A 115,343-nucleotide genomic window follows, 5' to 3' on the forward strand; every position below is an offset into this window, starting at 1 on the left:
TACAAAAAATAGTGACGGATGAAATGACTGTAACAGTAGATATTGGAAGTCATTATATTTGGATGGCACGTCATTTTAGAAGTTACCAACCACGCCATTTATTATTTAGTAATGGAATGCAAACACTGGGTGTTGCGCTACCTTGGGCTATTTCAGCGGCGTTGGTTCGTCCGAATACTCAAATTGTATCTATTTCAGGTGATGGTGGATTCTTATTTTCAGCTCAAGAGCTTGAAACGGCAGTTCGTCGGAATCTAAATATCGTACACTTAATTTGGAATGATGGACGTTACAATATGGTAGAATTTCAAGAAGAAATGAAATATGGTCGTGCTTCTGGTGTTGACTTTGGACCTGTTGATTTTGTGAAATATGCCGAAGCTTTTGGTGCGGTAGGTATGCGTGTAGATGAACCAACCAAATTAAAAGAAGTTCTTAAAGCAGCCTTTGCTACAGAAGGTCCCGTTATTGTAGATATTCCAATCGATTATCAAGATAATAAAGAGCTTGGAAAAACAATTTTACCAGACCAATTTTATTAAAAAAGTCCTAGAGATTGAAAGGAAGTACATTGTCGTGAACTCAAACAAAATTTTATTTCAACATGGAACATTAGGAACATTAATGGCAGGCTTATATGATGGGACATTTTCTATTAATGAGTTATTAAGTCATGGAAATATGGGGATTGGGACGTTAGACGTTTTAGATGGTGAATTAATCGTCTTGGATGGTGAAGCTTTTCAAGCCAAATCGGATGGAACAATAGTGAAACTGTCTGGAAAAGAATTAGTTCCATATGCTGCTGTAACCTACTTTGAAGGAGAAAAATATGAACTGCTTGAAAATGAAATGACAAGCGAAGAAGTGAAAACTTTCTTAAGAGAAAAAATGAGTAGTTTAAATACGTTTTCTGGGATTAAAATCAAAGGACATTTTAAAATAATGCACGTGCGTATTATCCCGAAACAAGAAAAACCTTACCAACGTTTTATTAATGCTTCTCGTATGCAACCTGAGTATACGCAAACAGATGTTGAAGGAACAATTGTTGGTTTCTTTGCGCCTGATTTATTTCAGGGAGCTACAGTAGCAGGTTTTCATTTGCATTTCATTGATAAAGACCAACAATTCGGTGGGCATATTTTAGATTTTGTACTTGAAAAAGGTGTTTTAGAAATTCAAACCCTTGAAACACTAGAGCAACACTTTCAAATTCATGATGAAACATTTTTAAAATCAGAATTTGATGAAACTAACTTGCACGAAGAAATTCAAGAATCAGAAGGATAAGAAAGAGAGGCCCAGCTAAAAAGTTGGGCTTTTTTTTGTAAAAAATTACTTGCTTCTCTTATAAAAGTTTAATAAAATGAATGAGATAAGAAAAGAGGTAGAGAATGAAAAAGATGATCATTATACTTGGAAGTCTAGTTGTAATCATTGGGATTGCGCTTTTTGGAGCAGGAATGTATTTTTACAATGTTGCGATTGCAATCAATGACAAAGATTTTTTAGCAGCAGAACCTAGTAAAAAGGATGACCCTTGGAAAACACAAAAAGAATGGTATCAATCAGCACCAAGAGAAAAACGCTCGATTACGTCAGACGATGGCTTGAAATTAAATGCACTTTATATTCCAGCAGCAGAGCCGTCTAAAAAAACAGTTATTTTAGCACACGGTTATGGTGGGAATTATGAACAAATGAGTCCCTATGCTAAGCTTTTCCATGATTGGGGTTACAATGTACTCGCACCAGATGCCAGAGGTCACGGAACAAGTGAAGGCTCTTATATCGGATTTGGTTGGCATGAGCGGAAAGATTATTTGAAATGGATTGACTTAATGATTACTGAAACAGGTAGCGCGACTGAGCTGGCTCTATTTGGAGTAAGTATGGGTGGCGCGACCGTTATGATGACAAGTGGGGAAGAATTGCCAGCAAATGTAAAAGTGATTGTCGAAGATTGTGGTTATAGTTCAGTAACAGATGAATTAGTTTATCAATTAAAGGATATGTATAACTTGCCAAGTTTCCCATTGATACCAGTGACAAGTGTGGTTACCAAATTAAAAGCAGGTTATTCATTTGGTGAAGCAAGTGCAGTGGAACAATTGAAGAAGAATAAAACTCCGATGCTCTTTATTCATGGCGATAAAGATTTATTTGTCCCAACAGAAATGGTTTATGAGAATTATGAAGCAACTACAGCACCAAAAGAGCTTTATATAGTCAAAGGCGCCGGACACGCTGAAGCTTATGTAAAAGATAAAAAAGGCTATGAAAAAGAAATTCATGATTTTGTTTCAACTTATATTAAGGAGTAAGATAAAAAGAACGCTCATTCACACAGAATGAGCGTTCTTTTTAGTTGTCATTAACTTAATTGACTTGCAGCCTCTTGATCTAAAATAACTGTTAAATTTGGATGAAGCTTTAAAATAGAAGAAGGAATATTAGGATCAACAGGACCCTCTAATGCTTTCTTAATAATAGCAGCTTTATGTTTTCCATTTGCAATTAAAATAAGATGCTTCACGCGCATAATACTTGCCGGTCCCATTGTGACAAATGAGTCAGGAGTTCTTTCTCCTAAATCATTAACCAAGCTTTTGTACCATGGATATTTTGGTGCTACAGTTACTTGGTAGGTGAAGTTTTCAAATTTTGTAGAACCAGGCATATTGCCACAAAAATGACCGTCAGCACCAATTCCAATTAGCATGGCATCCAACCCACCAACAGCTTCTATTTCCTCGTCATAGCTTTGATAATTGGCAGGAGAGACAAAGTGAACATGTGATTCTGGAATTCCAGCAGGTGTCAAAAATTGCTCCCTCAATAAACCTTCCGTCATACCAACTACTTCATTTTTTAATGGAACTTCATCAAAGCTATAATAATGAACGTTGGATAAATAGGATTTGTTTTTAACTAACGGTGCTAATGCTTCATAAATTTTCTTAGGGCTATTTCCAGCTGTAATTGAAAGATTGACACGACGATCATTTAACATTTTTCCAACTATTAGTTTAGTAGCAGTTTCACTCATTTTTTTATAAGACTCTTCAATAATTAATTGCATATTCGTTCCTCCCATTAGTTAGTAATTGTTATCGTTTTCATATGTATAAGTATAAAGCGTGTAATGCATTACATAGCAAGTAGTTTCCTTAAATAAAAAAAATAAACCCTCTTAGAGGGTTTATTTTTTTTATTTATTACGATTGCCAACAATTAAAGAGTAGATGAAAATTAAAATAACTGCACCAATCAAAGCTGGTAAAATTGCAAAACCACCAATTGAAGGTCCCCAACTACCAAATAATGATGATCCTACCCAAGATCCTAAGAATCCTACGATAATGTTCCCAATCACACCACCTGGTACGTCTTTACCAAGAATCATACCACCGATAGCTCCTAAAATACCACCTACGATAATTGACCAAATAAATCCTAACATTGTACATTCCTCCAATCACTTAATTCTATTAATCATTTAAGATTACATTAATAGTATAGACATAATTCGTTCACAATTCAAAAGATATGCTCATACATCTGGAAATTCTAAGAAATTAAGCTAAAGATTAAATAACGAAAATAAAAGAGGGGATAAAATAAAAAGGAGCAGAGAAACCATCTATTGGTTTCTCTGCTCCTTTAAAAGTTATTTCAAATATTGATTAGCTTGATTATCGTCGGAAGTTAAAGCGAGTAATTTATCTCGTAAATCGGTTTCCATTACAGATAATTCTTTTTCAGCTTCTTTCCGTTTTACACGACCTTCTTGTTGAATTTTCAATGTTTCTTGTAGGGTTTCAACTAAGTCATCTTGTGTTTGTTGTAAGGTTTCGATATCAATCACGCCACGCTCATTCTCTTTAGCAGTTTCAATTGCTGAGATTTTTAACATAGCAGAATTTTTCTTCAATAAGTCATTCGTTGTTTCAGAAACTTGTCGTTGAGCAGTGACAGCATCTTTTTGACGAAGAAGGGTTAGCGCAATTGCAATCTGATTTTTCCAAAGAGGAATTGCTGTATTAATCGAAGATTGAATTTTTTCTGCCAAAGCTTGGTTTGTATTTTGAATCAAACGAATTTGCGGAGCTTGCTGAATTGTCATTTGGCGAGCTAATCTTAAGTCATGGGTACGTTTTTCAAGGCGATCTAAAAATTGGTTTAAGTCATTGACAACTTGAACATCCATTTGATCATTTGACTGTTCAGCTTGTTTAATTGCTTCTGGAATTAAGGTAACTTGTAATTCTTCCATCTTAACTTCGCCTGCAGCAATATAAATATTTAGTGCATCAAAGTAATCTTTATTTTTTTGGTAGAGCTGCTCTAGCATCATGTTGTCATTTAATAAGCCATTTTTTTCTCGGTCTAGTTTAATGGCAATCTTATCAATTTGCGCACCGATTTTTTGATATTTAGAAGTCATCTCATAAATTGATTTACGAACTTTACCAAATATTTTTTTGAAAACATTGTTATCTTCTGCTCGTAACTCATCTGGATTTGCTTCGTTTAAACGGTACATTAAGTCATTTAAAGACTCTCCAATCTCACCAGTGTCTTGATTTTGGACATGATTTAACATTGTATGAGAAAATTCACCTAATTTTTGTTGCGCAGCGGCACCATAGCTCATAATAGCTTGGGCATTGGCAACATCAATTTGTTCAGCTAATGCTTTTGCTTGGACTTGACGTTCTTTTGGCAAACGATCAATCATTCGTGGGGCAGGTGCATCCGCACCAACTGCTTGTAAAGGGTCAACTTGAACGCTTGGTGCAGCCGTTGCATCTGAAAAAGGATTTGCTAATAACTCATCTAATTCATTGTTTACTTCTTTGATTGTGGGTTCTTGTGGTTGAATGGTATCATCTAATTCAGTCATATTATAGTCGCTCCTTTAACGATTCATTTGAATCTTCGTTTTCAGTTAAATTTGTTGCTTCATTATCTCTTGCAAGAGTTTGTTTTGCAAGTTCTAGCTCGATGTCCATGTCTTCTAAATCATTAGACATAAAATGTTCATAGTCTGTTGCAATTAACTGACACATTTGGTCAATCGTGGTCGCACTTTTATCAAGGACATCAAATGTTGCTTTATTTTTAACTTTATGTTGGTTGATTTCAATATATTTACTTGTTAACTCAACTAGGGAAGGTAAGTGAACATATAAAAATTGATCCACTTCATGTAAACGTCTTGGTTCTTCCACGATTTCTTTAAAAAGTGATTTTGTTAATTGAATCGTGTCATTGCGAGTTTCAATTGTTTTTAATTTAGAAACTTGAATGAAATTTTTTTCCAATAGAACGATTTGATTTTTAGCTGTATTCATTGTTTCTCTAAAGAAGATCATTTCTTCTTTAGATAGCCCTTGTTGCAAATAAAAGTCTTCTTTTTCAGAAGTTAAGCGTTGTAATTTTTCATCCGTTGCCTTTTGCAAGCTCGTTCCGTTTTTATTTTTACGTTTGAAAAACAAAAATACACCTCCGATTAAGACTGTCCATAGAATGGAAAGAAATAGGCCTACTTTAAAGAAAAAAAGTAGCAGGATAAAGATTAGTAAGCAAGAAACACTGCCAATCGTGTAAGATAAAATATCTGAAATATTTTTGAGTAATTTTTTCATATGTCTCAACTCCATTAGTTGTATTTATTAAAATTTCCGTTTTTTTCATCGGGTGATGTAGTTCTATTTTAGCACAAATCTAGCTACTTATCCTATGCGACTAAAGAAGTATTTCCATCTAAGTCTTTTAGAATAGAGAGAAGCAAAATAATAAGAAAAGAATGAATTCTAATTGAAAATTATCGATGAGCACGGTATGATAGGTCATAATAAGAGGCTAGCGGGTTTTAAAAGTTAAAGGAAAAACAAGTAAATAAGTTTATAATTAGTTAGGCTAATTAATAGGCATTATTAAATGTAAGAATGAAAGTGAGTGAATCGCTACATGTCTAAACCAGAAATGACTCGAACGGAATTAAAAAAATTAAAGGAGCAAGAAGAAAAAAATCGCAAAAAACGTGACAAAGAACGCCTTAAGGTTGAAAGAGAGTATCAAAAGCAATTAGAAAAAGAGGGACAAGTAACAAAAAGTCGAGTGATTGAAAATGAAAAAAGTCGTGAAACTGGGCGTTTTTTAACGAAAGCTATTTTGATTGTGGCGGTTTTATTAGCAATTGTTTTAGCAATTGTATTTCTTGTTTAAAAAAAAGGAGTTTTATAGATGAAAATTGGAATTATTGGTGCAATGGAAGAAGAAGTTATCCTATTAAAGAGCAAAATGACTGTTACAAAGGAATGGACTGAAGCGAAAGCTGATTTCATTGAAGGGACTCTTGACGGTATTGAAGTTGTTTTGGTACGTTCGGGAATTGGAAAAGTAAATGCAGCTATTACAACTACGTTACTGTTAGCAAAACATGATATTGATTTGGTCATCAATACAGGATCTGCTGGCGGCATTGGACAAGGGTTGAAAATTGGCGATGTCGTCGTTTCTTCAGAAATGGCCTATCATGATGTGGATGCGACCGTTTTTGGTTATGTAATTGGTCAGGTTCCACAAATGCCTGCTCGTTATGTTGCAGATGCAGCAATCGTTGAGAAAGTAATTGAAGCAGCTAAAAAAGCTAGCTTAACGCCAGTTAAAGGCCTAATTGTAACGAGTGACTCCTTTATTGCTGGAAAAGAAGCAACCACAAAAATTATGAAGAACTTTCCAGACGTGTTAGCCGCTGAAATGGAAGGCGCAGCAATTGCACAAGTCTGTCATCAATTTGACGTTCCATTTGTGATTGTGCGTGCCATGTCAGATACGGCTGATGAAGAAGCAGGGGTTACTTTTGATGAGTTTATTATTGAAGCTGGGAAAAAATCTGCTTTGATGGTGATGGAACTTATTCATGATTTAGCATAAGGAGGAATTAAGATGAGAGCTCTTTTATCTATTGATTATACGAATGATTTTGTTGCAACAGACGGTATCCTTACTACAGGAGAAGCAGGACAGAAAATTGAAAATCATTTAGTTGATGTTACGAGAGATTTTATTTCAGCAGATGAATATGTTGTATTTTTAATTGACGGACACGATGAAAAAGATACGTATCATCCTGAAAATAAACTGTTTCCACCGCATAATTTAATGGGCTCTAACGGTCGAAAACTTTATGGGAAATTAGCAGATGTCTATGAAGGAAATCAAGATAAATCAACGGTTCATTGGATAGATAAACGACACTATTCAGCATTTAGTGGCACGGATCTAGATATCCGTTTAAGAGAGCGTAACATTAAGGAGCTTCATTTAACGGGTGTTTGTACAGATATTTGCGTGCTGCATACAGCTGTAGATGCTTATAATTTAGGCTATCAAATTGTCGTTCATGAAAAAGCGGTTGCTAGTTTTGATTCTGAGGGTCATCGTTGGGCATTGAGACATTTTAAAAACACATTAGGTGCAATTATTCTTTAAGCAAGGTAAACTGGAAGTAAGAAAATGTTTAACGATTTAATCTCTATTGACTATTAACGATAGGAGGAAACGTTATGATTATTATTCGACCAGCAACTTTAAAAGATGTAGATGGAATTATTCAAGTGTGTATAGAGGGAAATCGTGTCACGTATCAAGATTTATTACCCGCTTCAGATATGGAAGAAAAAATTGTAACGTACTACAATAGTACCCGCATTCAAGATGAGATTATGAATCTTGATGATTCTTGGAATGGTTGGATCGTGGCAGATGAGGATGGCGAAATTATTGGTGCCGGTGCTGGTGGCTATAATGAAGAGGGACAAGCTGAAGTTCTAGCCTTATATTTGAATCCAACTCGAAAGAGAAATGGCATTGGAACCAAAATATTAGCTGAAATTACTAAAGTTCACCAAGCGCAAGGAGCTAAAGAACAATGGGTCTCTTTTATTCATAAAAATGAACTGGCTACATTATTTTATGAAGCACAGGATTTTATTTTCATTAAAGAAACCACCGACCAAGAAGGCCAGTGTTACTCACATTATAAACGAAAAATCTAAGGGGTTTAAAGGAGTACAAAATGGAAATAAAAGAGAGCAATTACGCTTCAACAGATAAATTAGTTTCGGATTTACTAGAAAAACATATTGTAGCAGTTGGAAAAGCGATTCCGGCTTACGAAAAAAAAGAAATTGCCTTTACAGCTTATGACGATAATGGAGCGGTATTAGGCGCCGTTGTAGGAGAAATTGTTTGGAATCATCTTCATGTCAGTTTGCTTGGAATCGATCAAACCATGCAAAAACAAGGTGTTGGTCAAAAGTTATTGCAACACATTGAAGAGTACGCCAAGCAATTCGGTGCGAGGATGGTTATTTTAGAAACCATGAGCTGGCAAGCGCCTAAGTTTTATCAAAAAAACGGGTATCAGATTTTCGGTACAGTAGAAAATCACCCAATAGAAGGGGAATGTAAATACTATTTAAGCAAAGTATTGCCTTCATAGAAAAAACTAAAGTAGTTTTCTACTTTAGTTTTTTTATTAGATGAATTGAAAGATCCTTTCTTCTTTAAAATTATGCTACAATGAAGTTGATGAATGGAAGGTGTAGAGATGGAAAAGTTAACTAGAAAAGAAGAGATGCAGAAAACTAGAAAAACGATTCTAGCTCATGCACAGCAATTATTTATGCTAAAAGGGTATCGGTCAACGTCAACAAGAGAAATTGCGGAATTCAGTCAAATCACTCAACCAGCACTGTACCACCATTTTAAAGATAAAGAAACGTTATATATTGAAGTGATTCGAGAAGTCACTCAAAAAGTAACAGTTGAATTAAACGCGATAATAGCTGGAGATATAGAACCTGAATTGACATTAAAAAAAATGATTTTAACGTTGATTGATCAACATCCAACTAATATTATGTTGATGATTCACGATATTTTAAATGAAATGAAACCAGAAAATCAATTAATTCTTTTTCAACTAAGTCAAGAAGCTTATACGAAACCTTTGAGTCACTATTTTGTTGAAATGGCACAAAGGGGCTTACTAAAAAGTACGATTAATCCTAATACAGCAGCTAGTTTTGTCATGATGAGTATTAGCCCGTTATTTGGTCAGCAACCATTTAAACATAAAAAGCCGATTGAAGAACAAGTTGATGAGTTGATACAGTTGATGTTGTATGGTGTTTTTAACTAAAATAAGGATTGACCGCATTTAGACTAAAATACTAAATGTGGTTTTTTTTAAGCAAAAAAATTCACTTATCAATCGATTAATGGTATGATTCTATTTATCAAACGATAAACGAAATAAGGGAGTGAACCATATGTTTTTAGCATGGCGTGAAATCAAGTATTCAAAAACAAGATTTGTCTTAATTATTGGAGTGATGGTATTGGTCTCCTATTTGGTTTTCTTTTTAACAGGACTTGCCTATGGATTGGCTCAAGACAACCGATTAGCAATTGATAAGTGGGATGCGTCAGGAATTATTTTAAATAGTGAAGCAAATGACAATTTATCAGCGTCAACAATCGAAATAAAAGAGATCACAAAATTGGAAACCAAATCAACTGCTAGGTTAGGTCAATCCGCAACAGTTATCAAAAAAGCTGGAAGTTCTGAAAAAATCAATAGCACTATTTTTGGAATAGATTCAACTGAATTTTTAAAGCCCTCTATTGTGAGTGGGAGAATGTTTGAAAAAAATAATGAAGCAGTAGTCGATAATAGTTTAATTGAAAAGGGAATTAAATTAGGGGATGAACTAGAACTTTCAATTAGCAACACAAAAGTAAAAGTAGTTGGGTTTACAGATAATAGTAAGTTTAATACTGCACCTGTAATTTATTTGAATTTATCAGATTGGCAGTTAGCTAAATTCCAACAATCAGATTTAACCGACACGGGGAAAATTAGTGGGCTTGTGATGAAGAATACACCCTCATCAAAATTGACATTAGATTCAGATAAGCTATCGTATTTACCTATTAAAAAATTTATTCAAGCAATTCCTGGGTATGCAGCACAAACCTTGACGTTTGGTATTATGATTGGGTTTTTATTTGTCATAGCAGCCTTTGTTATCGGCATTTTCATTTATGTTTTAACCTTGCAAAAACGAAGCATGTTTGGAGTGATGAAAGCAGAAGGAATTCCAACTAGCTATATTTCGAAATCAATTATTGCTCAAACCTTTATTTTAGCCAGTGTTGGTGTTGCAATCGGCTTAGTTCTAACCTTGATTACAGCAGCAGTCTTGCCTCCAGCAGTACCTTATTTGACAAATGTCCTCTTCTTAAGCGGCTTTGCATTGGTTTTAATAGCTGTTGCGATTTTAGGTGCAGTGTTCTCAGTAGGCACAATTACAAAAATTGATCCATTAACAGCGATAGGAGGATAAAAAATGACGTTATTAAAATTAAAACAAGCCACTAAAACTTTTGGGAAGGGTCATACAAAAGTAGAAGCACTAAAAGCGACGGATTTTTCTGTTGAAGCAGGAGAATTTGTTGCCATTATTGGCCCAAGTGGTTCAGGAAAAAGTACCTTATTAACAATTGCAGGAGGGCTTCAATCCCCAACAACAGGAGAAGTTTTAATTAACGGAAATCCATTTAATGGTATTAAAGAAAAACAGCGTTCTAAAATTCGTTTCAGTGAAATTGGGTTTATTTTACAAGCGTCTAACTTAATTCCTTTTCTAACGGTTGCAGATCAATTAAACTTAGTTGATAAAGTAGCAAAAGAAGCCATTAAAGTTCAAGAACAAGATCGATTACTCAAGGACTTAGGTGTAATGGAATTAAAAAATAAATACCCAAGTGATTTATCAGGAGGCGAGCGACAAAGAGTTGCTATTGCCAAGGCCTTGTATCATAATCCAAGTGTGATTTTAGCCGATGAACCAACCGCTAGTCTAGATTCTAAAAGAGCTTTTGAAGTAGTTGAAATTTTAGCAAAAGAAACAAAAGACAAACAAAAAGCGACGATTATGGTAACTCACGACACTAGATTGACGGAAAGCTGTGATCATGTCTATGAAATGCAAGATGGGGTACTAAGTAAAGTACGATAGAAAGACATTAAAGGTCAAAAAAAGCTTAAAGCAGAGAATATGCTTTAAGCCTTTTTTTAAAGTAGTTTTTGAGCAGATTCTTTGTAAACTTCATAACCATGCTTTTTATAAGTATGTTTGGCAATGCCATTATTAGGCCAATAGTGAAGTTCAACCGCTTTAATTTGTTGTTTTTTTGCATAGTCATCTGCAAAATTCAATAATTCTTTGCCTAGTCCTTGACCTTGATAGCCTGGCATAACTAATACATGATGTAAATAAAGGCGTTGGTAACCAAAGGTATAAATGGTCTCTTCAACGGCTTGTTCTTCCAACCAAAGGTAAGCTGCAATAGCCTCTTGATTGGTGTCGTCTTGCCATAAAAAGACACGTTCCTTAGGATTTTCAAAGTGCTTTATAAAAGCGTTCGTAATAGCTTCTTGATGATAAGGTTTAAAAAAAGTTGGATACAGTTCAATATGTTTTTCTTGCATGACCTTTCCTAGTCGTCCCATTAATTCAGCATCTCTTGTTTCGATAATCCGCATTTTATTCGCCTCATTTTTTAATTGTATTTTTTTTAGTGTATCATAGAATAGAGATCCTTTCAAAATAGCTAAACAAGTTACTAATTGAACAAATAAAATCTGATTTTTAACTATTTTTACTTTTTGTAATGATTTTAATTCTCATTTATGAGATAATATCGATAGTTAACAGTTTATTTTAATTTTATTAAGAAAAATAGGAGTTTATTCGAATGAAAACAATTGTGACCCCACGTTTAGAATTAATTCCTTATCGTCAAGAATTAATTGAAGCAACTCTTTTAGGGGATGAAAAATTAACTCAAGTATCAGGCTTTCAAGTTGCAAAAGGTTGGCCTGGTGTCGAATTCTTTTTTTATTTGCCTTTTGTCTTAGAAGAAGTACGTCAAGATGCTTCCTTAGAACACTGGACGTATTTAGTAGTAGTAAAAGAAAAACAGATGATTATCGGTGAAGTTAGTGCACAAGGCAACCCGTTAGTTTCTGGTATCGCAGAAATTGGATACGGAATTGTTGACGAATTTAAAGGAAATGGTTATGCGACTGAGGCAACAATAGCTTTTATTGATTTTTTAGAAGCATCCTATTCTTTTCAGCTTGTGGCAAAAGCCTATCAACATCATCAAGTTTCACATCACATTCTACAAAAACTAGGATTTCATAAGACAGGAGAAGAATTGCTTGGTGGAGATGAACTTATTTTTCAGTTTGAAAAACCTCATTTGTGAAAAATTAAATTAGAATGGCTTTGACTCTTTTTTGAAAATAATGAACGTTCATACATTAGGTGTAGTGAACAGAAAGGACTTTATAGATGAAACAATCTTCAAAATTAACCATTCGTGATTTAGTAACAATTGGCATTTTTACCGTATTAATTATCATGTTTGGTTTAATCGTCTCAATGGTAAGCCGTATTGCAACAGGAGGTTTATCGATTTTAATTTCAGGAGGACTTAGCGCGTTCTTTTCAGCTCCCATTTATTTGCTATTATCTTTTCGTGTTGGAAAACGTGGAGTAGCATTTCTAAATGCACTTTTACGTTCATTGATGTATGTCATCATGGGTGTTCCTCACGTATTATTAATTTTCATTCCAGCTGCGATTTTAGCAGAATTAATTATGACGCCTCCAGCAACAGCATATAAAAGTTTAGGGAAAACGTCGCTCTCATGGGCCGTCTTTTCAACGTTTAATGCCTTACATGGACCGTTATTATTTGTAATGTTAGGTGCAAAATACATGATGGAAAAAGCACCACACAGCCCAAGTACAGAACGCTTGGCATTAATGTTAAATTATTATTATAACCCATGGATGATTGCCTTGATTGGTGGATTAGCCTTCGTTGGTGGTCTAGTTGGCTGTTTAATGGGCTGGAAATTATTGCATAAACATTTTGTTCGCGCAGGTTTAGTTAAACTATAAAATTAAGGTCAAGGGAGAGGACTAAATGATGCAACCATTGAAACTAGACGCAAGAACAAAAGCATTGGTTGTTCTTGTGGCTGGTTTTTTTGTTTTTTGGGTATCGGACATTGGGTTATATTTATTGATGACTTTTTTATCAGGATACTTACTTTCGTTAGGGAAATTTAAAGCAGCACCAAAATTTATTCTTGCTTTTCTTGTAACTGATTTTTTACAGCGTTTTACATTTGGGTACGAAGAATCCGTGATAATGGCAACCATTGCATTTTTTGCTTATTTTCAAGTTCGTTTAATTCCGTTATTTATGGCGGGAATGGTATTGTCTCAAACACCACCTGGCGAATTGATTGCGGCCTTACAAAAATGTAAAGTTCCGCGGGTTGTAGTTATTCCACTAGCGGTAGGCTTACGTTTTATTCCAACAATCAGACAAGAATTTTTAATGATTATGGATGTGATGAGGCTACGTGGGATTGCGCCGACTGTTTGGAATTTATGGCGTCATCCAATTTTGACTTTTGAATATTTATTAGTGCCATTAGTTATTCGAAGTTTAACGATTGCAGATGATATCTCTATGGCAGCTGTCACAAGAGGGATTGAAAATCCAGGACTGCGCACATCATTACGAGAAATCAAATTTAAAAAGGCGGATTATTTTGTAATTACGCTATTATTCATATGGGTAGGTGTCGTTTTCTATGTATCCTAATCAGACAAAAAACAAAGAACCAATTATTGAATTAAACAATGTTTCTTTTTCATATGACTCTGATCATTATTTATTGAAAAATATTTCTTGTTCAATCCTAGAAGGAGAGTTTATTTTACTGACCGGTCCAAGTGGAGGCGGAAAAACGACGTTAACTCGTGTTATAAATGGCATCATTCCTTATTTTTTTGGTGGCGAACGAAGTGGAACGGTTCAGGTTCAAGGAACAGAAATTAGTGAGCAGTCGTCTTGGGAGTTAGCAGAAATTTTGGGAAGTGTTTTTCAAGATCCAAGAAGTCAGTTTTTTGCTCCAATCGTCAAAGATGAGATTGCCTTTTTTTGTGAAAATTATAGCTTTCCCAGTGAAGAAATAAAAAAAAGAGTTACATTTGCTAGTGAAGAATTAGGGATTCAACATCTGTTGAAAAAAGAAGTGATTCAATTATCAAGCGGTGAAAAACAAAAAGTTGCAGTGGCATCGATTCGTGTTGCGAATCAAAAAATTTATGTTTTAGATGAACCCTCTGCAAATTTAGATAGTCAGGCTACGCTAGAACTTCAATCCATTTTAATGGATTGGAAAAAAGCAGGACATACAATTATCATTGCGGAACATCGTTTGTACTATTTATCGGATTTGATTGACCGTGCTTTTTATTTAAAAAACGGTTTATTGGAGCATATCTTTACAAAGGACGAATGGCAAAATTTAACACAAGAACAATTGAAAAAGTATGGATTGAGAAGTCCTGTTTTACATTGGGATGACAGTGGTTGTTCGCCGGTTAGGCTTCAATCGTCTGCTAGTGTGAACAAGATTGAGGTTGAACAGTTAAGTATTGGATTTCCAAAAAGTAAAAAAAACATTGGTACAAAACTTGATTTTCAATTAAAATCAGGAGAAGTAGTGGCGTTAATTGGCGGAAATGGTGTTGGAAAAACAACATTAGCAAAAACGTTAAGTGGATTAATGAAAGAAAAAGCGGGTACGATTAGGTTAAATCAACAAAAAATAGCAACGAAGAAACGCAGTCAGTTAGCTTGGTATGTGATGCAAGAAGCCGACTATCAATTGTTTTCTGCGAGTGTTTTAGAAGAATTGATGATTGGTAAGAAGCGAACACCAGAATTAAAGAATAAAGCAGAAGAGGTTTTAAAAGCGTTAGATTTATGGAGTGTGCACTCACGGCATCCAGCGTCGCTTTCCGGGGGGCAAAAGCAACGTTTGACAATAGGTGTGGCATTGATGCAAGAAGTACCTTTAGTGATTTTAGATGAGCCAACAGCTGGTTTAGATGGTGGAAATTTACACCGTATTGTCAAAGTTATTGAAAAACAAGCTGCACTTGGTACTATTTTTTTAATGATTAGTCATGATTTTGAATTAATCAATCAAGTGGCCCAACGCGTGTTGGTTTTAAAAGATGGACACATGGAAAAAGATTACATTTTAACAAGCGAGCGTAGCCAATGGGTTTTACAAGATATGCTAGGCTAAAAAAGAATTTAATTCTAATCTAAAAATAGGGTGATATAAAAATGAAAAAGAAATTTTGGATTATAGGGGTTTTAATAGCGCTTTTGTTAGTGATTGTAGGTTGTGCTAGCGAACAAAAAAAATCTCAAGAAACATCAATAAAGCAACCTGAAAAAAAGGATATACAAGAATTAACCGTAACAACGAGTAATGAGTTAGCAACTTTAGATAGCGCACTGTATAGTGACGTGATTAGTTCCGATGCGATTGGTCAAATTTTTGAAGGTCTGTATCGAATTGATCAAGATAATAACGCCGAATTAGGAATGGCTGAAAGCGAGCCTAGTGTCAACGATGCTAAGACTGTTTATACATTTAAATTGAAAGAAGCAAAATGGTCAAATGGCGATGACGTTAAAGCAAGTGATTTTGTATATGCGTTTCAAAAAGTAGTAGACCCAGCAACGGCTTCTCCAAGTGCCAACCAAATGGACATTTTCAAAAATGGAGCCCTAATTCGAGTGGGAGAAAAAGAGCTTTCTGACTTGGGTGTGAAAGCCTTAGACACTAAAACTATAGAGCTGACACTAGAAAACCCAATTCCATATTTAGCAAAAATGTTAACTGGAACTCCTTTTTTTCCACAAAATGAAATTCTTGCTAAAAAACTAGGAGAAAAATACGGTACAAACAGTAGCAATATAGTTGGAAATGGTCCATTTGAATTAACTGACTGGTCAGGAACAAATTTAAATTGGACGTATCAAAAAAATCAAACGTATTGGGATCAAAAAAACGTTCAACTAAAAAAAATAAATGTAGAGGTAGCAAAAGAAACGTCAACGGGAGCTAATTTATTTGATGGAGATCAAGTAGACTATACAGGTTTAACAGATGAATTTATTCAAAAATATCAAGGCGCTAATTCTTATCACGAGCAGCCAAAAGCATTAATCGGTTATCTAGGCTTCAATACAACTAGGAAAGCAACTGGCAATGTACACGTTCGGCGTGCACTTGCGTTAGCCTTTGATAAAAAAGCTTATACAGAATCGATTTTGATTGATGGTTCAAAGCCAATGGATGGGTTTATTCCTTTAGATTTTTCAAAAAATCCTGCTAGCAATGAAGATTTCAGAACAGAAAATGGCTCATTAATGAGTTATGATGTAAAAAAAGCGCAAAAAGAATGGAAACTAGCACAAGAAGAGCTAGGAGATACCGATTTAACTTTGGAAATTTTATCTTCCGACACTGGTTCTGCAAAAAAGACCGTAGAATTTTTACAAGCTCAGTACGAAACCAATTTACCTGGCCTTAAAATTAAGTTGAAAAATGTTCCCTTGAAAAATCGCTTAGATTTAAATCGTTCTGGTGATTTTGATGTGTTCTTTGGAACTTGGACACCCGATTATCAAGACCCCATAAATTTTTTAGAAATCTACCAGTCAAATGGGGGGATTAATTTTTCTAACTACCATAATAATGTCTACGACGAAGGAATTAATGAAATAAAAGGGGAGCTTGCTACTAAACCTCAAGAGCGTTGGAAAAAAATGATGCAGTTAGAAAAACAATTGATTGAACAAGACGCTCCAATCGCAGTGATTTACCAAGGCGCACAAGCCTACTTATTGTCTTCTAAAGTGAAGCAATTACAAGTATTGCCTTTTGGACGTACGGTTTCTTATCGTTTAACTTTTGTTCAATAAAAATAAAAAAACTAGACTCTTCAAGAGTCTAGTTTTTTTATGATAGTAATTAAGAAAAAAGTCGTTTTAATAGCGATTTTTTTTCTGGTTCTTTAACAGGAGTTTCAGTGACCGGATACTTTTCTGCAATATCAATCACGGCACTATCGACAGCTTCTTTTGCCACTAACAATAAAGCGAAAGGGCTTTTACTTGCAAACTGATTGGTTACAATAGTGAACTGAGTAGTTTGTTGATTACACAGTTTTATATAAGGACTAAACTCGCTTGAATCAATGGATCCATTTAAGAGGAGTTGAGCATCAGGGTGTTGTTCCATTTCTGTTTGAAGAGCTGTTAAATAATTTTTAGACACAAGTTCTTCTGGTGTCATTGATACATAAACACGCTCTCTTAAATTACCTAAAAACTTATTTCGTTCTTCAGGCTTGGTTTGAGGTGCTCCGTACAAGCCACTTGTTAAATAGTCTTGCACATCTTTTTCGCTCATAATCAAGTCCTCCTTATAATGATTAGTGTAAGTATAGTATACCATAGACTGTTTCTTACGTGAAATTTCGTTTTGTTAAAAAATACACAAAATTGCTAAAAAAGATTGATTTTTAAGTAAAAGTCCGCTAAACTCAATTATGGGAATGAAAATCATTCTCAATTAGTAGAAACGCATCTCAGCTAGGTTTTTCTTACTTAGAGAGTGACGATAGAAAGAGGTATTCTCAATGAGAAATGGGCTATGGATGGTTAGTGTCATTGTATTGGCAATTGCCTCGCTTTTTATTGGAGTTGAGTCCATTCAATTGACTGATTTACTTCAATTAAATGATCGGCAACAGTTGGTGCTGTTAAGTACACGCTTTCCTCGCATGATTAGCTTGATTTTAGCGGGAGCAACAATGAGTATTTCAGGTTTAATTATGCAACATTTAACACAAAATAAATTTGTTTCACCTACGACTTCTGGAACGATGGATAGTGCTAGAATTGGTATTTTAGTGGCAATGCTTGTCTTTAATGATGCCTCTATTTTGCAAAGGACTGGTATCGCTTTCCTGTTTGCAGTAGCAGGTACGTTTATCTTTATTGGAATTGTAAACCGAGTTAGAGTTAAAAGTACGATGATGATTCCGTTAATCGGCATGATGTTTGGTAGTATTATGGGATCGATTGCAACTTTTTTAGCCTATCAATATGATTTAGTCCAAAATGTTTCTTCTTGGTTACAGGGGAATTTTTCGCTAGTAAGTCGTGGAAACTATGAATTGATTTACTTGGCGGTTCCGTTAATGATTGTAGCCTATCTTTATGCAGATTATTTTACGATTGCAGGTTTAGGAAAAGACATGGCAACAAGCATTGGCGTTTCTTATCAAGTGGTACAATTTGGTGGCGTTTTGATTGTTTCACTGGCTACAGCTGTTGTCATTTTGACAGTTGGAAGTGTCCCATTTTTAGGAATCATCATTCCTAATTTAGTTGCACTGATGCGAGGGGATCATTTGAAAAACACGTTGTTGGAAACGGCATTGTTTGGTTCGGCATTTTTATTGGTTTGCGATATGATTAGCCGCGTTGTGATTGCACCCTACGAAGTTTCTGTCAGTTTAGTGGTGGGAATTATTGGAAGTGCACTCTTCATGTATCTATTGATGAGGGGAGAGAGCAGTCATGAAGCAAAAAAGAATTAATTTAATCGTGCTGACAGGGTTAGTGGTCGTTTTGTTAGGTTTAATTATTTGTTATTTAACAGTCGATAGCGGTGGGAATTGGGATTATATTTTGCCTTTAAGAAGTAAAAAGCTGTTAGCCTTTTGTATTGTGGGGATTACAACTACAGTTGCAACGATTAGTTTTCAAACAATTACTGGCAATCAAATTTTAACACCAAGTATTTTAGGGTTAGACTCGCTTTATATTTTATTTCAAACGATGGTTTTATTCGTATATGGAAACAGTCATTTATTATTAGCGGATCGAAAAGTCAATTTTTTAGTGAGTGTGGCTTTGATGGTCATTGCAAGTGGCTTTTTATATCTGTTTATCTTTAAAAACCATCATACAAATTTGTACTTATTATTGATGTTAGGAATGATTGCAGGGACTTTTTTTAAGAGTATTAGTACGTTTATGCAAGTTTTGATGGACCCAAATGAATTCGATAAAATTCAAGGAAAGCTATTTGCTAGTTTTAATAATATTGACGTTTCGATTCTGGCCCTCACAATTTTAGTTGGTAGTATTGCTTTATTCTTTTTAATCCGAAAAAATGCCGTTTTAGACGTTTTGCATTTAGGGAGAGAGCAAGCGATCAATCTAGGAGTGGTTGTTGAAAAAGAATTGTTGCAAATTTTAGTGTTGATTTCAATTTTAACGGCTGTTTCCACTGCGTTAGTTGGCCCAATTACCTTTTTAGGATTTATTGTTGCCAATTTAACGTATCGGATTTTTAAAACTTATCAGCATTTTTGGTTGTTTATCGGGGGCAGCTTGCTAGGAATCGTTGTTTTACTAATCGGACAACTTTTAGTGGAACGAGTTTTCCATTTAACGACTACGGTTAGTGTTGTGATTGAATTTATCGGTGGTTGCTATTTCATTTTCTTACTATTGAAAGAAAGGAAGCAAGGATAAATGGAACTAAAAAAAGTATCAAAATCATATGGAACTAAAAAAGTTATCAGTGAGATTAGTTTACCTATTAAAGAGGGAGCCATCACTGCTTTTATTGGACCTAATGGGGCGGGAAAGAGTACACTTTTAGCAATGATGAGTCGATTGACACCTAAAGACACGGGATTTATTTATATTGATGGTGGAGATGTAAAAACGTGGAAGCAAGATGCTTTGGCTAAAAAATTATCTATTTTAAAGCAGTCGAATTCATTTAGCTTGAAGTTAACTGTAAGAGAATTGGTTTCTTTTGGTCGCTTTCCATACTCAAAAGGGCGTTTGAAAAAAGAAGATGAAGAGAAAATTCAAGAAGCGTTAGTTTATTTAGGGTTAGTTGAGATGGCTGAGGATGATGTGGGAACGTTATCTGGTGGTCAATTACAGCGAGCCTATATTGCAATGGTATTGGCACAGGATACGGATTATATTCTATTAGATGAACCTTTGAATAATTTAGATATGAATTACGGCGTACAAATGATGAAGACCTTGCGACGACTAGTGGATGAATTAGGAAAGACGATTATTTTAGTGATTCATGATATTAATTTTGCTGCAAGTTATGCTGATGAAATTGTTGCCATGAAGAATGGCGAGTTATTTGCAAGTGGATCAACAGATGAAATGATGACTAAAGAAATATTAGATCCACTATACGAGATGGATATACGAATAGTTGAAATCGAAGGCAAACGTTTTTGTTTATATTTTAATGAATGATGGAATCAAGGAAAAGGACGTGGAGAAAATGAAAAGAATAGCAATGAGTTTGATATTACTAGCTTCAATTTTTGTAGTAGCGGCATGTGGAAATAAAGCTGATACAAAAGGAGAATCGTCAAAGCATAGTGAGAAAGCAACAACCATAACAGTTAAAGATCAAAATGGCGAGGTAAAAGTTCCCTTGAAACCAAAACGAGTAGTTGTCTTCGATATGGGAATGTTAGATACAATCCAAGCGCTAGGAGAGAGTGATCAAGTAGTTGGTGTGGCAAAAGACAATTTGCCAACGTATTTAAAAGAATTTAAAGCTGATAAATTTGAGTCTGCTGGTGGTATAAAAGAACCTGATTTTGAAAAAATCAATGCTTTAAAACCCGACTTAATTATTATTTCTGGTCGCCAAGAAGATTCAATGGATGAATTGAAAAAAATTGCGCCTACTCTTTATTTAGCAACCGATTCTAAAGATATTTGGAACTCAATTAAAACAAATATCACAACAATTGGAACCATTTTTGATAAAGCTGATGAGGCGAAAAAGAAATTAGATGAGTTATCAAATGAAATTTCAAAAGTTTCAACGAAAGCAAAAAGTGAAGATTTAAAAACATTAACGGTATTAGTAAATGAAGGAAGCTTATCTGCATATGGCGAAGGATCAAGATTTGCTATATTAAATGATGTATTTGGTTTTGGTTTAGCTGACCCTGCAATCGAAGCTTCTACTCATGGTCAATCGGTCACGTATGAATATGTGTTAGAAAAAGATCCAGATGTGTTATTTGTTATTGATCGCACCAAAGCAATTGGTGGGGATACCAGTAAAGACAACGTTTCAGAAAACGAATTGGTTCAACAAACAAAAGCGTTTAAAAATAAAAAAATCATCACGTTAAAACCAGATGTGTGGTATTTATCTGGTGGTGGATTAACATCAACTAAATTGATGCTAGATGAAGCTAAAAAAGTGGTAGAGTAACTCTGTAAACTAGCAGAATGCTGTTAAAACATTCTGTTAGTTTTTTTGATGTTATCCAAGTTGGTAAAGAATTATGTTAAACTAAAAAGAGAGATTAAAAGTTAGGAGAAGAAGTAGTGATGAGTAATGTAACCTTTACAAAGGAAGATTTTTCAATATTTGAAATTCCAACATTAGAAGATCGGATGCAAGCTATTAGAGAACAAATTCAACCAAAATTTCGTAAATTTGGAGAATTGCTTAAAGAAGGATTAATCAATGAAATGGATGAAGATGAGCTTTTTGTGCATGTCGCCCAACATTTAAGACGAACTAAAAATCCACCTAATGATACTTGGATGGCAGTTAGTTGTAACAAGAGAGGCTATAAGATGGCACCACATTTTCAATTAGGACTATACGGAGACCATGTTTTTATTTGGTTAGCGTATATCGACAATCCAAAATTTGAAAAAGAAATGGCACAAGGTCTACTAGAAAATATTGAACTCTTTGAAACAATCCCAGAAGACTTTGTTATCTCTCTGGATCACCATACAACAAAAGTAACGCCGATTAAAGAACTTGATATTGAAAAAGGTCTAACTCGTTTCAGAGATGTCAAAAAAGGAGAGTTTTTAATTGGCCGACAACTAATGGCAAATGATCCTATTTTAAAAAATCCAGTTGAAACTCAACTGTACATCTTAGATACTTTTAAAAGTTTGCTCCCGTTATATAAGCAATCTTTCCAATCAATTCCAATAGAATATTAAAAGAGGAAGAAAGGAATAATTATATAATTATTTCTTTCTTTTTCTTTTTTTTAAGTTAAAACACTACGAAAAAGAGTTATTGTTATACAGTTACGACTTTTTTTGCTATAATAATAACTGTTGAAAGGGTGTGACGTGTGTGACAGAATTAGATTATCGTAAAAATAGTAATAAAGTTTTTGCGATAAATTATATAGAAAATAATGATATCAATAATATTGTAGTGGGAGACGAATGTTTAGTTGCTAAAGTAAACAATCAAACGAAAGTATATACCATCCCCAAAAATCAACAATCAATTATTCGCATCATTGATCATCTACATAAATTAGATGTTTAATGAAGGGGGTTCTTTTGATTGCAAAGATAAAACATTTTTTCTGTACGTGATACGAAAGAATGTTTTTTTATTATGTCAAAATTATAAAGTATAGAGTAAACAAAAAAAAACCACGGATTGCTCTTTTAAAGAGCAATCCGTGGTTTTTAGAAATCTAAACGAGATTAAAGATTAACGGTTGTAGAACTCAACGATGTAAGACTCATCGATTTCAGCATACAATTCTTCACGTTCAGGTAAACGAGAAAGAGAACCTTCTAATTTTTCAGCATCAAAGCTAATGAAGTCTGGACGACCAAATAATGCTTCAACTGCAGATTTGATGATTTCTAGGTTTTTAGATTTTTCACGAACTGAAATTACTTGACCAACTGAAACGCTGTATGATGGAATATCAACGCGTTTGCCATCAACTAAAATATGGCCGTGGTTTACTAATTGACGTGCTTGACGACGAGTAGTAGCAAGACCTAAACGGTAAACAACATTATCTAAACGTTGTTCTAGTAAGATCATGAAGTTAACACCATGTTTACCTTCTTTTAATTTACCAGCTTTTACAAACAAGTTTTTAAATTGACGTTCGTTCATGCCGTACATGTTACGCAATTTTTGTTTTTCTTGTAATTGTAAACCGTACTCTGATAATTTTTTACGGCTGTTAGGACCATGAGGACCTGGAGCGTAAGGACGACGTTCGATTTCTTTACCTGTTCCTGAAAGTGAAATGCCTAGACGGCGAGATACTTTCCAACTTGGGCCTGTATAACGTGACATAATAAAATTCCTCCAATAAATGTTTTTTTGGAGTAAAATAATAAGTAGAGAGTTCAGTATTTCGTGCAGTTTATTATTTCAATCTTCACCTTTGCAGCCGCAGGTTACACAATTGAACCTTGTAGGCAATAAACTGTTGACGTGAATACCACTTTCACGCTGCATTATTTTACACAAGGTCTAGTATACCTTATTGCCAATCTAACGTCAATCAATAGTTGCTTAAATAGCCTATTTATGCAACAAAAAAAGCAATGATTGGAAACCAACATTGCTCTAGAATTTAAATGGAACTATTTGCAAGTAAAATCAGTACAAAATCTTCTAAATAGCCACGATCAATTTCATCAAAGCGATTCGTAATCGGAGCATCAACATCTAATACGCCAATCGTTTTTCCATTTTTCATCAAAGGAATCACAATTTCAGACTGACTTTTAGCATCACACGCAATGTGACCAGGAAAATCATGAACATTATCAACAACAACAGATTCATTTTTAGCAAAAGCTGTTCCGCAAACCCCTTTTCCATTTTTAATACGAATACAAGCGACTTTCCCTTGAAATGGACCTAATACTAATTCATCCGTTTGTGCTTCATATAAATAAAAGCCAGCCCAATTGATATCTGGTAGATTTTCAAAAAGCAAAGCCGAAGCGTTGCTTAGATTAGCAATTAAATTAGTCTCATCGCCAATAATAGCCTCTAGCTGTGCGTTGGTTAACTGATAAATACCTTTTTTTGACATAAGAGTCACTCCTTTAGTTACTCAGATTATTAAATTCGATTTTTTCTTGATCTTTTTTTAAATCAACTTGTTCTTCACCTTTAAGGGTCCAAGCAATTTTAGCGTTGGCAATAAATTCACCAATTTCGCCACCATTGTCGACGTTAAAGCGAACGAATAGTGAATCCGTTCGTTCATTTTTTTCACTCTTTTGTAACTTTTTAAAAATTTGTTCAATATCTTTTTTATTATGGCTGAAAACTAATACTCGTAAAAAGGTCTGTGATCCATCTAAAGTGGATTTACTAGCAATCGTATAGGCTGCTTTTTGTTTTTGATTGATTTGGTTGATCTTCATTTGACTAAATAAAACGAAGAAAAGGCTAACTAGCAAGATTAATCCAGCTTTTCGGTGGAATTTTTTTGAATTTAATTTGTGCATTTTAATCGCAGCAAAAAGCAATATAGTACAAAATGTCAAGCCAAGAATACCAACAATTTTAAGCAATAAGAACATATTATCTCCCCGAACGTTTGTTTGTCCACCAAATTAGGATAAAAAATAACTGAAATTAATTGATTTCTAGTGTTAGTTTTTTATCACTGTGGTATAATCTACAATAGGTGTTTTATAAAAAAAAAGCAAGAAATTCAGCTAATAAAAATCTAAAGTTTTTCTCATAAAAAAAGAAATTAAAAATGACAAACATTATATTTTGTTACATACCATTATTTTGCTACAATCAATTCAAGTGGAGGTTTTAGAATGAATTTTATATTTGTATTAATCGGCATTATTTTATTAGCATTACTCATTTACGGGGTAGGGTTTATTTTAAAGAAACGACATTTCAGTAAAATAGACGAACTTGAAACAAGAAAAATCGCATTGATGGATAAACCTGTGATTGATGAAATCAACAAAATAAAAAAATTACAATTAACTGGTCAAACTGAAAAAACATTTAAAGACTGGAAGGCAGCGTGGGAAAATATTGCGACAGTTAGCTTTCCAGATATTGAAAATTACTTATTTGATGCTGAACAAGCAACGGATCGCTTAAAGCTAATTAAAGCACAAAAAGCGGAAGATGCTGCATTACACATAATTAATGAAACAGAAGAAAGTATCAAAAAAATTCAATTAGCATTAAAAAAATTGATTGAAAGCGAAGAAAAGAATCGTTTGGAAATCAAAAAAGTACAAGAAAAATATCAAGATATCCGAAAAAAATTATTGACTCAAAGTTTTTCTTTTGGGCCCGCATTAGAAAACTTAGAGCGTCGTCTAACCTTTTTGGAATTAGATTTTTCTAAGTTTACAGAACTAACTTCTTCTGGAGATCATATTGAAGCAAAAGAAGTTTTAGATCGTGTTTCGCAAGACACCAACGAACTACATCGGGTAGCAGAATTGGTTCCAACGATTTACAAAGAGCTTACGGTTGAAGATACTGATCAAGTGAAAGAAATTAAAGAAGGTTACCAACAATTAATAGCTGAAAATTATCGCTTTTTAGATATTGACATTCCAAAAGAAATTGCAGAAATAGAACGTGCCATTGAATTGGGCATGGAATTAGTTGAAAAAGTGGAAGTTGATGAAGCAAAAGAGCATTTAGCGCAATTAGATACAAAAATTGATCACTTGTATGACGTAATGGAAAATGAAATTGATTCAAAAGCTTTTGTATTGAGCCAAAAACAATTAGTTTCAGAATATTTAGACCATGTGATTGTCAATAATCGTAAATTATTAATTGAGATTGATCGTGTTTCTCAAAGCTACACTTTAAATCAAGAGGAAGCAGGAACTGCAGGTAAAATAGAATCTGAACTAGAAGATTTAAAAACATCATTTGAGTTATCTGCACAAGCAATTGCACAAGATGAAGCCATCTATTCAGTTATTGCGGAAGATTATGAAAAAATGGGCGATCGCTTAGAAGAGATTGAGAAAAAGCAACAAGAATTAAATAGCAACCTGCTTCATTTACGTAAGGAAGAAATGGATGCACAAGCAAAATTAGATGAATTTGAATTTGAGATGCGTGGTCTTAAACGTTATGTTGAAAAACAACATTTACCAGGACTACCACACGATTACCTAGAATTATTCTTTGCTACAACGAATCGAATTGAGCAATTGGCTAAAGAACTAAACAAATTAAAAATTGACATGAAAGAAATTACACGTTTATGCTTCCTATGTCAAGATGATGTTGCTTTAATCAAAGAAAAAACAGATGAGATTGTGGATAGTGCTTTATTAACCGAGTACATGATGCAATATGCGAATCGTTATCGTCATTCAAATGAAGGAATCGCACAAGCAATCGATGATACATTGAAGTTGTTTAATCACGAGTTTCAATATAAAGAAGCTCTTGAAACCATTTCAACAACTCTTGAATCTGCTGAACCTGGTGCCTATAAAAAAGTTGAATCTTCGTACTTTGAAGATAAAGAAGCAAAGCGTTAATTTAAAAAAAGTTGGCAATCAATTTGATTGTCGACTTTTTTTATTCTTAATTTCGTAACATATGATGAGGAGATTCTAAATTTTTTTAATGAACGTTTGTGATTCTGCTAAAGTCTGCTATAATTATAAAGGTTTTTAACAAGAAAATAAGGAACAAGTTGAATTGTTTCTCTTTAAAAGAAGGCGTGAGAAAATGATTTACTTTGATAATAGTGCAACGACTAAAATAGACGATAGTGTTTTAAAAACCTATTTAAAAGTTAGCGAAGAGATAATGGGAAATCCATCTAGTTTGCATGGGTTAGGGGATGCTTCTACGGGTTTACTTCAGCAAGCAAGAAAACAAATTGCTGAACTCTTAAACACTTCAATGGAAGAAATTTACTTTACAAGTGGTGGCACAGAAGGTGATAACTGGGCTGTTAAAGGAACGGCTATCGAAAAACGAAAATTCGGGAAGCATTTAATTACGACGGCGATTGAACACCCCGCTGTAAAGGAATCGATGGAGCAATTAAAAATGCTTGGATTTGATATTACCTATTTGCCAGTTAACAAAGAAGGCGTCGTTTCCGTTAAGGCGTTAAAAAAAGAACTTCGCTCAGATACCACTTTAGTTTCAATCATGGCTGTTAATAATGAAATAGGGAGCATTCAGCCGTTAGAAGAAATTGGAGAAGTCTTAAAAGCTTACCCAAAAGTACATTTTCATGTCGACGCAGTACAGGCAATTGGAAAAATTCCGCTTGATCTATCGACACACTCAAGAATCGATATCGCTACTTTTTCAGGACATAAATTTCACGCGCCAAGAGGGACAGGTTTTATGTATTTAAAAAAAGGGAAAAAATTAGCTCCTCTTTTAAATGGTGGTGGTCAAGAATCAGGTAAACGTAGCGGAACAGAAAATGTTGCGGGGATTACAGCAATGTCAAAAGCGCTACGATTGGTAGTAACCGATTCGAAAGAAAAACAATCACGTCAACTTGAAATCAAAGAGTACTTGATGGACAAGCTAGCTAGCTATGCTAAAGTCACTCTGTTTTCAACGAAAGAAGGCGCACCTCATATTCTGTGCTTTGCGCTAAGAGGAATTCGCGGCGAAGTGATGGTTCATGCTTTTGAGAAAAAAGGCATCTACATTTCCACTACCAGTGCGTGTTCAAGTAGAAGTCAAACAAGCGGAAGTACCTTGTCTGCAATGCATGTGCCTGAAAATATCGCTACAAGTGCAGTCAGAGTTAGCTTAAATGATACAAATACAATAGAAGAAGCCCAGCAATTTATCAAAGAATTTGATGGATTATACCGTCAGTTTCGTGATATTCACTAATAGAAAGCTCAAAGAAAAGGGATGACAAAAGATGCAATACAGTGAAATTATGATTCGTTACGGCGAATTGTCAACTAAAGGAAAAAATAAGCGCACTTTTATTAGTCGCTTGGTGAAAAATGTTAGTCACGCACTTCACGATTATCCAGAAGTGAAAATTTATGGCGAACGTGATCGAATGTATTTACTTTTAAATGGTGCAGATAGTCGGGTAGTAATGGATCGTTTGCAGCCGATTTTTGGAATTCAAACCTATTCTCCAGTGGTTAAAGTAGAACGCGATATTGAAGCGTTGAAAGCAGCTGCAATTGAGATGATTCGGAATGTGTATCAAGAAGGTCAAACCTTCAAGATTACAACAAGGCGCGCAGACCATAAATTTGAATTAGATACCAACGACATTAACCAGTTATTAGGTGGCGAAGTTTTAAGAAACATCGAAGGTATCAAAGTTCAAGTGAAAAAACCAGATATTGAATTACGTGTGGAAGTTCGCTTAGAAGGCTTATTTTTATCATGTGAAACGATTATAGGAGCAGGTGGTTTACCAGTTGGTTCTGGTGGTCGCGGGATGTTAATGCTATCAGGTGGAATTGATTCTCCTGTAGCAGGCTATTTAGCAATGAAACGTGGTGTTGAGATTGAAGCTGTTCATTTCCATAGCCCGCCTTATACAAGTCCACGTGCCTTACAAAAAGCCAAAGATTTAACGGCAAAATTAACAGCATATGTTGGCAGTATTCAGTTTATTGAAGTTCCTTTTACTGAAATCCAAGAAGAAATTAAACGAGTAGTACCAGAAGGCTATTTAATGACAGTGACCCGAAGAATGATGATGCGGTTAACCGATCAAATTCGAGCACAACAAAAAGGTCTAGCGATTATTAATGGAGAGTCTCTTGGTCAAGTAGCATCTCAAACTTTACAAAGCATGGTAGCTATCAATGAAGTGACCAATACGCCAATTATCCGTCCGGTGGTTTCAATGGATAAAAATGAAATTATCGAGATTGCCCAAAAAATCGATACATTTGATTTGTCGATCCAACCATTTGAAGATTGTTGTACTATTTTTGCTCCACCGGCACCCAAAACAAAACCTAAATTAGACAAAGCACAAGGTTTTGAAGCAAGATTGGATGTTGAAGGACTAATTGAACGCGCAATGGCAGGGCTTGTTATTAGCGAAATCAAAATTGGAGACAATTTGGAAAAAATGCAAGAAGATGAATTTTCTGATTTCTTATAATTGAGTAAAAATGGTTTAGCCTTTGTTGCTGAACCATTTTTTGTTATATTTACAGAGAAAAGTACCAAAAAGAAGCAATAAAGTCAGTTAGAATGAAGGAATTAGAACTTGTTTTTTATTGTAATGGTACTATAATAAATGAGTAATCGTAAAAGGATGGTGGGTTTTAAATGAAATTATGGACAAATGGTCTTTTTTATACAATGGAAAACGAGGAAGCAACCGTCGAAAGTGTGCTAGCAAATGAAACTGAAATTATTGCAACGGGTTCAGCAGACCAATTAAAAACACAGTATGGTGATCTAATTAAAGAAGAAATCGATTTAAAAGGAGCAACTGTGCTACCTGGTTTGGTGGACAGTCACTTGCATTTATTATGGTACGGACAAAGCTTAGCCCGCTTAAATTTAAACCAACAAAACTCAAGAACAGCAGCATTAAAAATGATAGCTGACAAAGTAGTGACGTTAAAGCCAGATGAATGGCTATTTGTAGAAGGCTACAATGAGAATATGTGGGAAGACGATGGACGTGGACTTACTTATCAAGATTTAGATCAAATTTCAACGCTACATCCTATTTTAGTGAGACGCATCGACTATCATAATGTAGTCATTAATTCACCTTTTATCAAAAAAATTCAGTTAAAAAATCATCAAGTATTTGAAGGTGGCGGTGAAATTGATCTAACACCAGATGGCAAACTAACGGGTATTTTAAAAGACGAAGCGACCAATTTAGCCATCGATGCATTTCCACTAGCAACGCCAGCAGAAATGGAAAATTATTTAAAAATTGCAATTGAAGATTTATGGTCAAAAGGAATAACAGGTGGACATTCAGAAGATTTGCATTACTTTAATGGCTTTACAGGTACTTTAAAAACCTTTACTGATGTTGTTGGAAATAAAGAAAATCAACTGCCATTTAGAGCTCATTTACTGATTCATAATGCTGAATTAGCGAACTTCAATCAATCGAATGAAACCTTTTTAAGCAATCATTCGTGGGTGGAATTAGGCGCAATGAAAATATTTTATGATGGAACAGTCGGTTCTAAAACGGCGTTGATGTCCCATTCATATCCAAATGAACCGACTCAATTTGGTTTACAAGTCCAAACCGACGAAGTTTTCGAGACCATGGTGAAGGATGCAAGAAAAGCAGAATTGCCCGTAGCAATCCATATTTTAGGCGATCAAGCTTTTGAAAATGTCATCACTACGTTAAAAAAATATCCTCCAAAAGTAGGTCAACTAGACCGAATGATTCACACGCCGTGGCTTCGACCTGATTTATTGAAAAAAGCAAGTGGCATGCCGTTGTTGTTTGATTTACAACCGCAATTTATGAGCAGCGACTTACCTTGGGCTCTTGAAGTTTTAGGGGAGACACATCCACCTCTTGCTTTTGCTTGGAAAAGCATCCAAAAAGCAGGCTTTGCAACAGCAGGAGGAAGTGATGCCCCCGTTGAAATCCCAAATCCTTTTTACGGTATTCACGCAGCCGTAACGAGAACAGTTAGCTCTGATTTAGATGGAAAACACTATTTTCCTGAAGAAGCATTGTCACGATTTGAAGCCATTCGATTATACACGGTTGGAAGTGCAAAAGCTTGCTATCACGAAACGACCAGAGGTATGATAAAACCCGGATTTGTTAGTGATTTTACGATTTTAAAAGACAATCCCTTCACTGTTTTTACAAAAGAATTAAGAACAATAAAAGTACTGAAAACAGTAATTGCCAATCAAATCGTTTTTTCAATAAAATAAGAATCTAGCTAGTTAGTGTAAAAAAAATACGCTAATTAGCTTTTTTGTTACGACTGTGAAAAAAATCACAATTTAATTGAATGTCAGGTATGACAATGGTAATATGGGGATAAGAGTGAAAACAGGAAGGTGAATTTGTTGGTAAAAAAATTAGAAACAGTACAGTTGCCAAAAGCAACAGCAAAACGATTGCCACTTTATTATCGTTATTTAAAAACATTAGAAGATTCTGGTGTCAAACGAATTAAATCAAAAGAATTTAGTGCCTTAACCCAAGTTCCCTCTACAACCATTCGACGAGATTTTTCCCATTTTGGAGAGCTTGGACGTAGTGGGTACGGCTATGATGTAGATCATGTAATTGAAGTTTTTGATCAAATTTTAAATGTGAATAAATTAACGAAAGTAGCAATAGTTGGCGTTGGGAATTTAGGGAAAGCATTATTAGCAAATAATTTCCGACGAGATGAAAATCTGAAAATCGCCTGCGGATTTGAAAAAGATGAGGCACAATGTGGCGAAGTCCTTTCAGGTATTCCTATTTATTCCATTGACGAAATGGCAGAAATTATTCAAGAAGAAGGAATTAACACAGCTATTTCGACGGTTCCAAGTCAATATTCGCAAGAAGCAATTGATTCCTTAGTTGCAGCCGGTGTGACGGCTATCTTAAACTTCGCGCCAGGTCGAGTGTCAGCTCCTCCTGAAGTAGACATCCGATACATCGATTTAACAACAGAATTATTAACCTTGATTTATTTCAACGAACACCTTCGTGAAAAAGTAGAGATTTAAGTATTTGAAGCAGAATGGTTGCGTCGCTTTTGTCTTTTTTCGTATACTAGAAGAAGTCAAACAATGTTTTTTACTAAAAGGAGATTATAATGATGGAAATTACTAAACGAGGCACCGTGATAATAGTCGAAGGAACACAACCAAAAGTTGGAGAAAAAGCACCTGAATTTAAATTAAAAAACTTAAACGATCAAGTCATTTCATTATCTGATTACCAAGGAGAAGTGGCGTTAATCAGTGTGATTCCAAATATTGATACATCCGTTTGTGCAATTCAAACCAAACAATTTAACCAAATTGCTGGAAAACTTGAAGGCGTACAGTTGATGACCATTTCAAACAATACAAAAGAAGAGCAAGCAGACTGGTGTGCTGGGAATGGCGTTGAAATGGAAATGCTTCACGATACTGATTTAACGTTTGCTAAAAGCTACGGATTATATATGCCAGAATTAGATTTACTAGCACGTTCCGTCTTTGTGGTTAATCGCGAAGGGGTCTTAGTTTATGAAGAAATCGTTTCAGAAATGAGCCATGAACCAAATTATGAAAAAGCAATTGAAGCAGCCAAAGAAGCAGTTGCTGCCAAATAAGCCAAATTTGTAAAAAAAGATTGAGTTTCGTAAGCTTCAATGCTAGAATTAAGAAAAGAAAAAAGCTTTGAACAAGAGGAGTATCTGCCCCTTAGATTTTAGAGAATAGAACATTTGCTGAGAGTTCTTAATCGATGGACAGAAAAGGTAGCTTGGGAGCTGGATAGGTGAAGTAGGAGTAACTTATCTCGGGTAGTTATCCGTTAAAGACTGAAAGTTGAGAGGTGTATCGCAATTAGATACACAAAATAGGTGGTACCGCGAATTCAAGCATTCGTCCTAATAAGTAGTTTGTTATTAGGGTGGATGCTTTTTAGTTTGCCTTAATTTCAAACCTTAATAGGCTGAGTTAAATCAAATTAAGAAAAGAGGTTGTACAAATGACAGAAGAATTAAAAATGCCAACAAAATACAATCCCCAAGAAGTTGAAGCGGGGCGCTATGATGAGTGGATAGCAAAGGATTTATTTAAACCAAGTGGAGATATGACAAAAAAACCTTATTCAATCGTGATTCCACCACCAAACGTAACGGGTAAATTACATTTAGGACACGCTTGGGACACAACTTTACAAGACATCATTATTCGTCAAAAACGCATGCAAGGATACGACACTCTTTGGTTGCCAGGAATGGATCATGCGGGGATTGCAACACAAGCAAAAGTAGAAGAAAAGCTAGCTGCAGAAGGTGTTTCACGTTACGATTTAGGACGTGAAAAATTTATCGATACCGTTTGGGAATGGAAAGAAGAGTACGCAACTTTTATTCGTGAACAATGGGCAAAAGTTGGGATTTCTGTTGATTATAGCCGTGAACGTTTTACCCTTGACGATGGGTTATCAGAAGCTGTTCGTAAAGTTTTTGTGACTATGTTTGAAAAAGATTTAATTTACCGCGGAGAATACATTATCAACTGGGATCCAAAAGCGAAAACAGCCTTATCGGATATCGAAGTAATCCATAAAGACGTAGAAGGAGCTTTTTATCATATGAGCTATCCTTTAGCTGACGGTAGCGGCGTCTTAGAAATTGCCACTACTCGACCTGAAACGATGTTAGGCGATACAGCCGTTGCAGTTCATCCAGAAGACGATCGTTACAAACACTTAATTGGAAAAATGTTAGTGTTGCCAATCGTCAATAAAGAGATTCCGATTATTGCGGATGAGTATGTTGAAATGGACTTTGGAACTGGTGTTGTTAAAATAACTCCAGCTCATGATCCAAATGACTTTGAAGTTGGAAATCGTCATTCATTACCACGTATCAATGTAATGAATGAAGATGGAACAATGAATGAACTTGCAGGTAAATATGAAGGCATGGATCGTTTTAAAGCACGTAAAGAAATCATTAAAGAATTAGAAGAAATCGGTCGTTTAATTAAAATCGAAAAAATGGTTCATAGTGTGGGCCATTCTGAACGCACAGGAGTTGTCGTAGAGCCACGTTTATCAACTCAATGGTTTGTTAAAATGGCACCATTAGCAAAAGAAGCAATGGACAATCAAGCTACGGATCAAGCTGTAAACTTTGTTCCTGAACGTTTTGAAAATACGTATATGCGTTGGATGGAAAATGTTCATGATTGGGTTATTTCTCGTCAGTTATGGTGGGGACACCGTATTCCAGCATGGTACCACAAAGAAACAGGCGAATTGTATGTGGGCATGGAAGAACCAGCAGATGCGGAAAATTGGATTCAAGATCCAGATGTATTAGATACGTGGTTCAGTTCAGCTTTATGGCCATTTTCAACGATGGGCTGGCCAGATACAGAAGCGCCAGATTTTAAACGTTATTTCCCAACGAATACTTTAGTAACAGGATATGATATTATCTTCTTCTGGGTAAGTCGAATGATGTTCCAAAGTTTAGAGTTTACAGAAGAGCGTCCTTTTGAAAATGTTTTGATTCACGGATTAATTCGTGACGAACAAGGTCGCAAAATGAGTAAATCATTAGGGAACGGAATTGACCCTATGGAAGTCATTGATAAATACGGTGCAGATGCCTTACGTTGGTTCTTATCAAATGGTTCATCGCCTGGTCAAGATGTTCGTTTTAGCTACGATAAGATGGATGCTAGCTGGAACTTCATTAATAAAGTGTGGAACGCTAGTCGCTTTGCTATTATGAACATGGACGGTTTAACAGTTGATGAAATCGATTTGACTGGACCAAAAACGATTGCAGATCGCTGGATTTTAACTCGTTTAAACGAAACGATTGAACACGTAACGAATTTATCTGAAAAATTTGAGTTTGGTGAAGCAGGTCGTCACCTATATAACTTTATTTGGGATGATTTCTGTGACTGGTATATTGAAATGAGTAAAGGTGTGTTAAATGGGGAAGATGAAACAGCTAAATTAACAACCAGAAGTATTTTAGCTCATGTATTAGATCAAACCTTACGTTTGTTGCACCCAATTATGCCTTTCGTAACTGAAAAAATCTGGGAAAGCGTGCCGCATCACGGTGAATCATTAGTGGTAGCAGAGTACCCAGTCGTGCGCCCTGAATTTAACGATGAAACAGCTGCAAAAGGAATGGAAGTTTTAATGGAGTTGATTCGTTCTGTTCGTAACATTCGTTCAGAAGTGAATACACCGATGTCTAAAAAGGTAGAATTGTTGATTAAAACAAATGATCCTACGATTGAAGCCTTCTTAATTGAAAATCAACATTATATTGAACGTTTTTGTAACCCTGAAACTTTGACGATTTCAAGTGACGTAACAGCACCTGAAACAGCGATGAGTGCAGTAATTACAGGCGCTGAAATTTACTTGCCACTAGCAGGTCTAATCAATATTGCAGAAGAAATCACACGTCTTGAAAAAGAAATGGCGAAATGGGATGGCGAAGTGAAACGTGTTCAAGGAAAACTTTCTAACGAACGTTTTGTTTCAAGTGCTCCTGAAGCAGTTGTTGAAAGCGAACGAGCAAAAGAAAAAGATTACCTTGAAAAACGTGAAGCAGTAGCTGAACGAATTAATGTCTTAAAAGCACAAGCATAATAATCAACTTGAACAGCCTCCTTTTTTAATAAGGAAAAGCTGTTCAAGTTTTTTATTAAAAAATAAAATCAATAGTCACCAGACGAGTAGAACGGTATAATAGTATTCATAGTAAAGAACTAACTGAAAAGAAATGGTGGGATCGATTTGTTTAACTCATATGAAGAAGCGTTGACTTGGATTCACAGTCGTTTAGCCTTAGGAATCAAACCAGGCTTGAAAAGAATGGAATGGATGATGAAAAAATTAGGTCATCCAGAAAGAAAATTTAAATCGATTCATGTCGCAGGAACAAATGGAAAAGGTTCGACTGTTACTTACCTTAGAAGTATGTTAGAAGCAGCGGGTCAGACTGTAGGAACATTTACTTCACCCTATATTGAAAGCTTTAACGAACGAATTAGTGTGAATGGAGAACCGATTTCAAATGAAGAAATTTTACGTTTAGCGAATTTAATTTATCCTTATGTGATGGAATTAGATGAAACCCCACTTGGAGGTCCAACTGAATTTGAAGTCGTTAACAGTATGATGTTTCAGTATTTTGGCGAAGGGCACGCTGATGTTGTAATTGTTGAAGTCGGTTTAGGCGGATTAGTGGATTCAACGAATGTTGTGACGCCAATAGTATCGGTGATTACGACCATTGGTTATGATCATATGCACATTTTAGGTAATTCTCTTGCTGAAATTGCCTACCAAAAAGCGGGAATTATTAAAGCTGGTGTTCCTGTTGTTACTGGAAAAATCCCATCAGAAGCCTTAACAGTTATTGAAAAAATAGCGATTGAACAAGATAGTCCGCAAAGTCAATTTGGCAAAGAGTTTTTTGTTTCCAAATGGCAAACATTACCGACATGGGGAGAGCAATTCACCTTTGAAGATGACTATATTTGCCTACGACAAGCTCAAATCTCAATGTTAGGCGAGCATCAAGTAGAAAATGCAGCAGTTGCACTTGAAGCGCTACGGATTTACAGTCATGAAACAGGATTAGCTGTCGGCCATGAGCAAATGCTAAGAGGACTTAAACGAGCTTTTTGGCCAGGTAGAATGGAAAAAATAAATGAGCAGCCATTGATTGTGATGGATGGCGCCCATAACGAACCTGCAGTGATTCGTTTAGTGGAAACTCTTAAACGTGATTTTCCTGATCAAGATGTTTATGTTTTATTTGCTGCACTAAAAGACAAGTCAGTAGATACCATGATGGCACATTTACAAACGATTCAGAACATGCATTTAATGGTGACAACGTTCGACTATCCTAGAGCGGCTACAGGTGAAGAGTTGGCTGATCAAGTTGTGGGTCCAGTTGAAATAGTAGAAAATTGGCAGACGGGATTAGTTAAATCCATTAACGAAATGGACAGTAGCGATGTGTTGTTGATTACAGGTTCACTTTATTTTATTTCTGAAGTACGTCATTATTTTAAATCAGAAGAAAACAATTAGAGGAGTTGGAAATTTTGAAAAAAATAGAAGCAGTAATCTTTGATATGGACGGCTTAATTTTTGATACAGAGACTCTTTACTACCGAGCAAATCAAGAAATTTCTGATGAAATTGGTTTAGATTTTACGTATGACTATTATTTGAAATATGTCGGAACATCCGATGAAGAGTTGCATGAAAATCTTTACCGTGATTTTAAAGATGAGGAAAAAGTGGCGCATTTAATTCAAGAAGGCCGCAAGCGCGTGGAAGAAATTGTCAGACGTGACGGCTTAATTATTAAAGAAGGATTCATGGAGTTATTAAATTATTTAGAAGAGAAAAATATCAAAAAGGTAGTCGCTTCTAGTAATTTAAAAGAAATGATTCATCTCTTTATTGAACGAGAAGCGCTGACAGGTCGTTTTGATTACATTGTATCTGGCGATGAAGTGAAACGAGCAAAACCAGATCCAGAAATTTTTGAAAAAGCGTGGTCAGGCTTAGGTGTTGCAAAAGAAAATACACTGATTTTGGAAGATTCAATCAATGGAATCAGAGCCGCATTTGATGCAGGAATTGATGTCATTATGGTTCCCGATCTGATTCCGCCAGGCGAAGAAGCAGTTGAAAAAACACTTGAAATTTATGAAAATTTAACGATTGTAAAAGCTTATATTGATCAACAAAATAAACGTTAATTAAAATAAATGAAACCTCTCTTTTTTGCGAATAGTTATTCGAGAAGGGAGGTTTTTTAATGAGGTTGACTCACAATTTAATCAAAGAAATGCCAAAGTTAAGCCGACCCCGTGAGCGGTTAGAAAATGATGGTGAAAAAGCATTATCTACACATGAATTATTGGCGATTCTACTTAGAACAGGTCCAAAGGATAGTAGTGCAGTGGATTTATCGATGAGTCTTTTAGCGTCATTTGAAGACTTGTATTATTTAAAAACAGCTTCCTTGGAAGAATTAATGTGTGTAAATGGAATTGGTCGCACAAAAGCAATTGAAATCAGAGCAGCAATTGAATTAGGAAGTCGAATTGCCTTAGCCACTCAAGAAAAAAAAGGTCAAGTAACCTCAAGTCATACAATAGGCAAACGATTAATCAAAGAAATGAAAGACTTACAGCAAGAACACGTGATTACACTTTTTCTCAACACTAAAAATGAAATTATCAAAAAGGAAACGATTTTTGTTGGGGGCTTAAGTCAATCGGTAGCTCATCCAAGAGAAATCTTTAGAGGCGCAGTCCGCTATGCTGCTGCACGGATTATTGTGGCACATAATCATCCATCAGGTAATCCGACGCCATCGGATGCAGACTTTGCATTTACCAAAAGAATGGCAACATGTGGGGAGTTGATGGGAATCGAATTATTAGATCATATTATTATTGGATCAGATTCTTATATCAGTCTAAAAGAAATGGGAGCGATTTAAATTTAAAATAAATTATGCTTTTTCCTTGTGTAAAAAAAATGAACGTGTTATAATTAATTTAGTGTTTTTGTTAGGTAAAGAAAAGATTGTTTCAAAACATTCCAATTCGTACCGTTAAGCAAGAATATCAAATATTATGTGCAAAACGCACGAGGAGGAATTTCATTATGGAACAAGGTACAGTAAAATGGTTTAACGCAGAAAAAGGTTTTGGTTTTATCGAACGCGAAAACGGTGACGATGTATTCGTACATTTCTCAGCTATCGGCGGAGACGGATTCAAAACTTTAGAAGAAGGACAAGCAGTTTCTTTCGAAGTTGAAGAAGGCGCTCGCGGACCTCAAGCAGCAAACGTTGAAAAAGCGTAAGCTTAACTTAAAAATTTTGAAGAACTGAGTATTTATACTTGGTTCTTTTTTTATGTCAAAAAGGCAAATTAAGTATCAAAAGTTTTACAAAGCGTATAAATATTTAAAATTCTATTAAAATACATACAATATTAATGTTTTATCAATGTTTTTGCAGTATGATGAGTACTGTTACAGCATAATTGGATTTTTTTTGATATACTGTTAAGTGAATCTAAAAATAATAAGATTTTTGATGGATGAATCATGGATATATAGTTGAGAGGATGAAGTAATGTGTTTGGATTAGGTAGTAAGGATATTGGAATTGATTTAGGAACCGCAAATACCATGGTTTATGCAGATGGTAAAGGGATTGTCTTGAGAGAGCCTTCAGTCGTAGCAAAAAACACATCAACAGGTGAAATTGTTGCTGTTGGAGAAGAAGCTAGAAATATGATAGGTCGTACGCCAGGTTCAATCGTAGCCATTCGCCCAATGAAAGACGGCGTAATTGCAGATTATGAAACAACTGCAGCGATGATGAAATATTATATCCAAAAAACAATTGGAAAAACGAGTTCAAAACCATATGTAATGGTTTGTGTACCAAGTGGCGTAACGGAAGTTGAAAAACGTGCTGTTATCGACGCAACTAGAATGGCTGGAGCAAAAGATGCTTTCATTATTGAAGAACCATTTGCAGCAGCAATCGGTGCAGGACTGCCAGTTATGGACCCAACAGGTAGTATGGTTGTAGATATTGGTGGTGGAACAACAGACGTTGCAACTATTTCATTAGGCGGGATCGTAAGCAGTCGTTCAATCAGAATGGCCGGAGACCGTTTAGATGATGCAATTATTCATTATGTACGCAAAAAATACAATTTATTAATTGGTGAAAGAACAGCTGAAGCTGTTAAAATGGAAATCGGTTGTGCCTCTGTTGATAAAGCGGGAGAATATGGCGAAATGAGCGTTCGAGGACGTGACCTATTAACTGGTTTACCAAAAACAATCGAAATTTCTGCCGTTGATGTTTCTCAATCACTTCAAGAAGTGGTAGAAGCAATTGTAGTGGCAGTTAAAGAAACACTTGAAGAAACATCACCTGAAATTTCTTCTGATGTAATTGATCACGGAATTGTGCTAACTGGTGGTGGAGCTTTATTAAGAAACTTATCAGAAGTGATTGCAGATGAAACACAAGTTCCTGTTTTTGTAGCAAGCGAGCCATTAGATTGCGTTGCTATTGGAACGGGTGAATCATTGAAACATATTGATTTATTTAAGAAAAAAGCAAATCGATAAACAGACACCAAAATACGTTTAGAAACTGCGGGGAGTCTACAAACTTCCCGCTTCTTTTCTATTTAATAAGTTAAAACCAACAAGTTTTTTCAAGAAAATAAGTTTATGTAAAATAATATTAGTATTTCAAACGAAATATGGTAAAATAGAGAAGGCCTTCAAGGCAAAGTGGGGTGACGAGTTGCATCAATTTTTTTCAAATAAAAAATTAATTATTTTATTAGTCAGTGTAATTGTTTGTATGGGATTAATTGCCTATTCAATTAAGGAAAGAGCGAAATTACCAATCGTCCAACAATTCACCAATGACATTACTGCCATTACTGGTCGTATTTTTTCAAAACCAGCCAATGGAGTTGTAAGTTTTATTGATTCTGTGGAAGAATTAAAAAATACTTATGAAGAGAACCAATTGTTAAAATCAAAAATTGATAAACTTTATGAAACGCAAGTTGAATTAGCAGATTTAAAACAAGACAATAAAAAAATGCAAGAGCAGTTAGAGTTAACGGCAACGTTGTCTAATTACAATCAAATTACAGGCAGTGTCATTGGTCGAAATCCTGACTCTTGGATTGATCAAATTATCGTGGATAAAGGCAGTAAAAATGGAATTGATAAAGGGATGTCTGTCATGGCTGGTAATGGATTAGTTGGACGTATAGTAGAAGTGAGTCCAACAAGTTCAAAAGTCCAATTAATTACGACAGTCGATTCTAAGAAGAACCGAGTTGCGGCTTTAGTACAAAGCGAGTCAGGACAAATTCATGGCATTATCAATGGGTACGACAAAGAAACAAAACGCTTAAAAATGGACCAAATCACAACAGATGCTGAACCGAAAAAGGGCGACAAAGTTGTAACATCTGGTTTAGGTGGAATTACACCGTCAACATTATTAATCGGTACCGTTGATGAAGTGAAATTAGATGCTCATGGACTATCAAAAGTAGCGTATATTACGCCTGCTGCTGATACAAATGATATTCGTTATGTAACAATTATTCAACGCGAAGCTGAAAGTGGTGAGTAAATGAATTCAAATTTAAAAAGTTCATTTTTACCACCATTAATTCTTTTCGTTTTTTTCTTGCTAGATGGTGTTTTAGCGGCTTTATTTTCAGAAACGTTGTATGGCAGCGACTATATCTTAGTTCCTCGCTTGACAGTGATTTTACTAGTAATGATGTCCTTTTATTTACCGAGAAATAGAATGTTGGTTATCGCGATTCTTTTTGGACTATTATTTGACAGTTATTACGTTGGAGTGTTAGGAATCTATGTTGCACTATTTCCAATTATCGTATACATTACTGAAAAATTAACAAAGGTACTGCACCCAAATCCAATTGTTGTTGGAATGATGTTCATTATTGACTTAAGTTTGGTTGAAACGACCTTATACTTTTTTTATACGATTCTAAAAGAAACGACAATGGATTTTAATACTTTTATGGTAGAGCGACTAGGTCCAACCTTACTTTTAAATGTGGTGATCTTTATTTTCTTGTACTACCCACTGCAAAAACTTATGATGAAGTTAGAAAAAATGTAGGTTTGGTTTTTGGTTGATAACGAAGAATAAGCAATCAATGAAAAGCGTTGGGAGTTGTTAAAGTGAAACAAAGTGTAACGTTAAAAGGAACAAAAGATGGTTTTGTCTTAACTTTAGATGATACAGCTGCAATTGGAACGATTCATGATGAATTAGACCAATTGCTAGCGAACTTATTAGCTGAAAATAAATCAAAAGAAGCAGATAAAAAGGTTATTTCTCTTGAAATTAAAACTGGAAAGCGCCTTTTATCTGAAGCTGAAGTTAATGAATTAACAACTAAAATTTCAACAAATAGTCAATTTCAAATCAAGCAAATAAAGTCTGATGTTTTAACTTATGATACGGCGAACGAGTGGCATGAAGCAAACAGCTTGCAAATGGAAATCCAAACAATCCGCAGTGGTCAAACGTTAACAGCTAAGGGAGATATTTTATTGATTGGGAAGGTTCACCCTGGTGGAAGTATTCGTGCGGATGGAAGTATTTTTATTATCGGTGAGTTGCTAGGTATTGCACATGCTGGATTTAGTGGCGATGATAGTGCAGTTGTTGTAGCTGATTTTCAAACCGATGCACAGATTCGGATAGCAGACAATATTCAGATTATAGAAAACAAAACACATGAAAAAATAGAGTCAAATAGAAAAGAATTTGCGTACATCAATGATTTGCATATTCTTGAATTTGCAACAGTGGAAAAACTAAAAGTGCTGCGGCCTAAAATGGACAAAGTGACAGGGGGATTAATGTAATGGGAACAGCGATTGTCATCACATCAGGAAAAGGTGGCGTAGGTAAGACAACTTCAACTGCCAATGTTGGAACGGCTTTAGCCTTACAAGGAAAGAAAGTTTGTTTAATCGATATGGATATCGGACTACGCAATTTAGATGTGATTCTAGGCTTAGAAAATCGAATCATATATGATATTGTCGATGTCGTTGAAGGTCGAGCAAAATTGCATCAAGCCATTATTAAAGATAAACGTTTTAATGATAATTTATACTTATTACCAGCTGCACAAAATGCAGATAAAAGTTCAGTCAACGGGGAAGAAATGAAAGAAATCGTTGATAGCTTACGTCCAGACTATGACTATATTTTAATTGATTGCCCAGCAGGAATTGAGCAAGGTTTTCAAAATTCAATTGCAGCTGCCGATATGGCAATTGTTGTTACAACACCAGAAATTTCTGCAGTTCGAGATGCTGATCGAATTATTGGTTTACTTGAACAAACAGAAATGGAACCACCACGTTTAATCATTAATCGTATTCGTAAACGCATGATGCAAGACGGTGAGGTATTGGATATCGACGAAATTACTAAACATCTGTCAATTGAACTATTAGGAATCGTTTTTGATGATGATAGTGTAATCCGTTCTTCAAATAAAGGAGACCCAATTGTATTAGACCCAAAAAATCCAGCTTCGTTAGGTTACCGTAATATTGCGAGACGTGTCTTAGGTGAAACGGTGCCACTTATGTCATTAAAAAAAGAAAAGAAAAACTTTTTTCAAAAATTATTTGGCAAATAAAAAATTCTATGGTATAGTGATAAAAAATAATAAAAGCTTTGAAGAGAAAAAGTAAGAATTAGGACTTTGTAGAGAGATTGCATTTGGTGAAAGCAATTAAGTACTGGTTTCTGAACACACATCTCTGAGCTAGCAGTTGAACCTCACCTATATGGGAGCTGTAAATTGACTCGGGTGTACCCGTTACAGTACTAACGTTTAGTCGTTTTGAACGTGATAAGGCAATTTTCCGTGAGGAAGTTGCAAAAAAAGGTGGAACCACGATACTTGTATAGTCGTCCTTTGATTTTCAATTTGAAAATCAAAGGACTTTTTTTGTTTTCCAAGCGGACTGCAGCCAATTGAAAACAACTATTCTAAATAAAGGGGAGCGAATATAATGAAGATTAAAATGAGTTTAGTATTAAGTATGATTGGAATATGTCTATTACTCTTTGGTTGCGGCAATAGCAAAAATGAAAAAAATCAAACTGATGCAACAAAGGAAATTGAAAAAAGTGGCAAGCTAGTTGTTGGGCTAGACGATACCTTTGCACCAATGAGCTATCGAGACAATAAAGGGGAAATCGTCGGATTTGATGTTGATTTAGCAAAAGAAGTAGGAAAAAAACTGAATTTAAAAATTGATTTTCAAGCAATTGATTGGGCGATGAAGGAAACAGAGTTAAACGCCGGAAATATTGATTTAATCTGGAATGGCTACACAATTACACCAGAACGGAAATCAAAAGTTGCCTTTTCAGATGCTTATCTAGAAAATAGTCAATCCATTATCGTATTAAAAAAGAGTGAAATTCAGACAAAAAAAGAGCTAGCGGGTAAAGTGGTAGCTGCTCAACAAGCTTCAAGTGCAGTTGATGCAGTCTCCAAAAAAGAGCTGGCAACTTTTAAAAATAAAGAATTGATTGAATTTCCATCGAATAACGATGTTTTTAATGACCTAGAAAGCAAACGTAGCGATGCCATTGTAGTTGACGAAGTATTGGCTCGTTATTACACCAAATTAAAGGGAGCAGATACCTACCGTACATTGGAAGATACTTTTGGAAAAGAAGAGTATGGTGTTGGCTTACGGAAAAATGATAAAAAATTAAAAATGAAACTAAATGAAGCTCTAAAAGAATTAAAATCAGATGGAACCTACGATAAAATTTATAAAAAATGGTTTGCCGAGTAAAGGATGGATTGAGATGACAATGATAATAGATTTATTACCCGCATTATTAGAGGGTTTGAAAACAACTTTACTGCTATTTGGAATTATTTTAGTAATTACGATTCCATTAGGTTTCTTAGTAGCTCTTATAAGAGTTTATGCACCAAAAGGAATTTCTGTAATCGTTCAATTATATATATATATCATGCGAGGAACCCCTTTATTGCTGCAACTAATGGTTGTGTTTTTCGGACTTCCACAAATTGGCATCACATTGGACAGGTTTCCAGCTGCGATCATTGCTTTTGTGTTAAATTATACGGCTTATTATGCAGAAATTTTTCGTGGAGGAATTATGGCAGTTCCAAAAGGTCAGTATGAAGCTCTAAAAGTTTTAGGAATTGGAAAAATAAGAGGCTATCGTCGAATTATTATTCCTCAAGTCAGTCGAATGGTTTTGCCTTCAGTCGGCAATGAAGTGATTTCTTTAGTGAAAGATACCTCTTTAGTGTATATCTTAGGATTAGGAGAATTGCTAAGAGCAGGTCAAATTGCTTCGAATACCTATGCGTCCCTTATTCCATTTGTAGCAGTAGGAATAATCTATTTATTGATTACGGGTTTGGTGACAGTATTTTTAACTAATATCGAAAAGAAAATCCATTTTTAAAGGAGATTGAGCGTGATGCTGCTAACTGTAGAAAAACTGACAAAAAAATTTAATGGAAAACCTGTTATTCAAGATTACAATTTCACCCTTAATAAAGGTGAAATTGTAACCTTGATTGGGAAATCTGGAACAGGCAAAACAACATTGATGCGTTTGATTAATCACTTGGAAAATGCAGATGCTGGTAATATTCGAATTGGCGATACTGTGCTATGCGAAATGAAACAAAATGGAATCATCGAGTATGCAAGTAAAAAAAAAATCTACAAGTATCATAATCAAATTGGCATGGTTTTTCAAAATTATCAATTGTTTCCCAATTTAACTGTTCTTGAAAATTGTATCGAAGCCCCATTAGCTCAAAAAATTGACACGAAACAAAATTTAATAAAAAAAGCGAAAGAATTGTTAAATCAAGTAGGTTTAAATGAAAAAATAACAGCGATGCCTAGTGAATTATCAGGAGGACAACAGCAACGAGTAGCAATTGCTAGAGCTTTAATGTTAAATCCAACAATTCTTTGCTTTGATGAACCAACTTCAGCACTTGATCGAGAATCAACGATTGAAATTGGAAAAATGATTCAAGAAATAGCAGCCGATGGTACGGGAATATTAATTGTGACCCATGACAATGAATTTGCAAAAGATATTGGAACAAGAGTTGTTTGCTCAGACGAATTCCTTGATAATCACTAGATTCGCGAAAAAAGATTGACCTATTGAATCAAATTTGGTATGATATTACTGTTGTAAATGTGTAGCACCACAACTACAACCGCGCGGGAATGAGTCTTAAGTTCACACTTGTGACGCTCACAACGGCGAGTCTAAGTCTAATAAGGAGGTGCGAATAAATGTACGCAATTATCAAAACTGGTGGAAAACAAGTTAAAGTTGAGGTAGGCCAAGCAATTTACGTTGAAAAATTAAACGTTGAAGCTGGTGAAACTGTAAGCTTTGATGAAGTAATCTTGGTAGGTGGCGAAGAAACAAAAGTTGGAGCTCCAACAATCGCCGGAGCTACTGTTGAAGGTACTGTAGAAAAACATGGTAAACAAAAGAAAGTTACTACGTATAAATACAAACCTAAAAAACATACTCACCGTAAACAAGGTCACCGTCAACCGTATACAAAAGTTGTTATTAATGCAATTAACGCTTAAGAAAAGTGGTGTTCGATATGATTCAAGCATTATTCAATCGCGATAGCGATGGAAATCTAGTTTCTTTTGAAGTAACTGGACATGCAGAGTCAGGACCCGAAGGCAGCGACATTGTCTGTGCAGCTGTTTCGGCATTGACTTTTGGAGCAACAAATAGTATTGAAGCTTTAGCTGGTTTCCAACCCTTAGTGGATATGGATGACGCAGTGAATGGTGGACATTTATATGTTGAAATTCTACAAGACATTACCGGCGAACAGTTTCATATTGCTCAGATTCTTCTTGAGAGCTTGCGTCTATCGATTCAAGGAATTACAGAAGAATATCCTGAGTATGTCAAAATGAATTAACAACCAATTAATTTACCAGGAGGTGCAACTCATATGTTGAAAATGAATTTACAATTCTTCGCCCACAAAAAAGGGGGCGGTTCTACTACTAACGGACGTGACTCTAACTCTAAACGTTTAGGCGCTAAACGTGCAGATGGTCAAACAGTTTCAGGTGGTTCAATTTTATACCGTCAACGCGGTACTAAAATTTATCCAGGTGTTAACGTTGGTATTGGTGGAGACGATACATTATTCGCTAAATGTGATGGTGTCGTTCGTTTCGAGCGTAAAGGTCGCGACAAAAAACAAGTTTCTGTGTATCCTGCAGTTGCTCAATAAGCACGAATTCAAAAAGCTCTTCTACTTGTTAGAAGAGCTTTTTTTTATCAATCAATTCAATTAAGGGAGGGAAATTGATGAGTGATTTAATAACAGGGATTGTAGGAATAGGTTTAGTTTTTGGTATTTTTATTATAGGGATCATTGCGTACATCAAACTATTGATGTGGGTTTATTATGATGCCAATGCACGAAATATGAACGGCACATTAATTGTTGTACTTGTGGTTCTTTTCCAATTAATTCCAGGGTTAATAGTGTATCTTATACTTAGAAAACCAGTGCGTGATTTTGGATACCAAAATTCAAGAAATAGCCAGTTGTGGAAATCTTCTTTGAAGTATTATGGTATTTTATTTTTATGCCTGTTGATTGCTAGTTTATTGAGTTTTTTTGCTATGACAAACTGAAATTAAAAAAAGAAAATAACCAATTAGTTTGTAAAAAAATTTTTATTTTGAAAATTTTAACGAAAGATGAGGATTGCGCTTGAAACCTTGCTCGTTATTCGTTAAAATGGTACAGGGAATACTACTTCACAAAACAGTTATGTTATTAGTGGAAATAACTAACCCAAGTAAGATGAAATAGCGATATAGTAATGAAATGAGGTTGGAAAAGTGCCCCAAATCGAGATTGAAACTTTGTTCAATAAATTGGACACATCGGTTAAATTAATACAATCAGAGCTGGATGTTTCGTACTTAGAAGCCCTTTTAGAAACTGGTGAAAATATTCTTGATGGACGTGTTGCAAGACAAGTTGATGGTTTGCCCACTCAAACAGTAATTGAGAAATTAACAAACTTGTATCAAACATTGCCTATTGATTCTATGGAGCCAGAAGAAATTCGTAAAGCCTTTCAGTTAGCTTTATTAAAAGGAGCAAAAACAGACAATCTGCAAGCAAATCATCAAATGACTCCTGATGCGATTGGATTTATCATGAGTTACTTAATCGAAAAAATGATAGGAGATACAACAAAATCAATTCGACTTCTTGATCCTGCTGTTGGTACTGGAAACTTACTTTCCACAATCAGTAATAGTTTGAAACTTAAACATGTAGAACTAGATGCAGAAGGTATTGATATCGATGATTTATTGCTTTCGTTGGCAGCTGTTTTAACAGGGCTACAAGGTCAAACTATCAAATTGACACATCAAGATGCGATTCAAGATCTATTAGTAGATCCAGTTGATGTAGTAGTAAGCGATTTGCCAGTTGGTTATTATCCGGTAGATGAACGTGCAAGCGCGTTTAAAACAGCGGCTAAAACTGGTCACTCATACGCTCATCATTTAATGATTGAACAAAGCTTACAGTATTTAAAAGAAGGTGGCGTAGGTGTCTTTTTAGTCCCTACACAACTGTTTGAAACAGAAGAAGCCCCTGCATTAACAAAACTAATTCAAGACGTCAGTTACTTACAAGGAATGTTGAATCTTCCTAAAGAGTTATTCAAGTCTGAAAATTCACGTAAATCAATTCTTTTGGTTCAGAAAAAAGGTGGAACTGCTAAACAAGCTAAGCAAGTGTTACTAGCAGAAATTCCAGACTTTAAGAATCCCAAAGCGATGGTTCATTTTATGAACGAAGTCGATACTTGGAAAAAAGAGAATATTTAATATAACACAAAAGGAGAGTCATTTATATGTCAAAAACAATTGCAATCAACGCCGGTAGTTCAAGTTTAAAATGGCAATTATTCGAAATGCCATCAGAAACAGTTATCGCTAAAGGAATCGTAGAAAGAATTGGGTTACCAGAATCAATCTTTACAATCAAATATGGCGAAGGTCAAAAATTTGAAGAAGTATTAGACATTAATGATCATGAATTTGCAGTAGAGATGTTACTAAAACAATTATTAGAATTGAACATTATCGCAAGCTTTAACGAAATTACTGGCGTAGGACATCGTGTCGTTGCTGGTGGAGAAATCTTTAAAGATTCAGCTTTAATTACAGATGAAGTATTAGGACAAATTGAAGACTTATCAGAATTAGCTCCGTTACACAATCCAGCAAATGCTACAGGAATCCGTGCCTTCAAAAAATTATTACCAGAAATTACAAGTGTTGCAGTATTTGATACTTCTTTCCATACAACAATGCCTAAGAAGAGCTATTTATACAGCATTCCAATGAAATATTATGAAGATTTTGCAGCCCGTAAATATGGTGCTCACGGAACTTCACATAAATTTGTTTCAGAACGTGCAGCAGAAATGTTAGGTCGTCCTCTTGAAGAGTTAAAATTAATCTCTTGTCACCTAGGAAACGGCGCTTCAATTACTGCTATTGACGGTGGGAAATCAGTTGACACATCAATGGGCTTCACACCACTTGCAGGTGTAACAATGGGAACTCGTTCTGGCGATATTGATCCTTCATTAATTGCCTACTTAATGGGTAAATTAAACATTACAGATATCAACGAATTCATCAACATTTTAAATAAAGAATCTGGTTTACTAGGCTTATCTGAAATTTCAAGCGATATGCGTGATCTTGAAGTAGCTCAATTAACAGATGACAATGCAAACATTGCATTACGTATCTTTGCAGATCGCATTAAAAAATACATTGGTTCATACATTGCAACAATGAATGGTGTTGACGCAATCATCTTTACAGCAGGAATCGGCGAAAACGATATCCATATGCGTAAAGAAATCATTGACGGTATTACTGTTTTTGGTTGTGAAATGGATGCAGAATTAAACAATGTTCGTAGTGATGAACGTGTTATTTCAACTGCTGACTCAAAAGTTAAAGTACTCTTGATTCCAACAGATGAAGAAGTAATGATCGCTCGTGATGTAGAACGTTTATCGAAATAAAGTATCTAAATAAAAAAATCATCTCATTTTTTGAGATGATTTTTTATTTGTTAAACGGACGATTAGTTTCAAGATACACTGTAATTTTTTATAGAGCTTGTTTTAATCTAAATAGACGAATAGATTCAAACCAAAAATTATAAAAAAAAGAAGCATAACGCTTCTTTTTTTTTAGTATTTCTCTTTTTTATCAGGTAATTTATTTTCTAAATCAGTACGGACAACTAAGACGTCGCACGTTGCTTGACGAATAACGTATTCTGAAACAGAACCGATAAAAATTCGTTCTACCGCATTAAGACCAGTAGCACCGACCATAATCAAATCAATGTCTTGTTCTTCTGGAATTTGTTTGGCAATAATTGCTTTTGGTGAACCATACTCAATCGTATAACGAACATCTTCAACATCATGATTTTTTGCATAACGTTGATACTCTTCCATGGTGTTTTTAGCTTGTTCGGTAGCTTGTTCTGCCATTGCTCCATCAAAGCTAGAAACGCTTTGGAAAGCTCTTGTATCAATAACGTGAACCAAAACCAATGCAGCCTCGTTACGATTTGCTACATAAACAGCCTTTTTAAAAGCTAATTCAGCTTCCTCAGATCCATCGACAGCAACTAAAATACGTTTGTATTGTTGTAACATGTTCATCCACTCCTCTTCAATTCATGATATAATAAGAATCAAATGCGTTCTTCTATCTTTATTTTACAACAAAAACTTGAAACTTGAAACTTAAAACCTTTGTAAAGTCTATTTTAGTTAAAAGAAAGGATTTTTTATCCATGCAAAAAGGGGATATTTTAATTAGTGAAGCTTTTTTAGAACCAAAGTTTATTCTTTTTAAAGCCTATTGTGAAGAACAACAAATTTTCTATTTAAAGGATATCAACCGTGAACTTATTGAACAATTTGCAGAAGTTAAAGGCATTGGTGGCGTGAAGATGGCGGCAATTATTGAACGTTTAGCAGGCCCCGTTGGAAATTTACAAATAGAATTACTAGATATTAGTCAACTAAAAAAGAAGTAAACTATCCATTTATGTAGACAGTTTACTTCTTTTTTTAATTAATTCTGCGATTAAGCCCTATTACGAAGAACACCATTAAAAAGCTTGTTATGGCAAGAAAGGTTAACCAAAGCCATTGTTGATGATAAAAAACTAAAAAACAGGCGAATAACCCAAAAATCAACATTAAGTAGCCATAAGATTTAAAAAATTTTTGATTAAACTGATGTTGTTCCTTTTGCTCATTAATAATTAAGACGCTTGCTTTTCCACTTAATAGGAAGAAAGCAATTGCAAATAAAATCAATGCAAAAATAACCATTAAAATTGTCATTAATCATGATTCCTTTCTAACAATCTATTTTCATCTATAGCATAGCATAAAATCAATCGAATTTGAATGAATGTTAGTTGTTCTTGATTTAAGTAATATTTGATAGTAAAATTAGGTTAACCTAAAAAGCTATGAATGGAGGAGATTAATTGGGGTTAAATGAAAATAAACAAGACAAAGATAAATTTGGGAAACGAATTGCAATCCCAAAAAATGCGTCTTCCTTTAGAAAGCTGCTTGCTTTTATGGGGCCAGGGGCGTTGATTGCAGTTGGCTATGTAGATCCAGGGAATTGGGCAACATCGATTGCTGGAGGCTCTTCTTTTGGGTATTTGCTATTATCTGTTATTCTATTATCAAACTTGATGGCGGTGTTGTTACAGTCGTTAAGTGCTAAATTGGGAATTGCGACAGAAAAAGATTTAGCCGAGCTATGTCGAGATGAATATGGAAAAAAAAGAGCGATTTTGTTATGGATTTTGGCACAGTTAGCTATTATTGCAACAGATTTAGCTGAAGTTATTGGAGCAGCAATCGCATTAAAGTTACTTTTTGGAATTCCGCTATTATACGGTGTATTGATTACATCCTTAGATATTTTATTGCTCTTATTTTTACAGCACAAAGGATTCAAATGGATTGAACGGATTGTCATTACTCTAATGACGACAATTTTTATCTGTTTTTCAATTGAATTATTTTTAAGTAAACCAGAATTTAGAGAAATTATGGTAGGCTTTTTACCCCATACAGAAGTAGTCACGAATCCTAAAGTTCTGTATTTAGCATTGGGAATTCTCGGGGCAACGGTCATGCCACATAATTTATATTTACATTCGTCAATTGTCCAAAGTAGAGCCTATGAACGGACACCAGCAGGAAAAAAAGAGGCGACTAAATTTGCTTTTCTTGACTCAACGATTAATTTGACGTTTGCTTTATTAATCAATGCAGCTATTTTAATCCTTGCAGCGGCAACCTTCTATAAAACTGGGCAATACAATGTGGTTGGGATTGAAGATACGTATCAACTTTTGAATGGGACATTAGGTTCGAGTATTGCGAGTACGATATTTGCAGTTGCGTTATTAGCAAGTGGACAAAATTCAACTTTAACAGGTACCATGGCTGGGCAAATTATCATGGAAGGCTTTTTAAACTTAAAGATTCCTGCTTGGTTAAGTCGTTTGGGAACGCGTTTATTTGCAATTGTTCCAGCTGTTATTGTAACGATTATTGCAGGACAAAGGGGAACGGATGAATTACTATTATTAAGTCAAGTAATTTTATCGATGCAGTTACCGTTTGCAATTTTTCCTTTAATTCAATTTACTAGTAATGAGCGTTTGATGGGGGATTTGAAAAACGGGAAAGTCGTCAATAGCCTAGCCTGGTTTATTGGTTTGTTGATTACAGGCTTAAACATATATTTACTAACAACATTCTTTTAAGAAAAAACAGGTAATGCTTGCCATTGCTTGTTTTTTTTTTTGCAAAAAAAGTCACCTTCTATTACTAGAAGATGACTCCAAAATATAAATTTTAAAAAAGAAATCCGGTGATGCCGTTTTCGCGTTCAGGTAGTGTTGATCCCGCATACATGCAGGTGGGCTCCGCTGTCAAATATCTAACTACCAAAGGTAAAGGCTTGTTATCCATTTGAATCAGTTTGGATCCCGAGGTCGTACTATTTGTTCGGTCAGCACATTTATTGAACAATTCGTACATCTCAGAATTCTTATCTTTATAGTAGCATATGCTTTTTTTATTTTCAAGTTTCAATGCTTAAAATCTGCCAATAATTCAAGTGAAAAAATTTTAAGAACTATCAGGATTTCTTTTTCATTTTATTGATGGTGTCATATTGTCTAGCTAAACTATCTTCATATTTGCCAGTGTGATTTGGTTCAAAATAAACGGCATTTTTCAGCTTATCTGGCAAGTATTGTTGATTCACCCAAGCGCCAGGAAAAGAGTGTGGGTATTTGTAATCGACGCCACGGCCTAATTCCTTTGCACCACTGTAGTGAGAATCTTTTAAATGATCTGGAACGTCCCCACTTTTACCAGCACGAATATCGCTTAGTGCTGCATCAATCGCTACGTAAGTCGAATTTGATTTAGGGGAAAGGCATAAATCAACAACTGCATTTGCTAAAGGAATTCTGGCTTCCGGAAAGCCAAGTTTTTCAGCTGCTTGCACGGCAGTTACAGTTCTGGCAGCAGCAGCAGGATTTGCTAAGCCAATGTCTTCATAGGCAATCACCATTAGTCTTCGGGCGATGATGGGCAAGTCACCGGCTTCAACTAAACGCCCCATATAGTGAAGAGCAGCATTTACATCACTGCCACGAACAGATTTTTGTAAAGCGGAAATGACATCATAATGAGCATCGCCATCTTTATCATGAGTCAGAGCTTTTCTTTGCAAGCATTCTTCAGCAATTTCAAGTGTAATTACAATAACACCATCTTGATTTGGTTTAGTTGAGCGAACGGCTAATTCTAAACCATTTAAAGAACTACGAACGTCGCCATTTGTTGCTCTAGCAAAATGAAGCATCGCTTCTAGGCTGATTTCAATAGTTAAACTGCCTAAACCTTTATCAGAATCTTTTATAGCTCGTTCTAATGCGGATTCAATCTCTTCAATTTGTAAAGGTTTTAATTCAAAGATTTGTGTTCTACTTCGAATCGCTGGGTTAATAGTAATATAAGGATTTTCAGTTGTTGCTCCAATCATAATTACGCGCCCATTTTCAAGGTGAGGCAATAAAAAATCTTGTTTAGGCTTATCTAAACGATGAACTTCATCTAGTAATAAAATAACAGTTCCGCTCATTTTTGCTTCTTCAACGACGATTTGTAAGTCTTTTTTTGAATCTGTGGCTGCATTTAACGTGCGAAATGCAAATTGAGTAGAACCCGCAATCGCACTGGCGATACTTGTTTTTCCAATGCCAGGAGGGCCGTATAAAATCATAGAGGAAAGCATTTTAGCTTCCACCATTCGTCTAATAATTTTGCCTTCTCCAACGAGATGCTGTTGTCCAACAATTTGGTCGATGTTTGTTGGCCGCATTCTAAAAGCTAAAGGTTGATTCATAGTAACCTCCTTATTAAAATAATCTTATTTCAATTATACCACTTTCTAACAAGACCTTCCACAAAATAAGAACGTATGTTTAGTTTGGTGTGAAAGTCTAAAAATATTCAAAGGAAAGCGGTTAAATCAATGTTTTTCCTTACGTTTATCAAAAACTATGATATAGTAATTGGTGTATGGAGGGATAGAAATGGATATTTACAAACAGTTATTGTACATTTTAAGTTTTTCATTTTTAGGAGAAGTGTTGTCAAAAGTTTTCACTTTACCGATTCCAGGAAGTGTGATAGGGATGTTGCTCTTATTTTTAGCACTACAATTTAAGCTGCTAAAAGTAAAAGATGTGGAGACGGTTGGAGGCTTTTTGCTTGGAAATTTAAGTATTTTATTTTTACCAGCAGGAGTTGGTATTATGGTTTATTTTCCAGTAATTAAAGACACATGGTGGTTATTATTGATTATTTCGTTACTCACAACAGCTTTTACAATTGGTTTTGTAGGCTTAATCGTTCAAGGTGTAAAACGTAAATTTGAAGATAACAGTGTTGACTTACCTAAAGATAGAAAGGATGACGCAAAAAGTGTATCAAGAACTTACAAGTAATCCGATGTTTGGCCTTATCCTGTCAATTGCGATGTATTTAGGAGCCTTGGCTATTTTTAAGAGGTTTCCATTTCCATTATTGAATCCGCTCGTGTTAGCGACTATTTTTATTATTTTATTTTTAAAAATTACTAAGATTCCTTATGAAAATTATTACAAGGGTGGCGAAATTTTAAATATTTTAATCACGCCAGCTACTGTGGCATTAGGTATTCCATTGTATAATACATTTCATTTATTAAAAAAACATGTTCGTTCAATTATGACGGGAATTTTACTTGGTACGATCACAAGTACTTTTTTTACAGGTATTCTTGCAGTATTATTTCACTTGAAAAAAGATATTATGGTATCAATCATGCCAAAATCAGTTACAACAGCAATAGCCTTAGGGATTTCTGAGAAAATGCACGGGATCGCAACGGTTACTCTCGTTATTGTAATTATTACAGGGATCATTGGTTCAATCATTGGACCTTCAATTTTGAAAGCTTTAAAAGTTACTGATCCAGTGGCCCAAGGAGTTGCCTTAGGCAGTGCTGCTCACGCAATAGGAACATCAAGAGCGTTAGAATTAGGGCCAATTGAAGGGGCCATGTCAGGATTAGCAATCGGAGTGACAGGAGTAGTAACAGTTTTCGTTGCGCCTTTAATGACACAACTTGTATTAGCCCTATTTTAAGCTAATTTAAAACAAGATTTTAAGTTCATTTGACTTGAAATTTTGTTTTTTTTTAACTTTAAAAGGAGTTTTATTTATCTTACCTTCATTTCTATTTGAGAATATCTAAAGAATTGATTAAAATAAGGTGCAATTTGGTCCGTTTTTTGAGATAATAAGTAGTGACTTTAATGAAAAGTGAATAGCATCTTGTAAATAGAACCATTAAAAGAAATAAGTAGTAAATGTATGATGCAGAAAGGAGTTCATCAATGACCGATTCATCGAAAAGACCCAACATCAAATTGTCTTTTAATCCAGTTCCACTTGAAGAAACGAAAGAAATCACCAATCAAATGGTGGATCATGTAAAAGAGACATTAAATGAATTGATTACCGACTCCGTGTCAAAAGTGAATTCAGAAAACCTGAAACGTTTTGAAGAAAAAGAAGCAGCTCTTGAAAGAGAATATCAAGAAGCATTAAATGAATTAGTGACTGAATATGAAGAAAAGAAACGTACTCTAGAAAAGCAAATTGCCATTAAAGAGCAAGCTATATTAAGAGATGCTAAATTACAAGCAGAATCGATTTTACAAAAGGCCTTTGATGAATCTAATGAAATGTATGGTTTTGTTCAAAATGAAATTACTGAACTAAAGGACCAATTAATTGTTTATCAAAAAGAAATGGAACAAGAAAAAATTCGTCAAGACAGTGAATTAGCAAACCGATTAGACGAATTAAATAAAATATATGAAGCAAAACACCGCCAATTAGAAGAGGAACTTGTTGAAAGAGAACAAGCGCTATTAAAAGACGCCAAAATCGAAGCGGAAAAAACAAAAAATGAAGCTAAAAAAGAGTCAACGGAATTATTAGATGAAACAAAAGTCGAAGTACAAGATTTAAAAGAACTTGCAACTTCTGAGATTATATCTGATAAAGCAGCTCATCAAGCCAAAGTCTCAGATGATTTTTTACGTCTGAATAAAGAGAAAGAGTGGTTCTCATTGTATCAAGAGCAAGTAGAAGAGCGTTATGCTGATAAAGAACAAAAACTCTATCAAAAAACTCAAGCAGAATTAGATCAATTAGAATTAAAAGTTCATGAATTGCAAAACCAAACAGATTTTTATCAGGATATCGATGAACAACGCAAAGAAAAATCATTTTCAACAGGTTTATACATCTGTTTGATTGCGGCAGTCAATGTGATTTTATTGAGTGTCTTTCGTCAAGCCACAGTTATTTTACCAATTTTAACAGCTATTTTAGGATGTTACTTGATCTACACCACATTAACAGATGGTCGTTTTGAAAAGAAAACAAAAAAAGTAGCGAAGAAAAATGAATGGTTGATTGAAAAAAATGATCAATTCAAAAAACAAATTCAAGATTTAGAAACTCAAATAGCGGATCTAACAGCTGAAAACAGCTCATTAGCTGAAAACATTCAAACACATGCTGAATTAATCAAAACAGTTCAATCATTAGAAAATCAATTAGAAGAAGAACAAATTGATCGTAAATTGATTGAGTCTGAAAATATGAATTTGCGTCAACGATTGATGGAAAATAAATAGGGAATTCTTTAAGACCTCTTAACTTTAGATTAAGGGGTTTTTTATTATTTCTATAGTTAGATGATAATAAGTGACAACTTTTCAACAATTTAATTAAATCCTGTAATTATTAGAAAGATACAAGTTCAATACTTTTGAAATTAGAAACGAGTAAGTTATAATAAGTAAGTGATAAATTTATTAAAAGGAGTCTAGGGATATGACGGAACAATCTTCCTATGAAAAAGTAAAAGAATTTCATGACGTATTTCATCCTGCTAAAAATATAGAGCCAACGGCTTTTACGCCAGAAGAAGCACTACATAGAGCCTCATTTACGACAGAAGAAATGATTGAGTTTTTATATGCGAGTGTAGGCGGAAACGAAGCAGACTTCGATCAATTAATAAATCAGTGGAAAGGTGAGATTGAAAAAACACTCACAAAAATTAAAACGGAGCAAAAACCAGTTGAAGATATCTTAATTGGACAAGTAGATGCCCTAACGGATGCAACTTATTTTAATTATGGTTCATTTGTATTAATGGGCGTGAATCCAACACCTATTTTTAATATTGTTCATAAAGCCAATATGGGAAAACTATTTCCAGATGGCCGGCCACGGTATCGACCTGACAACGGAAAAGTAATGAAACCTGATAATTGGGAACAAGATTTTGCACCAGAACCAAAAATTAAAGCTGAAATTATCAATCAAAAAAATAATAAGTAGAGGTTTAAACGAATGACTCAACTATCAGAACTATTAAAAAAAGCAGCACTTGGACCAGCCTTCAATGAAGGGAAGTTTGGGATTGAAAAAGAAGGACTACGAGTAACAGAGTCTGGTAAATTAGCCTTGACTCCTCATCCAACAGTGTTTGGTAATCGTAGCTACAATCCTTATATTCAAACCGATTTTAGTGAGTCACAATTAGAATTGGTAACCGCACCAACTGAATCGACTCAGACAATGAATCGTTGGCTAATGGCGATTCATGATGTCGTTGAACGCTCATTACCACTAAACGAATATATTTGGCCAATGAGTATGCCCATCGGATTGCCAGCAGAAAGTGATATTCAAGTAGCTCAATTTGACGATCCTACAGCAGTGGCTTATCGTGAACATTTAGCTGAAAAATATGGAAAGAAAAAGCAAATGGTTTGTGGCATTCATTATAACTATGAAATCAATGAAAAATTATTGATAGCTTTATTTAAACAACAAACCGCAATTACTTCTTTAATTGAATTTAAGTCGCATGTCTACATGAAATTAGCAAAAAACTTTCTTCGTTACAGGTGGTTATTGACGTATTTATTAGGTGCCTCCCCAGTTGCAACCGATGATTTTTATACCGATAAAGAACAGCCATTGAATACCTATGTTCGAAGTATTCGTAGCAGCCATTATGGTTATGTGAATTCAGAAGATGTCAAAGTGTCTTTTGAATCATTAGAAACGTATATTTCCGATATTCAGCAGCTTGTAGCAACAGGTGTGCTAAGTGAAGAAAAAGAATTCTATTCTCCAGTTCGAATTCGCGGGACAAAAGAAGTTAAGGAATTGGCTTCAAAAGGGATTCAATATTTAGAATTTCGGATATTTGATTTAAATCCGTATGCAGCGTTTGGAATGACAGAAAAGGATATGGAATTTATTCATCTCTTTTTAATGACGTTGATTTGGCTAGATGAGACGGCGACTGTTTCAGATATTGAAAAAGGTAAAAAATACAATGAAGCAACTGCCTTAGCTCATCCTTATGAAATTTCAGCCTACCAAGCAGAAGGCCTAGCGTTAGTTGAGAAGATGCAAGAAATGATTGCGACACTTTCACTATCAACCGAACAAGCAGCATTAGTTGAAGAAGCTAAAAGACAATTGCTTGAACCTAAAGAAACCATTGCTGGACGTTTAGTAACGGATATTGAAAAACAAGGCTCTTATCAACTGGTAGGGTTAGCGTTGGCAAAACAATATAAAGCAGAAGCCTTAGAAAAAAGCTACAACTTGAGAGGTTTTGAAGGAATGGAATTGTCTACTCAATTATTGATGTTTGATAGTATTCAAAAAGGAATTGAAGTGGAGATTTTAGATGAAAGCGAACAGTTTTTAAAGCTGACTCATGAAGATCATGTAGAGTATGTTAAAAATGCCAATATGACTTCTAAAGACCAATACATTGCCCCTTTAATTATGGAGAATAAAGTAGTCACAAAGAAAGTTCTTGAATCAGCAGGTTTCCATGTACCCGCGGGAGCAGAATATGAAACTCCTGAAGAAGCAAAATCCGATTATTGGAATCATCAAGACAAGGGAATTGTAATTAAGCCAAAATCAACCAATTATGGACTAGGAATTTCAATTTTTAAAGATGGAGCATCAAAAGAAGATTATGAATTAGCAGTAGACATTGCCTTCAAAGAAGACCGTGCCATTTTAGTGGAAGAATTTATTGACGGAACTGAATATCGCTTCTTTGTTTTAGGAAACGAAACCCGCGCAATTATGTTGAGAATGCCTGCTAACGTGGTTGGCGACGGAGAACGAACGATTCAAGAGCTAGTAGCAATTAAAAATCAAGATCCATTAAGAGGAACGCATCACCGCTCACCATTAGAGCTGATTCAACTTGGTGAAATTGAGCAGTTGATGTTGAAAGAACAAGGATTTACAATAGATTCGATACCAGCAATGGGTACAATTGTTTATCTAAGGGAAAATTCCAACATCAGTACCGGTGGCGATTCCTTTGATTTAACAGATGAAATGGATGAAAGTTATAAAAAAGCAGCTGTTGAAATGACAAAAGCGCTTGGGGCGACAATAAGTGGTGTGGATTTAATCATTCCAGATCGAAGTCAGCCAAGCACACCGGGAAATCCAGGATATGCTGTGATTGAAGCGAACTTTAACCCCGCAATGCACATGCATACGTATCCTTATCAAGGAAAAGGACGTAGATTGACAAGAGACGTATTAGATTTACTTTTCCCAGAGCTAGAAATTAGAAAGAAAAAGGACACAGAGGCCTATCTATAAAAGAATTAAAAGGAACAAATAGTGTTCACTATTTGTTTCTTTTTGTAGAAAATAACCAGTCTTAATTGTTGATTGAAGAAATCCATGATAGAATTTAAAAGAAAATAGAAGCTTTAGCCAAAGTAGATTGGAGTAACCCGATGGAAAAAATATATTTAGATCACGCTGCAACAAGTCCAGTCCATCCAGAAGTTTTAGAAGTAACATTTCATGTAATGAAAGAACATTACGGAAATGCTTCTAGTATTCATGGATTTGGTCGAGAAGCAAGAAAATTATTAGATGAGGCAAGAAGTGTCTTTGCTAAAAGTATTGGAGCTAAGCCTATTGAAATCGTCATGACAAGTGGCGGGACTGAAAGTGATAATACTGCAATTATCGAGACGGCTTTATCAAGAGCCCATTTCGGGAAGCATTTAATTACAACCGCTGTGGAGCATCATGCTGTTTTAGAGCCGATGGAGTATTTAGAATCAATGGGGTTTGAAGTGACTTATTTACCAGTTGATGAAACAGGCTTGGTTCACTTAGAGGACTTAATTGCTGCTGTTCGTCCAGATACTAGTTTGGTATCGGTTATGTATGGCAATAATGAAGTAGGCACCATTATGAACATTCAAGAAATCGGAGCATTTCTAGCAGAAACAGAAACTTATTTTCATACCGATGCAGTTCAAGCATATGGCTTAGAAGATATTGATGTAAAGCAAGATGCAATTGATTTACTATCGGTTTCTGCCCATAAAATAAATGGACCAAAAGGAATTGGCTTTCTCTATATTAATGAAGAGATTCATTTGCCAAGCTTTATGCGAGGTGGCGAGCAAGAAACAAAACGGCGTGCAGGCACAGAGAATATCCCTGCAATCGTTGGTTTTCAAAGAGCCGTTGAAATTACAGAACAAGAACGGAGTAAGCGTCGTGAAACCTATGATGGTTTTAGAAATCAATTAATTGAAGGATTAAAGCAAGCTGAAATTGATTTTGAAATTAATGGCAACGAAACGCATTATTTAAAACATATTCTAAATATATGGATTAAAGGCGTTTCATCTGAACAATTATTAATGAATTTAGACTTATTAGGAATTGGCATTTCAGCAGGATCAGCTTGTACCGCTGGAAATATGGAGCCTAGTCATGTACTAAGTGCTATGTTTGGCAAAAATAGTCCACGAGTAAAAGAATCTGTTCGTGTCAGTTTTGGTTTAGGTACAACAACTGAAATGATTGACGAAGCAGTAAAACAATTAAGTGTTGTAGTAAAACGATTAAAACATTCATAAAGATAGTAAGAGCAATCTTAGTATCTTTTTTTTAACGAGCGGCACACAAAGCAAGCACCATCATACCGATAAAAAATAACGTTCCAATGACTCCTTGGTATTGAAATAAATTTTCCCATTTCATATTGTTGTCCTCCTTTATAGCGAATTAGTTTAGCTAATTTCATCATAGAGGATAACAAATTAAATAAATACGAACGAAACTGTAAGGTTACGAACAACCTTGTCATTTTATAAATAGCCAACTTAATTTTTAATAAGACTGGAAGAACTACTGGAATATATGGTATAGTATTTAGGAGAAGAGGCGTTAAAGAAGGCTTTAAAGCGCTTAAAGAGTTAGAATAATTCGATGAGGTGAAATAAAATGGCATTTGAAACAGTTGCAAGTTTAGCAGGCTCACCAGATAGCTATCAAATGAGTCCAACCGTAAAAAAATACACAGTTCGAGACAATGGATTTGAAGAAACAAGTTCAGGGAATTTTCAATTTATTCGTCCATTAGATGCATCACCAGAAAACAAACAAGGAATCAAGTTGAAAATTGTAATCTCTAGAGATTTAACGCAATTAAAAATTTCAACAACTACAAGCAATGGACTTAGAGCAGTTAATCTTTTTAAAGGCGATGCGTTTAAAATGAGTATTGACAAGTATAACTTTATTATGGCTGGTTTAGTTGAGCGAGGCGTATTAGAAAAAGCGGAATAAATAATAAGAAAAAGAGAGTCGTTAGCAAACGATTCTCTTTTTTTGTCTAAAAATCATAAAAAAGTCATCAATTGCTACGGTTTAATTCACGAATTCAAGCTATGATAAATAGGAATAAAATCGAAACGGGGTTAAGCTGTGTTAAGGTTATTAGTAATAGAAGATGACCAACGATTATCAGATAATGTCGTTGAAGTCACAAAAGAATTTTTACAAAGCACGCAAGCATTTGATGGCGCAGAGGGGCTTTATTATGGGGAACAAAATATTTATGATGTCATCGTATTGGACCTTATGATGCCAGAAATGAATGGTTATCAAGTGTTGCAGCAATTACGAAAACGACATATTGAAACACCGGTTTTAATGTTAACTGCAAAAGATGGAATTGATGATAAAATAAAGGGTTTTCAAGTAGGAGCAGATGACTATCTAGTAAAACCTTTTCACAGGGAAGAACTGTTAATGCGCCTAAAAGCTCTCTTAAAAAGAACTCATAGTGGTTTTCAAGAAAATCAAATTTCTCATCAAAATTTAGTTTTAAATATTCAACAAAAAACAGCTAAAGTGGGGAAAGAAAATGTTCCGCTTAATGGAAAGGAATATGATTTACTTGAGTATTTTATTCAGAATCCAGAAATGATTATTACAAAAGAACAAATTTTTGACCGAATTTGGGGATTTGATTCAGAAACATCCATTACGGTTGTTGAAGTCTATATGAGTAACTTACGTAAAAAATTGAAAAATTATCACGATCAAATTAGGATAAAAACCTTACGTAACGTTGGCTATATGTTGACGAAAGGAGAGAAAAATTGAAGAACACAATTCAGCAAAGACAACAAATTCGTTTTTTTATTTATAATGTCGTGACCTTTGCCATTATTTTTTTAATTTTTGGTTTAATCATTTACCAACAAGTTCAAAATTCGCTCTATTCATCTGTTAATAGTGAATTATTAAAACAAAAAGAACGATTAGATAATGTGCCTCCTGTCAGTAAAGAGGGCATAGAAAATCAACCTGATTTACCGAAAAATATGGAACAAAAACGACAAGGATCGGGTCCAGGTGTTCTACCAGTAGAATGGGATAAAAATGGAAAAATCTTAAATCAAGATGCGATTGGTGAACTAAATTATGCGCTATTTAACCAATTAACCTTAGATACAACAAAATTAGGAACCGTAAAAAGCGTATCAGTAGGAGAATCTTCCTATCGATACATTGTTTTTAAAGCAAAAAATAGTATAAATCAGGATGCAGCGTACATTCAATTTATCATAAGTGTCAAAGCAGAAGAGCAACTGGCTGCTAGTTTTGGTGAAATATTGATTGTGTGCTCCATTGTTTTTTGGATTTTCTCAATTCTAGCCAGTTATGTTTTAGCCAGAAAATCAATGCGCCCTATCTTACTTTCATGGCAAAAACAAACTGAATTTGTAGAAAATGCCTCCCATGAATTGCGGACACCATTAACAATTATCCAAAATAAATTAGAAGGCTTACTTACAAAACCAAATGAGCGGATTGTAGACGAAATCGAACCAATTGCTCTCTCTCTTTCCGAAATTCGCCATTTAAGTAAACTCACGAGTGATCTATTATGGCTGTCACGAGCAGATTCCAATCAAACACTATTAACAAAAGAACCTGTCCTCTTAAATGATTTCTTAGCAGAATGTTTAGCACCATACCAAGAAATTGCTGCTAGTCAAGGAAAGTATTTTTGGACAAAATTAGCTTCGCCAGTGATTGCCGAAATCGACAAAACAAGAATCCAACAAGTTTTAGTGATTTTATTAGATAATGCGTTAAAATACACAAAAGAAAAAGAAACAATCGGCTTAGGTAGCTTTGTTGAAGGGAATTACTGGGAACTTATGATTAGCGATACAGGGTCAGGAATTGCTAAGGAAAATCAAGAACGGGTTTTTGAGCGTTTCTTTAGAGAAGAAAAATCCCGAAATCGAGGAACTGGTGGGACAGGATTAGGACTTCCTATTGCTAAATGGATAGTAGAGTTGCATCAAGGGAAAATTGAGCTGGTAGAGAACACATCGAAGGGTTGCTTGTTTAAAGTACGAATTCCCTTAACGTGAAATTGACTACTTGTAGGTTTATAAAAGGTAATAACCTGTTCTTTTTTTAGAAGTAAGAGGGACGTGTATTGGGATATCTAAGTAATTTTCTAAAAGCAATCTTGAACTCAATCCCATCCTCTTGATTTATCCCTTAAAATGGTTATAATTAGTAAGACTGGGAAAAATACGACCTTCAAATCGTAAAGATTTTCAGAATCTATTTGAAATGATGGTGAAAAGCATGACAGACAACAGCAAAACACGTGTCGTAGTTGGCATGAGTGGCGGAGTTGACTCATCTGTTACAGCATTGCTTTTAAAAGAGCAAGGTTATGACGTGGTGGGGATTTTTATGAAGAACTGGGATGACACAAATGAAGCTGGCGTATGTACAGCAACAGAGGATTACAACGATGTAATTCAAGTGGCAAACCAAATTGGAATTCCTTATTATTCAGTGAATTTCGAAAAACAATATTGGGACAGAGTTTTCCAATACTTCTTAGATGAATACAAGCTAGGAAGAACGCCAAATCCAGACGTAATGTGTAACAAGGAAATTAAATTTAAAGCCTTCCTTGATTATGCGATGAGTTTAGGCGCTGATTATGTAGCAACTGGGCACTATGCGCAAGTAACAAGAGACGAGGACGGCGTAACGCATATGTTACGTGGAATCGATACAAATAAAGATCAAACCTATTTCTTAAATCAATTGTCACAAGAACAATTAGCTAAAACAATGTTTCCTTTAGGCGGCATGGAAAAATCAGAAGTTCGCAAAATTGCTGAAGAAGCGGGCTTAGCAACTGCTAAAAAGAAAGATTCGACAGGTGTTTGTTTTATTGGCGAACGTGATTTTAAACAATTTTTAATGAATTATTTACCAGCAAAACCGGGAAACATGGTGACAATTGATGGTGAAGTCAAAGGACAACACGATGGCTTAATGTATTATACTATTGGGCAACGCCAAGGTTTAGGCATTGGTGGTGGCGGTGAATCAAGTGAACCGTGGTTTGTTGTTGGAAAAGATTTAAAAACCAATACGCTTTATGTGGGACAAGGTTTCCATCATGAACATTTATATGCTACTCACTTAGATGCAACAGATATTCATTTTACAACCTATAAAGAAATGCCAAGAACCTTTAAATGTACGGCTAAATTTCGTTATCGCCAAACAGATACAGGTGTGACGGTTCATTTAAACGAAGATGGTACAACTGCTCGTGTTGAATTTGATGAGCCTGTTAGAGCGATTACGCCAGGGCAAGCTGTTGTTTTCTATGACGGTATGGAATGCTTAGGCGGCGGAACTATTGACGTTGCTTACAATGACGCTAAAATCTTACAATATGTCTAATTAAATAAAAAAACAGTAACTGATTTCCAGTTGCTGTTTTTTTATTATCAGTCTTTCCTTGATATTTCGACAAACTTCAAGGATAATATGGGAAACATTAAAATGAAACTAGGTGAAAAAAATGACAAAACTTTATTTTGTCCGTCATGGTAAAACGGAATGGAATCTTTCACGAAAATTACAAGGTGGACAGGCTGATTCTCCGTTGTTAGAAGATAGTTTAATTGAAGCTCAATTACTTGGAGAGCAATTAAAAGAGGTTGCATTTGGACAAGTATTTGTCAGCACCCAGCTACGAGCTGTAAAAACCTGTGAAATGCTGTTATCAGAATTTGTTGAAGCACCTGGCGTTACGTATGTAGATGGTTTAAAAGAGTTTGGTTTGGGAACATTAGAAGGGCAAACGATTGAAGAGGCAATTGATGCATTTCCTGAACAAATGCATCATCTTCGCAATAATGCTCATGAATACAATCCAATTGAATTTCAAGGTGAAACCTATCAAGCTTTAATTGACAGAAGTCTAGCAGTTGTTCATGAAGCCATGGAAAACTATCCCGAACAAAATCTACTATTTATTAGTCACGGCGTTACCTTAGTTGCAGTGATTCAAACGTTATTAGGCAAACCCTTATCTGATATTCGAGAAGCAGGAGGGTTAGACAACACTAGTTTGTCTGTGATAGAAGTAACACCATTAGAAATGAAGCTGATTTTATGGAATGATAAGAGTCATTTAACTTCATAAAAAAGCTCTCAGAAAAGCTAGCATCCATGCTGTGTTTATTGTAAAATTAATAGAGTTACTAACTTAAACGAGGTGTTAAGATGGATCGCAATCAAAAAGCTTTTCAACTATGGGAGCAAGGACAACCGACAGAAGCAATTGAATTGTTATTTAAAGAAATTGATACTCACCCAGAAAATATGGATAGCTACTATAATTTAGCAACCATGCTGATGCTTGCTCAAAAATATGAAGATGCGAAAGCCGTGTTAACATTAGCAAATGAAAAAAAGGCCAATCAAAGCAATATACTTTATGCATTTGGCAATTTATATTATCAAACGGCAGATTATTCACAAAGTATCTACTATTTTTCACAAGTATTTAAGCAGTCCGAAACAGTCAAAAAAGATGCTGCCATTATGTTAGGTCAAAGCTATTTAGCACTAGAACAACCTAAAAAAGCACTGGTTTATCTATTGACAGCTTTTCAACTAGATGAAACGGATAGTGAACTTGCGTTGCTTTTAGGCAATGCCTTTTTACAAACTGAGGCTTTTAAAGAAGCCTATACTTATTATGATCTCACGTCAAAATTAAATCAAGAAAACAACGAAGCGTGGTTTAAAAAAGGGTTGATGGGAATGGTATTAGGTAATGAAAAAGAAACAATAGAAGCTGATTTCCAAAAATCTCAAGAACTTAACCCAGGATACTATCAACAAAATTTGACTAAACTAGAAGAAATAGAAGCTTTTTTACAAGCAAATCGTCAAGAGTAGCGTTGAAAATTAATTCAGAAAGGATGGCTATAGAAAATGGAAATGCAAGAAAAATTAAACCTGTTTGCAGGAGATGACCCTTTTGTTGTTGGGCAAGTTGCGGCTATTTTCTATCAAAATCCAACCAATTTTTACAAAGTAGTCTTGGTTCGAGTCGTAGAGACAAATTCAACATTTAAAGAAAAAGAAATTGTGGTAACAGGGAGCTTTGGTCAAATTCAAGAAGAGGAAGTTTATCGTTTTTATGGAAAATTGACAGACCATCCAAAATTTGGACTTCAATTTAACGCAGAACGCTACCAACAAGAGCGGCCCACCTCTGCTGCAGGAGTCGTTTCCTATCTTTCTAGCGATAAATTCCCAGGTATTGGGAAAAAGACAGCTGAAAGTATTGTTGATGCGTTAGGAGAATATGCAATTGATGAAATTTTACAAAATCCAGCAATCTTAAAAGGAATTCCTAGCTTAAACGATAAAAAAATTGCGATGATTTCTGAAACCTTACAAGCAGGGGACGGTATGGAGCAAATTATCATTGGATTAAATGGGTTTGGTTTTGGGAGTCAGTTAGCATTTAGTATCTACCAAACCTACCAAGAAGAAACCTTATCGATTATTCAAGAAAATCCGTATCAACTTGTTGAAGATATTGAAAATATTGGGTTTAAAAAAGCAGATAGTATTGCAGAACAGCTTGGTTTTGCAGCCGATTCACCAGCGCGTTTGCGAGCAGCTATTTTATACACATTAAACGAGATTTGTCTTAGTCAAGGAGATACGTATACTTTAGCAGAACCTTTACTAGCAGAAACTATTCGTATTTTAGAAGACAGTCGTCCCTTTATGATCGAACCAGATTTTGTTGCAAATGAATTGATCGGCTTATTAGAAGAACATCGTTTGATTGAAAATGATGAAAAATTGTATATCAATACGCTGTATCATGCAGAATGGGGCGTTGCCAATTCAGTAAAGCGTTTATTAGAGCGCCAAAAGAAAATTCATTATAAAGGGCACGATATTCCAAAAGAAATTCGTCGCTTAGAAAAACGCTTGAATATCTCTTATGGAGATTCTCAAGTCAAAGCAATTGAAGAAGCGCTGACCTCGCCTTTGTTTCTTTTAACAGGTGGACCAGGGACAGGAAAGACCACTGTTTTAAACGGAATCGTCGAATTGTTTGCAGAATTAAATGGACTTTCATTGGATATTAATGATTATCACAATGCTATTTTCCCCATTTTACTAGCAGCACCAACAGGACGAGCAGCTAAACGAATGAACGAATCTACAGGGCTACCAAGTAGTACGATTCATCGTTTGCTAGGCTTAAATGGGCGAGATAAAAACACAGATGCTTTATCTGAGCGTGAGCTAGAAGGTGGCTTACTAATCGTTGATGAAATGTCAATGGTGGACACATGGCTTGCCAATAGCCTGCTAAAGGCAGTTCCAAGTAACATGCAAGTAATATTAGTTGGCGATAAAGATCAATTGCCTTCAGTTGGACCGGGTCAAGTGTTACATGACTTATTAAAATCACAGATGATTCCCAGTATGGAATTAAATGAAATTTACCGTCAGGAAGACGGCTCTTCGATTATTCAACTAGCTCATGAAATCAAAGATGGAAAATTACCTGCCGACTTTACTAGCAACAAAAAAGACCGCTCCTTTTTCAGGTGTGAATCCCCACAAATTGAGCACGTCATTAAGCAGGTCGTTGAAAAAGCGAAAGCAAAAGGCTTTACTTCACAAGACATTCAAGTGTTGGCTCCCATGTATCGAGGTCCAGCGGGAATTGACGCACTAAATAAAATGATGCAAGAAATTTTTAATCCAAATGATACAGGCAAACGAAAAGAAGTAAAATTCAATGACAAAGTCTATCGAATTGGCGATAAGATTTTACATTTGGTAAACAATCCTGAGTCCAATGTTTTTAATGGCGATATGGGAGAAGTTGTAGGTATTCAATTAGCCAAAGAAACCGAAGATAAAGTCGATGAAATGATTATTCAATTTGATACAAATGAAGTGACTTATAAGCGAAATGAATGGAATAAAATAACGTTAGCCTATTGTTGTTCCATTCATAAATCACAAGGTAGCGAATTTAAAATGGTGATTTTACCCATGGTACGTAATTACCATCGAATGCTACGTCGCGATTTACTTTATACAGCGATTACGAGAAGTCGCGATTTGCTGATTTTATGTGGCGAACCACAGGCATTTGAGACTTGTGTGGAAAAATCATCAGATGATCGCTTAACAACTTTAAAAGAGCGTATTGTTGAAACGGATGAGGTAGAAGTTCATTTTGAACCATTAACACCAAAAAAAGTTGATTCTTTAGAAGTCGAAGAAAAACAACCTGCTGAACCGATTAAAGAAGAACAGCAACCGAAAACAGAAGAATTAAGTTTATTTGAAGCTGAGGAAACAACGACAGATCCATCAAATGAACCTATTTCCTATCATCTAACTTTAAAATTAGTCACATCCAACCAAATAAATCCTATGATTGGCATGGAAAACTGCTCCCCTTATGATTTTAATTAAAAAAGCCTTAATTGCCCTATTTTATGAAACAGGGCAATCAAGGCTTTTAAATTTAGTTAGCAAACCAAAAATAACGAGTAGCAGGATTGAAATCAAGGTCAAAAAGCTGTTTTCCCAATTCTTCTCCATCGGCTTGTCCATCGACAGCATGGAGCGTTTCTAAATGGATTTTTTTTCCACTAAAATGGTGCACAGATTTAAACCGAGTATGACGTCCACCAAGCAGCATCATGACGAACAAACTAATTATTTTTAGAAGAGGTAATTTAGAAACTACAATGACGTCAATTAATCCATCAGTTGGAACAGCCATAGGCGCAATATTGACCCCGCCACCAAAATAAGAATGATTCGTAGTCGTAACTAGAAAAGCATCTTTAAACGCTGTTGTTTTGCCGTCAACAGTTAATTGGATAGGAAAGCTCCGCTGGTTAAAGTAAGCTTTTACAAGAGAAGCTACATAAGCCAAAGAACCTAAATTATATTTATTTAAAGTCGCTTTTGCACTAGAGTTGTTCGTTAATTTTACGACTAAGGCATCAAAACCAACGCCTACGTTATTAACAAAATAGCCAACTGGTTGCTCTTTTTCTTGAAATTCAATAATGTCAAAGGCTGAGGCTGATTTAGCCTTTAAAATTTGGTTTAATGCAACTAATGGTTTTCTTGAAATGCCAACTCCACGAGCGAAATCATTGCCAGAGCCAGCTGGTATGTAACCTAAAGGCGTTTTTTTGTATTCTTCCCCAAGACCACGAACAGCTTCATGAAGGGTGCCATCTCCTCCAATAATTAAAATTAAAGCATCCTTTTGTTGAGTAGTATGAATATCCTTAGCCAGCTGATTCACAAGCGAAATGGTGTGTCCTGCGTATTCACTAATAAAAAGCTGATAGTTTTTCTTTTTTTCAAGAAGAGCCTTTTCGATGATTTTCCAAACGTTAGCACCGTTGCCACTTCCAGATTGAAGATTAATGACAACATAATAGGTTGATTTTTCCAAAATAGACTGAACTCCCTTTTTACAGTAATGATTTATTATATCGTAAAAATTCAGATAGTAAAAGAGCTAGGCTTCAATTAAAGGGATATTGTTATCAAATACGGTACTTATTTGCTATGATTTAAGTAGCTAACAGAGAAACTAGGGGAGGTAAAAGAATGTTATACAGCCGTAATGATAAGGAAAATAGTAAAGAATTACTAGCACCTATTTTTGGAACGCGGGAAGAAGATCGGGAAATTCCTAAATATGTATTAGGCAAATCACCTATTGAGCCAAGAATTGCGTACCGTCTTGTGAAAGATGAATTATTAGATGAAGGCAATGCTAGGCAGAATTTAGCCACTTTTTGTCAAACCTATATGGAAGACGAGGCGACTAAATTAATGTCTGAAACATTAGAAAAAAATGCAATTGATAAATCTGAGTACCCAAGAACTGCAGAATTAGAAAATCGGTGTGTCAATATGATAGCAGACCTCTGGAATGCACCAAAAGATCAAAAGTATATTGGTACCTCAACGGTCGGTTCGTCTGAAGCGTGTATGTTAGGTGGAATGGCGATGAAGTTTAGCTGGCGCAAACGTGCTGAAAAATTAGGATTAGATCTAAACAAGCAAAAGCCCAACTTGATTATTTCATCTGGTTATCAAGTTTGTTGGGAAAAATTTTGTGTTTATTGGGACATTGAAATGAGGGTAGTTCCAATGGATTTAGAGCATATGAGTATTGATGTAGAGCAGGTAATGGACAAAATTGATACCTATACGATAGGAGTAGTTGGAATATTAGGAATCACTTATACTGGCAAGTTTGATGATATTAAATCCTTAGACGATAAACTAGAAGTGTATAACCAAAAAACCGAATTTAAAGTTTTTATTCATGTTGATGCTGCATCTGGAGGACTATTCACTCCTTTTATTGATCCAATGCTAGAATGGGATTTTCGATTAAAAAATGTGATTTCCATCAACACATCTGGTCATAAGTATGGGTTAGTGTATCCAGGAATTGGTTGGATTGTTTGGAAAGATGAGGCATATTTACCAAAAGAATTAATTTTTGAAGTGAGTTATTTAGGCGGCTCGATGCCAACGATGGCTATTAATTTTTCAAGAAGCGCTAGTCCAATTATTGGTCAATACTATAATTTTTTACGTTTTGGTTTTGAAGGATACCGAGAAATTCATCAAAGAACAAAGGATGTTGCCCTTTATTTAGCCAATGAAGTCGAGAAAACGGGTCTTTTTGATATTTACAATGATGGAAGTAATTTGCCAATCGTTTGCTATACGTTAAAAAAAGATCAAGTAAAATGGACACTCTATGACTTAGCAGATCGTTTGCAAATGAAAGGTTGGCAAGTTCCAGCGTACCCATTGCCTGAAAAGTTAAGTCATATTGTGATTCAACGATATGTTTGTCGAGGTGATTTTGGATTGAATAGTGCAGAAGCCTTTATGGAAGACTTTAAGATGTCATTACAAGAATTAGCTGAAGCAAGCATTTTATTTCATGATTCATCTGATAAAAGTGTTCATGGTTTTACACATTAAGCTAATTTTGTGTGTTGTTAAATTATTTCAACTAAAAAGGATTGAATCTAGTTGATTCAATCCTTTTTATGTTATAAAGCGTTATATTTGTCAATGTTTTTTAGTATTTTTTTAGCTTCATGAATGGCTTTTTCTTGTTCAACATAACTTTTTACTCGTGTATTAGAATCATCCAGCTTTTCAAGTGTACGATCTAAATGGTCAAAGTTTTTTTCGATATCTGCCAATGCGACTTGGGATTTTTCAATGGAAGCAATATCTCTTTTTTCTTCTTTTTCAAGTTCTTTATCATTAAATTTATCAATTTTTTTAGCTTCTTTTACTATTTTTTTGATTTCGTGGATCGCTTTTTCTTGTTCAATAAAAACGGTAACTTTGTTTTCAGTACTGTCTAGCTTCGATAACGTTTTCTCTAACTTTAAAAGTGTGTCTGCAATCTTTTCAATAGCATGTTCTTCTTTTTTTTCATAGTTTGTCATCTTTATCCCTACTTTCAAATTTTTTAGTTCCTACACTCTAATTCTAATGGATAAGTAACTAGAAGTCTAATGAAACGAAAGGCTCCTACTAGTTACCTAAAAAACCAATTTTAATCACTCTAACTAAGCAAAAATGAAATAGTAACGGATGAACGTACAATTAAGATTCGACACGTTATCCCTTTGACTACATGACAAAACTGTAAGATGCTAGTTGAAATTGTAAGTTTTAAAACAGGCTAGTGAGAAAAATGCGTGCTAGACTAAAGAAGTAGTAAAAAGAACTGAAATCAATAGATGAGTTAGTAGGAGGAAGAAGCATGAAAGAGACAGTAGTAGATGTAAAAAATGTACGAAAAGTATACGGTAAAAAAAATGAAAATCAATATGAAGCATTAAAAGATGTATCTTTTGACGTTAAGAAAGGTGATTTCGTTGGAATTATGGGACCGTCTGGTTCAGGAAAAACAACGTTACTTAATGTATTGTCTACACTAGACACAACGACTTCTGGTTCCATTAAAATAGCTGGTAAAGATATTACACATTTAACCTCGGATCAATTATCTGATTTTCGAGCAAAAGAACTAGGGTTTATATTCCAAGACTTTAATTTATTAGAGAACTTAACAATGTATGAAAATATTGCGTTGCCATTGTCGTTACAAGATGTGCCATCAAAACAAATCAAACCAAAAGTTGAAAAAATTGCAGAAACGTTAGACATTACAAGAATTTTGCATCATTATCCTGCTGAAGTTTCAGGCGGACAAAAACAACGAGTAGCAGCAGCTAGAGCACTTGTTCATGAGCCAGCTATTCTTTTAGGAGATGAACCAACAGGCGCACTTGATTCTAAAAACGCGAAAAGCTTACTTGAATCAATGAAAGGACTAAATGAGGATTTTGACGTTTCGATTTTACTAGTAACACATGATGCATACAGTGCAAGTTATTGTAAACGAATTTTATTTATTCAAGATGGCGAGATTTTTAAAGAGATTCATCGTACTGATACACGAGAAGCATTTTATCAAGAAATTTTGGATGTTCTAGCAAGCTTTGGAACAAAAGAGTAGAGTGGGAGTTGAAAAACTGTGTTATTAAAATTATCCTTATCAGGAATTAAAAGTAAGCTAAAAGACTATATTGTACTACTAGTTGGTTTAGTGATGTCAAGTTCAATTTTTTATATGTTTGAAACATTAGCGATGAACGATGCCTTTTTAAAACAAAATTCTATGATTAGTGCGGTTTCGTTTGTTTTTCAGGCAGGTTCTGTCTTGCTTGGTATTATCACCATTGTTTACATTTTATACGCCAATACATTTTTACTTTCCTTACGCCAAAAAGAATATGGAATGTATATGACTTTAGGTGCTAAAAAGAAAAAAATTGGCAAGATGATGTTCATTGAAACGATGATCTTAGGATTAGCTTCAATTGTAATTGGAATCGTGATTGGAATTGGCTTATCACAAGTTGTTGGTCAACTTTTAATGCATCAACTTGATTTTAATTCACCAAATTACCATGCTTTATATGTACCTGCAATGCTAGTCACAATTATTTTTTACTTAATTTTATTTATTGTTTCAGCCTGTGTAAATTTAATTAAACTATCAAAACTATCTGCCTTGACACTAATTCATGGTGAAACTAAAGCCGATCATATCGTATTGAATCCTAAAAAAATGACGATTCAATCAATTATCTCATTAATATTATTAGCAATTGGTTATTTTATGATGATTAAAATTGTGACATTTCAATTTATCGGTATTATCGTAGCTTTGATTACAATTACAGCTGGAACCTTCTTATTTTTCAAAACAGCTTTGCCATTTTTAGTTGAAAAATTAAAGGCAAACAAAAAAATAAGTGAGAAAAAAATTAATATTTTTACCTTCTCGCAATTAAGTTTCCGAGTAAATGATTTAACGAAGGTTTTAGCCATGGTGGCGATGTTAATTGCGTTGGCAGTTGGTGCAATTACTGTTGGTTTTGCTTTTCAAAATAGCACAAAATTAACGCTAGATCAAGTAAGTGCATACGATATTGTTACGTATAATCCAACACAAAAAGAAACCAAAATTATGGATGAGATTCAATTTGATAAAAAAACAACGTATCATTACAAAACAGATGGGCAAGTAACCTATTTTGTCAGTGATGAAATGAAAAAAAATCCTCCACTGATTGGTGAGAGTCAAAAAATGGAAGATGGTAGTTTCAAAACTACTTTTTCAAAAATCAATGAACCAATTCCAGAAAACCAACTTTTAAATCCGAAAGAAGTAACAGATGAAAATAGCAATTGGTTAAATGCTTTAGGGAATATAAGCAATGGATACGATACAAATGCTGAACAACTTCCCATTAAACTAGTCTCAAAAGAAGCTTTTGATGCTCTTTCACAAAAGGAAAAGCAAGTTGTAGTAGGAAATACAAATAATTATTTAAGTTATTTGAAACAGTTTAAAGCAATTTACCTTATTGAGAAAACAAGATATCCAAAAACTGAATATACCTCAAGTAAATATGAAACGTATACAGGATTAAATAGTTTATCAAGTGGAACTGTTTTTATGGGACTATTCTTAGGGTTCGCCTTTTTAGCAATGATGGCAAGCTGTTTGATGTTCAAAGTTCTGACTGGCGCAACAAGCGATACGAAGCGTTACACGATGTTAGGGAAAATTGGCGTTCGCAAAAGTTTACTAGTTGCTTCTATTTATAAAGAAATGGCTATGATTTTTATTTTCCCAGCTGTTATTGGAGCTATTCATGTATTAATTGGTATGCAGATGTTCAAATTTCTGTTGCCACAGCCGTATTATAAAATCTGGGTACCATTTGCGATATTTGCTGTAATTTATGGTGTTTACTATTTCATTACGGTATTCCTTTATAAAGGAATCGTATTAAAAGGTGAAGAAGAAAACTAAAAACAAGGAACTCTCCAAAGTCGATGTTAAGACTTGGAGAGTTTTTTTATGAAAATAACCGTTTCCATGAAAAAATAAATTGTAGATACTACATCTGGATGTTAGAATGAATTTTGTCGGGTTAAAAAGGAGTGGAAGTTTTGAAAAAGAAAATTGTTGAAAGTCCTTATACAATGAAGTTTGTTGATGTGTTGTTAGTCATTGTAGGAGCTTTTTTTATTGCCTTATCTATGAATGTTTTTTTAATTCCTAATCAAATTGTTTCAGGTGGCGTAAGTGGTCTGAGTATTGCGTTAAATAGTGTTTTTGGTTGGTCACCTTCAGCCATCTTATATGTTGTCAATGTTCCTTTATTAGTCCTTTGCTTTTTTACATTAGGCTATCAATCGGGAATCAAAACAATTTTAGGAAGTTTATTATTACCAACCTTTGTAGGCTTACTACATGGTATTCAACCTTGGACGGAAACACCGTTATTAGCTGCTATTTTCGGTGGCGTAATGATAGGAATTGGTCTAGGTCTTGTTTTTCGAGGCAATGCTTCAACGGGTGGAACAGCTATTTTATCTCAAATTATGAACAAATACTTAAAGATACCAATGGGTGCATGTGTTGGAATTATCGATGGAATGGTTGTTTTAAGTGCGTTACTTGTTTTTGATTTAAACACCGTAATGTACTCGTTGATCTCATTGTTTATCATCAGCCGCGTAATTGATTTAGTCCAAGTTGGTGTGAATCGATCAAAAAATATTTTTATTATTTCAGAAAAATCAGAGATGATTCGTTTAGCTATTTTAAACGAAGTTGATCGTGGTGTAACGAATGTAAATATTAAAGGTGGTTACGGAAATACAGATAAAGAGATGCTGATGTGTGTGATTCCGGAACGAGAATTTAATCATTTAAAAGAAACGGTATTAGTCATTGATCCTCATGCCTTTGTAGTTGTAACAAGTGCTAGTGAAGTAATGGGACGAGGCTTTAGTTTATTAAAAGAACTAGAATAAGAGTAAAACTGCTAAGAAGTGACTTTTTATAAAGTGGCTTCTTTTTTATGAAATTAATTTGAAACCCTTCCATAATAACGTATACTAAAAAAGAATTGATTTCGACCAAAGGGGAGAAGCTTATGAAATCAAAACTACTAGAAGCCATTATTTTGAGAGAAAATAATCAATCCAAAGAAGCATTAAACATTTTAGAAAAACTCTTAATTGATGAACCACTGAATGGACCTATTTACTATCAATCTGCATGGTGTTGTGATAATTTAAGCCTTGAGAAAGAAGCCATTAATTATTATCAAAAAGCAATTAAGTTTGGACTGAATCAGACCGACTTAAAAGAAGCTTATTTAGGGTTGGGCAGCACCTATCGAGCAATTGGCGAGTATATTTTAGCAAAAGAAACCTTCTTAAAAGGAATTGACTGCTTTCCTGAAAATAATGCCTATCGTGTCTTCTTAGCGATGGTTTATTATAATCTAGGGGAATATCAAAAAGGCATGGAGTTGCTTTTACAGCTCTTGGCAATGACTTCCTCAGATAGCGATATACAACTGTACCAAAAAGCAATTACTTATTATTCAACTAGACTTGAAGACAAATGGTGAAAAAGAACGACTGGATGAGAAGTCTGTTGTTTATTGAAGAAAAGATTTAAATCAAAGTTGTTTTTCTAGCGAGAAACAATTGACAAAATAAGATTCTTCTCCTATACTAAAATCACAGTAAAAGGATATATTGTTTGTAGCTCTTAGTTAAAGAAAGATTTTCCACGGCTGAAAGAAAATCACTAAACTAACATCAATGCTCCCTTTTAATTAAACTTATAGTAGTAATACTATCGCTTTCTTCGCGTTATCGAAGACTTAAGAGGTAATGATACATCCAATGGATTTCATTGCAAACAAGGTGGTACCGCGATTTTTCGTCCTTGTATGCAACGAGTTTATTGGATTTTTTTGTTTCTGAAAAGAAACAACCCATTAAAAAAATTAACAGATGAGAGGAAGACTATCATGAAAAGATTAACAAGTGCTGAAGTACGTCAACTATTTCTAGATTTTTTTGCATCAAAAGGACATAAAATCGAGCCGAGTGCTTCATTGGTTCCCTTTGAAGACCCAACATTACTATGGATTAATTCAGGCGTTGCTACATTAAAAAAATATTTTGATGGAACCATTGTGCCAGAAAATCCAAGAATTACAAACGCTCAAAAAAGTATTCGTACGAATGATATCGAAAACGTTGGGAAAACAGCTCGCCATCACACCCTATTTGAAATGCTAGGAAATTTCTCGATTGGAGATTATTTCAAAGAAGATGCGATTGTATGGGCATGGGAATTTTTAACAGATGAAAAATGGTTAGCTTTAGACCCAGAAAAATTATATGTAACTGTTTATCCAGAAGATAAGGAAGCAAGACGCCTATGGAAGGAAAAAGTTGGATTAACAGATGAGCATATCGTTGACGTTGAAGATAATTTCTGGGATATAGGAGCAGGTCCAAGTGGTCCAGATTCAGAAATCTTCTATGATCGTGGCGAAGAATTTAATGATTTGGAAGCAGATGATCCAGAAAATTATCCTGGTGGCGAAAACGAACGCTACCTTGAAATTTGGAATTTAGTCTTTTCTGAATTCAACCACAAACCAGATAATACCTATGAGCCGTTACCAAATAAAAATATTGATACAGGAATGGGATTAGAACGTGTTGTGTCTATCTTACAAGACGCTCCAACAAATTTTGAAACAGATTTATTTATGCCGATTATCGAAGAAGTAGCAAGCTTGAGCGCAAATAAAAAGTATGCAGTTGATCCACAATTAGACATCTCATTTAAAGTAATTGCCGATCACGTTCGTGCAGTCAGCTTTGCTATTGGAGATGGTGCGTTGCCATCGAATGAAGGGCGTGGTTATGTTCTTCGCCGTCTATTACGTCGTGCTGTAATGCATGGTAAAAAATTAGGAATCCATGAAGCTTTTATGTATAAATTAGTTCCAGTTGTTGGTCGTATTATGAACAGCTACTATCCAGAAATTCTAGATAAAGAAGATTTCATCGTTAAAGTTATCCGTACTGAAGAAGAACGTTTCCATGAAACAATCAATGACGGTTTGACAATTTTAAATAACATTGTAAAAGAGTTAAAAGAAAAAGGTGAAGACACTATCACAGGTGCTGATATTTTCAAACTATATGACACTTATGGATTCCCAGTTGAATTAACTGAAGAATACGCAGAAGACGAAGGCTTGAAGGTCGACCATGAAGGCTTTAAAGTCGAAATGAAAAAACAACAAGACCGTGCGCGTGCAGCAAGAAGCGATGCGAAATCAATGGCTGTTCAAACAGGCTTGCTTTCAGAAGTAAAAGTACCAAGTCATTTTGTAGGCTACCATGAAACAGATGCCACAGGCGTTTTAAGCATTATTGCAACCTCAGATGAGCTTGTAGAGAGCGTTAATGTTGACCACGAAGCACAACTTATTTTTGATCAAACACCGTTTTACGCTGAAATGGGTGGACAAGTTGCCGATACTGGTGTCGTTAAGAATGCCAATGGTGACGTTGTAGCGAAAGTAATCGATGTAAAAAAAGCGCCAAATGGCCAACCTTTACATTCTGTCGAAGTTTTAACAACATTAACAGTGGGAGAAACCTATAAGTTAGCTGTCGATAAAACAGCTCGTCGTAAAATAACACGTAATCATACAGCAACGCATTTATTGCATCGTGCGTTGAAGGATGTATTAGGCGATCATGCAAATCAAGCAGGTTCATTAGTTGCACCACATTATTTACGTTTTGATTTCACTCATTTCGGTCAAATCACTGCAGACGAATTGGCTAAAATGGAACGAATCGTCAATGAAAAAATTTGGGAATCACTTTCAGTTGAAACTGTTGAAACAGGAATTGAAGAAGCAAAACAAATGGGCGCAATGGCCTTGTTTGGTGAAAAGTATGGCAAAGTTGTTCGTGTTGTCAATATTGATAACTATTCAATTGAGCTTTGTGGTGGGGTTCATGTTCAAAATACAAGTGAGATTGGTGTATTCAAAATCCTTTCAGAATCGGGTATTGGAGCAGGCGTCCGCCGTATTGAAGCTGTAACGAGCGAAGAGGCTTACCTTGCGTTATTCATAGAACAAACACGCTTAAACGAAGTAGCAGCGCTAGTAAAAGCACCACAAACGAAAGAAGTGGTTTCAAAAGTAACTCAATTACAAGCAGAATTAAAAGAAGTTCAAAAAGAAAATGATTCGTTGCAAGCAAAATTAGCTAACGATCAAGCAGGAGATATCTTTAAAGAAATAAATGATGTAGCAGGATTTAGTGTAATTGCAGCAAAAGTTGATGTGAAAGATATGAATGGCTTGCGCCAACTAGCTGATCAATGGAAACAAAATAATGTTTCGGATATCCTAGTATTAGCTACTGCCCAAGAAGATAAAGTAAGCTTACTCGCAGCAATTAACCAAGAAAGCATCAAAAAAGGTCTAAAAGCTGGAGATTTGATTAAAGAAATTGCGCCTCTTGTTGGCGGAGGTGGCGGTGGACGTCCAGATATGGCTCAAGCTGGTGGTAAAAACCCAGCTGGTTTATCAGATGCCTTAGTACAAGTAACAAAATGGATTGAAGAAAAAGCAGAATAAGAATTATCGTAAAAACAGCTAATCTTTCTTAAGATTAGCTGTTTTTATTTAGAATCTTCGTAAACGCTATCAATTTTTTTAAAAAAAGTAAATAAGAAGTAAATAAAAGAAAAAATTAAGAAAGGAATCTGGAATAAGCATTGTAGTTTCCACATCTTTCTTGTAGAATATAAGAATAAGCATTAAAGAATGGGGTGTAAGAAAATGAGCTCAATTGATGAAACAGTGCGTTTTGACTTTGGTGATAATCGGGAAAAAAATGTCAAAGAAACATTAACTTTAGTTTATGCAGCATTAGAAGAAAAAGGATACAATCCAATCAATCAAATCGTGGGTTACTTACTTTCAGGAGATCCGGCTTATATTCCTCGTCACAATGACGCTAGAAACTTAATTAGACGCCATGAACGTGATGAAATTGTTGAAGAGTTGGTTAAAACTTATTTGAAAGAGAGTGGACCTGTAATTAAATGAGAATAATGGGATTAGATGTCGGTTCAAAAACTGTTGGAATCGCGATTAGTGATCCATTTGGTTGGACAGCTCAAGGCATCGAGATTATTAGAATAAATGAAGCTGAAGAAAAATACGGACTCGATCGAGTCGTTGAATTGGCAAAAGAATATGAAGTATCCAAGTTCGTAGTTGGATTGCCTAAAAACATGAACAACTCAATTGGACCAAGGGCCGAAGCTTCAATGCATTATGCCGAGTTGCTGAAAAAAGAGCTTGATTTGCCCATTGAATTTCAAGATGAACGATTAACCACAGTTCAAGCTGAACGAATGTTGATTGAACAAGCCAATACTTCTCGTAGTAAACGAAAAAAAGTAATTGATAAAGTAGCCGCAGTGATGATCCTTCAAAATTTTTTAGATGGAAACCGAAACTAGCTTTTTTATCTCAAATACGGTAGAATATAACAGATGAAAGATATATATTTAAAGGAGTGTTTAGAATGACACACGATCACAATCATGAAGAAGATCATCACGATCACGAACATATTACAATTATTGATGAAAATGGAAATGAAGAATTATACGAAATCTTATTCACATTTGATTCAGATGATTACGCAAAATCATATGTTTTAGTTTATCCAGCTGGAATTCCAGAAGGTGAAGAAATCGAGTTACAAGCTTTCTCATATGTAGAGCAAGAAGATGGGAATCAAGGAGACTTGAAACCAATCGAAACAAATGAAGAGTGGGACATGATTGAAGAAGTTTTAAATACTTTCATGGCAGATGATGAAGAAGAATAATCAAATAAAAGCTAACAATTGTACTTGTTAGCTTTTTTTGTAGGCGTAAATAAGAAAAGGCTTTGTTGTAAACTTAAAAAAAGTCTAAAATTAGCAAGATAATCAAAAAAACGCTAGATTATTGTTCTCATTACTGTAGATATCATGTATAATAATTGAAGTTAGTTATGAAATTGAAGAAAATGATTGTTTTCTTTAATGGGAGTTAGGAGGGTTTTTTCTTGGGAAATAATAACGAGGAACAGCCAAGTAAAAAGGAAAAATTAATGGCTGAGTCACGCTCAAGAATGTTAGACAGAGAAAAAGAATCAACTGTGGTAAAAAAGGTTGTTCTTAGCATTATCGGTGTATTGGTTATTTTGTTAGTTATTTTAGGATTAGTAGGTTATCGCTATGTAACGAGTTCTTTACAACCGTTAAATCCATCAAGTGAAGAAAAAATACAAGTTGAAGTACCAATTGGTTCTACTACAAAAGAAATTGCAAAAATTTTGGAAGATAAAGGAATTATCAAAAGTGCTTTTGTTTTTAGTTATTATGTAAAAACAAATAATGCAGCCAATTTTTTAGCTGGTTACTATGAATTGAAACCATCAATGACTTTGAATCAAATTATTAAAGATCTTCAAAAAGGCGGAAGTGCAACAGCTGGCGAAGGAGCTAATAAGATTCTGGTTCAAGAAGGTTTAACCATGGAGCAGATAGCACAATCCGTTGAAAAATCAACAAAATATAAAAAAGAAGAATTCTTAAAATTAGTTCAAGATGAAACATTCTTAACCAATATGCAACAAAAGTATCCACAATTATTAGATAGTGCAATGAGTGCAACGAATGTACGTTATCGTTTAGAAGGCTATCTTTTCCCAGCCACATACGATTATGATAAAAAAATGACATTAGAAGAAATTGTTGAAGATATGATTAAGAAAACGGATGAAGTGATGAAATCATTCTACGGAACGATACAAGCACAAGGGAAAACGGTTCAAGAAGTTCTAACTGTAGCCTCTCTTGTTGAAAAAGAAGGCGTTTCTTATGATGACCGTACTAAAATTGCCAATGTCTTTTACAATCGTGTAGCTGAGGATATGCCATTACAAACGGATATCAGTGTCCTATATTCTTTAGATACACATAAAGAATTAGTAACTGAGAAAGATTTAGAAGTTGATTCCCCATATAACCTTTATCAAAATAAAGGTTTCGGACCTGGGCCATTTAATAATCCAGGATTAGAATCTATCAAAGCAACGCTAAATCCAGCAGATACAAGTTATTTATATTTCTTAGCAGATACCAAAACTGGAAAAGTTTATTTTGCAGAAACTTATGACGAACATTTAAAATTAAAAGCAAAATATCTTGATTAAAATTAGAAACAGAAAAAAAGCATTGAATCAATTGATTCAATGCTTTTAAATAAGGAGCGGAATTTAGCATAATGAGTAAGAATAAGCCAATCGTGATCGGGGTTACTGGTGGTTCAGGTAGCGGTAAAACAAGTGTCAGTCGAGCAATCTTCAACAAATTTTCAGGGCACTCCATTCTATTATTAGAGCAAGATTTTTATTACAAAGATCAAAGTGATTTAAGTTTTGAAGAACGATTAAAAACAAATTACGATCATCCTTTTGCATTTGATACAGAACTAATGATTCAACATGTTGAGGATTTGATTCAGTATCGTTCGATTGAAAAACCAGTTTACGATTATGCAGCTCATACAAGAAGTAGTCAAATAGTCTTACAAGAACCAAAAGAAGTGATTATTGTTGAAGGTATCTTAATTTTAGAAGACGCTAGATTGCGTGATTTAATGGATATTAAAGTTTATGTTGATACCGATGATGATATCCGAATTATTCGCCGTATCAAACGAGACATGGAAGAACGGGGTCGCACATTAGATTCTGTTATTCAACAGTATTTAAGTGTCGTGAAGCCAATGTATCATCAATTTATCGAACCGACTAAAAAATATGCAGATTTAATTATTCCAGAAGGTGGACAAAACCAAGTAGCAATTGATTTGATGACCACAAAGATTAGTTCGATATTGAATAATCAGTGAGAAAATTCATAAATAATGTAGATTACTATTTACAATTCCTTTGCTTCGTGGTATCTTGTCAATATTGAAAAATAAATAGTACGCTTTCATAAAAAATAAATGAATGGCGCTGAAATAATTTGTAATAAACAGATTATTTAGAAGGAGAGTACGAACATGGTAGAAAAAGTTTATCCTATGACTTTAGAAGGTAAAGAAAAATTAGAAAATGAATTAGAAGAATTAAAAACTGTTAAAAGAAAAGAAATCGTTGAAAGAATTAAAATTGCTCGTAGCTTTGGAGATTTATCAGAAAACTCCGAGTACGAATCAGCAAAAGATGAGCAAGCTTTCGTTGAAGGTCGTATTACGACACTAGAAAATATGATTCGCTTATCAGAAATCATCGACAATAAAAACACAGATAAAGACGAGGTTTCATTAGGTCGTACAGTGAAATTTATTGAATTACCTGATGGTGAAGAAGAGGAATACACAATTGTTGGAAGTGCAGAAGCAGATCCATTTTCTGGTAAAATTTCTAACGATTCACCGATTGCTAAAGCAATTATTGGGAAACGTATTGATGATGAGGTTATCATTTCAACTCCAGGTGGAGATATGCAAGTGAAAATTATCAGCGTATCTTAATCAAATGAATAAATAAAATTGGAAAGCTGCTCTTTTGAGTGGCTTTTCCTTCTTTATAGAATCAAAATAGTCCAATATCAGTCTTTAGTCTTAGAGAGAATTCATGCTTGAGCACGCTGTTTCCCTCGTAAAAGATGCTATACTTAGAAAAGAATATAAAATATAAAGGAGGGTGACTATGAAAAACAATTGGCAATTTTTCATCCTTATTGAAAGCTTATTATTTGTTTATCTTATTTTCCAAATTTTTTCAACTATTCCACTAATGATTGCTTTTGTAGCGGGTTTAGTGATGAGTATTTGGAGTCTTAAAAATAAATTTACAAAAGGATACAATAATAGTTTCTTTTTAGTTTTAGGTGGCTTATTGGTGGTTTTTGTTTTACTATCAACAAGTTCAATATGGTTAATGTTAATTTTTGCTATTTTCTTCTTTTCAATTAGTGGCAGTCAGTTATTTACGAATATGAAGAATAAAAATTTTTCAAACGCTCCGTGGAAACGAAAATCACTCGTTGTGGTAGAAACAAGTAGTACCACTGAAAAAAATGGCAAGCGTATGAAACGCCCATGGATTGGAAATGAACGAATTGGAAATGCAATTTATGAATGGGATGATATTAATTTTTCTATTTTTGCAGGAGATACAATCATTGATTTAGGGAATACATTATTGCCGAAAGATGAAAGTTTTGTTGTGATTCGTAAAGGTTTTGGAAAAACCCGCATTTTAGTTCCAGTTGGTGTAGGTGTTATGATTGAACATAGCGCAATTCGTGGTAAAATAAGCTTTGAAGGCGATAGCTATACACTAAAAAATGAGACCGTTAAAATGTATAGCGATCAATATGAAGAAAGCATTCGAAAAATCAAGATCATTACAAATGTGTTAATTGGTGATATTGAGGTGATTGAGGTATGAAAAAAATAGTGAATCAACGTACCTTTTTCACCGTTTCGTTTTTTTCATTTATTGTTATGCTGTTAATAGCAATTGCATTTAGTTCTGCAACATCTAAAAATCGATGGTATATTGACTTGATTTCGGTTAAGATTTTAGCCATCCCTTTTTTAGTTTATTTAGTTGCTTTTTCGCTTATTATTGGAGTGGTAGTTGCTACAATTATGTACTTTGTTGGACGTGCGCAATGGGAACATATTGAGGAAGAATTACAAGCTTTAGCTGATGGAAATTATGAAGCGAGTGTTTTTAAGGAACAAAACGATCTTTATAGTGCGTCCATTTATCAAGAAGATATCGATAAACATATATGCGTTGTCAAAGACAAACTTGTAGAACTATCCAAAGAAGTACAATTGAACGGCAATCAGCCTAAATTTGTTGATGGTGAAACAAAAGAAGAAATCTTAACACAGGAGCGTCATCGCTTAGCAAGAGAGCTTCACGACTCAGTTAGTCAACAATTATTTGCTGCTATGATGTTATTATCTGCTTTGAATGAGCAAGCTGCTGTTGATTCTAGTGAGCTTTTTCAAAAGCAACTAAAAATGGTTGAAAGTATTATCAATGATTCGCAATCTGAAATGAGAGCTTTGTTGCTTCATTTACGTCCTATTAGTTTAGAAGGAAAAACGTTGAAAAAAGGAATTGAGCAATTACTTGTTGAATTAAAATCAAAAGTACAAATTATTTTGACATGGGAAATAGAAGATGTTTATTTGCCAAGTGGGATTGAAGATCACCTATTTAGAATTGTACAAGAATTGCTGTCTAATACACTGCGACATTCAAAAGCAAATGAATTAGAAGTTTATTTAAAGAAAGTCGATCAATCCATTTTATTGCGTGTGATTGATGATGGTGTTGGTTTTGATACGAAAGAAAGTAAAGCGGGAAATTATGGATTACAAAATATTAAAGAACGTGTAGCAGGTATGGGTGGAATTTGTAAGTTTATTAGTTTCCCTGGTCAAGGAACGAGCATTGAAATCAAGATACCAATTATAAAAGGGAGTGACGAGAATGATCAAAGTATTGCTGATTGATGATCACGAAATGGTAAGATTAGGGGTTTCAGCTTATTTGTCGATTCAACCGGATATTGAAGTGATTGGTGAAGCTGAAAATGGCTTGATTGGGTATGAAAAGGCATTAGAATTAAGACCTGACGTAATCATGATGGATTTAGTGATGGATGTCATGGATGGGATTGAGTCAACAAAAGCAATTTTAAAAGATTGGCCTGAAGCAAAAATCATCATTGTCACAAGTTTTATTGATGATGAAAAAGTTTATCCAGCATTAGAGGCAGGTGCATCTAGCTATATGCTTAAAACATCAACTGCAGGAGAAATTGCAAATGCCATTCGTTCTACATACGCTGGTGAGTCAATTTTAGAACCAGAAGTGACAGGTAAGATGATGGAACGTTTTACTAAAAAGAAAGAACCTGTGTTACATGATGATCTGACTAATCGTGAAAATGAAATTTTATTATTGATTGCACAAGGGAATTCAAATCAAGAAATTGCGGACCAATTGTTCATTACATTGAAGACTGTCAAAACACATGTATCCAATATATTAGCTAAATTAGATGTAGAAGATCGCACACAAGCAGCAATTTATGCGTTTAAACATCATCTTATCAAATAAAAGAAAAGCAAAACCGAATGGAAAGCTGTTGGTTTTGCTTTTTTTTGTTATACTAGAAGAGAGTAAAATTAAAATGAGGCATATATGAAAGGTGATATAAAGAATGAAAAAGAACTTTGCGATTATTGGATTAGGACGTTTTGGCGGTAGTATTTGCCGTACGTTAGTAGAAGCTGGTCAAGATGTATTAGTCATTGACTCAAGTGAAGACCGTGTAAATGAATTTATGAATATCGCGACTCATGCAGTAGTAGCAAATGCTCAAGATGAAAGTGTGTTACGATCATTAGGCATTCGTAATTTTGATCATGTTATTGTTGCAATTGGGGAAGACATTCAAGCCAGTATTTTAGCTACTTTAATGATTAAAGAAATGGGTGTTCCTTTTGTAACAGCTAAAGCACAAAATGATTATCACGGAAAAGTATTAGAACGCATTGGGGCAGATCACGTTGTTCATCCTGAAAGAGACATGGGAATTCGTATAGGACATCATTTAGTTTCTAAAAATGTGGTGGACTATTTGGAGCTGTCAGACGAATATTCGTTAGTAGAATTAAAGGTAACGAATCCAAAATTTTATCGCAAATCACTGGATGAACTAGATTTTAGAGCAAAATTTGGTTTGACAGTCATTGGGATTCGACGCGGACAAGAAATGATTATTTCACCAAAAGCAACAGAAACGATTGAAGAAAACGATACGTTGATGGTTGTAGGATCAGTCATTGATTTAGACCGTTTAGAAGCAATGATGCCTTAACTGTGTAAACAGCAAAATGTGGTTTTTTTAGTATTTATGGTAGAATAGAGGGTGTATGATTGATGGAAAGGAGGAGTCACAAAAGAAAGCTTTTGTGCGATTAATAAAATGAAAATTGAAATTACAGATACTGCAAAAAAATGGTTTGAAGATGAAGTTGGTGTGTCAAATGGAACTTTTGTCCGTTTTTTTGGAAAATATGGTGGAACTAGTCCCATCCAACAAGGATTCTCTTTGGGGATTGAATTAGTAGAACCTCGTAATCCGCTAGGAAGTACTGAAAAAGAAGGCGTAACGTATTTCGTTGAAGACGGCGATGAGTGGTATTTTAGTGGTCATGATTTAAAAGTAGATTATGATGAATTAAAAGATGAACCTATTTATGAATATTTATAAAAATTAAAAAAGACTAGCTCTTAGGTTTTGGGAAACTAAGGGCTAGTCTTTTTTTGCATTATAAAACAAAATATTAATTTAACTATAACGTTTAATTTTTTAATAGTCAATTTATATAAATACCAAATTTATGTTAAAAAATGAAAAAGCACAACAATAAACGGATAGTTTGAAGCGCAATGACCTATTTTTAATTTATTATTTTACTCCATTTTATTTCTTCATAAAGTTGAATGTTTCTGATTTCATCATAGCCAACTTTAATATGATCGATATAAATACCTAATTCATCATAGCCTTTTATTTTTCCAATTGTATCTTTAGCGTAATCACCATTTTCATTAATTTCTTCTATTTGAATCGCTACTTTTTTATTCTTAACAATTGCAGAATCTAAAACAGAAGCTATTTCAAAAGAAGTCATTTGAGGTTTTTGAGAAATGGTATCGGCTAGTTCAGTTGCATCGTTCTCCAATGATTGACTGTGTTCGGATAAATACATTCCTTGCCATTTGACTGTTCCTCGGTCTTGATAGTGATCGTTAAATTTATTTAGCATGACGTTCTTCCTTTCCTGATGCGTGCCCGCCTACTAACGAACTACGCTTGATTGCAGTAGCACCTTCAAGAAGGCTACTAGCATGAATCAGACTATTAAAACCGTACTTAGTACGAACTTTATCAACAACTGTATCTAAATGGTACTCGTTGACTTGTTCATTTATTTCTTTGAAAAGATCTAATTGGATATCTGTACGGTAAACTAGTTTTGAGTAACTGATGCCAATTTGTCGGACACTTTCATCTTTATAATAGTTTCTAAACAAAGTAAGACAGTATTCAATTAATTGCTTGGTATTGTTAGTAGCGGTAATTTTGAGTTGTCGATTAAAGCCTTTGGTTACTTCGTGATTTGAATAGCGTATAAAAAGAGAAATACACTGTGTTTGACAATTTTTTTTTCGTAATCTTGTAGCTACTTGATCAGCCATTTCTTTAATGACTAATTCTATTTCTTTTTGAATGCTATAGTCTTTAAGCAGTATTTGTGAATTGCTGTAAGATTTTTCTAAGGATTTGTATTTAACTGAAATATCGCTACGATCGATTCCCCATGAATGTGCATAAAGCTGTTCACCGATAATCCCCATTTTTTCTTTGAGTATTCCAGGATCAAAATGTGCTAAGTCATAAACTGAGTGGACATTCATTTGAATTAATTTTTTAGCCGTTTGCGAACCAATTCCCCACATATCTGTTAACGAGGGAATCTTCCAAACTTTATCCGCTACATTTTGATAGCGCCATTCGGCTTTAAAATCAGGCGCATTTTTGGCCTCATTATCTAAAGCTAGTTTGGCTAACAACGGATTATCTCCAATTCCAATGGTGGTATACAAACCTAGCTGATGATAGACATCGTACTGGATTTTTCGTGCAATTTCATAAGGAGTAGCATGAAACATTTTTTTAACAGGGGTTATTTTCAGAAAAGCTTCATCAATTGAATAGACTAAAATATCTTCTTCAGCTGCATATTTTCTAAAAATAGCGATAATTTGTTTGTTTTTCTCAATATATAAACTCATACGAGGAGGGACGATGATTAATTGAGGGTGGTGAGGCAAATCAAATTTACGCATCACATTAGAAATCCCTAGTTTTTTTTTTGCAGCAGGTGAACTAGCTAAAATTAACCCACCATTGCTTTCTTCGTTAGACATTACAACAAGCATGGTTTTAAGTGGGTCTAATCCTCGTTCAACGCATTCAACACTGGCGTAAAAACTTTTGATGTCGATACATAAAATATCCGAACGTGGTTCGTTAGAATAGTCCAATTCCAATTCCGTAACAGTTCACCTCTCGTTTTAATAAGATAATCCTATTATACGAACATACGTTCAATAAGTAAAGGCGAACATACACACACACTTGCTTTTTTTTATGTATTTAGTAAAAGAATAAATGTATTGTTATAATTCATGTGAATAATTAATTAATGAAATAGTTGTATTAGTTGTTTTAAAGCGATACATTGAGTAAGAAAAGGCGTGAAGGGAAGTTGAAAATGGTTAAATTAAATTTATTTTAATAAATTTAATTTTTTTAAAATCATTCGATTTTTTATTCATATATGAAACAAAAAAAAGGATTGCTCTAAGTAATTAGAACAATCCTTTTTATAGAATGGTTAAACAGGCATAATGATTGGTAAAATCATTGGATGACGCTCTGTTTTTTCAAATAAGAAAGGTTGTAAACTGCCAATAATCGTTTCTTTAATATATTGTTCAGTTACATTTTCTTCTTTTAGCGCCTCTTTTAAGTTTTTAAAGATAACACGTTGCGCTTCATTGATTAAATCACCAGACTCACGCATGTAGATAAAGCCACGAGAAAGGATATCTGGACCAGCTAAAACGTCTTTTGTTTTATAATCTAAGGTCACAACGACAACAACTAAACCTTCCTCAGAGAGGATTCTACGGTCACGTAGGACCACGTTGCCGATATCTCCAATTCCTTTTCCATCAACATAAACATCACTTGCATTGAAATGACCAGCAGAGCGAGCAGAATCAGCCGTTAATGCTAAAACATCACCATTTGCAAGGATAAATGAATTTTCTTTTGGAATGCCAACTTGTTCTGCAAGGGTCGTATGGATTTTTTGCATTCTAAATTCACCATGGACAGGAACAAAATACTTAGGTTTCATTAAACGAAGCATTAATTTTTGTTCTTGTTGTCCACCATGACCTGAAGTGTGAATGTTGTTGACTTTTCCGTGAATCACTTCGGCACCAGCTTCAGAAAGCAAGTTGATTACGCGGTTTACACTAGTTGTATTGCCTGGGATAGGCGAACTTGAAAAGACAACTGTATCACCAGGTTGAATGGAGATTTGACGGTGAGTTCCGTTGGCAATACGGCTTAGCGCTGCCATTGGTTCACCTTGAGAGCCGGTACATAAAATCGTTACCTCATTTGCAGGCAAACGATTTAATTCGTGAGCATCGATAAATGTATCTTCAGGTGCAGTGATATAACCTAATTGACGCCCAGTGACCATAGCAGCTTCCATACTTCGACCAAAAACAGCAATTTTACGACCCGTTTTTACCGCTGCATTTGCAACTTGTTGGAGACGTGAAATATTTGATGCAAAAGTCGCAAAAATAATTCGACCTTCTACTTTTTGGAAAATACTAGTGATGGATTCACCAACGACTTGTTCGGATTGAGTAAAGTTTGGAACTTCCGCATTTGTACTATCAGATAAGAGTGCTAATACGCCATCTTCTCCAATTTTTGCCATACGGTGTAAGTTAGCAGGTTCACCAACAGGTGTGAAATCGAACTTAAAGTCACCCGTTAAGACAATGTTGCCGGGTGGTGTTTTAACAACGATTCCTAGTGCATCTGGAATACTGTGTGTGGTTCTAAAGAAACTTACACTTGTTTTACGGAATTTTAATACAGAATCTTCACCGATTTGATGTAGTTCCGCATCCCGTAAAAGACCATGCTCGTCTAATTTATTACGAATCAAGGCTAATGCAAGAGGACCCGCATAAACTGGAATGTTTACTTGTTTCAATAGGAAGGGAATCCCACCGATATGATCCTCATGTCCATGAGTAATCACTAGCGCTTTTACTTTATTAATATTTTGAACAATGTAACTATAATCAGGAATCACATAATCAATTCCTAATAAGTCGTCTTCAGGAAATTTAATACCAGCATCTACAATGATAATTTCATCTTGAAATTGAACACCGTACGTATTTTTTCCAATTTCCCCTAGCCCCCCGATACCAAAGACAGCAGCTTCATTGTTTTTTATAGTTGGTTTCATTTCTTAAAACTCCGTTAATTTGAAGTCAGGATTTTTTTGTTCGTAAGCTAAGTGTTTTCCTTCTACTGGTTGAACAAACTCAATATTGTAAGGGGTGTTTTCTTCAACTAGTTTGCGGGCTGCTACCGCTGATTCTGCTTCTACGTATAGGGCTTGAGTGTCCTCACGTTTTGGATTTCTGGTTTTTGTTACTTGATAAGTGACTTTAAAAATCATAATTTTCTCTCCTTATATAACTGCAAAATGCAGTGAATTTATCTAAATAGGCTAAAACTTAAATTCAATTGTTGTGATAGTGCTAACCATACAAAATAAAGGGCTTGATTTGCCCTGTAAGTTGGTTTATTCGGTAATCAGATAGGCCTTTAGTTATAAGTCTAGCTAATTAAAAAAACAGAAAGATACCATTGTTAAAAATTAAGATGAAATTAGTGTTAACGATATTTTTAATAACAGACTCCACTAAGTTGTTATTTTTTCCCGAACAGGTGGCTGTGTTTTAATCACAACATTGTAAGTGTATTTTACCATAATTTTTGAACGAAGTATAGAAAGTAAATCATTCTAAAGGTATCAAATGGGAAGAATCGCTGAAATTGAGACAACTAAGAGAGATTCGATAATAAAAAAGCGTTTATTTTTAATTGATCAACAAGTTTTTATGAATAGTTTGTTTAAATAGCTATTGATTAAAGCAAAAAAATCTGACATAATAGCAAAAATTATGGTATAGTGAAATTATTCAATTTTTTTGTGTTTTATAATATTAAAACACAGTGGTTACGGGGAAAAGGAGATGATAAATTGAAATTAATGTGGCGTTACACGATGAAATATAAGGGATTGGTATTTTTAAATTTTTTAAGCGTGTTTGGCTTTATTTTAATCGAGTTAGGACTGCCGACGTTATTGGCAAAAATGATTGATAATGGAATCGCCGTGAATGATTTCGGTGAGGTTAAGTATTATGGCATGATTATGATTGCAATTTGTTTGATTGGTTTAGTCGCACTGATGTTTCTAGCTTATTGTGGAAGTAAGATCACAACAAGTATTGTGCGAGATATCCGTGACGATATTTTTGAAAAAACGCAATCGTTTTCGCATCGTGAATATGACCAATTTGGTGTGTCTTCGTTGGTAACTAGAACAACAAATGATGCATTTCAAGTGATGCAATTTATGCAAATGATCTTAAGAATGGGAATGATGACACCATTAATGTTCATTTCGAGCTTTATCATGATTGTACGAACTAGTCCTTCGTTGTCATGGGTTGTTTTTGCAGCCATTCCATTTTTATTGATTGGGGTTCTATTAATAGGAAAGAAATCAGAACCACTTTCTGAAAGTCAGCAATCCAATTTGGATGCCATTAACTTGAATTTACGTGAAAATTTAACAGGTCTACGAGTGATTCGAGCCTTTGTAAATGAAAAATTTCAAGAAAAACGTTTTAAAGTAGTTAACGATGCATATGCAACTGTTTCAAAAAAGCTCTTTAAATTAATGGCCTATGCGCAACCTGGATTTTCGGTTGTCTTTAACATTATTTTTGCCGTTGTTATTTGGTTAGGTGTAGGACAAATCAATACAGGTGATTTACAAGTTGGAAATTTAATAGCATTTATTGAATACATTTTCCACGCGTTATTCTCATTTATGCTATTTGCAAATGTCTTTATGATGTATCCAAGAGCAGCAGTTTCTGCTCACCGTATCGAAGAAGTATTGGCAACGGAGCCAGTTATTACAGAAAATGAAAATGGCATTACAGAAACAAAAACACATGGGTATTTAACTTTTGAAAATGTGACGTTTGCTTATCCTGGAAATACAGAAACACCGATTATTCGGGATGTTAGTTTTTCTTCAAAACCAGGTGAAACAATCGCCTTTATCGGAAGCACAGGAAGTGGGAAGTCAACCTTAATTCAATTGATTCCCCGTTTCTATGACGTAACGAAAGGTCGTATTTTATTAGATGGCGTGGATGTACGAGATTACAAGTTAAGTGCTTTACGCAAGAAAATTGGCTATATTCCACAAAAAGCCTTGCTATTTACAGGAACGATTGCTGAAAATATGCGCTATGGAAAATGGAATGCGACAACTGGAGAATTAGAAGAAGCGTCTGATATTGCTCAAGCAAAAGAGTTTATCTCATTAAAACCAGCTCAATACGATGAACTTTTAGCAGAAGGTGGAAGCAATATGTCTGGTGGTCAAAAGCAACGTTTGTCCATTGCACGGGCAATTGTTAAAAAACCAGATGTTTATATTTTTGATGATAGTTTTTCTGCGTTAGATTATCAAACAGATGCAAAATTGCGAGCGCGTTTAAAATCTGAAACAAAAGAAGCAACTGTACTAATTGTAGCACAACGTGTGGGAACGATTATGCACGCAGATAAAATTCTCGTCTTAAATGAAGGGGAAGTTATCGGCATGGGTACCCACAAAGAGTTATTAAAAACATGTGACGTTTATTATGATATCGCCGCTTCACAATTATCGAAGGAGGAGTTAGCATGAGAGAATCCATTCAATCAATTAAACGCTTAAGTGCTTATGTAAAACCCTATAAAATTGGTTTTATTTCAGCTATCCTTCTTACGATTATTTGTATGATGGCCAATGCTTTACAGCCTTTTATTATGGGGCTGATTATTACGGAAGTAGGAAACAATATCAAAGATATCGCAAATCATGTACCAGCAGCAGCGGTTAACTTCCCCTATGTTCAAAAAGTGATTTTATACATGTTGGGGGCCGCAGCGATTTATCAAATTACAATGTTGTCAGCGAGTTTCATTATGACGAATGTTGTTCAACATACGATGCGTGATTTAAGAAGTGATATTGACAATAAAATCAATCGCTTGCCAGTTTCTTATTTTGATAAAAATCAACAAGGGAATATTTTAAGTCGAGTGACGAATGATGTGGATGCGATTAGTAATGCAATGCAGCAAAGCTTGATTCAAATTGTGAATTCAGTGATGGGAATCGTATTTGCAGTTGGAATGATGTTATATATTTCTATTCCATTAGCGATTATTATCTTGTTGATTATTCCGACTTCGATTTTTATTTCAAAAGCAGTTGTCAAAAAATCACAACCTTATTTTAAAGGCCAACAAAAAGCGTTAGGTGAACTAAATGGTTTTGTTCAAGAAAGTTATAGCGGTTTTTCGGTCATTAAATTATATGGTAAAGAAGCGGATACGTTATCCAATTTTAAAGAAATTAACCATAAATTAGCGGGGTTTGGTTTTAAAGCAGCCTTTGTTTCAGGTTTAATGATGCCATTAGTCGGTTTAGCTTCAAATTTAGCTTATGTTGGAATTGCCGTTTTTGGTGGTTATTCTGTTATTCAAGGAATGCTAACTTTAGGGAATTTACAAGCATTCACTCAATATATTTGGCAAATCAATCAACCCATTTCACAAATCACACAGTTGTCTGGTGTCTTACAAAGTGCAGCCGCCGCAACCGGTCGAGTTTTTGAAATTTTAGATGAGCCAGAAGAAAAACCAGATTTAGTTCAATACCCTTTACCTGAAAAAGTTCGGGGGGATGTGACTTTTGAACATGTTGGATTTGGTTATGATAAAAAAAATCCATTGATTACAGATTTAAATGTGGAAGTAAAAAGCGGTCAAACAGTTGCAATTGTTGGTCCAACTGGGGCAGGGAAAACAACCTTGATTAATTTACTAATGCGTTTTTACGATGTGGATCATGGCGCTATAAAAATTGATGGCATCGACACAAAAGAGATGTCACGAGCGGATGTTCGATCTCAATTTGGTATGGTGTTGCAAGATGCTTGGTTGTATAATGCGAGTATTTCAGATAATATTCGGTTTGGTAAGCTTGATGCGACTGAGTATGAAGTGGTGGATGCAGCTAAAACAGCCAATGTGGATCATTTTATTCGTACGTTACCGGATGGATATGATATGGTGTTAAACCAAGAAGCATCCAATATTTCACTAGGACAAAAGCAATTGCTAACAATTGCACGAGCTATCATTTCTGATCCTAAAATTCTCATTTTAGATGAAGCGACGAGTTCTGTGGATACACGTTTAGAAGCGTTGATACAAAAAGCGATGAAGCGCGTAATGGAAGGCAGAACAAGTTTTGTAATTGCCCACCGTTTATCAACTATTCGTGATGCTGATTTAATCCTTGTAATGAATCAAGGAGAGATTATCGAACAAGGAACTCATGAAAGCCTCTTAGCTGAGGGTGGTTTCTATGAAAAATTATACAATAGCCAATTCAGTGAAGAAGCAGAATAGTAAAAAGGCAACCTTAACAGGTTGTCTTTTTTGTTTTAAACCACTTTAGTATTCTTTTTTTTATTCATGTAGTAAACTGAATTGGCAAGGAAAGCGAGGAATAGAAAATGGAAATGAGAGAATGGATTAAGCAAGAGTTACAAAAATTAGTAAAAGGTGACCAAGATCAGTTTATTGTAGATGCTACAATTGAATATATAAATGAATTAAATTCAGATAATGAGAGCTTACAAGTTGCTTTAGAAGGTGAGATTTGGAGTCCTAAAAAATGGAGCCATCCTCGTTAAGAAACAAAAAAAGAAATTCAATTTCGTTGAATTTCTTTTTTTGTTTTGCACTTTGCTTCAATTATCGGTAAACTAAAAGGGGTAAAGAAGAGTTGAAAGTAGGAGAGAAGCAAATGAACAAAAAAATGATTTTTTTTGATATTGATGGTACGTTGTTGAATGAGAATAAAGAAGTTTTAGCTAGTACGAGGGATGCTTTGAAAACGCTTAAAAATAATGGACATGAGCTTGCAATTGCGACAGGTAGAAATTTATTCTTAGCACAAAAAGTAATTGAAGAGTTGGATTTTAATAGTTATATTGTATGTAACGGAGCAGCTGGTTATTATCATCATGAATTAGTCTTTGAAAATTCGTTAGATCCAGGGGCATATGAAGAACTGTTACAAGTAGCCGATTTGCAAGGACATCAAATTGTCTATCAATCAGCTGACCTTTTAAGAAGTCGTGATGAAGTCAGTAAAAAATCGATTGAAGAAGCGATGAATAGCATAGATTTTGGCGTTCCAGACTATGACCGTGAATTCTATCAGTCAAATAAGTTGTACCAAAGTTTGATTTTTTATTCAGAATTAGAAAAAAAGCATTATGAACAAGGGCAATTTCCTAAGTTTCGTTTTGTGCGTTGGCACGATGTGGGAGTAGATATTTTGCCTTATGATGGTTCTAAGGCGAATACAGCTTTAAAAATTGCTGAAATGCAAGGCTTCTCAGTAGAAGATACGATTGCTTTTGGTGATGGTTTAAATGATTTGGAATTGTTAACGATGGTCGGAACAGGGGTTGCGATGGGAAATGCTGTAGAACCAGTAAAATCACAAGCAACTTACGTAACCGATAATTGCAATGAAGATGGGATTGCAAAAGCGTTGACAAAGTTAGACTTAATTTAATGTGGCAATAAAAAACGACGATTTCCCTTTCACGGTAGAAATCGTCGTTTTTATTCTTTTTTAGTTGCGATAAGAACTAGATTGATATCCACGTTTATTAGCCCTCCACATAGTCTTGGATCGTTATGGGTTCATAGTCAAAAGCTGTTTTACTACGATAGTGATGGTAATAAGAAGCGAATGGATGACGAGAAATACCCATCCAAGGTTTTTCATGCCCGCAAAAATGAATAATACTTGGACTTTTTCTGGCTTCGCGATACTGTAAGTGGCCTAGTAATGTCGGGTGAACTTTTTCCTTTAACATCATATAGGTTTGAGCATTCCATTTTGGATGAAGTGGCGTCCAACGATCATGCAAAATGGCATTTAAAGCATCTTGATCGTGAAATTTTAATTTTTTAGGAAAATCATGGGCAAATTGTAACACTTTTTCTGAAATTTGTTCTTGACGCCATTTTTCTAAATCTAGGACCATTAAACCAGAGTTGAAATAGCGACTAGATTGAAATGGAATTCCCATAGTTTCAAGTCGATGATGAAACCCAGCATCTTCAACAGCCCCTAATAAATGTTCTTCTAAATCCATTCCCCATAATTCTTCGATAGAATCCATTACCAACATATCACAGTCAAGGTAGATAATACGTTCCACGTCTGGATCTGTAATTAAATTGGGTATCGCAATACGATAGTATGCTGTTTGAGGGATTCGGTTGCTTTCCACCATATTTTCAAAAAGGCTGGCGTCTACTGAAATATAAGAAATAACCGCTTTATTGTATGAACTAATGGTTCGATTTAAAAGAAGTTTCGAACGCAAACTAAGTCCATCGTCAATGATATAAAAATGAAAAGGAGCATTATTTTTATCTAATAAGGAACAAAGTAATGTTGCTAAGTGAGGAGCAAAATTTTCATTTGTTGAAGAAACAATTGAGATAGGTTTATCATGATTCGTTAATGTTGTCATAGTATTTCCTCCGTCTCTTTAGTTTGGTACATATTTTTTTTGAAAGGTCCTGCTTGAAGTTGTGCTAAATATGCTTGAGTGTATGGGTGACCTTGAAGGGTGTTCCAAGGTTTGTCGTGTCCAGTGAAGTGAATGATTGAAGGGAGTGTGATGGCTTCTTCATAAGTTTTTGCGTAATGCGCATCGGGGGCATTGTGTTTTCTGAAAATAAGAGAAGTTTGCATGTTCCATTTTGGATGAAGGGGAAACCAATTTTCATAAAGAGTGGCATTTAGAGCATCTTGGTCATGATAGATGATTTTATCGGGGAAGTTAGTCAAATAGTCAATCGTCTTTTTTGTGATATGATTTTTGCGCCATTGTTGGAGCTGAATTAAGAGTGTACCGGAATTAAAATAATAATCGTTTGTTGTGATGCCTAGACGAGCAGAAGCTTTAGCTTGTCCCGGATCAATCACAGCTCCGACGATAGCGTCTCCTAAATCAGTCTGAAATAGTTTTGAAATATCATCTAAAATCAGCATGTCGGCATCCAAGTAAAGCACTTTTTCATAGTCTAAATCAACTAATAAATCAGGAATAGAGATTCGATAATAGGCAGTTTGAGTTATATGATCGCTTTCCAAAAAGTTTTGATAAAGAGCTTTGTTAACTGAAAGATACTGAATTTGACCAAGTGAACTTAAGTGTTCTTTACTTTGTTCCGAAATATAATCGTCAATGATATAAAAAATAACAGAGTACTTATCAGGAAGATGGTTGAGTAATGACTGTATCATTACACCAAGGTAAGGAGCGTATTTTTCATCTGACGCGGAAACTATTGGAATAACGGTAGTGTTAGTCATTAGAATTCACCTCCATTTTTTTATTAAAATTAGATTAAAATTATTGGTATTTGTTTAATCATATTCTCTTTTAATGGTGAAGTCAACTTATACAACTTTTTAATCAGGTGTTTTTATTCTAAAAGTTCTTTTATAGTAGAATAAAATCGAAACTTGAGCAAAGATAAAACTATATAGAAGAACTTAACCGAAAGAAAATTATTTAAATAAAAAAAAGACAAAGCGATAAAAACGCTTTGTCTTACTTATTAAGAAATTACCGTTACATCATTTTCAACTTTGAATGGTTCTTGTGAATTAATATGGTCGTAGAACATAATGCCATTGATGTGGTCAATCTCATGTTGCACAACAATTGCTGGATAGTTTTTTAAACGAATTTTGTGAGAAGTTCCTTCAGGATCGAAGTAAGTCAGCGTAATTCGACTGTGACGCACGACATATCCAGGTACTTCGCGATCAACTGAAAGACAGCCTTCACCTTCTGCTAAGCAAGAACTTTGAACAGAATGGCTAATAATTTTAGGATTAATCATAATACTGCTAAGAATTGGCTCTGCATTTTGCTCATCACTAGGAATATGAACGGCGATAATCCTTTTTTTGATATCTAATTGTGGTGCCGCTAAACCAACGCCACCACGTAAATTGTATTTTTCAGCTAATTCAGGATCTTGGCTATTTTTTAAAAATTCAATCATTTCTTTGCATAAAATTTGTTCCTCATTGGAAAGAGGGAATCTTACTTCTTCAGCGATTTCTCGTAAAGTAGGGTTACCCTCCCTAATAATAGTATCCATTGTTATCATAAATCGTCACTCCTACTAATCTTGTTTAATTAAATTGCATCAATTATTTTCTTTCGTCTTATACATTTTAACAGTATTGGCATTAAATTGCACGAACTTCAAGAACAATTTTAATGAAATTTAAAGAGCATAAGGCAGTATTTATATGTAAGCGAAATCATTTTTTTAAACAATATATTCCTTTTAAAAATGAGTTTTTTGTGAGATAATAATTAAAATTTAACGTGACAAATTCTATTTAGGAGTGATTTGATGGGAGAAGCAAAACGATATATCAAAGCAGTTTATCAAGAAGTAATGGAAAGAGATCCACATCAAACTGAATTTTTACAAGCTGTCAAAGAATTTTTCAACTCAATTGAACCTGTTTTAGAAAGACATCCACGATTAATGGAAGAAAATATTTTGTCGAGAATCGTTGAACCTGAACGTATTATTCAATTTAGAGTTCCTTGGACCGATGCAAAAGGGAAAACTCAAGTAAACCGAGGTTTTAGAGTGCAATTTAGTTCAGCAATTGGACCTTATAAAGGTGGCTTAAGGTTGCATCCAAGTGTTAATCAAAGTATTGTCAAATTCCTAGGGTTTGAACAAATTTTTAAAAATAGTTTAACGGGTTTGCCGATTGGCGGCGGAAAAGGTGGCAGTGATTTTGATCCAAAAGGAAAAACAGATAACGAAGTCATGCGATTTTGTCAAAGTTTTATGACCGAACTTCAAAAATATATTGGTCCAGATACGGATGTCCCAGCAGGTGATATTGGTGTTGGAGGAAGAGAAATCGGTTATTTATTTGGTCAATACAAACGTTTAAATGGTTTCCATGCAGGTGTTTTAACAGGAAAACCAATTCCAATGGGTGGGAGTTTGGCAAGAACAGAAGCGACAGGTTATGGGCTGGTCTATTTTACAGAAGAGATGTTAAAAGATACAGGTAAAAGCTTTAAAAATCAAAAAGTAGTCGTTTCTGGAAGTGGAAATGTGGCGATCTACGCAATTGAAAAAGTACATCAATTAGGTGGAACCGTTATTGCGTGTTCAGATTCAAATGGTTATATTGTTGACTTAGAGGGTATTAAAATTGAAACAGTTAAACAATTAAAAGAAGTTGAGCGCAAGAGAATTTCAGAGTATATTGTTAAACATCCAACGGCTCGATATAACGAAGGAACTGTTTGGGAAATTGATGAAGAGTATCAAATCGCATTGCCCTCTGCAACTCAAAATGAAATCAACGGTACAATTGCTACTAAAATGATTGATAATGGTGTATATGCAGTGGCGGAAGGTGCAAATATGCCAAGTGATTTAGAGGCAATAGAGATTTATCAAAATGCAGGTATTTTATATGGACCTGCTAAAGCAGCCAATGCAGGTGGCGTAGCCGTTTCGGCTTTGGAAATGAGTCAAAATAGTTTACGTTTAAGTTGGACATTTGAAGAAGTTGATATGAGATTAAAAGAAATTATGACTAAAATTTACTTAGATTGTCGTGATACAGCCGCTGAATATGGCGTTCCTGGTGACTTTGTAAGTGGTGCTAATATCGCTGGTTTCTTGAAAGTATCAAATGCAATGATTTCTCAGGGAGTAGTTTAGAAAATAAATAGTTATTAACTAACTAAAGCTTTAAAAAAAGTTGTCACGATGAGTTTTATTCATTATTTTACGAGTATAAAATGGCTAATTAAAAAGTGAAATAATTTTTAAATATGGATAAAGGTCTTGACGAATCAATTTTTGAACACTATACTAAGCACGTAAAGAAAATTAAATACACGCTTCTGTTAGGTGAGGCTCCTATATGGAAATATGCTGCTGCCCAAAAACATCGAGAGATGCCAATGGGTCAACAAGTTTGATCGAATTAAGGTCATTTTTAACGTAGCTGATGAATAATCTACGCCATATAGTGCTAAAGCTCGATGATGGAGAAAGTATAAGTGGTTTATTTTGGTGCGCTTATCTTGTGATGTGATGGTTTAGATGAAACTTTCCAAGCACATACTCTGTTATTTGAGTATGTGCTTTTTTGTATGCATCTAGCAAAAACGGTTTTAATTTTCAATGGAAATCAGTTCAAGTAGATCTCTTGTTCTCTGGATTCCTAAACATTCAAAGCGAGGTGAGTATCATGAAAAGTACGACTAAAGCAAGTGAAAATAGTGACCCTGGAAGTCAGAAGTCGAAGGAAAAGGTGAATAAACCTCCTAGTGATACTGACCATTTAACGAAGTTGGATTGATTAGGAACTGTTCTTCTTTTCTTTTGACAAGAAATGGAGGCAAAGAAAATGATGATGAATCGAAAAAAACAAATTCAAATGGAAAAAAAATCAAAAGATAACGATTTAAAAAAATTAGCTCGTCTATCTGAAAAAAAAGTAATGATAAACTACCAATCAAGCCCAAGTGGATTAAGTGAACAAATGGCAAGCAAACGTTTAGCAGAATACGGTCCAAATGAAGTAGCAACACAAAGACCAACCCCGTGGTTTGTTCTATTAGTAGAAGCATTTAAAGATCCTTTTGTGTACGTATTGGCTCTTTTAATGGTTGTATCAGCGCTAACCAATGATTTTGAAGCAAGCCTTGTAATGGGTGTGATGATTTTATTGAGTGTTGGTATTCGTTTTATTCAAGAATATCGCTCACAAAAAGCAAGTTTAGCTTTAAAAGAATTAATTGAAACAACTTGTGGAATCACAAGAGACGGAGTAACGACTGAAATCCCTATCGATGAAGTTGTTCCTGGTGATATTGTGAATTTATCAACGGGGGATATGATTCCTGCAGATGCTCGTTTCATTTGGACAAAAGATTTATTTGTGAACCAAGCATCATTGACTGGTGAGTCAATGCCAGTTGAAAAATTAGTTAAAGTAGAAGAACCAACAGAAGAAGATACTGCTTTAGATTTAGCGAATTTAGCATTTATGGGAACCGATGTTTTAAGTGGACAAGGTCGAGCAATTATTTTAAAAACAGGAAATGATACTTTCTTTGGCGATATTGCGTCTAATGTTTCTGAAAAAAGAGGCGAAACTAGTTTTGATCGCGGAGTAAAAAATGTTAGTAAAGTGTTGATTCGTTTTATGGTTGTCATGGTACCTATTGTTTTTCTACTGAATGGTTTGACTAAAGGCGATTGGGGCCAAGCGTTCTTCTTTGCGATTGCTGTAGCAGTTGGTTTGACGCCTGAAATGTTGCCAATGATTATTACAAGCAATTTAGCAAAAGGTGCTATCAAAATGTCTAAGAAAAAAGTAATTGTAAAAGAACTCAATGCCATTCAAAATCTAGGGGCAATGGATATTCTTTGTACAGATAAAACTGGAACAATTACAGAAGATCATGTTGTACTTGTTAAACACGTTAGTCCAATTGGTGATAACTGTAAAAAAGTTCTAGATTTAGCATTTTTAAATTCTAATTATCAAACAGGTTGGAAGAATTTAATGGATCATGCTGTTATTAATTATTATGAAGAAAATAAATTGGCACAAAAAATAGGGCATGTTGAAAAAATTGATGAGATTCCATTTGATTTTTCTAGACGTCGTTTAACAGTAGCGGTCAATAATGAGGGTCATCAGTTAATGATTACAAAAGGTGCCGTAGAAGAAATGATGAAAATCTGTTCTCATGTGGAAATTAATGATGAAGTTGTTCCTCTAACTGAATCGTTGCGAGAAAAAATGTTGACAGTTAGTGTTGATATGAATCAAGACGGTATGCGCGTGCTAGGTGTTGCCTATAAAAAAGATGTTCATGATACAGCAATCTATAGTATTGCAGATGAAAATGAAATGATTTTAGCTGGTTTTATGGGATTTCTTGACCCAGCAAAAAAATCTTCCATCACAGCTATTAAATCTCTACATGAACATGGCGTAACGGTAAAAGTTTTAACTGGAGATAATGAAATTGTTTCACAAAAAGTCTGTAAAGATGTAGGGATTGAAGTAGGACAAGTTTTATTAGGCAATGAAATCGAAACGATGAGTGACGAAGCATTAATGGAAGCTTCAGAAAAAGTCAATCTTTTTGCTAAGCTAAATCCGATGCAAAAAGCACGTATTATTGCTCTTCTTCAGAAAAAAGGTCATACTGTTGGGTTTATGGGAGATGGAATCAATGATGCACCAGCTTTGCGAAAAGCAGATGTTGGCATTTCTGTTGATACGGCAGCAGACATTACAAAAGAAGCAAGTTCAATTATTTTACTAGAAAAAAGCTTAACAGTTTTAGAAGATGGTGTATTAGAAGGTCGGACGGTCTTTGGCAATATGATGAAATACATTAAAATGACAGTTAGTTCTAACTTTGGGAATGTTTTTAGTGTATTAGTGGCAAGTGCCTTCTTACCGTTTTTACCAATGCTTTCTATCCAACTTCTTGTTCAAAACTTGATTTACGATGTTGCTCAATTAACGATTCCGTGGGATCGAATGGACGAAGAAGACTTAATGAAGCCAGCTAAATGGAATACAGGCAACTTAATGAAATTTACATTATCGATTGGACCAATTAGTTCCATTTTTGATATTCTGACCTTCTTATTAATGTACTTTGTCTTCCATGCAAATACAGTAGGCAATCAAGCGTTATTCCACTCTGGTTGGTTCGTTATTGGATTGATTACTCAAACAGTGGTTGTTCATATTATTAGAACAAAAAAAATTCCGTTTATTCAAAGTATGGCCAGCATACCTGTAACGATTTCGACAATTTGTGTGATTGCGATTGCAATTCTAATTCCTGATACAGCTCTAGGTGGATTTTTTGATTTTGTTCCTCTACCAATGGCTTATTGGAAATGGATGGTTCTAATTGTACTTGCATATGGAGTTGCAGTTCAATTAGTTAAAACAATCTATATTAAAATTAATAAAGAGTGGCTTTAAAAAGAAGACTTTATCTTAGCTAAGATAAAGTCTTCTTTTAGTTACACCATATTATAGGAAGAAAGATGAATAGTTCAATTAGAAAATCATAGGGAAAATTTATGGTACTAAAAGAAATATAAAAACAATGTTGTTTTCTAAAAAGAAGGATTCGTTGATATTTTTGTCAGAAACGTATTATGAGAAAAATCTAATCAATATTTTTTTGATTGTGAAAACAATATCATGCGAGAGCTGTTTCATAAAATAATCGAAATAATAATACAGTTTTACAATCGGAATGTAACAGATTGAACTTGATTCAACGCAATTTGTTGAATTTGAGTAATTTTTAAATCTACAATTATTCTTTATTCTTCTTAAAAAAGTATAAAGTGAATGTTTTCACTATGATGGTGCGTTAGGTTGATTTTCTATGCTAACCCTAGACTTTTTACGATTTACAGACATCAAAAATGACCCGTATCCCTTGCATATCCTATGAAAGCGTGTTAAATTAAATGAGTAAAGAGATTACACTAATACAGTTTTAGTAACTGTATAAAACAGCATCTTACAAACAAAAATAGATTGTGATGAAGAGAGGAATGGTTAAAGATGGCTACAAAAAAGAATAAACCTGTCGATTTTGATGCATTACTACACGGCGTGAATGCAGAATTTCCAACAGTACAAATTTTAGATGAGGATGGGAAGATTGTTAATCCTGATTTAATGCCAGATTTATCTGATGAAGAGTTAGTTGATTTAATGTCTAAAATGGTATGGTCACGTGTGTTAGACCAACGTTCAACTGCCTTAAACCGTCAAGGACGTTTAGGGTTCGTTGCACCAACTGCTGGACAAGAAGCAAGTCAATTAGCAAGTCATTATGCAATTGAAAAAGAAGACGTATTATTACCTGGGTATCGTGATGTCCCTCAATTGATTCAACACGGCTTACCTTTAAAAGAAGCTTTCTTATGGTCAAGAGGACATGCTGCTGGTAACAAATATGACGCTAGCTTACAAGCATTGCCACCACAAATCATTATTGGTGCACAAATCGTTCAAGCTGCTGGTGTTGCTTTAGGTCTTAAAAAACGCGGCAAGAAAAATGTCGTTTTAACTTATACAGGTGATGGTGGTTCATCACAAGGAGATTTCTACGAAGGAATGAACTTCGCTGGGGCATACAATGCACCTGCAATCTTTATCGTTCAAAACAACGGCTATGCAATCTCAACTCCACGTTCAGTTCAAACTAAAGCTGTAACATTGGCTCAAAAAGCAGTAGCTGCTGGAATTCCAGGAGTACAAGTTGATGGGATGGATGCTTTAGCAGTTTACGCTGTAACAAAAGAAGCAAGAGAGCGTGCAATTGCAGGCGACGGTCCAACTTTAATTGAAACTTTAACTTACCGTTATGGTCCACATACACTTTCAGGAGATGACCCAACTCGTTACCGTACGAAAGAAACAGACGATATCTGGGAAAAACGTGATCCATTAGTACGTATGCGTATTTTCTTAACTGAAAAAGGCTTATGGACTGAAGAAAAAGAAAACGAAGTAATTGAAGCAGCAAAAGAAGAAATTAAAGACGCAATTAAAGAAGCAGATCAAGAACCAAAACAAAAAGTTTCTGATTTCTTGAAAAACATGTTTGAAGAACCAAACCAAACACTTAAAGAACAAATTGCAATCTTTGAAGCAAAGGAGAGTAAATAATCATGGCACAAAAAACAATGATCCAAGCCATCACTGATGCGCTTGCAGTTGAACTTGGCAAAGACGAAAACGTTTTGATTTTCGGTGAAGACGTTGGGAACAATGGTGGGGTATTCCGTGCTACTGAAGGCTTACAAGCACAATTCGGTGAAGACCGCGTATTCGATACACCACTTGCAGAATCAGGTATTGGTGGACTTGCAGTAGGTTTAGCATTAGAAGGCTTCCGTCCAGTTCCAGAAATTCAATTCTTCGGATTCGTATTTGAAGTAATGGATTCAATCGTAGGACAAGCAGCTCGTACACGTTACCGTATGAGTAGCACTCGTAACATGCCAATCACAATCCGCGCACCATTTGGTGGTGGAGTTCATACTCCAGAATTACACTCAGATAACTTAGAAGGATTGATTGCTCAATCTCCTGGTATCAAGATTGTTATTCCAAGTAACCCATATGACGCTAAAGGCTTATTGATTTCTTCTATTCGCGATAACGATCCAGTCGTTTTCTTAGAGCACATGAAATTATACCGTTCTTTCCGTGATGAAGTTCCTGATGGCGAATACACTGTTCCACTAGGCAAAGCAGCTATCACTAAAGAAGGTACAGATGTATCAGTTATCACTTATGGCGCAATGGTTCGTGAAGCGTTAAAAGCAGCTGAAAAACTTGAAAAAGAAGGCATTTCAGTTGAAATCGTGGATCTTAGAACAGTTTCACCATTAGATATTGAAACAATTATTGCTTCAGTTGAAAAAACTGGTCGCGTAGTAGTTGTTCAAGAAGCACAACGTCAAGCAGGTGTTGGTGCAATGGTTATGTCTGAAATTTCAGAACGCGCAATCCTTTCATTGGAAGCTCCAATTGGACGTGTTGCTGCTCCTGATACAATTTTCCCATTCGGTCAAGCAGAAAACATCTGGTTACCAAATGCAACAGATATTGAAGAAAAAATTAAAGAAGTATACAACTTCTAATTTATTTCCAAGATTAAAACGAATGCAATCACATCTCTGAGAGTTATGGATTGGTTGCATTTGTTTCATTTCTAAAGCACTTGAACAAACTATTTTGTAAAAGACAAACTAGTTAATATAGAAGGGAAGTTATCGAAAATGGCTTTTAAATTTAAATTACCAGATATCGGTGAAGGAATCCATGAAGGTGAAATCGTTAAATGGTTCGTAAAACCAGGCGACACAATCAATGAAGATGATACTTTACTAGAAGTACAAAATGACAAATCAGTTGAAGAAATTCCATCTCCAGTAACAGGTACTGTTAAAAGTATCTTAGTTGAAGAAGGAACAGTTGCCGTAGTTGGCGATGTTTTAGTTGAAATCGACGCTCCAGGACATGAAGAAGATGAAGCAGCAGCTCCTGCTCCTGCTAAAGAATCAGCTCCAGCAGCTGCACCTGCAGCAAGTGGTGCTTCAGCTTTATTCCAATTCAAATTACCAGATATTGGTGAAGGAATTGCAGAAGGCGAAATCGTTAAATGGTTTGTAGCTCCAGGCGATACAATCAATGAAGACGATACGTTATTAGAAGTACAAAATGACAAATCAGTTGAAGAAATTCCATCTCCAGTAACAGGTACTGTTAAAAACATTCTTGTTTCAGAAGGAACAGTTGCCAATGTTGGTGATGTTTTAGTTGAAATTGATGCACCAGACTTCGTTGATCACAGTGCACCTGCAACTGAACAAACTCCGGCAAGTCCAGCAGTAACTCCAACAAGTGAAACTACAGCAACACCTGCTGCTACTGGCGCAGGTTCAGTCGTTGCAACAAGTGATCCATCAAAACGCATTTTAGCAATGCCTTCAGTACGTCAATTAGCACGTGAAAAAGGAATTGATATCAGTTTAGTATCAGCAACTGGTAAAGGCGGACGTATCACAAAAGAAGATATCTTAAACTTTACAACTGGTGGCGCAACAGCAGCACCTGCAGCTAAAGAAGAAGCATCAGCTTCAACAACAACTGCATCAGCTCCAGCTTCTAAACCAGCTGCACCAGCACAACCATTTACTTCAACAATGGGCGAAATGGAAACAAGAGAAAAAATGTCTCCTACTCGTAAAGCAATTGCTAAAGCAATGGTTAACAGTAAAGCAACAGCACCACACGTTACGCTATTCGATGAAGTAGATGCTACTAAATTAATGGCTCACAGAAAACGTTTCAAAGATATCGCAGCAGATAAAGGCGTTAAATTAACATTCTTACCATATGTTGTAAAAGCATTGGTATCTGTATTACGCAAATATCCAGCATTAAATGCTTCAATTGATGATGCGACTCAAGAAATTGTTTACAAACACTATGTAAACGTTGGAATCGCAACAGATACGGATCACGGTCTATTTGTTCCTAACATTAAAAATGCAGATGCGAAAAGTATTTTCTCAATTGCAGGTGAAATTACAACCCATGCAAAAGCAGCAGCTGAAGGTAAATTAGCAGCAGCAGATATGCGTGGCGGATCTTGCACGATTAGCAACATTGGTTCAATCGGTGGCGGCTGGTTCACTCCAGTTATCAACTACCCAGAAGTTGCTATTTTAGGTGTTGGTAAAATCGCTAAAAAAGCAGTTGTAAATGCTGATGATGAAATTGTTGTAGCACCAGTTATGCAATTATCATTAAGCTTTGATCACCGTATCATTGATGGAGCGACTGCTCAAAAAGCAATGAACGATATGAAAGCATTACTAGCAGATCCAGAATTATTATTAATGGAAGGATGATCATAAAATGGTAGTAGGAGATTTCGCAATCGAATTAGACACAGTTGTTATTGGTTCAGGCCCTGGAGGATATGTTGCCGCTATTCGTGCAGCTCAACTAGGTCAAAAAGTAGCAATCGTTGAAAAAGAAAATATCGGTGGAGTTTGTTTAAACGTTGGATGTATTCCTTCAAAAGCACTAATCAGTGCTGGACATCACTACCAAGACGCTATGCACTCAGAAGTATTTGGTGTAACAGCTGAAAATGTGGTTTTAGATTTTGCTAAAACTCAAGAATGGAAAAACAATAAAGTTGTCAAATCACTAACTAGTGGTGTTGAAATGTTATTGAAAAAACACAAAGTTGAAATTTTACGTGGTGAAGCTTTCTTCGTTGATGAGCATGACCTACGCGTAATGACTGAAACAAGTGCACAAAGCTATACATTCAACAACGCAATTGTGGCAACTGGTAGCCGTCCGATTGAAATCAAAGGATTTAAATTTGGCAAACGTATCATTGATTCAACTGGTGGTTTAGCACTTCAAGAAGTGCCTAAAAAATTAGTTGTTATCGGTGGCGGATATATCGGAAGCGAATTAGCTGGAGCTTACGCAAACTTAGGCGCTGAAGTAACAATTTTAGAAGGTTCTCCTTCAATTTTGCCTAACTTTGAAAAAGACATGGTTAAATTTGTAACAGATAACTTCAAAAAGAAAAACGTTACAATTGAAACAGGTGCAATGGCTAAAGAAGCAATTGAAACTGCAGATGGCGTAACAGTTAAATATGAAGTAAATGGTTCTGAAAAATCAATTGATGCCGATTATGTGATGGTAACAGTTGGTCGTCGTCCAAATACAGATGAATTAGGTTTAGAACAAGCGGGTGTTGAAGTTGGCGAACGTGGATTAATCACAGTTGACGCACAAGGCCGTACAAATAAACCAAATATTTATGCAATTGGCGATATCGTTCCTGGTCTTGCATTAGCACACAAAGCAAGCTATGAAGCTAAAATTGCTGCAGAAGCTATTTCTGGTAAAAAAGTAGCAGTTGATTATAAAGCAATGCCTGCAGTATGTTTCACGGATCCTGAATTAGCATCTGTTGGTCTTACTCAAGCAGAAGCAAAAGCTGAAGGAATGGATGTTAAAGCATCTAAATTCCCTCTACAAGCAAATGGACGTGCTTTATCTCTTGATGCTACTGAAGGTTTTGTACGTTTAGTAACGACTAAAGAAGATAACGTTCTTGTTGGTGCACAAGTTGCCGGTGTTGGCGCAAGTGACATTATTGCTGAATTAGGTTTAGCAATTGAGTCAGGTATGAATGCTGAAGACATCGCTCTTACAATTCATGCTCATCCTTCATTAGCTGAAACAGTTATGGATGCTGCTGAATTAGCATTAGGTATGCCAATTCACATTTAATAGTAAGTTCATATAAAAAACTAAACGCATAGTCGATTAGTCGTCTACTTGTAAAAGAAGACGTGCTTATACTGAAAATCAATTTGATTTTATTGAAAGAACTTCTACAAATTAATGATTCGTCATTAGTTTTGTAGAAGTTCTTTTTTTATTAAGTTGTTAAAAACAGAATATTTACATTATAATGACAAATTGATGACTTTGTTACAAAAAGAAGTATCTGTCAGTAATTTTAGTATAATAAGAGATGGAGAGTAAAGTTTTTAAGAAGAAAGAAAACTTTGCAATAGTGGTTGAAATACAGGAGGGTGTTGGATGGGTAGAGGTCATCTAAGTAAAGTGATGGTAGCAGGGAATAATCGAACTGCTTATGATTTTACTTTTTTAAGTATGTTGCGGATGAAAATCAAGGAGTTGGTTTTATTAGATGTGCCAGAGTTAGATATGGCTATTTTTAAAGATTTAACTTATACAGAAGCTATTTTTCCACATACTACTTTAAAGATTGGCAATGAAAAAGACTTTCAAGATACCGATTTATTAATTATTACAGCATGCGAGGAACGCAATGAAGACGAAACGGACAAAGAGTATCTTAGGCGTAATATCAAATTAGTTCGAAAAATAATTAACCAAGCAATGGCGAATAGTTTTGATGGTATGGTGATTATCGCAACTGAACCAACAGATATTTTTACTTATTTGATTTGGAAGTTTTCAGGGTTGCCAAAAGAACGTATTTTTGGCTTAGGAACCTATTTTGATACAATTTATTTTCAAAATATGTTAAGTAAATTTTTTAAAATTTCGGTTCATGATGTGAAAGGTTATATTGTTGGTGGGAGTCAAAAAAATCAAAAAATAGCGATTTGGAGTCGTTCTTATGTTGGTGGGACGCCGGTGCTAGGCTTGACTGTAGACTCTGATAATGCTTTTAATCAAGAAGCTATGTTTAAAATGGAAGAGATGATTCTAAAACGCTATGACGATAATGCGGTTTGCCGAACAGGCTATACAAACGCTGCAACATTAGCGAAATTAGTTCAATTAATCAGTAATAATGAAGAAGCAATTGTTCCATTAGTCCATTTAGTGGATATTGATGAGTACAAGGCTATTCCGTTATCTCTCCCGATTTTACTAGGTGAAAATGGCATTAGTGCGTCTTATGAACTTGGATTTTCAGATGATGAACGCCAAGAAATTTTAGGTGTCGCAAAACAAATCAGAGAACAATTAGATATTATTGAACAAGGGAAATAATAGAAAGTTACAGGTGAATAACATGGAAAAAAGTTACAGCTATCCTATCGATTTAGAATGGTCAAGGGAAGATATGGTTCGTGTAATTGATCTTTGGCGAGCAGTGGAATTAGCATATGAAACCGGGATTGATCGCGAACTCTTTTTAAAAAAATATCAAGCATTTAAACAAGTGATTCCAGCCATTGGTGAAGAAAAAAAATGGGGTCGAGAATTTCAGCAATTATCTTCTTATTCGTTGTATAAAGTTGTTCAAGAAGCAAAAACAAGTACTAAAAAAAATATTCATATGTAAGTAAGTTGCCAAGAAGGATTTCGTTGCTTTTATAAGTGATGACATTCTTTTTTTGGTTGATTTTATTCCTTAATTTACATTCAGTTTGGTACAATAGAATTAAAGGGTTAATTAAGGAGCGGATTTTTTATGGTTTTTCAAAAGAGACATGAATTAATTAAAGGTTGGATTTTAGAAGCAGCTACGATGATTTTGAAATCACTGCAAGAAGAACTGACTGTTGAGGTGAAAACTCATCGAAATGATTTAGTTACGAATATGGATAAAGCAGTGGAAGTTTTTTTAATCAGCAAAATTCAAGAAAGGTTCCCCACTGAACGGATTATGGGGGAAGAAGGTTTTGGAAATAGTTTCCAAGATTTAGAAGGAACCGTTTGGATCATTGATCCGATTGATGGAACTTTAAATTTTATCAAACAAAAAAGAAATTTTGCAATTATGATAGGTGTTTATCATAATGGAATTGGTCAAATGGGGTATATTTATGACGTTATGGAAGACGAAATGTATTGGGCCGTAAAAGGACAGGGAGCCTATTGTAATGATGAAAAACTTCCAATGGTTGAGGATACCTCGCTAAAAGAAGGATTAGTGGCTATTAACAGTGGCATGTTTGCAACAAATCGCTATCACGCTGCTGAAATGGGCTTAGCTAGTTCGGGTGTGAGGATGGTTGGATCAGCAGGTGTTGAGACAGCTCATGTAGTTAGCGGGCGTTTAGCTGCCTATCTTTCATATTCTTTATGCCCATGGGATATTGCTGCAGGTAAAGTGATTGCAGAAGAAGTAGGGTTAGTCTACAAAAAGTTAGATGGAAAAGAGGTTGATTTGTTAAGTAAAAACGGCATTATTGTTGCTACACCAAAAGCATATCAAGAAATATTAACGGATTATTTATTAAAACCATAAAAAAATTCTGAGTTGTTTTGAAAAAAGTTCTGATGGAGTGATTTAAAAAATAAAATAACTAAAAAAATAAAAGTGAAAAATTGTAAATAAGTTACAACTCGCTATTTTCTATTGAAAAAAAGGCAATTATAGAAAACAGGTAACGGCAATTATTGGACCTAATTAACAAATTGAACCGTTTTCTTAAAAAAAACTACAAAAACCAAGATTTTTTTCTTTTCAAAGAGGCAAAATAGTGTTAGACTAGATAAGTTGATAGTTGTCTTCATAAGTTTTCAGTGCGTTTTCAAATCGGATTTTGCAAAAAACTTATGAAAAAAGTTCCTTAAGTTGAATTTCAACTTGATAAGTGAACTGTTTTACACGTAGAGTGGATAGCGAATCAGTAGCATTGAAATAACTCTCAAAGAGTCTCGGAGGAATATATTTATGAAAAGAAGAAATGATATCAGAAACGTCGCAATTATTGCCCACGTTGACCATGGTAAAACAACATTAGTTGATGAATTATTAAAACAATCAAGTACATTAGATTCTCATAATGAACTAGCAGAAAGAGCGATGGATTCTAACGATATTGAAAAAGAACGTGGAATCACTATCTTAGCTAAAAACACTGCTGTTGACTATAAAGGTACACGCATCAATATCATGGATACACCAGGACATGCCGATTTCGGTGGTGAAGTAGAACGTATCATGAAAATGGTTGATGGAGTAGTCCTTGTTGTAGATGCATACGAAGGAACAATGCCTCAAACACGTTTTGTATTGAAAAAAGCTTTGGAACAAAAACTAATTCCAATCGTAGTTGTAAACAAAATTGACCGTGATGCAGCTCGTCCTGCTGAAGTTGTTGATGAAGTTTTAGAATTATTTATCGAATTAGGTGCAGATGATGATCAATTAGAATTCCCAGTAATTTATGCTTCAGCTATGAACGGAACTTCTAGTATGTCTGATGATAAAAATGATCAAGAAGCAACAATGGATAACGTTTTCGATACAATCGTTAAAACAATTCCTGCTCCAATTGACAATAGCGATGAACCTTTACAATTCCAAGTATCATTATTAGATTATAATGACTACGTTGGACGTATCGGTATTGGACGCGTATTCCGTGGAACCATTAAAGTTGGCGATAATGTTGCCTTAACTAAATTAGATGGTTCTGTTAAGAACTTCCGCGTCACTAAATTATTTGGTTTCTTTGGTTTGCAACGTTTAGAAATCCAAGAAGCACAAGCAGGAGATTTGATTGCTGTTTCTGGTATGGAAGATATCTTCGTTGGAGAAACAGTAACACCTGTTGACCATCAAGAACCACTACCAGTGTTACACATTGATGAACCAACCTTACAAATGACTTTCCTTGTAAATAACTCACCATTCGCAGGACGCGAAGGTAAATGGGTTACTTCTCGTAAAATCGAAGAACGTTTAATGTCACAATTACACACAGATGTTTCTTTACGTGTTGAAAGTACTCCGTCTCCTGACGCTTGGGTTGTTTCTGGACGTGGCGAATTACATTTATCAATCTTAATTGAAAACATGCGTCGTGAGGGCTATGAATTGCAAGTATCACGTCCATCTGTAATCGTTAAAGAATTCCAAGGTAAATTATGTGAACCATTTGAATTAGTTCAAATCGACACACCTGAAGAGTATATGGGTTCAATTATCGAATCATTAAGCCAACGTAAAGGCGAAATGCAAGATATGCAAAACAACGGAAACGGACAAGTTCGTTTAACATTCCTAGCTCCTGCTCGTGGATTGATTGGATATTCAACAGAATTCTTATCAATGACTCGCGGATACGGAATCATGAACCACACATTTGACCAATACCTACCTGTATTAAGTGGTAAAATTGGTGGACGTCGTAATGGTGCACTTGTTTCAACTGAAACAGGTAAAACAACGACTTATGGAACAATGGGTGTTGAAGACCGTGGAACCATCTTTATCGAACCAGGTACTGAAATTTATGAAGGTATGATCGTCGGTGAAAACTCACGTGAAAATGATATTACGGTTAATATTACAAAAGCAAAACAAATGACTAACGTTCGTTCTGCTAATAAAGACCAAACAAATGTGATCAAACGTCCTCGTAAATTATCATTAGAAGAATCATTAGAATTCTTAGGTGATGATGAGTATTGTGAAATCACACCAGAAAGCATTCGTTTGCGTAAACAAGTATTAAACAAAAACGAACGTGAAAAAGCTGCTAAGAAAAGCCGTTTAACTGCTACAGAATAAAAAATAAAAAAGTTAGCTAAGTGAATTTACTTAGCTAATTTTTTTTTGTTTAAAAGGTAAATTTAATCATCTTTAGTCTTTGTGTTTGTTTAATTTATGCTATAATAAACAATGAGTAAGTTTATGGGAGGGATGAAGGCATGTCAGAAGTTGTCCAAAAAGATAAGGCTTTAGCTGCATTGATGGAAGATGCAGAACGAATATATACATTAATAAGTAGTCAAAAACA

The 115,343-nt window shown here is 34.9% G+C and carries 115 protein-coding genes, 1 riboswitch and 3 other annotated features (2 of these 119 running past the window's edge); of the genes, 94 read left to right on the plus strand and 21 right to left on the minus strand.

What is annotated here, in order from left to right:
• From alsS to BR52_RS03150, 3 genes are all read left to right on the plus strand, one after another.
• Positions 1-542 carry the 3' end of an acetolactate synthase AlsS gene (gene alsS / locus BR52_RS03140; RefSeq protein ID WP_034569068.1) on the plus strand. 1,123 nt of this gene lie to the left of the window's left edge, so the window shows 542 of its 1,665 coding nt (coding positions 1,124-1,665); the start codon falls outside the window, past its left edge; the stop codon is at positions 540-542.
• Positions 543-576: 34 nt separating this feature from the next.
• Positions 577-1,293 (plus strand): acetolactate decarboxylase, encoded by a 717-nt coding sequence (budA, locus tag BR52_RS03145; protein ID WP_034569069.1) that lies wholly within the window; start codon positions 577-579, stop codon positions 1,291-1,293.
• A gap of 104 nt (positions 1,294-1,397) precedes the next feature.
• Positions 1,398-2,327 (plus strand): alpha/beta hydrolase, encoded by a 930-nt coding sequence (locus BR52_RS03150; RefSeq protein ID WP_034569071.1) that lies wholly within the window; start codon positions 1,398-1,400, stop codon positions 2,325-2,327.
• 50 nt (positions 2,328-2,377) lie between these two features.
• On the opposite strand, the gene BR52_RS03155 is transcribed toward BR52_RS03150, so the two are convergent.
• The 4 genes from BR52_RS03155 to BR52_RS03170 form a co-directional block, all read right to left on the minus strand.
• A complete protein-coding gene (locus tag BR52_RS03155; protein WP_034569072.1) occupies positions 2,378-3,085 on the minus strand; it encodes a glucosamine-6-phosphate deaminase in 708 nt (235 codons plus the stop codon).
• A gap of 129 nt (positions 3,086-3,214) precedes the next feature.
• Complete coding sequence (locus tag BR52_RS03160) at positions 3,215-3,466, minus strand: GlsB/YeaQ/YmgE family stress response membrane protein (protein WP_034569074.1); 252 nt, start codon at positions 3,464-3,466, stop codon at positions 3,215-3,217.
• 207 nt (positions 3,467-3,673) lie between these two features.
• Complete coding sequence (locus BR52_RS03165; protein ID WP_034569076.1) at positions 3,674-4,909, minus strand: toxic anion resistance protein; 1,236 nt, start codon at positions 4,907-4,909, stop codon at positions 3,674-3,676.
• Position 4,910: 1 nt separating this feature from the next.
• Positions 4,911-5,654, minus strand: a complete 744-nt coding sequence (locus BR52_RS03170) for a 5-bromo-4-chloroindolyl phosphate hydrolysis family protein (RefSeq protein WP_051915616.1) — start codon at positions 5,652-5,654, stop codon at positions 4,911-4,913.
• Between the two features lie 325 nt (positions 5,655-5,979).
• On the opposite strand from BR52_RS03170, the gene macP reads away from it, so the two are divergent.
• The 8 genes from macP (at position 5,980) to BR52_RS03210 (ending at position 11,102) form a co-directional block, all read left to right on the plus strand.
• On the plus strand, positions 5,980-6,237 hold the full coding sequence (gene macP, locus BR52_RS03175; protein ID WP_034569078.1) for a cell wall synthase accessory phosphoprotein MacP: 258 nt from the start codon (positions 5,980-5,982) through the stop codon (positions 6,235-6,237).
• 18 nt (positions 6,238-6,255) lie between these two features.
• On the plus strand, positions 6,256-6,948 hold the full coding sequence (locus BR52_RS03180; protein ID WP_034569079.1) for a 5'-methylthioadenosine/adenosylhomocysteine nucleosidase: 693 nt from the start codon (positions 6,256-6,258) through the stop codon (positions 6,946-6,948).
• A 12-nt stretch (positions 6,949-6,960) separates the two neighbouring features.
• The gene (locus BR52_RS03185; protein ID WP_034569080.1) at positions 6,961-7,506 is read left to right on the plus strand and encodes a cysteine hydrolase family protein; all 546 of its coding nucleotides are present in this window, start codon (positions 6,961-6,963) and stop codon (positions 7,504-7,506) included.
• A 74-nt stretch (positions 7,507-7,580) separates the two neighbouring features.
• Positions 7,581-8,072 (plus strand): GNAT family N-acetyltransferase, encoded by a 492-nt coding sequence (locus BR52_RS03190; RefSeq protein WP_051915617.1) that lies wholly within the window; start codon positions 7,581-7,583, stop codon positions 8,070-8,072.
• A gap of 20 nt (positions 8,073-8,092) precedes the next feature.
• Positions 8,093-8,518: a GNAT family N-acetyltransferase gene (locus BR52_RS03195; RefSeq protein WP_034569082.1), complete on the plus strand. Its 426-nt coding sequence runs from the start codon at positions 8,093-8,095 to the stop codon at positions 8,516-8,518.
• 108 nt (positions 8,519-8,626) lie between these two features.
• Positions 8,627-9,220, plus strand: a complete 594-nt coding sequence (locus BR52_RS03200) for a TetR/AcrR family transcriptional regulator (protein ID WP_034573456.1) — start codon at positions 8,627-8,629, stop codon at positions 9,218-9,220.
• Positions 9,221-9,350: 130 nt separating this feature from the next.
• Positions 9,351-10,427 carry an ABC transporter permease gene (locus BR52_RS03205; RefSeq protein WP_034569083.1) on the plus strand — a complete coding sequence of 359 codons (1,077 nt, stop codon included), beginning with the start codon at positions 9,351-9,353 and terminating at the stop codon, positions 10,425-10,427.
• A gap of 3 nt (positions 10,428-10,430) precedes the next feature.
• A complete protein-coding gene (locus BR52_RS03210; RefSeq protein WP_034569084.1) occupies positions 10,431-11,102 on the plus strand; it encodes an ABC transporter ATP-binding protein in 672 nt (223 codons plus the stop codon).
• A 56-nt stretch (positions 11,103-11,158) separates the two neighbouring features.
• Here BR52_RS03210 and BR52_RS03215 read toward each other — a convergent pair whose 3' ends face one another.
• Complete coding sequence (locus tag BR52_RS03215) at positions 11,159-11,629, minus strand: GNAT family N-acetyltransferase (RefSeq protein WP_034569086.1); 471 nt, start codon at positions 11,627-11,629, stop codon at positions 11,159-11,161.
• A 212-nt stretch (positions 11,630-11,841) separates the two neighbouring features.
• On the opposite strand from BR52_RS03215, the gene BR52_RS03220 reads away from it, so the two are divergent.
• The 5 genes from BR52_RS03220 (at position 11,842) to BR52_RS03240 (ending at position 16,962) form a co-directional block, all read left to right on the plus strand.
• A complete protein-coding gene (locus tag BR52_RS03220; protein ID WP_034569087.1) occupies positions 11,842-12,357 on the plus strand; it encodes a GNAT family N-acetyltransferase in 516 nt (171 codons plus the stop codon).
• Positions 12,358-12,443: 86 nt separating this feature from the next.
• Positions 12,444-13,058, plus strand: coding sequence for an MptD family putative ECF transporter S component (locus BR52_RS03225; protein ID WP_034569089.1), 615 nt, complete (start codon positions 12,444-12,446; stop codon positions 13,056-13,058).
• 25 nt (positions 13,059-13,083) lie between these two features.
• Entirely contained in the window at positions 13,084-13,773 is a 690-nt protein-coding gene (locus BR52_RS03230; RefSeq protein WP_034569092.1) for an energy-coupling factor transporter transmembrane component T, read from the plus strand.
• Complete coding sequence (locus BR52_RS03235) at positions 13,763-15,271, plus strand: ABC transporter ATP-binding protein (RefSeq protein WP_034569094.1); 1,509 nt, start codon at positions 13,763-13,765, stop codon at positions 15,269-15,271. Before BR52_RS03230 ends, BR52_RS03235 begins: the two co-directional genes overlap by 11 nt.
• Before the next feature lie 41 nt (positions 15,272-15,312).
• Positions 15,313-16,962: a peptide ABC transporter substrate-binding protein gene (locus BR52_RS03240; RefSeq protein WP_034569097.1), complete on the plus strand. Its 1,650-nt coding sequence runs from the start codon at positions 15,313-15,315 to the stop codon at positions 16,960-16,962.
• A gap of 49 nt (positions 16,963-17,011) precedes the next feature.
• On the opposite strand, the gene BR52_RS03245 is transcribed toward BR52_RS03240, so the two are convergent.
• On the minus strand, positions 17,012-17,452 hold the full coding sequence (locus BR52_RS03245) for a YueI family protein (protein WP_034569099.1): 441 nt from the start codon (positions 17,450-17,452) through the stop codon (positions 17,012-17,014).
• Positions 17,453-17,681: 229 nt separating this feature from the next.
• Between BR52_RS03245 and BR52_RS03250 the strand changes: the two genes are divergently transcribed.
• The 6 genes from BR52_RS03250 (at position 17,682) to BR52_RS03275 (ending at position 22,426) form a co-directional block, all read left to right on the plus strand.
• Positions 17,682-18,647, plus strand: a complete 966-nt coding sequence (locus tag BR52_RS03250) for an ABC transporter permease (RefSeq protein WP_034569102.1) — start codon at positions 17,682-17,684, stop codon at positions 18,645-18,647.
• Complete coding sequence (locus BR52_RS03255; protein ID WP_034569105.1) at positions 18,628-19,590, plus strand: iron chelate uptake ABC transporter family permease subunit; 963 nt, start codon at positions 18,628-18,630, stop codon at positions 19,588-19,590. Before BR52_RS03250 ends, BR52_RS03255 begins: the two co-directional genes overlap by 20 nt.
• Complete coding sequence (locus BR52_RS03260; RefSeq protein ID WP_034569106.1) at positions 19,591-20,349, plus strand: iron ABC transporter ATP-binding protein; 759 nt, start codon at positions 19,591-19,593, stop codon at positions 20,347-20,349.
• A gap of 28 nt (positions 20,350-20,377) precedes the next feature.
• Positions 20,378-21,331, plus strand: coding sequence for a siderophore ABC transporter substrate-binding protein (locus BR52_RS03265; protein ID WP_034573459.1), 954 nt, complete (start codon positions 20,378-20,380; stop codon positions 21,329-21,331).
• Positions 21,332-21,450: 119 nt separating this feature from the next.
• Positions 21,451-22,086 (plus strand): YktB family protein, encoded by a 636-nt coding sequence (locus BR52_RS03270; protein ID WP_034569107.1) that lies wholly within the window; start codon positions 21,451-21,453, stop codon positions 22,084-22,086.
• Positions 22,087-22,225: 139 nt separating this feature from the next.
• Positions 22,226-22,426, plus strand: coding sequence for a hypothetical protein (locus tag BR52_RS03275; protein ID WP_034569108.1), 201 nt, complete (start codon positions 22,226-22,228; stop codon positions 22,424-22,426).
• A 171-nt stretch (positions 22,427-22,597) separates the two neighbouring features.
• On the opposite strand, the gene rpsD is transcribed toward BR52_RS03275, so the two are convergent.
• From rpsD to BR52_RS03290, 3 genes are all read right to left on the minus strand, one after another.
• Positions 22,598-23,203, minus strand: coding sequence for a 30S ribosomal protein S4 (gene rpsD, locus BR52_RS03280; RefSeq protein ID WP_034569110.1), 606 nt, complete (start codon positions 23,201-23,203; stop codon positions 22,598-22,600).
• 283 nt (positions 23,204-23,486) lie between these two features.
• Positions 23,487-23,954 carry a GAF domain-containing protein gene (locus tag BR52_RS03285; RefSeq protein ID WP_034569112.1) on the minus strand — a complete coding sequence of 156 codons (468 nt, stop codon included), beginning with the start codon at positions 23,952-23,954 and terminating at the stop codon, positions 23,487-23,489.
• A gap of 13 nt (positions 23,955-23,967) precedes the next feature.
• The gene (locus tag BR52_RS03290; RefSeq protein WP_034569115.1) at positions 23,968-24,450 is read right to left on the minus strand and encodes a hypothetical protein; all 483 of its coding nucleotides are present in this window, start codon (positions 24,448-24,450) and stop codon (positions 23,968-23,970) included.
• A gap of 249 nt (positions 24,451-24,699) precedes the next feature.
• On the opposite strand from BR52_RS03290, the gene BR52_RS03295 reads away from it, so the two are divergent.
• The 25 genes from BR52_RS03295 to BR52_RS03415 all read left to right on the plus strand — a co-directional run bounded on the left by BR52_RS03295 (position 24,700) and on the right by BR52_RS03415 (position 49,334).
• Complete coding sequence (locus BR52_RS03295) at positions 24,700-26,415, plus strand: septation ring formation regulator EzrA (protein WP_034569118.1); 1,716 nt, start codon at positions 24,700-24,702, stop codon at positions 26,413-26,415.
• A gap of 193 nt (positions 26,416-26,608) precedes the next feature.
• Entirely contained in the window at positions 26,609-27,748 is a 1,140-nt protein-coding gene (locus BR52_RS03300) for a cysteine desulfurase family protein (protein ID WP_034569120.1), read from the plus strand.
• A gap of 31 nt (positions 27,749-27,779) precedes the next feature.
• Positions 27,780-28,997, plus strand: a complete 1,218-nt coding sequence (gene thiI / locus BR52_RS03305) for a tRNA uracil 4-sulfurtransferase ThiI (RefSeq protein ID WP_034569122.1) — start codon at positions 27,780-27,782, stop codon at positions 28,995-28,997.
• 170 nt (positions 28,998-29,167) lie between these two features.
• Positions 29,168-30,772: an amidohydrolase gene (locus BR52_RS03310; RefSeq protein WP_034569124.1), complete on the plus strand. Its 1,605-nt coding sequence runs from the start codon at positions 29,168-29,170 to the stop codon at positions 30,770-30,772.
• Between the two features lie 138 nt (positions 30,773-30,910).
• On the plus strand, positions 30,911-31,567 hold the full coding sequence (locus BR52_RS03315) for a redox-sensing transcriptional repressor Rex (protein ID WP_034569130.1): 657 nt from the start codon (positions 30,911-30,913) through the stop codon (positions 31,565-31,567).
• A gap of 92 nt (positions 31,568-31,659) precedes the next feature.
• On the plus strand, positions 31,660-32,160 hold the full coding sequence (tpx, locus tag BR52_RS03320; protein ID WP_034569131.1) for a thiol peroxidase: 501 nt from the start codon (positions 31,660-31,662) through the stop codon (positions 32,158-32,160).
• Positions 32,161-32,218: 58 nt separating this feature from the next.
• Positions 32,219-32,445: a binding site (T-box leader), on the plus strand.
• Between the two features lie 95 nt (positions 32,446-32,540).
• Entirely contained in the window at positions 32,541-35,186 is a 2,646-nt protein-coding gene (locus BR52_RS03325; RefSeq protein WP_034569134.1) for a valine--tRNA ligase, read from the plus strand.
• Positions 35,187-35,333: 147 nt separating this feature from the next.
• Positions 35,334-36,641, plus strand: coding sequence for a bifunctional folylpolyglutamate synthase/dihydrofolate synthase (locus BR52_RS03330; RefSeq protein ID WP_034569137.1), 1,308 nt, complete (start codon positions 35,334-35,336; stop codon positions 36,639-36,641).
• Positions 36,642-36,655: 14 nt separating this feature from the next.
• Positions 36,656-37,321: an HAD family hydrolase gene (locus tag BR52_RS03335; protein WP_034569139.1), complete on the plus strand. Its 666-nt coding sequence runs from the start codon at positions 36,656-36,658 to the stop codon at positions 37,319-37,321.
• 59 nt (positions 37,322-37,380) lie between these two features.
• Positions 37,381-38,070 (plus strand): RadC family protein, encoded by a 690-nt coding sequence (gene radC, locus BR52_RS03340; protein WP_034569141.1) that lies wholly within the window; start codon positions 37,381-37,383, stop codon positions 38,068-38,070.
• Positions 38,071-38,237: 167 nt separating this feature from the next.
• On the plus strand, positions 38,238-38,438 hold the full coding sequence (locus tag BR52_RS03345) for a cold-shock protein (RefSeq protein WP_034569143.1): 201 nt from the start codon (positions 38,238-38,240) through the stop codon (positions 38,436-38,438).
• A gap of 276 nt (positions 38,439-38,714) precedes the next feature.
• A complete protein-coding gene (locus BR52_RS03350) occupies positions 38,715-39,728 on the plus strand; it encodes a rod shape-determining protein (protein WP_034569146.1) in 1,014 nt (337 codons plus the stop codon).
• A gap of 181 nt (positions 39,729-39,909) precedes the next feature.
• Positions 39,910-40,761 (plus strand): rod shape-determining protein MreC, encoded by an 852-nt coding sequence (gene mreC / locus BR52_RS03355; protein WP_034569148.1) that lies wholly within the window; start codon positions 39,910-39,912, stop codon positions 40,759-40,761.
• A complete protein-coding gene (gene mreD / locus BR52_RS03360) occupies positions 40,762-41,283 on the plus strand; it encodes a rod shape-determining protein MreD (protein WP_034569150.1) in 522 nt (173 codons plus the stop codon).
• Between the two features lie 62 nt (positions 41,284-41,345).
• Positions 41,346-42,038 carry a septum site-determining protein MinC gene (locus tag BR52_RS03365; protein WP_034569153.1) on the plus strand — a complete coding sequence of 231 codons (693 nt, stop codon included), beginning with the start codon at positions 41,346-41,348 and terminating at the stop codon, positions 42,036-42,038.
• Positions 42,038-42,826, plus strand: a complete 789-nt coding sequence (gene minD, locus BR52_RS03370; protein ID WP_034569156.1) for a septum site-determining protein MinD — start codon at positions 42,038-42,040, stop codon at positions 42,824-42,826. The genes BR52_RS03365 and minD overlap by 1 nt, the downstream gene beginning before the upstream one ends.
• A gap of 29 nt (positions 42,827-42,855) precedes the next feature.
• Positions 42,856-43,112: a binding site (T-box leader), on the plus strand.
• A 93-nt stretch (positions 43,113-43,205) separates the two neighbouring features.
• Complete coding sequence (locus BR52_RS03375) at positions 43,206-44,003, plus strand: amino acid ABC transporter substrate-binding protein (RefSeq protein ID WP_034569159.1); 798 nt, start codon at positions 43,206-43,208, stop codon at positions 44,001-44,003.
• A 13-nt stretch (positions 44,004-44,016) separates the two neighbouring features.
• Positions 44,017-44,652 carry an amino acid ABC transporter permease gene (locus tag BR52_RS03380; RefSeq protein ID WP_034569160.1) on the plus strand — a complete coding sequence of 212 codons (636 nt, stop codon included), beginning with the start codon at positions 44,017-44,019 and terminating at the stop codon, positions 44,650-44,652.
• 15 nt (positions 44,653-44,667) lie between these two features.
• The gene (locus tag BR52_RS03385) at positions 44,668-45,351 is read left to right on the plus strand and encodes an amino acid ABC transporter ATP-binding protein (RefSeq protein WP_034569161.1); all 684 of its coding nucleotides are present in this window, start codon (positions 44,668-44,670) and stop codon (positions 45,349-45,351) included.
• Positions 45,352-45,418: 67 nt separating this feature from the next.
• Positions 45,419-45,494 (plus strand) — a sequence feature (ribosomal protein L21 leader region).
• 15 nt (positions 45,495-45,509) lie between these two features.
• A complete protein-coding gene (gene rplU, locus BR52_RS03390) occupies positions 45,510-45,818 on the plus strand; it encodes a 50S ribosomal protein L21 (protein WP_034558575.1) in 309 nt (102 codons plus the stop codon).
• Positions 45,819-45,835: 17 nt separating this feature from the next.
• Positions 45,836-46,168, plus strand: coding sequence for a ribosomal-processing cysteine protease Prp (locus BR52_RS03395; protein ID WP_034569163.1), 333 nt, complete (start codon positions 45,836-45,838; stop codon positions 46,166-46,168).
• A 33-nt stretch (positions 46,169-46,201) separates the two neighbouring features.
• Positions 46,202-46,489 carry a 50S ribosomal protein L27 gene (gene rpmA, locus BR52_RS03400; RefSeq protein WP_034569165.1) on the plus strand — a complete coding sequence of 96 codons (288 nt, stop codon included), beginning with the start codon at positions 46,202-46,204 and terminating at the stop codon, positions 46,487-46,489.
• A gap of 77 nt (positions 46,490-46,566) precedes the next feature.
• Complete coding sequence (locus BR52_RS03405; protein ID WP_034569166.1) at positions 46,567-46,899, plus strand: hypothetical protein; 333 nt, start codon at positions 46,567-46,569, stop codon at positions 46,897-46,899.
• 210 nt (positions 46,900-47,109) lie between these two features.
• Positions 47,110-48,117: a class I SAM-dependent methyltransferase gene (locus BR52_RS03410; RefSeq protein WP_034569168.1), complete on the plus strand. Its 1,008-nt coding sequence runs from the start codon at positions 47,110-47,112 to the stop codon at positions 48,115-48,117.
• 26 nt (positions 48,118-48,143) lie between these two features.
• Positions 48,144-49,334: an acetate/propionate family kinase gene (locus tag BR52_RS03415; protein WP_034569171.1), complete on the plus strand. Its 1,191-nt coding sequence runs from the start codon at positions 48,144-48,146 to the stop codon at positions 49,332-49,334.
• Positions 49,335-49,505: 171 nt separating this feature from the next.
• On the opposite strand, the gene BR52_RS03420 is transcribed toward BR52_RS03415, so the two are convergent.
• Entirely contained in the window at positions 49,506-49,982 is a 477-nt protein-coding gene (locus tag BR52_RS03420; RefSeq protein ID WP_034569174.1) for a universal stress protein, read from the minus strand.
• A 140-nt stretch (positions 49,983-50,122) separates the two neighbouring features.
• Between BR52_RS03420 and BR52_RS03425 the strand changes: the two genes are divergently transcribed.
• Entirely contained in the window at positions 50,123-50,368 is a 246-nt protein-coding gene (locus BR52_RS03425; RefSeq protein ID WP_034569175.1) for a hypothetical protein, read from the plus strand.
• Positions 50,369-50,402: 34 nt separating this feature from the next.
• On the opposite strand, the gene BR52_RS03430 is transcribed toward BR52_RS03425, so the two are convergent.
• Positions 50,403-50,681, minus strand: coding sequence for a hypothetical protein (locus tag BR52_RS03430; protein ID WP_034569177.1), 279 nt, complete (start codon positions 50,679-50,681; stop codon positions 50,403-50,405).
• Between the two features lie 149 nt (positions 50,682-50,830).
• Here BR52_RS03430 and BR52_RS03435 point away from each other — a divergent pair, with 149 nt between their 5' ends.
• Positions 50,831-52,132, plus strand: a complete 1,302-nt coding sequence (locus BR52_RS03435) for an Nramp family divalent metal transporter (protein ID WP_051915618.1) — start codon at positions 50,831-50,833, stop codon at positions 52,130-52,132.
• Between the two features lie 377 nt (positions 52,133-52,509).
• Here BR52_RS03435 and BR52_RS03440 read toward each other — a convergent pair whose 3' ends face one another.
• Positions 52,510-53,787, minus strand: a complete 1,278-nt coding sequence (locus BR52_RS03440) for a replication-associated recombination protein A (protein ID WP_034569180.1) — start codon at positions 53,785-53,787, stop codon at positions 52,510-52,512.
• A 190-nt stretch (positions 53,788-53,977) separates the two neighbouring features.
• On the opposite strand from BR52_RS03440, the gene BR52_RS03445 reads away from it, so the two are divergent.
• The 13 genes from BR52_RS03445 (at position 53,978) to recD2 (ending at position 69,191) form a co-directional block, all read left to right on the plus strand.
• A complete protein-coding gene (locus BR52_RS03445; protein WP_034569183.1) occupies positions 53,978-54,391 on the plus strand; it encodes a CidA/LrgA family protein in 414 nt (137 codons plus the stop codon).
• The gene (locus tag BR52_RS03450; RefSeq protein ID WP_279625165.1) at positions 54,369-55,073 is read left to right on the plus strand and encodes an LrgB family protein; all 705 of its coding nucleotides are present in this window, start codon (positions 54,369-54,371) and stop codon (positions 55,071-55,073) included. The genes BR52_RS03445 and BR52_RS03450 overlap by 23 nt, the downstream gene beginning before the upstream one ends.
• Positions 55,074-55,324: 251 nt before the next feature.
• Entirely contained in the window at positions 55,325-56,638 is a 1,314-nt protein-coding gene (locus tag BR52_RS03455) for a hypothetical protein (RefSeq protein WP_034569189.1), read from the plus strand.
• A 199-nt stretch (positions 56,639-56,837) separates the two neighbouring features.
• Positions 56,838-57,350 carry a pyrophosphohydrolase domain-containing protein gene (locus BR52_RS03460; RefSeq protein ID WP_034569191.1) on the plus strand — a complete coding sequence of 171 codons (513 nt, stop codon included), beginning with the start codon at positions 56,838-56,840 and terminating at the stop codon, positions 57,348-57,350.
• A 12-nt stretch (positions 57,351-57,362) separates the two neighbouring features.
• On the plus strand, positions 57,363-59,666 hold the full coding sequence (gshAB, locus tag BR52_RS03465) for a bifunctional glutamate--cysteine ligase GshA/glutathione synthetase GshB (RefSeq protein ID WP_034569192.1): 2,304 nt from the start codon (positions 57,363-57,365) through the stop codon (positions 59,664-59,666).
• Positions 59,667-59,806: 140 nt separating this feature from the next.
• The gene (locus tag BR52_RS03470; RefSeq protein ID WP_034569193.1) at positions 59,807-60,952 is read left to right on the plus strand and encodes a cysteine desulfurase family protein; all 1,146 of its coding nucleotides are present in this window, start codon (positions 59,807-59,809) and stop codon (positions 60,950-60,952) included.
• Positions 60,953-61,319: 367 nt separating this feature from the next.
• Entirely contained in the window at positions 61,320-61,664 is a 345-nt protein-coding gene (locus BR52_RS03475) for a DUF1831 domain-containing protein (RefSeq protein WP_034569195.1), read from the plus strand.
• Positions 61,665-61,802: 138 nt separating this feature from the next.
• Positions 61,803-62,486 (plus strand): response regulator transcription factor, encoded by a 684-nt coding sequence (locus BR52_RS03480; protein ID WP_034569197.1) that lies wholly within the window; start codon positions 61,803-61,805, stop codon positions 62,484-62,486.
• Positions 62,483-63,769 carry a sensor histidine kinase gene (locus tag BR52_RS03485; RefSeq protein ID WP_034569198.1) on the plus strand — a complete coding sequence of 429 codons (1,287 nt, stop codon included), beginning with the start codon at positions 62,483-62,485 and terminating at the stop codon, positions 63,767-63,769. Before BR52_RS03480 ends, BR52_RS03485 begins: the two co-directional genes overlap by 4 nt.
• Positions 63,770-63,980: 211 nt before the next feature.
• Positions 63,981-65,117 carry a tRNA 2-thiouridine(34) synthase MnmA gene (gene mnmA, locus BR52_RS03490; protein ID WP_081890752.1) on the plus strand — a complete coding sequence of 379 codons (1,137 nt, stop codon included), beginning with the start codon at positions 63,981-63,983 and terminating at the stop codon, positions 65,115-65,117.
• A gap of 121 nt (positions 65,118-65,238) precedes the next feature.
• Entirely contained in the window at positions 65,239-65,865 is a 627-nt protein-coding gene (locus tag BR52_RS03495; RefSeq protein ID WP_034569203.1) for a histidine phosphatase family protein, read from the plus strand.
• A gap of 80 nt (positions 65,866-65,945) precedes the next feature.
• Positions 65,946-66,626, plus strand: coding sequence for a tetratricopeptide repeat protein (locus BR52_RS03500; RefSeq protein WP_034569204.1), 681 nt, complete (start codon positions 65,946-65,948; stop codon positions 66,624-66,626).
• 36 nt (positions 66,627-66,662) lie between these two features.
• The gene (gene recD2, locus BR52_RS03505; RefSeq protein WP_034569206.1) at positions 66,663-69,191 is read left to right on the plus strand and encodes an SF1B family DNA helicase RecD2; all 2,529 of its coding nucleotides are present in this window, start codon (positions 66,663-66,665) and stop codon (positions 69,189-69,191) included.
• Positions 69,192-69,243: 52 nt separating this feature from the next.
• On the opposite strand, the gene BR52_RS03510 is transcribed toward recD2, so the two are convergent.
• Positions 69,244-70,194 (minus strand): diacylglycerol/lipid kinase family protein, encoded by a 951-nt coding sequence (locus tag BR52_RS03510; protein ID WP_034569209.1) that lies wholly within the window; start codon positions 70,192-70,194, stop codon positions 69,244-69,246.
• 158 nt (positions 70,195-70,352) lie between these two features.
• Between BR52_RS03510 and gad the strand changes: the two genes are divergently transcribed.
• The gene (gene gad / locus BR52_RS03515) at positions 70,353-71,753 is read left to right on the plus strand and encodes a glutamate decarboxylase (RefSeq protein WP_034569211.1); all 1,401 of its coding nucleotides are present in this window, start codon (positions 70,353-70,355) and stop codon (positions 71,751-71,753) included.
• A 71-nt stretch (positions 71,754-71,824) separates the two neighbouring features.
• Here the strand turns inward: gad and BR52_RS03520 are convergent, their stop codons facing one another.
• Positions 71,825-72,232 (minus strand): hypothetical protein, encoded by a 408-nt coding sequence (locus BR52_RS03520; RefSeq protein ID WP_034569213.1) that lies wholly within the window; start codon positions 72,230-72,232, stop codon positions 71,825-71,827.
• A gap of 320 nt (positions 72,233-72,552) precedes the next feature.
• On the opposite strand from BR52_RS03520, the gene BR52_RS03525 reads away from it, so the two are divergent.
• The 16 genes from BR52_RS03525 to BR52_RS03600 all read left to right on the plus strand — a co-directional run bounded on the left by BR52_RS03525 (position 72,553) and on the right by BR52_RS03600 (position 87,602).
• A complete protein-coding gene (locus BR52_RS03525; protein WP_034569217.1) occupies positions 72,553-73,311 on the plus strand; it encodes an ABC transporter ATP-binding protein in 759 nt (252 codons plus the stop codon).
• A gap of 18 nt (positions 73,312-73,329) precedes the next feature.
• A complete protein-coding gene (locus BR52_RS03530) occupies positions 73,330-75,180 on the plus strand; it encodes an FtsX-like permease family protein (protein ID WP_034569220.1) in 1,851 nt (616 codons plus the stop codon).
• Between the two features lie 173 nt (positions 75,181-75,353).
• Positions 75,354-76,190, plus strand: a complete 837-nt coding sequence (locus tag BR52_RS03535) for a YitT family protein (protein WP_174222351.1) — start codon at positions 75,354-75,356, stop codon at positions 76,188-76,190.
• Between the two features lie 122 nt (positions 76,191-76,312).
• A complete protein-coding gene (locus BR52_RS03540) occupies positions 76,313-76,795 on the plus strand; it encodes a tetratricopeptide repeat protein (RefSeq protein WP_034569223.1) in 483 nt (160 codons plus the stop codon).
• Between the two features lie 408 nt (positions 76,796-77,203).
• Positions 77,204-79,855 carry an alanine--tRNA ligase gene (gene alaS / locus BR52_RS03545; RefSeq protein WP_034569225.1) on the plus strand — a complete coding sequence of 884 codons (2,652 nt, stop codon included), beginning with the start codon at positions 77,204-77,206 and terminating at the stop codon, positions 79,853-79,855.
• Positions 79,856-80,059: 204 nt separating this feature from the next.
• Positions 80,060-80,329, plus strand: coding sequence for an IreB family regulatory phosphoprotein (locus BR52_RS03550; RefSeq protein ID WP_034569227.1), 270 nt, complete (start codon positions 80,060-80,062; stop codon positions 80,327-80,329).
• Positions 80,326-80,748, plus strand: a complete 423-nt coding sequence (gene ruvX / locus BR52_RS03555; RefSeq protein ID WP_034569230.1) for a Holliday junction resolvase RuvX — start codon at positions 80,326-80,328, stop codon at positions 80,746-80,748. The genes BR52_RS03550 and ruvX overlap by 4 nt, the downstream gene beginning before the upstream one ends.
• 65 nt (positions 80,749-80,813) lie before the next feature.
• Positions 80,814-81,122 (plus strand): DUF1292 domain-containing protein, encoded by a 309-nt coding sequence (locus tag BR52_RS03560; RefSeq protein WP_034569232.1) that lies wholly within the window; start codon positions 80,814-80,816, stop codon positions 81,120-81,122.
• Between the two features lie 266 nt (positions 81,123-81,388).
• The gene (gene mltG, locus BR52_RS03565; protein ID WP_174222350.1) at positions 81,389-82,495 is read left to right on the plus strand and encodes an endolytic transglycosylase MltG; all 1,107 of its coding nucleotides are present in this window, start codon (positions 81,389-81,391) and stop codon (positions 82,493-82,495) included.
• A gap of 71 nt (positions 82,496-82,566) precedes the next feature.
• Entirely contained in the window at positions 82,567-83,196 is a 630-nt protein-coding gene (gene udk, locus BR52_RS03570; RefSeq protein WP_034569237.1) for a uridine kinase, read from the plus strand.
• Positions 83,197-83,352: 156 nt separating this feature from the next.
• Positions 83,353-83,826, plus strand: a complete 474-nt coding sequence (gene greA, locus BR52_RS03575; RefSeq protein ID WP_034569239.1) for a transcription elongation factor GreA — start codon at positions 83,353-83,355, stop codon at positions 83,824-83,826.
• Positions 83,827-84,004: 178 nt separating this feature from the next.
• Entirely contained in the window at positions 84,005-84,748 is a 744-nt protein-coding gene (gene liaF / locus BR52_RS03580; RefSeq protein ID WP_034569242.1) for a cell wall-active antibiotics response protein LiaF, read from the plus strand.
• Entirely contained in the window at positions 84,745-85,833 is a 1,089-nt protein-coding gene (locus BR52_RS03585) for a sensor histidine kinase (RefSeq protein ID WP_034569245.1), read from the plus strand. Before liaF ends, BR52_RS03585 begins: the two co-directional genes overlap by 4 nt.
• The gene (locus BR52_RS03590; protein ID WP_034569248.1) at positions 85,811-86,443 is read left to right on the plus strand and encodes a response regulator transcription factor; all 633 of its coding nucleotides are present in this window, start codon (positions 85,811-85,813) and stop codon (positions 86,441-86,443) included. The genes BR52_RS03585 and BR52_RS03590 overlap by 23 nt, the downstream gene beginning before the upstream one ends.
• Positions 86,444-86,546: 103 nt before the next feature.
• A complete protein-coding gene (locus tag BR52_RS03595) occupies positions 86,547-87,206 on the plus strand; it encodes a potassium channel family protein (RefSeq protein ID WP_034569249.1) in 660 nt (219 codons plus the stop codon).
• Positions 87,207-87,314: 108 nt separating this feature from the next.
• Positions 87,315-87,602 (plus strand): HesB/YadR/YfhF family protein, encoded by a 288-nt coding sequence (locus tag BR52_RS03600; RefSeq protein ID WP_034569253.1) that lies wholly within the window; start codon positions 87,315-87,317, stop codon positions 87,600-87,602.
• Between the two features lie 190 nt (positions 87,603-87,792).
• Here the strand turns inward: BR52_RS03600 and BR52_RS03605 are convergent, their stop codons facing one another.
• The 4 genes from BR52_RS03605 to BR52_RS03620 all read right to left on the minus strand — a co-directional run bounded on the left by BR52_RS03605 (position 87,793) and on the right by BR52_RS03620 (position 91,683).
• Positions 87,793-88,161 carry a hypothetical protein gene (locus tag BR52_RS03605; RefSeq protein ID WP_034569255.1) on the minus strand — a complete coding sequence of 123 codons (369 nt, stop codon included), beginning with the start codon at positions 88,159-88,161 and terminating at the stop codon, positions 87,793-87,795.
• Entirely contained in the window at positions 88,151-89,449 is a 1,299-nt protein-coding gene (locus tag BR52_RS03610; protein WP_034569258.1) for a Y-family DNA polymerase, read from the minus strand. Before BR52_RS03610 ends, BR52_RS03605 begins: the two co-directional genes overlap by 11 nt.
• A gap of 347 nt (positions 89,450-89,796) precedes the next feature.
• Positions 89,797-91,467, minus strand: coding sequence for a ribonuclease J1 (rnjA, locus tag BR52_RS03615; RefSeq protein WP_034569261.1), 1,671 nt, complete (start codon positions 91,465-91,467; stop codon positions 89,797-89,799).
• Positions 91,468-91,470: 3 nt separating this feature from the next.
• Complete coding sequence (locus BR52_RS03620) at positions 91,471-91,683, minus strand: DNA-directed RNA polymerase subunit epsilon (RefSeq protein WP_034569263.1); 213 nt, start codon at positions 91,681-91,683, stop codon at positions 91,471-91,473.
• 588 nt (positions 91,684-92,271) lie between these two features.
• Between BR52_RS03620 and BR52_RS03625 the strand changes: the two genes are divergently transcribed.
• From BR52_RS03625 to BR52_RS03640, 4 genes are all read left to right on the plus strand, one after another.
• Positions 92,272-94,002, plus strand: a complete 1,731-nt coding sequence (locus tag BR52_RS03625) for an ABC transporter ATP-binding protein (RefSeq protein ID WP_034569266.1) — start codon at positions 92,272-92,274, stop codon at positions 94,000-94,002.
• Positions 93,999-95,777 carry an ABC transporter ATP-binding protein gene (locus tag BR52_RS03630; protein ID WP_034569268.1) on the plus strand — a complete coding sequence of 593 codons (1,779 nt, stop codon included), beginning with the start codon at positions 93,999-94,001 and terminating at the stop codon, positions 95,775-95,777. The genes BR52_RS03625 and BR52_RS03630 overlap by 4 nt, the downstream gene beginning before the upstream one ends.
• 107 nt (positions 95,778-95,884) lie before the next feature.
• The gene (locus BR52_RS03635) at positions 95,885-96,064 is read left to right on the plus strand and encodes a hypothetical protein (RefSeq protein WP_034569270.1); all 180 of its coding nucleotides are present in this window, start codon (positions 95,885-95,887) and stop codon (positions 96,062-96,064) included.
• Positions 96,065-96,177: 113 nt separating this feature from the next.
• The gene (locus BR52_RS03640; RefSeq protein ID WP_034569272.1) at positions 96,178-96,957 is read left to right on the plus strand and encodes a Cof-type HAD-IIB family hydrolase; all 780 of its coding nucleotides are present in this window, start codon (positions 96,178-96,180) and stop codon (positions 96,955-96,957) included.
• Positions 96,958-97,054: 97 nt separating this feature from the next.
• Here BR52_RS03640 and BR52_RS03645 read toward each other — a convergent pair whose 3' ends face one another.
• The 3 genes from BR52_RS03645 to def form a co-directional block, all read right to left on the minus strand.
• A complete protein-coding gene (locus BR52_RS03645; protein ID WP_051915620.1) occupies positions 97,055-97,930 on the minus strand; it encodes a glycosyltransferase family 8 protein in 876 nt (291 codons plus the stop codon).
• Complete coding sequence (locus tag BR52_RS03650) at positions 97,927-98,778, minus strand: glycosyltransferase family 8 protein (RefSeq protein ID WP_034569273.1); 852 nt, start codon at positions 98,776-98,778, stop codon at positions 97,927-97,929. Before BR52_RS03650 ends, BR52_RS03645 begins: the two co-directional genes overlap by 4 nt.
• A 248-nt stretch (positions 98,779-99,026) precedes the next feature.
• Complete coding sequence (def, locus tag BR52_RS03655) at positions 99,027-99,587, minus strand: peptide deformylase (protein WP_034569275.1); 561 nt, start codon at positions 99,585-99,587, stop codon at positions 99,027-99,029.
• A 252-nt stretch (positions 99,588-99,839) separates the two neighbouring features.
• Between def and gdhA the strand changes: the two genes are divergently transcribed.
• From gdhA to BR52_RS03710, 11 genes are all read left to right on the plus strand, one after another.
• Positions 99,840-101,186 (plus strand): NADP-specific glutamate dehydrogenase, encoded by a 1,347-nt coding sequence (gdhA, locus tag BR52_RS03660; protein WP_034569278.1) that lies wholly within the window; start codon positions 99,840-99,842, stop codon positions 101,184-101,186.
• Between the two features lie 177 nt (positions 101,187-101,363).
• A riboswitch (M-box (ykoK) riboswitch) is annotated at positions 101,364-101,529 on the plus strand.
• Positions 101,530-101,865: 336 nt separating this feature from the next.
• On the plus strand, positions 101,866-104,493 hold the full coding sequence (gene mgtA / locus BR52_RS03665) for a magnesium-translocating P-type ATPase (RefSeq protein ID WP_301969886.1): 2,628 nt from the start codon (positions 101,866-101,868) through the stop codon (positions 104,491-104,493).
• A gap of 597 nt (positions 104,494-105,090) precedes the next feature.
• A complete protein-coding gene (gene pdhA / locus BR52_RS03670) occupies positions 105,091-106,203 on the plus strand; it encodes a pyruvate dehydrogenase (acetyl-transferring) E1 component subunit alpha (RefSeq protein WP_034569280.1) in 1,113 nt (370 codons plus the stop codon).
• Between the two features lie 2 nt (positions 106,204-106,205).
• Positions 106,206-107,183: an alpha-ketoacid dehydrogenase subunit beta gene (locus tag BR52_RS03675; RefSeq protein WP_034569284.1), complete on the plus strand. Its 978-nt coding sequence runs from the start codon at positions 106,206-106,208 to the stop codon at positions 107,181-107,183.
• A gap of 138 nt (positions 107,184-107,321) precedes the next feature.
• Positions 107,322-108,959: a dihydrolipoyllysine-residue acetyltransferase gene (locus tag BR52_RS03680; RefSeq protein ID WP_034569287.1), complete on the plus strand. Its 1,638-nt coding sequence runs from the start codon at positions 107,322-107,324 to the stop codon at positions 108,957-108,959.
• A gap of 7 nt (positions 108,960-108,966) precedes the next feature.
• Positions 108,967-110,373: a dihydrolipoyl dehydrogenase gene (gene lpdA, locus BR52_RS03685; protein ID WP_034569288.1), complete on the plus strand. Its 1,407-nt coding sequence runs from the start codon at positions 108,967-108,969 to the stop codon at positions 110,371-110,373.
• 315 nt (positions 110,374-110,688) lie between these two features.
• Positions 110,689-111,636 (plus strand): lactate/malate family dehydrogenase, encoded by a 948-nt coding sequence (locus tag BR52_RS03690; RefSeq protein ID WP_034569289.1) that lies wholly within the window; start codon positions 110,689-110,691, stop codon positions 111,634-111,636.
• 22 nt (positions 111,637-111,658) lie between these two features.
• Complete coding sequence (locus tag BR52_RS03695; RefSeq protein WP_034569291.1) at positions 111,659-111,931, plus strand: UPF0223 family protein; 273 nt, start codon at positions 111,659-111,661, stop codon at positions 111,929-111,931.
• Positions 111,932-112,060: 129 nt separating this feature from the next.
• Positions 112,061-112,840 (plus strand): inositol monophosphatase family protein, encoded by a 780-nt coding sequence (locus tag BR52_RS03700; protein ID WP_034569294.1) that lies wholly within the window; start codon positions 112,061-112,063, stop codon positions 112,838-112,840.
• Between the two features lie 429 nt (positions 112,841-113,269).
• Entirely contained in the window at positions 113,270-115,114 is a 1,845-nt protein-coding gene (gene typA, locus BR52_RS03705; RefSeq protein ID WP_034569297.1) for a translational GTPase TypA, read from the plus strand.
• Positions 115,115-115,254: 140 nt separating this feature from the next.
• Positions 115,255-115,343, plus strand: partial view of an Fpa/YlaN family protein gene (locus tag BR52_RS03710; protein WP_034569300.1) — the start only. Its footprint extends 199 nt past the window's final position; 89 of the gene's 288 nt are visible here — the first part of the coding sequence; it begins with the start codon at positions 115,255-115,257; its stop codon lies off the right edge, out of view.

This window comes from Carnobacterium divergens DSM 20623, assembly GCF_000744255.1.
GTDB lineage: Bacteria > Bacillota > Bacilli > Lactobacillales > Carnobacteriaceae > Carnobacterium > Carnobacterium divergens.

Bases quoted from the DNA above. Each gene is read 5' to 3' on its own strand.
- BR52_RS03150 (WP_034569071.1), top strand. From the start codon at position 1,398: ATGAAAAAGATGATCATTATACTTGGAAGTCTAGTTGTAATCATTGGG.
- BR52_RS03155 (WP_034569072.1), bottom strand. From the start codon at position 3,085: ATGCAATTAATTATTGAAGAGTCTTATAAAAAAATGAGTGAAACTGCT.
- BR52_RS03160 (WP_034569074.1), bottom strand. From the start codon at position 3,466: ATGTTAGGATTTATTTGGTCAATTATCGTAGGTGGTATTTTAGGAGCT.
- BR52_RS03165 (WP_034569076.1), bottom strand. From the start codon at position 4,909: ATGACTGAATTAGATGATACCATTCAACCACAAGAACCCACAATCAAA.
- BR52_RS03170 (WP_051915616.1), bottom strand. From the start codon at position 5,654: ATGAAAAAATTACTCAAAAATATTTCAGATATTTTATCTTACACGATT.
- macP (WP_034569078.1), top strand. From the start codon at position 5,980: ATGTCTAAACCAGAAATGACTCGAACGGAATTAAAAAAATTAAAGGAG.
- BR52_RS03180 (WP_034569079.1), top strand. From the start codon at position 6,256: ATGAAAATTGGAATTATTGGTGCAATGGAAGAAGAAGTTATCCTATTA.
- BR52_RS03185 (WP_034569080.1), top strand. From the start codon at position 6,961: ATGAGAGCTCTTTTATCTATTGATTATACGAATGATTTTGTTGCAACA.
- BR52_RS03190 (WP_051915617.1), top strand. From the start codon at position 7,581: ATGATTATTATTCGACCAGCAACTTTAAAAGATGTAGATGGAATTATT.
- BR52_RS03195 (WP_034569082.1), top strand. From the start codon at position 8,093: ATGGAAATAAAAGAGAGCAATTACGCTTCAACAGATAAATTAGTTTCG.
- BR52_RS03200 (WP_034573456.1), top strand. From the start codon at position 8,627: ATGGAAAAGTTAACTAGAAAAGAAGAGATGCAGAAAACTAGAAAAACG.
- BR52_RS03205 (WP_034569083.1), top strand. From the start codon at position 9,351: ATGTTTTTAGCATGGCGTGAAATCAAGTATTCAAAAACAAGATTTGTC.
- BR52_RS03210 (WP_034569084.1), top strand. From the start codon at position 10,431: ATGACGTTATTAAAATTAAAACAAGCCACTAAAACTTTTGGGAAGGGT.
- BR52_RS03215 (WP_034569086.1), bottom strand. From the start codon at position 11,629: ATGCGGATTATCGAAACAAGAGATGCTGAATTAATGGGACGACTAGGA.
- BR52_RS03220 (WP_034569087.1), top strand. From the start codon at position 11,842: ATGAAAACAATTGTGACCCCACGTTTAGAATTAATTCCTTATCGTCAA.
- BR52_RS03225 (WP_034569089.1), top strand. From the start codon at position 12,444: ATGAAACAATCTTCAAAATTAACCATTCGTGATTTAGTAACAATTGGC.
- BR52_RS03230 (WP_034569092.1), top strand. From the start codon at position 13,084: ATGATGCAACCATTGAAACTAGACGCAAGAACAAAAGCATTGGTTGTT.
- BR52_RS03235 (WP_034569094.1), top strand. From the start codon at position 13,763: ATGTATCCTAATCAGACAAAAAACAAAGAACCAATTATTGAATTAAAC.
- BR52_RS03240 (WP_034569097.1), top strand. From the start codon at position 15,313: ATGAAAAAGAAATTTTGGATTATAGGGGTTTTAATAGCGCTTTTGTTA.
- BR52_RS03245 (WP_034569099.1), bottom strand. From the start codon at position 17,452: ATGAGCGAAAAAGATGTGCAAGACTATTTAACAAGTGGCTTGTACGGA.
- BR52_RS03250 (WP_034569102.1), top strand. From the start codon at position 17,682: ATGAGAAATGGGCTATGGATGGTTAGTGTCATTGTATTGGCAATTGCC.
- BR52_RS03255 (WP_034569105.1), top strand. From the start codon at position 18,628: ATGAAGCAAAAAAGAATTAATTTAATCGTGCTGACAGGGTTAGTGGTC.
- BR52_RS03260 (WP_034569106.1), top strand. From the start codon at position 19,591: ATGGAACTAAAAAAAGTATCAAAATCATATGGAACTAAAAAAGTTATC.
- BR52_RS03265 (WP_034573459.1), top strand. From the start codon at position 20,378: ATGAAAAGAATAGCAATGAGTTTGATATTACTAGCTTCAATTTTTGTA.
- BR52_RS03270 (WP_034569107.1), top strand. From the start codon at position 21,451: ATGAGTAATGTAACCTTTACAAAGGAAGATTTTTCAATATTTGAAATT.
- rpsD (WP_034569110.1), bottom strand. From the start codon at position 23,203: ATGTCACGTTATACAGGCCCAAGTTGGAAAGTATCTCGCCGTCTAGGC.
- BR52_RS03285 (WP_034569112.1), bottom strand. From the start codon at position 23,954: ATGTCAAAAAAAGGTATTTATCAGTTAACCAACGCACAGCTAGAGGCT.
- BR52_RS03290 (WP_034569115.1), bottom strand. From the start codon at position 24,450: ATGTTCTTATTGCTTAAAATTGTTGGTATTCTTGGCTTGACATTTTGT.
- BR52_RS03295 (WP_034569118.1), top strand. From the start codon at position 24,700: ATGAATTTTATATTTGTATTAATCGGCATTATTTTATTAGCATTACTC.
- BR52_RS03300 (WP_034569120.1), top strand. From the start codon at position 26,609: ATGATTTACTTTGATAATAGTGCAACGACTAAAATAGACGATAGTGTT.
- thiI (WP_034569122.1), top strand. From the start codon at position 27,780: ATGCAATACAGTGAAATTATGATTCGTTACGGCGAATTGTCAACTAAA.
- BR52_RS03310 (WP_034569124.1), top strand. From the start codon at position 29,168: ATGAAATTATGGACAAATGGTCTTTTTTATACAATGGAAAACGAGGAA.
- tpx (WP_034569131.1), top strand. From the start codon at position 31,660: ATGGAAATTACTAAACGAGGCACCGTGATAATAGTCGAAGGAACACAA.
- BR52_RS03325 (WP_034569134.1), top strand. From the start codon at position 32,541: ATGACAGAAGAATTAAAAATGCCAACAAAATACAATCCCCAAGAAGTT.
- radC (WP_034569141.1), top strand. From the start codon at position 37,381: ATGAGGTTGACTCACAATTTAATCAAAGAAATGCCAAAGTTAAGCCGA.
- BR52_RS03345 (WP_034569143.1), top strand. From the start codon at position 38,238: ATGGAACAAGGTACAGTAAAATGGTTTAACGCAGAAAAAGGTTTTGGT.
- mreD (WP_034569150.1), top strand. From the start codon at position 40,762: ATGAATTCAAATTTAAAAAGTTCATTTTTACCACCATTAATTCTTTTC.
- minD (WP_034569156.1), top strand. From the start codon at position 42,038: ATGGGAACAGCGATTGTCATCACATCAGGAAAAGGTGGCGTAGGTAAG.
- BR52_RS03375 (WP_034569159.1), top strand. From the start codon at position 43,206: ATGAAGATTAAAATGAGTTTAGTATTAAGTATGATTGGAATATGTCTA.
- BR52_RS03380 (WP_034569160.1), top strand. From the start codon at position 44,017: ATGACAATGATAATAGATTTATTACCCGCATTATTAGAGGGTTTGAAA.
- BR52_RS03385 (WP_034569161.1), top strand. From the start codon at position 44,668: ATGCTGCTAACTGTAGAAAAACTGACAAAAAAATTTAATGGAAAACCT.
- rplU (WP_034558575.1), top strand. From the start codon at position 45,510: ATGTACGCAATTATCAAAACTGGTGGAAAACAAGTTAAAGTTGAGGTA.
- BR52_RS03395 (WP_034569163.1), top strand. From the start codon at position 45,836: ATGATTCAAGCATTATTCAATCGCGATAGCGATGGAAATCTAGTTTCT.
- rpmA (WP_034569165.1), top strand. From the start codon at position 46,202: ATGTTGAAAATGAATTTACAATTCTTCGCCCACAAAAAAGGGGGCGGT.
- BR52_RS03405 (WP_034569166.1), top strand. From the start codon at position 46,567: ATGAGTGATTTAATAACAGGGATTGTAGGAATAGGTTTAGTTTTTGGT.
- BR52_RS03415 (WP_034569171.1), top strand. From the start codon at position 48,144: ATGTCAAAAACAATTGCAATCAACGCCGGTAGTTCAAGTTTAAAATGG.
- BR52_RS03420 (WP_034569174.1), bottom strand. From the start codon at position 49,982: ATGTTACAACAATACAAACGTATTTTAGTTGCTGTCGATGGATCTGAG.
- BR52_RS03425 (WP_034569175.1), top strand. From the start codon at position 50,123: ATGCAAAAAGGGGATATTTTAATTAGTGAAGCTTTTTTAGAACCAAAG.
- BR52_RS03430 (WP_034569177.1), bottom strand. From the start codon at position 50,681: ATGACAATTTTAATGGTTATTTTTGCATTGATTTTATTTGCAATTGCT.
- BR52_RS03440 (WP_034569180.1), bottom strand. From the start codon at position 53,787: ATGAATCAACCTTTAGCTTTTAGAATGCGGCCAACAAACATCGACCAA.
- BR52_RS03445 (WP_034569183.1), top strand. From the start codon at position 53,978: ATGGATATTTACAAACAGTTATTGTACATTTTAAGTTTTTCATTTTTA.
- BR52_RS03455 (WP_034569189.1), top strand. From the start codon at position 55,325: ATGACCGATTCATCGAAAAGACCCAACATCAAATTGTCTTTTAATCCA.
- BR52_RS03460 (WP_034569191.1), top strand. From the start codon at position 56,838: ATGACGGAACAATCTTCCTATGAAAAAGTAAAAGAATTTCATGACGTA.
- gshAB (WP_034569192.1), top strand. From the start codon at position 57,363: ATGACTCAACTATCAGAACTATTAAAAAAAGCAGCACTTGGACCAGCC.
- BR52_RS03470 (WP_034569193.1), top strand. From the start codon at position 59,807: ATGGAAAAAATATATTTAGATCACGCTGCAACAAGTCCAGTCCATCCA.
- BR52_RS03475 (WP_034569195.1), top strand. From the start codon at position 61,320: ATGGCATTTGAAACAGTTGCAAGTTTAGCAGGCTCACCAGATAGCTAT.
- mnmA (WP_081890752.1), top strand. From the start codon at position 63,981: ATGGTGAAAAGCATGACAGACAACAGCAAAACACGTGTCGTAGTTGGC.
- BR52_RS03495 (WP_034569203.1), top strand. From the start codon at position 65,239: ATGACAAAACTTTATTTTGTCCGTCATGGTAAAACGGAATGGAATCTT.
- BR52_RS03500 (WP_034569204.1), top strand. From the start codon at position 65,946: ATGGATCGCAATCAAAAAGCTTTTCAACTATGGGAGCAAGGACAACCG.
- recD2 (WP_034569206.1), top strand. From the start codon at position 66,663: ATGGAAATGCAAGAAAAATTAAACCTGTTTGCAGGAGATGACCCTTTT.
- gad (WP_034569211.1), top strand. From the start codon at position 70,353: ATGTTATACAGCCGTAATGATAAGGAAAATAGTAAAGAATTACTAGCA.
- BR52_RS03520 (WP_034569213.1), bottom strand. From the start codon at position 72,232: ATGACAAACTATGAAAAAAAAGAAGAACATGCTATTGAAAAGATTGCA.
- BR52_RS03525 (WP_034569217.1), top strand. From the start codon at position 72,553: ATGAAAGAGACAGTAGTAGATGTAAAAAATGTACGAAAAGTATACGGT.
- BR52_RS03535 (WP_174222351.1), top strand. From the start codon at position 75,354: ATGAAGTTTGTTGATGTGTTGTTAGTCATTGTAGGAGCTTTTTTTATT.
- BR52_RS03540 (WP_034569223.1), top strand. From the start codon at position 76,313: ATGAAATCAAAACTACTAGAAGCCATTATTTTGAGAGAAAATAATCAA.
- alaS (WP_034569225.1), top strand. From the start codon at position 77,204: ATGAAAAGATTAACAAGTGCTGAAGTACGTCAACTATTTCTAGATTTT.
- BR52_RS03550 (WP_034569227.1), top strand. From the start codon at position 80,060: ATGAGCTCAATTGATGAAACAGTGCGTTTTGACTTTGGTGATAATCGG.
- ruvX (WP_034569230.1), top strand. From the start codon at position 80,326: ATGAGAATAATGGGATTAGATGTCGGTTCAAAAACTGTTGGAATCGCG.
- BR52_RS03560 (WP_034569232.1), top strand. From the start codon at position 80,814: ATGACACACGATCACAATCATGAAGAAGATCATCACGATCACGAACAT.
- mltG (WP_174222350.1), top strand. From the start codon at position 81,389: ATGGCTGAGTCACGCTCAAGAATGTTAGACAGAGAAAAAGAATCAACT.
- udk (WP_034569237.1), top strand. From the start codon at position 82,567: ATGAGTAAGAATAAGCCAATCGTGATCGGGGTTACTGGTGGTTCAGGT.
- greA (WP_034569239.1), top strand. From the start codon at position 83,353: ATGGTAGAAAAAGTTTATCCTATGACTTTAGAAGGTAAAGAAAAATTA.
- liaF (WP_034569242.1), top strand. From the start codon at position 84,005: ATGAAAAACAATTGGCAATTTTTCATCCTTATTGAAAGCTTATTATTT.
- BR52_RS03585 (WP_034569245.1), top strand. From the start codon at position 84,745: ATGAAAAAAATAGTGAATCAACGTACCTTTTTCACCGTTTCGTTTTTT.
- BR52_RS03590 (WP_034569248.1), top strand. From the start codon at position 85,811: ATGATCAAAGTATTGCTGATTGATGATCACGAAATGGTAAGATTAGGG.
- BR52_RS03595 (WP_034569249.1), top strand. From the start codon at position 86,547: ATGAAAAAGAACTTTGCGATTATTGGATTAGGACGTTTTGGCGGTAGT.
- BR52_RS03600 (WP_034569253.1), top strand. From the start codon at position 87,315: ATGAAAATTGAAATTACAGATACTGCAAAAAAATGGTTTGAAGATGAA.
- BR52_RS03605 (WP_034569255.1), bottom strand. From the start codon at position 88,161: ATGCTAAATAAATTTAACGATCACTATCAAGACCGAGGAACAGTCAAA.
- rnjA (WP_034569261.1), bottom strand. From the start codon at position 91,467: ATGAAACCAACTATAAAAAACAATGAAGCTGCTGTCTTTGGTATCGGG.
- BR52_RS03620 (WP_034569263.1), bottom strand. From the start codon at position 91,683: ATGATTTTTAAAGTCACTTATCAAGTAACAAAAACCAGAAATCCAAAA.
- BR52_RS03630 (WP_034569268.1), top strand. From the start codon at position 93,999: ATGAGAGAATCCATTCAATCAATTAAACGCTTAAGTGCTTATGTAAAA.
- BR52_RS03635 (WP_034569270.1), top strand. From the start codon at position 95,885: ATGGAAATGAGAGAATGGATTAAGCAAGAGTTACAAAAATTAGTAAAA.
- BR52_RS03640 (WP_034569272.1), top strand. From the start codon at position 96,178: ATGAACAAAAAAATGATTTTTTTTGATATTGATGGTACGTTGTTGAAT.
- BR52_RS03645 (WP_051915620.1), bottom strand. From the start codon at position 97,930: ATGACAACATTAACGAATCATGATAAACCTATCTCAATTGTTTCTTCA.
- BR52_RS03650 (WP_034569273.1), bottom strand. From the start codon at position 98,778: ATGACTAACACTACCGTTATTCCAATAGTTTCCGCGTCAGATGAAAAA.
- def (WP_034569275.1), bottom strand. From the start codon at position 99,587: ATGATAACAATGGATACTATTATTAGGGAGGGTAACCCTACTTTACGA.
- gdhA (WP_034569278.1), top strand. From the start codon at position 99,840: ATGGGAGAAGCAAAACGATATATCAAAGCAGTTTATCAAGAAGTAATG.
- mgtA (WP_301969886.1), top strand. From the start codon at position 101,866: ATGGAGGCAAAGAAAATGATGATGAATCGAAAAAAACAAATTCAAATG.
- pdhA (WP_034569280.1), top strand. From the start codon at position 105,091: ATGGCTACAAAAAAGAATAAACCTGTCGATTTTGATGCATTACTACAC.
- BR52_RS03675 (WP_034569284.1), top strand. From the start codon at position 106,206: ATGGCACAAAAAACAATGATCCAAGCCATCACTGATGCGCTTGCAGTT.
- BR52_RS03680 (WP_034569287.1), top strand. From the start codon at position 107,322: ATGGCTTTTAAATTTAAATTACCAGATATCGGTGAAGGAATCCATGAA.
- lpdA (WP_034569288.1), top strand. From the start codon at position 108,967: ATGGTAGTAGGAGATTTCGCAATCGAATTAGACACAGTTGTTATTGGT.
- BR52_RS03690 (WP_034569289.1), top strand. From the start codon at position 110,689: ATGGGTAGAGGTCATCTAAGTAAAGTGATGGTAGCAGGGAATAATCGA.
- BR52_RS03695 (WP_034569291.1), top strand. From the start codon at position 111,659: ATGGAAAAAAGTTACAGCTATCCTATCGATTTAGAATGGTCAAGGGAA.
- BR52_RS03700 (WP_034569294.1), top strand. From the start codon at position 112,061: ATGGTTTTTCAAAAGAGACATGAATTAATTAAAGGTTGGATTTTAGAA.
- typA (WP_034569297.1), top strand. From the start codon at position 113,270: ATGAAAAGAAGAAATGATATCAGAAACGTCGCAATTATTGCCCACGTT.